91 protein-coding genes, 1 tRNA gene and 1 pseudogene (2 of these 93 cut by a window edge) are annotated in these 115,343 nt (G+C 36.5%); 36 read left to right on the top strand and 57 right to left on the bottom strand.

What is annotated here, in order from left to right:
• The 5 genes from L2586_RS16095 to L2586_RS16075 form a co-directional block, all read right to left on the bottom strand.
• On the bottom strand, positions 1–16,451 hold the 5' portion of the coding sequence (locus L2586_RS16095; RefSeq protein WP_235293955.1) for a T9SS type A sorting domain-containing protein. 2,983 nt of this gene lie to the left of the window's left edge; only the first 16,451 of its 19,434 coding nucleotides appear in the window; the start codon lies at positions 16,449–16,451; its stop codon lies off the left edge, out of view.
• A 912-nt stretch (positions 16,452–17,363) separates the two neighbouring features.
• Complete coding sequence (locus L2586_RS16090) at positions 17,364–20,006, bottom strand: SdrD B-like domain-containing protein (protein ID WP_235293954.1); 2,643 nt, start codon at positions 20,004–20,006, stop codon at positions 17,364–17,366.
• A 665-nt stretch (positions 20,007–20,671) separates the two neighbouring features.
• The gene (locus L2586_RS16085) at positions 20,672–20,908 is read right to left on the bottom strand and encodes a GIY-YIG nuclease family protein (protein WP_235293953.1); all 237 of its coding nucleotides are present in this window, start codon (positions 20,906–20,908) and stop codon (positions 20,672–20,674) included.
• 142 nt (positions 20,909–21,050) lie between these two features.
• A complete protein-coding gene (locus tag L2586_RS16080) occupies positions 21,051–21,287 on the bottom strand; it encodes a GIY-YIG nuclease family protein (protein ID WP_235293952.1) in 237 nt (78 codons plus the stop codon).
• Between the two features lie 48 nt (positions 21,288–21,335).
• Positions 21,336–21,410, bottom strand: a tRNA-Pro gene (locus L2586_RS16075).
• A gap of 645 nt (positions 21,411–22,055) precedes the next feature.
• Here L2586_RS16075 and L2586_RS16070 point away from each other — a divergent pair.
• Together L2586_RS16070 and L2586_RS16065 are read left to right on the top strand one after the other, a co-directional pair.
• Complete coding sequence (locus L2586_RS16070) at positions 22,056–22,655, top strand: carboxymuconolactone decarboxylase family protein (protein WP_235293951.1); 600 nt, start codon at positions 22,056–22,058, stop codon at positions 22,653–22,655.
• Positions 22,656–22,664: 9 nt separating this feature from the next.
• Positions 22,665–23,882, top strand: coding sequence for an enoyl-CoA hydratase-related protein (locus L2586_RS16065; RefSeq protein ID WP_235293950.1), 1,218 nt, complete (start codon positions 22,665–22,667; stop codon positions 23,880–23,882).
• Between the two features lie 5 nt (positions 23,883–23,887).
• On the opposite strand, the gene L2586_RS16060 is transcribed toward L2586_RS16065, so the two are convergent.
• Positions 23,888–24,364: an Lrp/AsnC family transcriptional regulator gene (locus L2586_RS16060; RefSeq protein WP_235293949.1), complete on the bottom strand. Its 477-nt coding sequence runs from the start codon at positions 24,362–24,364 to the stop codon at positions 23,888–23,890.
• A gap of 175 nt (positions 24,365–24,539) precedes the next feature.
• On the opposite strand from L2586_RS16060, the gene L2586_RS16055 reads away from it, so the two are divergent.
• The 13 genes from L2586_RS16055 (at position 24,540) to L2586_RS15995 (ending at position 38,651) form a co-directional block, all read left to right on the top strand.
• Positions 24,540–24,974 carry a MarR family winged helix-turn-helix transcriptional regulator gene (locus tag L2586_RS16055; RefSeq protein WP_235293948.1) on the top strand — a complete coding sequence of 145 codons (435 nt, stop codon included), beginning with the start codon at positions 24,540–24,542 and terminating at the stop codon, positions 24,972–24,974.
• Between the two features lie 178 nt (positions 24,975–25,152).
• On the top strand, positions 25,153–26,283 hold the full coding sequence (gene hppD, locus L2586_RS16050) for a 4-hydroxyphenylpyruvate dioxygenase (protein ID WP_235293947.1): 1,131 nt from the start codon (positions 25,153–25,155) through the stop codon (positions 26,281–26,283).
• A 357-nt stretch (positions 26,284–26,640) separates the two neighbouring features.
• Entirely contained in the window at positions 26,641–27,480 is an 840-nt protein-coding gene (locus tag L2586_RS16045; protein ID WP_235293946.1) for a serine O-acetyltransferase, read from the top strand.
• 2 nt (positions 27,481–27,482) lie between these two features.
• A complete protein-coding gene (cysM, locus tag L2586_RS16040; RefSeq protein WP_235293945.1) occupies positions 27,483–28,361 on the top strand; it encodes a cysteine synthase CysM in 879 nt (292 codons plus the stop codon).
• A 103-nt stretch (positions 28,362–28,464) separates the two neighbouring features.
• Entirely contained in the window at positions 28,465–29,688 is a 1,224-nt protein-coding gene (locus L2586_RS16035; RefSeq protein ID WP_235293944.1) for a PAS domain-containing sensor histidine kinase, read from the top strand.
• Positions 29,689–30,188: 500 nt separating this feature from the next.
• Positions 30,189–32,549, top strand: coding sequence for a heavy metal translocating P-type ATPase (locus tag L2586_RS16030; protein WP_235293943.1), 2,361 nt, complete (start codon positions 30,189–30,191; stop codon positions 32,547–32,549).
• A gap of 90 nt (positions 32,550–32,639) precedes the next feature.
• Positions 32,640–32,792 (top strand): cbb3-type cytochrome oxidase assembly protein CcoS, encoded by a 153-nt coding sequence (gene ccoS / locus L2586_RS16025; RefSeq protein WP_235293942.1) that lies wholly within the window; start codon positions 32,640–32,642, stop codon positions 32,790–32,792.
• 26 nt (positions 32,793–32,818) lie between these two features.
• On the top strand, positions 32,819–34,942 hold the full coding sequence (ccoN, locus tag L2586_RS16020) for a cytochrome-c oxidase, cbb3-type subunit I (RefSeq protein WP_235293941.1): 2,124 nt from the start codon (positions 32,819–32,821) through the stop codon (positions 34,940–34,942).
• A gap of 15 nt (positions 34,943–34,957) precedes the next feature.
• Positions 34,958–35,140 (top strand): hypothetical protein, encoded by a 183-nt coding sequence (locus L2586_RS16015; RefSeq protein WP_235293940.1) that lies wholly within the window; start codon positions 34,958–34,960, stop codon positions 35,138–35,140.
• Positions 35,141–35,157: 17 nt separating this feature from the next.
• Entirely contained in the window at positions 35,158–36,093 is a 936-nt protein-coding gene (locus L2586_RS16010) for a cbb3-type cytochrome c oxidase N-terminal domain-containing protein (protein WP_235293939.1), read from the top strand.
• A 3-nt stretch (positions 36,094–36,096) separates the two neighbouring features.
• Positions 36,097–37,506: a cytochrome c oxidase accessory protein CcoG gene (gene ccoG / locus L2586_RS16005; protein WP_235293938.1), complete on the top strand. Its 1,410-nt coding sequence runs from the start codon at positions 36,097–36,099 to the stop codon at positions 37,504–37,506.
• 6 nt (positions 37,507–37,512) lie between these two features.
• Positions 37,513–37,959 carry a FixH family protein gene (locus L2586_RS16000; protein ID WP_235293937.1) on the top strand — a complete coding sequence of 149 codons (447 nt, stop codon included), beginning with the start codon at positions 37,513–37,515 and terminating at the stop codon, positions 37,957–37,959.
• Positions 37,956–38,651: a sulfite exporter TauE/SafE family protein gene (locus tag L2586_RS15995; protein ID WP_235293936.1), complete on the top strand. Its 696-nt coding sequence runs from the start codon at positions 37,956–37,958 to the stop codon at positions 38,649–38,651. The genes L2586_RS16000 and L2586_RS15995 overlap by 4 nt, the downstream gene beginning before the upstream one ends.
• 391 nt (positions 38,652–39,042) lie before the next feature.
• Here L2586_RS15995 and L2586_RS15990 read toward each other — a convergent pair whose 3' ends face one another.
• The 6 genes from L2586_RS15990 to L2586_RS15965 all read right to left on the bottom strand — a co-directional run bounded on the left by L2586_RS15990 (position 39,043) and on the right by L2586_RS15965 (position 42,847).
• A complete protein-coding gene (locus L2586_RS15990; protein WP_235293935.1) occupies positions 39,043–39,456 on the bottom strand; it encodes a CBS domain-containing protein in 414 nt (137 codons plus the stop codon).
• 4 nt (positions 39,457–39,460) lie between these two features.
• A complete protein-coding gene (locus L2586_RS15985) occupies positions 39,461–39,907 on the bottom strand; it encodes a CBS domain-containing protein (RefSeq protein ID WP_235293934.1) in 447 nt (148 codons plus the stop codon).
• A 123-nt stretch (positions 39,908–40,030) separates the two neighbouring features.
• On the bottom strand, positions 40,031–41,176 hold the full coding sequence (locus L2586_RS15980; RefSeq protein ID WP_235293933.1) for a universal stress protein: 1,146 nt from the start codon (positions 41,174–41,176) through the stop codon (positions 40,031–40,033).
• A 2-nt stretch (positions 41,177–41,178) separates the two neighbouring features.
• Positions 41,179–41,622 (bottom strand): CBS domain-containing protein, encoded by a 444-nt coding sequence (locus L2586_RS15975; RefSeq protein WP_235293932.1) that lies wholly within the window; start codon positions 41,620–41,622, stop codon positions 41,179–41,181.
• A 115-nt stretch (positions 41,623–41,737) separates the two neighbouring features.
• Positions 41,738–42,382, bottom strand: a complete 645-nt coding sequence (locus L2586_RS15970; protein ID WP_235293931.1) for a hypothetical protein — start codon at positions 42,380–42,382, stop codon at positions 41,738–41,740.
• Between the two features lie 39 nt (positions 42,383–42,421).
• Positions 42,422–42,847 (bottom strand): CBS domain-containing protein, encoded by a 426-nt coding sequence (locus tag L2586_RS15965; RefSeq protein WP_235293930.1) that lies wholly within the window; start codon positions 42,845–42,847, stop codon positions 42,422–42,424.
• Between the two features lie 168 nt (positions 42,848–43,015).
• On the opposite strand from L2586_RS15965, the gene L2586_RS15960 reads away from it, so the two are divergent.
• The 3 genes from L2586_RS15960 (at position 43,016) to L2586_RS15950 (ending at position 45,579) form a co-directional block, all read left to right on the top strand.
• Complete coding sequence (locus L2586_RS15960; RefSeq protein ID WP_235293929.1) at positions 43,016–44,056, top strand: response regulator; 1,041 nt, start codon at positions 43,016–43,018, stop codon at positions 44,054–44,056.
• A 361-nt stretch (positions 44,057–44,417) separates the two neighbouring features.
• Positions 44,418–44,975 carry an archaeosortase/exosortase family protein gene (locus L2586_RS15955; RefSeq protein ID WP_235293928.1) on the top strand — a complete coding sequence of 186 codons (558 nt, stop codon included), beginning with the start codon at positions 44,418–44,420 and terminating at the stop codon, positions 44,973–44,975.
• Positions 44,962–45,579: a hypothetical protein gene (locus L2586_RS15950; RefSeq protein ID WP_235293927.1), complete on the top strand. Its 618-nt coding sequence runs from the start codon at positions 44,962–44,964 to the stop codon at positions 45,577–45,579. The genes L2586_RS15955 and L2586_RS15950 overlap by 14 nt, the downstream gene beginning before the upstream one ends.
• A gap of 115 nt (positions 45,580–45,694) precedes the next feature.
• Here the strand turns inward: L2586_RS15950 and L2586_RS15945 are convergent, their stop codons facing one another.
• On the bottom strand, positions 45,695–47,497 hold the full coding sequence (locus L2586_RS15945) for an acyl-CoA dehydrogenase family protein (protein ID WP_235293926.1): 1,803 nt from the start codon (positions 47,495–47,497) through the stop codon (positions 45,695–45,697).
• Positions 47,498–48,416: 919 nt separating this feature from the next.
• Here L2586_RS15945 and L2586_RS15940 point away from each other — a divergent pair.
• On the top strand, positions 48,417–49,499 hold the full coding sequence (locus tag L2586_RS15940) for a fatty acid desaturase family protein (protein ID WP_235293925.1): 1,083 nt from the start codon (positions 48,417–48,419) through the stop codon (positions 49,497–49,499).
• Between the two features lie 159 nt (positions 49,500–49,658).
• Here the strand turns inward: L2586_RS15940 and L2586_RS15935 are convergent, their stop codons facing one another.
• Positions 49,659–51,230, bottom strand: coding sequence for a DUF1501 domain-containing protein (locus tag L2586_RS15935; RefSeq protein ID WP_235293924.1), 1,572 nt, complete (start codon positions 51,228–51,230; stop codon positions 49,659–49,661).
• Positions 51,231–51,260: 30 nt separating this feature from the next.
• Positions 51,261–52,970, bottom strand: coding sequence for a DUF1800 domain-containing protein (locus tag L2586_RS15930; RefSeq protein ID WP_235293923.1), 1,710 nt, complete (start codon positions 52,968–52,970; stop codon positions 51,261–51,263).
• Between the two features lie 938 nt (positions 52,971–53,908).
• Here L2586_RS15930 and L2586_RS15925 point away from each other — a divergent pair.
• Positions 53,909–56,299: a 3-hydroxyacyl-CoA dehydrogenase/enoyl-CoA hydratase family protein gene (locus L2586_RS15925; protein ID WP_235293922.1), complete on the top strand. Its 2,391-nt coding sequence runs from the start codon at positions 53,909–53,911 to the stop codon at positions 56,297–56,299.
• Positions 56,300–56,325: 26 nt separating this feature from the next.
• A complete protein-coding gene (locus L2586_RS15920; protein ID WP_235293921.1) occupies positions 56,326–57,495 on the top strand; it encodes a thiolase family protein in 1,170 nt (389 codons plus the stop codon).
• A gap of 274 nt (positions 57,496–57,769) precedes the next feature.
• On the opposite strand, the gene L2586_RS15915 is transcribed toward L2586_RS15920, so the two are convergent.
• The 7 genes from L2586_RS15915 to L2586_RS15885 form a co-directional block, all read right to left on the bottom strand.
• Positions 57,770–58,342 carry a uracil-DNA glycosylase family protein gene (locus L2586_RS15915; RefSeq protein ID WP_235293920.1) on the bottom strand — a complete coding sequence of 191 codons (573 nt, stop codon included), beginning with the start codon at positions 58,340–58,342 and terminating at the stop codon, positions 57,770–57,772.
• A 34-nt stretch (positions 58,343–58,376) separates the two neighbouring features.
• Positions 58,377–59,324 carry an NAD(P)H-quinone oxidoreductase gene (locus L2586_RS15910; protein WP_235293919.1) on the bottom strand — a complete coding sequence of 316 codons (948 nt, stop codon included), beginning with the start codon at positions 59,322–59,324 and terminating at the stop codon, positions 58,377–58,379.
• Between the two features lie 2 nt (positions 59,325–59,326).
• A complete protein-coding gene (locus L2586_RS15905; RefSeq protein ID WP_235293918.1) occupies positions 59,327–59,998 on the bottom strand; it encodes a TetR/AcrR family transcriptional regulator in 672 nt (223 codons plus the stop codon).
• A gap of 284 nt (positions 59,999–60,282) precedes the next feature.
• Positions 60,283–61,686 (bottom strand): chromosomal replication initiator protein DnaA, encoded by a 1,404-nt coding sequence (gene dnaA, locus L2586_RS15900; RefSeq protein WP_235293917.1) that lies wholly within the window; start codon positions 61,684–61,686, stop codon positions 60,283–60,285.
• Positions 61,687–62,028: 342 nt separating this feature from the next.
• A complete protein-coding gene (locus L2586_RS15895; RefSeq protein WP_235293916.1) occupies positions 62,029–62,949 on the bottom strand; it encodes a bifunctional metallophosphatase/5'-nucleotidase in 921 nt (306 codons plus the stop codon).
• A gap of 1 nt (position 62,950) precedes the next feature.
• Positions 62,951–63,700, bottom strand: a complete 750-nt coding sequence (locus L2586_RS15890; protein WP_235293915.1) for a 5'-nucleotidase C-terminal domain-containing protein — start codon at positions 63,698–63,700, stop codon at positions 62,951–62,953.
• A 15-nt stretch (positions 63,701–63,715) separates the two neighbouring features.
• Positions 63,716–64,231, bottom strand: a complete 516-nt coding sequence (locus L2586_RS15885) for a DUF7935 family protein (protein ID WP_235293914.1) — start codon at positions 64,229–64,231, stop codon at positions 63,716–63,718.
• A gap of 103 nt (positions 64,232–64,334) precedes the next feature.
• Between L2586_RS15885 and L2586_RS15880 the strand changes: the two genes are divergently transcribed.
• A complete protein-coding gene (locus L2586_RS15880) occupies positions 64,335–64,688 on the top strand; it encodes a HesB/IscA family protein (protein WP_235293913.1) in 354 nt (117 codons plus the stop codon).
• A 27-nt stretch (positions 64,689–64,715) separates the two neighbouring features.
• On the opposite strand, the gene L2586_RS15875 is transcribed toward L2586_RS15880, so the two are convergent.
• The gene (locus L2586_RS15875) at positions 64,716–66,578 is read right to left on the bottom strand and encodes a hypothetical protein (protein ID WP_235293912.1); all 1,863 of its coding nucleotides are present in this window, start codon (positions 66,576–66,578) and stop codon (positions 64,716–64,718) included.
• A 184-nt stretch (positions 66,579–66,762) separates the two neighbouring features.
• Here L2586_RS15875 and moeB point away from each other — a divergent pair, with 184 nt between their 5' ends.
• Both moeB and L2586_RS15865 read left to right on the top strand, forming a co-directional pair.
• Entirely contained in the window at positions 66,763–67,881 is a 1,119-nt protein-coding gene (moeB, locus tag L2586_RS15870) for a molybdopterin-synthase adenylyltransferase MoeB (protein ID WP_235293911.1), read from the top strand.
• A gap of 12 nt (positions 67,882–67,893) precedes the next feature.
• Positions 67,894–68,529, top strand: coding sequence for a hypothetical protein (locus tag L2586_RS15865; RefSeq protein WP_235293910.1), 636 nt, complete (start codon positions 67,894–67,896; stop codon positions 68,527–68,529).
• A 2-nt stretch (positions 68,530–68,531) separates the two neighbouring features.
• Here the strand turns inward: L2586_RS15865 and L2586_RS15860 are convergent, their stop codons facing one another.
• The 3 genes from L2586_RS15860 to L2586_RS15850 are packed head-to-tail and all read right to left on the bottom strand — an operon-like array spanning position 68,532 to position 71,126.
• On the bottom strand, positions 68,532–69,212 hold the full coding sequence (locus tag L2586_RS15860) for a LytR/AlgR family response regulator transcription factor (protein WP_235293909.1): 681 nt from the start codon (positions 69,210–69,212) through the stop codon (positions 68,532–68,534).
• A complete protein-coding gene (locus L2586_RS15855; RefSeq protein ID WP_235293908.1) occupies positions 69,209–70,219 on the bottom strand; it encodes a sensor histidine kinase in 1,011 nt (336 codons plus the stop codon). The genes L2586_RS15860 and L2586_RS15855 overlap by 4 nt, the downstream gene beginning before the upstream one ends.
• 19 nt (positions 70,220–70,238) lie before the next feature.
• Positions 70,239–71,126, bottom strand: coding sequence for a dienelactone hydrolase family protein (locus tag L2586_RS15850; protein WP_235293907.1), 888 nt, complete (start codon positions 71,124–71,126; stop codon positions 70,239–70,241).
• A gap of 234 nt (positions 71,127–71,360) precedes the next feature.
• Here L2586_RS15850 and L2586_RS15845 point away from each other — a divergent pair, with 234 nt between their 5' ends.
• Positions 71,361–73,736, top strand: a complete 2,376-nt coding sequence (locus L2586_RS15845) for a TonB-dependent receptor domain-containing protein (RefSeq protein ID WP_235293906.1) — start codon at positions 71,361–71,363, stop codon at positions 73,734–73,736.
• A gap of 50 nt (positions 73,737–73,786) precedes the next feature.
• Positions 73,787–74,272 (top strand): hypothetical protein, encoded by a 486-nt coding sequence (locus L2586_RS15840; RefSeq protein WP_235293905.1) that lies wholly within the window; start codon positions 73,787–73,789, stop codon positions 74,270–74,272.
• A gap of 199 nt (positions 74,273–74,471) precedes the next feature.
• Here the strand turns inward: L2586_RS15840 and ruvB are convergent, their stop codons facing one another.
• Complete coding sequence (gene ruvB / locus L2586_RS15835; protein WP_235293904.1) at positions 74,472–75,497, bottom strand: Holliday junction branch migration DNA helicase RuvB; 1,026 nt, start codon at positions 75,495–75,497, stop codon at positions 74,472–74,474.
• A gap of 168 nt (positions 75,498–75,665) precedes the next feature.
• A complete protein-coding gene (locus L2586_RS15830; RefSeq protein WP_235293903.1) occupies positions 75,666–75,983 on the bottom strand; it encodes a DUF3467 domain-containing protein in 318 nt (105 codons plus the stop codon).
• Between the two features lie 67 nt (positions 75,984–76,050).
• Between L2586_RS15830 and L2586_RS15825 the strand changes: the two genes are divergently transcribed.
• The 5 genes and pseudogenes from L2586_RS15825 (at position 76,051) to L2586_RS15805 (ending at position 82,555) form a co-directional block, all read left to right on the top strand.
• Positions 76,051–76,722: a hypothetical protein gene (locus L2586_RS15825; RefSeq protein ID WP_235293902.1), complete on the top strand. Its 672-nt coding sequence runs from the start codon at positions 76,051–76,053 to the stop codon at positions 76,720–76,722.
• A gap of 23 nt (positions 76,723–76,745) precedes the next feature.
• A complete protein-coding gene (locus L2586_RS15820; RefSeq protein ID WP_235293901.1) occupies positions 76,746–77,612 on the top strand; it encodes an alpha/beta hydrolase in 867 nt (288 codons plus the stop codon).
• On the top strand, positions 77,612–78,739 hold the full coding sequence (locus L2586_RS15815; protein WP_235293900.1) for a helix-turn-helix domain-containing protein: 1,128 nt from the start codon (positions 77,612–77,614) through the stop codon (positions 78,737–78,739). Before L2586_RS15820 ends, L2586_RS15815 begins: the two co-directional genes overlap by 1 nt.
• Before the next feature lie 1,709 nt (positions 78,740–80,448).
• Positions 80,449–80,634 (top strand): annotated as a pseudogene (locus L2586_RS24855) (phage tail protein); the annotation flags it as partial.
• Positions 80,635–80,881: 247 nt separating this feature from the next.
• Complete coding sequence (locus tag L2586_RS15805; RefSeq protein WP_235293898.1) at positions 80,882–82,555, top strand: serine hydrolase domain-containing protein; 1,674 nt, start codon at positions 80,882–80,884, stop codon at positions 82,553–82,555.
• A 242-nt stretch (positions 82,556–82,797) separates the two neighbouring features.
• Here the strand turns inward: L2586_RS15805 and L2586_RS15800 are convergent, their stop codons facing one another.
• The gene (locus tag L2586_RS15800; RefSeq protein WP_235293897.1) at positions 82,798–84,396 is read right to left on the bottom strand and encodes a thiol-activated cytolysin family protein; all 1,599 of its coding nucleotides are present in this window, start codon (positions 84,394–84,396) and stop codon (positions 82,798–82,800) included.
• 12 nt (positions 84,397–84,408) lie between these two features.
• A complete protein-coding gene (locus L2586_RS15795; RefSeq protein WP_235293896.1) occupies positions 84,409–85,089 on the bottom strand; it encodes an outer membrane protein in 681 nt (226 codons plus the stop codon).
• A 409-nt stretch (positions 85,090–85,498) separates the two neighbouring features.
• On the opposite strand from L2586_RS15795, the gene L2586_RS15790 reads away from it, so the two are divergent.
• Positions 85,499–85,996: a PKD domain-containing protein gene (locus tag L2586_RS15790; RefSeq protein WP_235293895.1), complete on the top strand. Its 498-nt coding sequence runs from the start codon at positions 85,499–85,501 to the stop codon at positions 85,994–85,996.
• A gap of 56 nt (positions 85,997–86,052) precedes the next feature.
• Positions 86,053–86,271 carry a PspC domain-containing protein gene (locus tag L2586_RS15785; RefSeq protein WP_235293894.1) on the top strand — a complete coding sequence of 73 codons (219 nt, stop codon included), beginning with the start codon at positions 86,053–86,055 and terminating at the stop codon, positions 86,269–86,271.
• 98 nt (positions 86,272–86,369) lie between these two features.
• On the opposite strand, the gene L2586_RS15780 is transcribed toward L2586_RS15785, so the two are convergent.
• From L2586_RS15780 to L2586_RS15750, 7 genes are all read right to left on the bottom strand, one after another.
• A complete protein-coding gene (locus tag L2586_RS15780) occupies positions 86,370–86,615 on the bottom strand; it encodes a hypothetical protein (RefSeq protein ID WP_235293893.1) in 246 nt (81 codons plus the stop codon).
• A 251-nt stretch (positions 86,616–86,866) separates the two neighbouring features.
• Positions 86,867–87,547 (bottom strand): DsbA family oxidoreductase, encoded by a 681-nt coding sequence (locus tag L2586_RS15775; RefSeq protein WP_235293892.1) that lies wholly within the window; start codon positions 87,545–87,547, stop codon positions 86,867–86,869.
• Between the two features lie 30 nt (positions 87,548–87,577).
• On the bottom strand, positions 87,578–88,231 hold the full coding sequence (locus L2586_RS15770; RefSeq protein WP_235293891.1) for a DUF4159 domain-containing protein: 654 nt from the start codon (positions 88,229–88,231) through the stop codon (positions 87,578–87,580).
• Between the two features lie 96 nt (positions 88,232–88,327).
• Positions 88,328–89,410: a serine hydrolase gene (locus L2586_RS15765; RefSeq protein WP_235293890.1), complete on the bottom strand. Its 1,083-nt coding sequence runs from the start codon at positions 89,408–89,410 to the stop codon at positions 88,328–88,330.
• On the bottom strand, positions 89,407–89,988 hold the full coding sequence (locus L2586_RS15760) for an NAD(P)H-dependent oxidoreductase (protein ID WP_235293889.1): 582 nt from the start codon (positions 89,986–89,988) through the stop codon (positions 89,407–89,409). The genes L2586_RS15765 and L2586_RS15760 overlap by 4 nt, the downstream gene beginning before the upstream one ends.
• A 236-nt stretch (positions 89,989–90,224) precedes the next feature.
• Complete coding sequence (locus L2586_RS15755; protein ID WP_235293888.1) at positions 90,225–91,652, bottom strand: alkyl/aryl-sulfatase; 1,428 nt, start codon at positions 91,650–91,652, stop codon at positions 90,225–90,227.
• A gap of 44 nt (positions 91,653–91,696) precedes the next feature.
• Positions 91,697–92,551: an SDR family oxidoreductase gene (locus L2586_RS15750; RefSeq protein ID WP_235293887.1), complete on the bottom strand. Its 855-nt coding sequence runs from the start codon at positions 92,549–92,551 to the stop codon at positions 91,697–91,699.
• 921 nt (positions 92,552–93,472) lie between these two features.
• Between L2586_RS15750 and L2586_RS15745 the strand changes: the two genes are divergently transcribed.
• The gene (locus tag L2586_RS15745) at positions 93,473–94,048 is read left to right on the top strand and encodes a hypothetical protein (protein WP_235293886.1); all 576 of its coding nucleotides are present in this window, start codon (positions 93,473–93,475) and stop codon (positions 94,046–94,048) included.
• 30 nt (positions 94,049–94,078) lie between these two features.
• Here the strand turns inward: L2586_RS15745 and L2586_RS15740 are convergent, their stop codons facing one another.
• From L2586_RS15740 to L2586_RS15715, 6 genes are all read right to left on the bottom strand, one after another.
• Positions 94,079–94,702: a ferric reductase-like transmembrane domain-containing protein gene (locus L2586_RS15740; protein WP_235293885.1), complete on the bottom strand. Its 624-nt coding sequence runs from the start codon at positions 94,700–94,702 to the stop codon at positions 94,079–94,081.
• 5 nt (positions 94,703–94,707) lie between these two features.
• Positions 94,708–95,088, bottom strand: a complete 381-nt coding sequence (locus L2586_RS15735; RefSeq protein WP_235293884.1) for a nuclear transport factor 2 family protein — start codon at positions 95,086–95,088, stop codon at positions 94,708–94,710.
• Positions 95,089–95,151: 63 nt separating this feature from the next.
• Positions 95,152–96,012: a hypothetical protein gene (locus L2586_RS15730; RefSeq protein ID WP_235293883.1), complete on the bottom strand. Its 861-nt coding sequence runs from the start codon at positions 96,010–96,012 to the stop codon at positions 95,152–95,154.
• A complete protein-coding gene (locus L2586_RS15725) occupies positions 96,009–96,212 on the bottom strand; it encodes a hypothetical protein (protein ID WP_235293882.1) in 204 nt (67 codons plus the stop codon). Before L2586_RS15725 ends, L2586_RS15730 begins: the two co-directional genes overlap by 4 nt.
• A 118-nt stretch (positions 96,213–96,330) precedes the next feature.
• The gene (locus L2586_RS15720) at positions 96,331–96,957 is read right to left on the bottom strand and encodes an O-methyltransferase (RefSeq protein WP_235293881.1); all 627 of its coding nucleotides are present in this window, start codon (positions 96,955–96,957) and stop codon (positions 96,331–96,333) included.
• A 69-nt stretch (positions 96,958–97,026) separates the two neighbouring features.
• Positions 97,027–97,887 (bottom strand): nuclear transport factor 2 family protein, encoded by an 861-nt coding sequence (locus tag L2586_RS15715; protein ID WP_235293880.1) that lies wholly within the window; start codon positions 97,885–97,887, stop codon positions 97,027–97,029.
• Between the two features lie 535 nt (positions 97,888–98,422).
• Here L2586_RS15715 and L2586_RS15710 point away from each other — a divergent pair.
• Positions 98,423–100,933: a T9SS type B sorting domain-containing protein gene (locus L2586_RS15710; protein ID WP_235293879.1), complete on the top strand. Its 2,511-nt coding sequence runs from the start codon at positions 98,423–98,425 to the stop codon at positions 100,931–100,933.
• A 131-nt stretch (positions 100,934–101,064) separates the two neighbouring features.
• Here the strand turns inward: L2586_RS15710 and L2586_RS15705 are convergent, their stop codons facing one another.
• From L2586_RS15705 to L2586_RS15645, 13 genes are all read right to left on the bottom strand, one after another.
• A complete protein-coding gene (locus L2586_RS15705) occupies positions 101,065–101,943 on the bottom strand; it encodes an AraC family transcriptional regulator (protein ID WP_235293878.1) in 879 nt (292 codons plus the stop codon).
• A 31-nt stretch (positions 101,944–101,974) separates the two neighbouring features.
• A complete protein-coding gene (locus tag L2586_RS15700; protein ID WP_235293877.1) occupies positions 101,975–102,334 on the bottom strand; it encodes a DUF4180 domain-containing protein in 360 nt (119 codons plus the stop codon).
• Between the two features lie 99 nt (positions 102,335–102,433).
• The gene (locus tag L2586_RS15695) at positions 102,434–102,817 is read right to left on the bottom strand and encodes a VOC family protein (protein ID WP_235293876.1); all 384 of its coding nucleotides are present in this window, start codon (positions 102,815–102,817) and stop codon (positions 102,434–102,436) included.
• A gap of 6 nt (positions 102,818–102,823) precedes the next feature.
• Positions 102,824–103,717 carry a sugar phosphate isomerase/epimerase family protein gene (locus L2586_RS15690; protein ID WP_235293875.1) on the bottom strand — a complete coding sequence of 298 codons (894 nt, stop codon included), beginning with the start codon at positions 103,715–103,717 and terminating at the stop codon, positions 102,824–102,826.
• Between the two features lie 264 nt (positions 103,718–103,981).
• Positions 103,982–104,863, bottom strand: coding sequence for an archaetidylserine decarboxylase (gene asd / locus L2586_RS15685; RefSeq protein ID WP_235293874.1), 882 nt, complete (start codon positions 104,861–104,863; stop codon positions 103,982–103,984).
• A gap of 166 nt (positions 104,864–105,029) precedes the next feature.
• Positions 105,030–105,530 carry a YdeI/OmpD-associated family protein gene (locus L2586_RS15680; protein WP_235293873.1) on the bottom strand — a complete coding sequence of 167 codons (501 nt, stop codon included), beginning with the start codon at positions 105,528–105,530 and terminating at the stop codon, positions 105,030–105,032.
• A gap of 56 nt (positions 105,531–105,586) precedes the next feature.
• Positions 105,587–106,123, bottom strand: coding sequence for a DUF5946 family protein (locus L2586_RS15675; protein ID WP_235293872.1), 537 nt, complete (start codon positions 106,121–106,123; stop codon positions 105,587–105,589).
• A gap of 36 nt (positions 106,124–106,159) precedes the next feature.
• On the bottom strand, positions 106,160–107,005 hold the full coding sequence (locus tag L2586_RS15670; RefSeq protein WP_235293871.1) for a hypothetical protein: 846 nt from the start codon (positions 107,003–107,005) through the stop codon (positions 106,160–106,162).
• Positions 107,006–107,134: 129 nt separating this feature from the next.
• Positions 107,135–107,908, bottom strand: coding sequence for a polyphosphate kinase 2 (ppk2, locus tag L2586_RS15665; protein WP_235293870.1), 774 nt, complete (start codon positions 107,906–107,908; stop codon positions 107,135–107,137).
• Positions 107,909–107,919: 11 nt separating this feature from the next.
• On the bottom strand, positions 107,920–108,774 hold the full coding sequence (ppk2, locus tag L2586_RS15660) for a polyphosphate kinase 2 (RefSeq protein ID WP_235293869.1): 855 nt from the start codon (positions 108,772–108,774) through the stop codon (positions 107,920–107,922).
• 261 nt (positions 108,775–109,035) lie between these two features.
• Positions 109,036–110,337 carry a hypothetical protein gene (locus tag L2586_RS15655; protein WP_235293868.1) on the bottom strand — a complete coding sequence of 434 codons (1,302 nt, stop codon included), beginning with the start codon at positions 110,335–110,337 and terminating at the stop codon, positions 109,036–109,038.
• A gap of 262 nt (positions 110,338–110,599) precedes the next feature.
• Positions 110,600–112,240, bottom strand: coding sequence for a sulfatase family protein (locus tag L2586_RS15650; RefSeq protein ID WP_235293867.1), 1,641 nt, complete (start codon positions 112,238–112,240; stop codon positions 110,600–110,602).
• A gap of 219 nt (positions 112,241–112,459) precedes the next feature.
• On the bottom strand, positions 112,460–113,302 hold the full coding sequence (locus tag L2586_RS15645) for a hypothetical protein (protein ID WP_235293866.1): 843 nt from the start codon (positions 113,300–113,302) through the stop codon (positions 112,460–112,462).
• Positions 113,303–113,569: 267 nt separating this feature from the next.
• Between L2586_RS15645 and L2586_RS15640 the strand changes: the two genes are divergently transcribed.
• Positions 113,570–114,319 (top strand): T9SS type A sorting domain-containing protein, encoded by a 750-nt coding sequence (locus tag L2586_RS15640; protein WP_235293865.1) that lies wholly within the window; start codon positions 113,570–113,572, stop codon positions 114,317–114,319.
• Positions 114,320–114,398: 79 nt separating this feature from the next.
• Here the strand turns inward: L2586_RS15640 and L2586_RS15635 are convergent, their stop codons facing one another.
• On the bottom strand, positions 114,399–115,343 hold the 3' portion of the coding sequence (locus L2586_RS15635) for a pectate lyase family protein (protein ID WP_235293864.1). 435 nt of this gene lie beyond the right edge of the window; only the last 945 of its 1,380 coding nucleotides appear in the window; its start codon lies beyond the right edge, outside the window — the gene reads right to left on this strand; it ends in the stop codon at positions 114,399–114,401.

Genomic DNA, 115,343 nt, shown 5'->3' with positions numbered 1-115,343 from the left:
AATCCTGAAGTACTTACTGTAATATCTGAAGGCACATTACTCAATACTGGTCCAGTTGTATCTATAAATGTGATCAACTGAGTAAATGTAACTGAGTTATCGGTTCCACAGATCCAGTTATTCACTGTCCATGTTCTTTGTACACCTGATGAACAATCGTTACCAAAACTAAAGAACTCATCTTCGAAGTCTACAAATATGCCACACTCCGCAAAGTTATCAGGATACAATGCAATTCCGTTCAATGTTGGTACGCCTATCGTTTCTGGACTTGGCATAGTTCCTACTGAACAGCTTAATAAGGTATCTGTAACCGATGGTCCTACTACTTCAGTTATATCAAACTTCTCTACAGACAATGTCTGAGTACAAGTATCTGTTCTTACACCACTCGGATCAGATGCAACCCATGTTTCTGTAATGATCAATTGTAAATTAGGATCTTCACATGCAACATCTACGGTTGTTCTATCTATTAGCTTCAAGGTCACCTCTCCACAATTGTTAATCACTGTTGGCGGATCAAGAACTAACAACTCTCCACAGCTGATTGTATCACTCTTACATTCTATTACTGGAGGGAATTTGTTCTCTACTAGCACCTTACCCCAACATGAGTTTTCTCCACATAAAGGATTGATGATAGACACTTCGAACATTTTTCCTACATCTTCAGAACCGAAGATATTTCCTTCCTTAACAACTCCATTAGGTCCAACAATCTCGATGTCATAAACATGATCAGGGAATACTGGTCCATTAAGCAACATACTAGGTGTTAATTCAGCCATGCACATTTCATCAAGACTGATGTTAATGTCACCTGTACAAAGTATCGCATCACAGATTAAAACCCAAGCTTGATCATGATCATCTTCATCCATTCCAGTCGCACCATTTTGATCAATACCAAACTCATCCGTCACGTTATCATTATCAAAATCATATAGTTCATTACCTACATCATTTCCATTATCACTATCTCCATTACTATCGTAATCATTAAGAGATACATCTACACCACTTGTATCTAAAGCACTGCTTATCTCCGTCATGTTCACAACATTCATTGGAACAGCATTAGGAAGTACTTCTAAGAAAATCTGTATAGTTGTATCTTGACCACCATAAATAGTATCTGTAATCAAGTATTCATATTGACCTCCTACTAAAGCCCAATCCGCATTTTCAGGAACTGAAGCAAGACCTAAACCATCTGGCACATAATCAGTAACAACTATCTGAGTTGCTGGAACATTTCCTTGATTAAATACCGTAATATTAAATGGTACTATATCTCCTATGTTACTTGAACCTGCAACAGTATTAATCTTTCTAATTGCCAAGTCAAATACTGGTGGTGCAGCTGGATCAGCGTCATCTGAATCTTCCCCATTATGAACACTTCCGTCCGTAGCGTCATCATCGTCTGTTCCGTAAGTATCTTCTGCCTCACCATTATCATCGTTAGGTGTACTATCAATGTCTTGATCTGAAACATCATTACCTAAAGTATCAAGTACTTGAGCAATTTCTGCTACATTGATCATATCAGCAACAACACTTTCAGGTTGTACTTCTAATTCAATTTGTATCGTAATACAACTATCTCTAAGTAATCTTTCTGTGATTACATAAGCATATGTATTTTCACTAACCAATGTCCAACCATCCATTACACTTGGATCTTTCGCTAGACCCGATGGAATAGTATCGTATATGGTAACTCCTTCTACTGGTACATTACCTTGGTTACACACTTCGATATTGAAAGTAACCAAATCACCAGGTCTTACAGGAGCAGTACCTTCTGCAACTGTTTTAACTAGGGAAAGATCTAGTACTTCTGGTACTGCAGGATCTGCATCATCTTCATCCGTTGCTGCAACATCATCTCCAGGAATTCCTGTTCCATCACCATCCACTGCATCATCACTATCAGTATAAACCATGCCACCTGCATCATTGTCAGGAATTGTATCAGCCTGTGAATCGATGTCATGATCGGTCGCTTCGTCACCGAATTCAAAGAAGAATTCAGAAAGTTCTCCAACATTGACCATATTATCCGCATTCGCATTCGGTAGAACCGTTAGAATAATCTGAACAGTATCTGATTCTTCAAATCCAATAGGACCAGCTAAAGTCATTCTTGCATTTCCATCTACATCTTCTGTCCATGCTCCACCATTGGCAGCACTTAATTCGAATCCTGCAGGAATATAGTCTACTACTTCCACAGCAACCATAGGGAATGTACCTTGATTAATCACTTCGATATTAAAGGTTACATCTTGGCCTACTTGAACCGGTCCAGTAGTAACTAGTGTTTTCACTAATGCCATATCTACATATCCCAGTTGTACTGGATCATGGTCGTCTTCATCTGTCTCTGCTAATTCATCTCCGAACATTCCAGAACCATCACCATCTACAGCATCATCACTATCAGTATCTGGATTACCACCTGCATCATTATCTGCGATATCATCCGGCGTACTATCTATATCATATAAGACATCTGGATTGTCCGTTGTATTGTTACCCATCGTATCAGCTGCCTCACTTATTTCTGCATAATTCACATAATCTTCTATTGAAGAACCAATCTGGAATACCATGTTTAAGTAAATCGTGTCTGAAGAACCTGCTTGAAGAGTATCTTCATATAGATACGTTGCAGTTGCACCGCCAAACATCCACGTAGGATCGTTAGTTGCTCCTACTTCTGTCAATGCTCCAGGGACATATTCTGTTACTAAAATGTTCGTAGCTGGAATATTTCCTTGATTATCCAATGTAATAAAGAATTCCATTTCATCACCAAACGCATATATACTATCTGGGTAAACCAATTGCTTAGTCAATGCTAGATCGAAAATAGGCAGTAATGCAGGATCCGAATCATCTTCGTCACTATTAGCATCTGTATCTCCAGGTGCACCTCCACCATTATTTCCGTCTCCACTCAAGCTGTCATCACTATCCGTTCCAGCTGCTCCACCCGGATCGTTGTCTGGATCATCATCTGCATTCGAATCGATATCATCTCCGCTGATGTCCATCCCTTCTCCATCAAACATTTCACTTACCTCTGCAACATTTGTCCATGCTTCAGGGTCATTAGAAGGAATCATCCTTTCTGGAATCAATGTTATAATGATTTCTGTGCTATCCCATTGGTTCATAGGTCCAGGAATAACGGTTGTTGCAACTGAACTTATTGAATCATATGCCCAACCCGCAGCATCACTTGCTACATCATAAGTATAGCCAACAGGAATATAATCTGTTACCTCTACATTATGTAATGGCTCGTTTCCTTGGTTAATCACTTTTACTAAGAAATTAACTGGAGTGCCATAAGAATATGGAGCTTGTCCATCAACAATCGTTTTTTGTATTGCAACATCGATCACTTGTATTAATGCTGGATCTGAATCATCTTCATCTGTATCAGCATTGGTATCACCTGGTGATCCACCTCCATTTGTTCCGTCTCCGTCTATAGAATCATCCGAATCAGTTCCAGGATTTCCACCCGGATCATTTGTATTATCATCATCTGGCGTACTATCTGCATCCACTAATGAGCCATCATCAGTGCTATTCCCATTGTCATCCTCAGCTGCACTTATCTCAGCTTGATTCTGGAATGCATCTCCCATGTTACTCATCATGATGGTTACATAATAATTTACAGTTAACGAATCTCCTGGTTGGATCGTATCATTTGCTAACTGAATCGTCGCTGTCATTAATCCTGGATCAAAAGACCAGCCTGTCGTATCGTTAGAAGTTACATAATCAAAGCCATCAGGCATAAAATCTGTAATTTCTACATTCGTAGCTGGAATATTTCCTTGATTATATACTTTAATCATGAACTGGATTGTATCTCCGAAAGAGTTTCCAGTAGTCATCATTGTTTTCTTAGTCAATGCAAGATCAAAGATGTTAACAAGTTCTGGATCATTATCATCCTCATCACCTGCTGCATCTGTATCTCCTATCATTCCTGTACCGTCACCATCAAGGATATCATCACTTCCTGGGAAGTTTCCATCTTCACTATCTGGATCTGCTGCACCTCCTGCATCATTATCAAATGTATCATCTGGTGTACTATCAATATCCGTGATATCTGGTGTATCACTTATTGGATTATCACTTGTGATTTCTCCAATAGGTGTCCATGCATCAGGGCCTGAAGCTGGTTGAGATGTCAATATTAAATCGAACATTTCAGAATCACCTGGTGCCAATGTATCAGGGTACACATAGGTTACGGTTCCATCTCCATTGTCTTCCCAATCTGGATTAGTCATTCCATCGAATGCGAATCCGTCTGGCACCATCACCGTAATCTCTGGTGATTCACTTGCTACGTTACCTTGATTCGCAATCGTTACAGGGAAAGTTACAGTTTGGTTATACATGGTTAATGTATCCTCACTTGCTCCTAGTATCAGTGCTAAATCAAATACTTCTATAAACGCTGGATCCGAGTTATCTTCATCTGTCAATGCTGTTGTATCTCCAGGCATTCCTGTTCCATCTCCATCTATTGCATCATCACTATCTGTATTCGGTTCTCCTCCTCCATTATCTGTAGGATCGTTATTGATATCACTATCTACATCATCTAAGCCACCATTCGGTCCATTGCCATCCGTATCATTACCCAAGGTATCTTGTGCAAAACTTACTTCTGATGTATTCGTGTAATTATCTAATCCTCCTGTTGTCATTGTTAAGATCAACATCACTGTATCTTCTACACTTGTTCCTCCGATAATCGTATCAGGAATAGTATAGGTGATCGTTTGGTCGCCTGGACCATCTACTCCTGTCCATCCAGTATTGATGTCTCCTGCGTAAGTAAACCCTAACGGTACATAATCACTGATCTCAGTATTGACTAAGGCAATATTTCCTTGGTTATAGGTCGTGATCAAAAATGGTATCGTATCACCATAAACATATGGTCCAGCTCCAATTACCATTTTCGTCTGTGCTACATCCATAATTCTTACGAATTCTGGATCTGAAGCATCACTATCTGTTGCTGGATCTGTGTCGTCTGGATTTCCACTTCCGTCTCCTGTCAAACTATCATCACTTCCTACGATCGGTCCATCTCCTGTATCTGGTGTTGGATTTCCACCTGCATCATTGCTTGGATCTCCATCTATATCACTGTCGATATCGGTTAATCCTGGTGTTTCACTGATCGGATTATCTGCTGTTATGGCTACTACTGGCGTCCATGCTCCATCTCCTGTCGCTGGCTGTGCGAATAGTATAAGATCAAACATCTCTAAATCTCCAGGTGCTAAGGTATCTGGGTAAGCATATGTTACCGTTCCGTCTCCATTGTCTATCCAATCTGGATTGCCTCCGCTATAGAATACGAACCCATCTGGCACCATCACTGTAACCTCTGGTGAATCACTTGCTACATTTCCTTGATTTGTAAGTGTTATTGGGAAAGTAATACTATCACCATACATAGATATCACATCATCACTATTCTCCATGATCACTGCTAGATCCAGGATCTCAACAAACGCTGGATCCGAGTTATCTTCATCTGTCAATGCTGTTGTATCTCCAGGCATTCCTGTTCCATCTCCATCTATTGCATCATCACTACCAGTATTTGGCTCTCCTCCTCCATTATCTGTAGGATCATTATTTATATCACTATCTACATCATCTAAGCCTCCGTTTGGTCCATTGCCATCCGTATCATTACCCAAGGTATCTTGTGCAAAACTTACTTCTGATGTATTCGTATAATTATCTAATCCTCCTGTTGTCATTGTTAAGATCAACATCACTGTATCTTCTACACTTGTTCCTCCGATAATCGTATCAGGAATAGTATAGGTGATCGTTTGGTCGCCTGGACCATCTACTCCTGTCCATCCAGTGTTGATGTCTCCTGCGTAAGTAAATCCTAATGGTACATAATCACTGATCTCAGTATTGACTAAGGCTATATTTCCTTGGTTATAGGTCGTGATCAAGAATGGTATCGTATCACCATAAACATATGGTCCAGCTCCAATTACCATTTTCGTCTGTGCCACATCCATGATTCTTACGAATTCTGGATCTGAAGCATCACTATCTGTTGCTGGATCTGTATCGTCTGGATTTCCACTTCCGTCTCCTGTCAAACTATCATCACTTCCTACGATCGGTCCGTCACCTGTATCTGGTGTTGGATTTCCACCTGCATCATTGCTTGGATCTCCATCTATATCACTGTCGATATCGGTTAACCCTGGTGTTTCACTGATCGGATTATCTGCTGTTATGGCTACTACTGGCGTCCATGCTCCATCTCCTGTCGCTGGCTGTGCTATCAATACTAGATCAAACATCTCTAAATCTCCAGGTGCTAAGGTATCTGGGTAAGCATATGTTACCGTTCCATCTCCATTGTCTATCCAATCTGGATTAGCCATTCCATCGAATGCGAACCCGTCTGGCACCATCACCGTAACCTCTGGTGAATCACTTGCTACATTTCCTTGATTTGTCAGTGTTATTGGGAAAGTAATACTATCACCATACATAGATATCACATCATCACTATTCTCCATGATCACTGCTAGATCCAAGATCTCAACAAACGCTGGATCCGAGTTATCTTCATCTGTCAATGCTGTTGTATCTCCAGGCATTCCTGTTCCATCTCCATCTATTGCATCATCACTATCTGTATTCGGTTCTCCTCCTCCATTATCTGTAGGATCGTTATTGATATCACTATCTACATCATCTCCTGAAACATCCATTCCTAAAGTATCAGTCATCATACTTACTTCACTCACATTCGTGTAGGCATTATTAGAACCTGTTGTCATACCTAGAATAAGTAAAATTGGAGTTTCAATTTCTTCACCAGGTAGAAGAATATCCGTAATGATAAACTCTGCACCGTTCGCTGAAACTGCCCATCCGGCGCCTTCACTTGTTCCAGATAAAGTAAATCCATCTGGGATATAGTCAGAAATTACAATATTCGTTAAAGGAACATTTCCTTGGTTATAGGTAGTTATGGTAAATTCAATAGAATCACCATACATAAATGGACCGGCTGATGCTATCATTTTCGTTTGTGCTACATCAACAATTTCTATCATTTCTGGATCTGCATCATCTTCATCTGTCGCTCCATCAGCATCATCAGGAACACCCATTCCGTTGGTTCCAGTTCCATCAAGTGCATTGTCACTATCTGTCATTGGTGATCCACCAGCATCATTCGTATTATCATTATCTGCTTCACTATCAACATCATCGAAAGGAGTTAAACCATCTTCTTCAAATGCTTCTGAAATTTCCGCTTCATTAGTATAAGCATCTGCAGGAGTTGCAGAAGGGACAATCACTAAGTCTATAGAAACAACTATAGAGTCTCCAGTTATAACAGGACCTGTAATAATAGTCGTTGCATTTGTTCCATCATAAGACCAAGTTGGATTATTAGACAATGCATATTCAAATCCACTAGGAATATAATCTGTAACTTCTACATTAGAAGCAACTACATTTCCTTGATTTACAACAGAGATATCAAAAGTGATCGTATCTCCGTAGCTAAATGGACCTGTTTCAGCTGTTGTTTTGATCAGTGCTAAATCTGCAATTGATAATTTAGCTGGATCTGCATCATCTTCATCTGTACCTGCTACATCATCTCCAGGCATTCCTGTTCCGTCTCCATTAACTGAATCATCAGAATCAGAATCTGGGTTACCACCTGCATCATTCGTAGGATCATCATCAGGAGTACTGTCAGAATCTACGATCGTAGGATCGTCAGTACTACTGTTTCCATTAATGTCTTCGAAAGAAGTTATTTCAGCAACATTAGTATATGCTTCCACAGAACCATCTCCTACCTGAACTCTTAAGAATAAACTTGTTTCATATTCATCTCCTGGATAAATAGTATCCGTAATCGTTGTATTAATAGTAATACCCGTTGGATTTGTTCCAACAAAAGCCCAACCCATGTTTTCTCCAGCAGTAAATGCTAGACCTGATGGCACATAATCACTAAGAACTACATTCGCAACTGGTGTATTACCTTGGTTAATGGTAGTTACTTGATATTCTACGAGGTCTCCTATTGAATAAGGACCGCCTACAATTTCTTTCGTTAATGCTAAATCAAAGATTTGAACGAAAGCTGGATCATTATCATCTTCATCCGTTAAAGGGTCAGTATCTCCATTTGCTCCAGTTCCATTTCCATCGATAGCATTATCACTATCTGTATTAACAGCTCCACCCGCATCATCGAATGGATCAGTATTAGGGGTACTATCTACATCATCAAGTCTGATACTATTTCCATCTGTGTCATCTACATCCGATATTTCTGCAACGTTCGTATATTCAATTTGAGAATTTCCAAGGTTATTAACGATCATTTTAACAAAAACTGAAGTAGAATCGCCTGATACCAGTGGGCCATCGATCACAGTCATATGTGACGCATCAGAACCCGACCAATTAGGATTAACTAATGGGTTTGCAATATATTCTAGTCCAATAGGTGAATAATCCGTAATTTCAATATTCTCTCCCGTTACTGTTCCTTGATTATAAACAGTAATTTCGAAAGTTATGGTGTCACCATAAGCATATGGAGCTTCTGGACTTGCAATCGTCTTCTTTAATGCGAAATCGACAATATCAATCGCAGCTATATCTGCATCGTCTGAATCCGTAGCAGGATCAGTATCGCCTGGCGCACCAGTGCCATCACCTTGAATTGCTGGATCATCTGTATCAGAAGTCATTGCATCACTTCCTGTCCCTAACGCACCACCAGCGTCATTAGTCATATCTGTATCGAAAGCACCATCATTATCTGCAGTTACTGGTGTTGATACTGGAGGTCCAGGGAATAAAGGTCCATCAGGGTCTATTACCGTATTTGCTCCAGCTATTTCCGCTGTATTCACATAGGCCAGAGGATCACCTGACGAAGGTTGTACTATCAATTCTATATTCACACATACTTGCTCTAAAAATCCAATTTGGCCAGGAGTAGTATTTCCTGCAAAGTCACTTGGGTCAGCATCATATGTCGCTGTGCCATCTCCATTATCAGTCCATTTAGGATCATTAGATGGAGCAAATGCGTATCCAGATGGAATATAATCTACAATCTGAAGATCATCAGAAGGAACATTCCCTTGATTAGTAACACATATTTCAAAGGTAGCAACATCGTTATACTGATAAGGTCCGTTATCAGGATTCAATATCTTAGACAATGCCAGGTCAAAAATTTCTATGTTCGCAGGATCACTGTCATCTTGACTACCTGGCTGACCATTTCCTGTACTTGTGATATCATTATCTCCACTTTCATTAGGCGTCGTTGCTTCTTCCTCTGGTGTAAATGAACCTGGATCTGAATCTATATCAGAAACTGGCATTCCATCTCCATCTAAAGCAGATTCAATGTAACTATAGTTAAGATATGAGTCCATTCCAACACCACAAAGAGTATGTCCTAAACCTCCAGTAGGAAGTGCGAGTACCATTTTAATTGGAACCTGAACTGAAGTTCCAGCAGGAATAGAAGCTATTGTAGTTTGAGTTTGATATCCTGAACTAGCATCTAAATTTAAAGTTGCTGTTCCCCATCCTGCTCCAACATTAGTAGATAAATTTTCATCAAAGAATTCCATTCCACAAGGAATCAAATCAGTTATTACTACGTCTGTAGCATCTATAGATCCTTGATTAATTACAGTTACAAAAAAGTTTATAGTATCTCCTAAAGTAAACATTCCAGAAGGAGGAACACTTGCCGGATCTACCGTTTTCGTCAATGCTAAATCAAATACATCAAGAGTAGCTGGATCATGATCATCTTCATCCGTTAAAGGATCAGAGTCTCCAAGGCTTCCGCCACCATTTGTTCCATCTCCCCCTACTACATTATCAGAACCACTATTAGGATTTCCTCCCGCATCATTTAGTGGATCTCCATCTGGTGTGCTGTCTATATCGTCTAGACTTACATCTTCGCCACTTGTATTGGTCATGCCTGATATTTCGGCAATGTTGATTGTGTTTTCGAAGTTTGCTCCTTCATTTACAGTCAATGTTATAAACACATCTGCTGAATCCCCAGCTGCAACTGCAATTGGAGCATTATATGTAACTGGCCCGTTACTTAGACCTCCAGGATTCCAATTTCCATCATTATTTGTCAAGCCAACTGGTACGTAGTCTGTAATATCTACATCCATCATATCTACTCCGCCTTGATTATAAACACGAATTCGATATTGAACTGTTCCACCTGTAGTAGGTGTTGGTCCAGGTGAGATGCTAACCACTTCTTTTTTAAGTGCTAAGTCCACACAGAAATCAGAACTGATACTAGCATAACCTACAGCTGGGCATAAATTAGCAGCGCTAGTTGCTTTTATAACATAATCTCCTTCTACATCTGTATTATAGGTATTCGAAGATCCAGCGGATTTTAGTACTTCTGTTCCATTAGGTAACACAAAGAAAAATTGGTAATTATCAAAACCTGTCTCAGCTTCTATTGTTCCTCCGAAAAGTGGATGGTTACATACTTCTTCTTCCGTAATATTTAGAGCAAGAATTGGTAATACTTCTACCGTAAAATCAAATTCATATGAACATGTAGGACTAGAAGTTATTGTTACTGTATAAGTGTCTGTCATATTAGGCACAAGCCCACATATTTCAGGATTAGACATATTAAGATCAGCACCCATTGTTGCAGTTCCTGCCTGTGTAATTGTTATCGTAGAACCTTCAGCAATATTATCAGGAATCATTAAGTCTGGATCTATACATTCTCCTTCACAAACTTGGAATGCTAAATCAGCAGGCATATAGTCACCAGTGCTAAATAAATCTACACTTGCTTCAGATTTACAATCTCCTATATTCTCTGTAGCTATTAATACAACAGCTTCATCAATTCCAAATCCTGAGTTCAAGGTCACAGATAATGTACTACCATTTTCTGTAATGACCCCACCTTCTGCAGGTTCTAAAGTAAATGTATAATCTCCACATATTTCAGTGGTGAATGGATCACCAGCACATAAAACCACATTCTCTATGGTGTCTAAAAATGCAGGTGGTATATTATTAAATGGTGTGATGGCTTCATCACATGCACATGCTGTCGCGAAAGTTTGTCTCAATAATATAGGGCAAGCCTGAGCAGCTGGAACATCAAGACACATCGTGATCGTTGTCATCGCTCCTGCATCTACAGAAACATTTGAATGTACAAAACTTGCTAGTTCTTCGTCAACTATATTATCATAAACTCCATCAGCTAGAACGTCGTCGTGTATTCCTATTGTGATATCTCCTGTGTAATTCATTTCACCAGGATTCACTAGATCTATTTCATAACACATATTTTCTGGATCAGTCCCAGCATTACATTGTCTGTTAAGTCTTACATCTACTGTTTGTAATGGAGGACCCATTTCTAAGACCAATGATGGATTAATACTATTCTGAATATAAACACCACAACTCATTTCTGGTATTGATTCACATTGAACTGCTGGCTGGAATGATTTCACATCCATACCAAGCAAGATCACTCCACATTCAGCTGTTTGTGGCTGAGTTGCCATAAACTGAACACTGAATTTCTGTCCTGGGTTTAAGGGTGGCGAATCGAAACATACGATTACATCATTACCCGAAACTTCCTCTGTTATAGTGGTTGGTGTATAAGATGGATTCGTAAAAGATATTGAATTAGCCTCGTAAGTTAATGATGACATTGGTATCGTAATACATGTCTGAACTTCAGAAGCCGTTGGGTTTTCTCCTATATTAAGTGCAGTTAGACCGAATGTAGATGGTCCATCTATACAATATGAATTTTTAGGTTGTGCTGTTGTTAAAATTTGAGCACTCTGTCTCGGATCTGCCCCTGAAATGATCATCGGAGGAGAATCTACTACACCTGACTCTAACCTGTTAGGGCCACATGGATCCGAAGCCGTTGTTTCTGTTGTAAACTTAGACCCTGAAATGAATTCATCACATTCTGTAACAGCTACAAATCTAAAGGATACATTATTACTATCTAATTGTGCAAATACACCAGGCAGTCCTGTATTTACAATGTCCGCACTATAATCATCATCCACAAATGTATATGCTGTTCCACTAGCGTTCGGTTGCGGAGTAATTGGATTCCATGTTCCAAATGTACCCATTAATCCTACAGATCCACCAGGATAAGCTGCTTCCCAACTACCTGGGACGATTGTTATTCCAGGAGGAATGTTAACAACTGTCTCCAGGTTTAACAATGCTAATTGTTTCGTGTTTTTTACTCTGATGTAAAAAGTGTCTGTTTGGCACAAGTCCGTATTCTCTGGTGTGTTATACCACTCTGTTTGTAAGTCTGCTTCTCCAGCAATATACGCATAACAGTCTTCAGCAGAACCACAAGTTCCACTTCCTGCTAGGGCTGTTGTTACATCAGGGTCAGCACAACCAGATACTGCACTTACACATATTTGAGGAGGAGGAGCAGGTAATTCAGGACAGAACAATAAAGTAGTTCCTATAAATACTGTCTCACACTCTCCTGGAGCAAGCGATGTCGCATCTGTCGCGATCGAATATGTTTTGTAAGTTCCATCATCTGCCACTAAGGTTGTAGGTAATGGACTTGCATTAGAAGCATCTCTATAGGCCCCTACAAATTTCACACTATTAGGAACAGTAACGGATCCACTTACACTACTTTGAGTTAAAGCTGCATCTGCATTACATAGAAGTATTTCTTGGTATTCAACTGCTGTTCCCGGTCCACCTGAAGCAATCAACTCAGGTCCTTGGTTGGCTGATGACATTCCTGCATCATCTACTCTATTATCATTGACAATAAAATCAACACTAGATTCATCTAAGTGATATTGCAATGTATCTAAGTTCAAAGCACTATAGTAATTCCCTGAAATTCCTAATTGGTCACAATAACTATATACCCCATTAACTCCACCTGTATTACATCTATACCCTGCAGGATCTCGTGGAGCATCGCAAATATCTGACCAATCGTAAATCAGTTCATAGTCTATTTCAAAAGGATTCGGGCATAATGCACATAAATCATAGCTCATCACTAAACTATCATCATTCATTAATCCGACACCAAGAGGTCTGACCCCTTGAGATGAGAGATCAAAAATCACCTTTCCATCTCCTATTCCTGCATCTTCAGTTGCACAAATCTGTCCGGTTACAGAAGCAACAGTTGTACAATATGCATTAATCGTACTGTCTACTTCTAATGGGATGATATTTCCATCATAATCTTCTACCATTGCATTACTGCAGTAAGCAAATGGTCCGAACATCGGAGCATCCACATCGTCAATGTTTGCAATAGGTCTAAATTCACATTGGTACCAACCCGTTGGTGCAGGATTAGCGATAGAAAAAGTGTGCTTAGCTGATCCACCACAATTATCTAGGTCTAATTCTGTGATAGCAGTAACCCCACCATATTCGGCTACATTGACAATAGGATAACTATTACAAGAAGATGCTAATGTCGTATAACAATAATTCGCATTACCAAATTCATCATAATTATACATTGTCATGTTAAATCGTAACCGCATGCTATTATTAATCCCTGGATTTTCACCTGCAGCAATTGCAGCAGCACGGTACGGATTTCTTTTCATTGGATACTCATGATAAACCTTTATTGTATCTCCAACAGCAAAATTAAAGGAGTCAAAGAATTCCTGCAAACAATTACCTCCAGAGCTATTAGTTGTTGTACCACATTCATTTGATTGCTGTGCGTTTCTTACATATAGATATGCGTTTATCGTATTGTCGTATCCATCAAGAGAACTGTTTCCTGGATAAATAGTATTTACGTCATAATCTGTTGTTAAATCCTGAACACCTCTATCAGATAGAGCCGCAAATCCATACTCTATTTCATTTCCATCTCTCTCGTCATTGGTAGAATATGTATTTCCTGTTCTACTATCGCAAGATGCAAAATCTCCAAACGAAAATTCTACTGGTGATTGGCCAGCTTTAATTACTTCCCATTTAACAATACCACCTGCTCTTCGATCTGGAGTTAATGGCAACTCAGCAGTATTCAATAAACCAGAAGTACTTTCTACTCGTGCACTAAATAACCACATATTCATATTAGTTATCGCATCCAAATCCTTTATATCGTATTTTACAGCAACAGCCATGGTATCACCAGGACCGAAATTTGTTAAATCAGCAGGACAATTATCTAATAATACTTGTCTATCAACTCTTGTGGTCATTGTATGATCTGTAAAACCAAGATTTTTTCTTGTTACCTCTATTTCGTGACCTACTAGACATACACAATCAAAGTATTGAGGATCCGAAACAAACTGAGTATTCTTACAAGCTTTTACTATTTCACAATCGCAGTCAGAACAGTATTCAACCACTTGTTGTGAAACGGCTACAAATTGTCTAGGACTACAATATGCAGTATCTAATTGCAATTGCATTTTATAACATACGGTATTATTTACAGCTCCACCATCTATTGTTAACATACGAATTCCTGGAGTCGCTGGATCCGGAGTCATAAATGTAGCGTTTCCGTCTGGAATACTTATATCAGCTCCATTATCTACACTATAAGCCATAGAACCTGGTACTACTTCATAATCTTGAACAATTCTAGGCGTTCCTGAAAATGTTAATTTTAGACTATAATCAGCTCCTGTAGGACATGGATCTATATTCTCAGATCCAAAATCATAGCAGAAAACATAATCAATCGTTGCTGGTGGAAGTGGAGTCGAATTATTGGATGGCGTTCCATGTTGGCCAAAATCATATCCCTGAATAGGATTAGCTGTAGTACCTATATTGACTTCATTATCATTTAATACACCTGTAGGGCCATAATTAAGATTGAAAGGTTCAACTGATGGAAATCTGCTGAATGTATTTCCACAATTAGCCTTCGCCTCAACAAAGAATGTTGCAAACGGACAGTTAATTGTAGGACATTCTAATGATGTAGCATCAACTTCGTTAATACCACATGTTATGATCATATCAATTTCAAGATTAACTGTAGCGCCACCTTCTAGATCATCAAAATATCCATCACCATCTGCATCTGTTAACCCCGAACCTGGAATTTCTGCGAGACTATCAAAATTAATCTTAAGATCATCTCCTATCCAAGAATAATCACTATCAGAAAGCACTGTTGCACCAATTCTTACCTCCCCTATTCCTAGATTCGTACGCTCACATGTTTCATATCCTACTGAAAGATCCGTATATGTATTTTCTAAACCAGGATCTCCTGGGTTAGTTACCGATAAGGTAATAGTACCAGCATTTCCACATATTTGTAATGGCCCTGTAAAAGATGCACTAGCTATTGGATCTGCGGCACCTGTAGGCTGAACCCTAACAGTTCCAACTTGTGATGTACTATTACAAACATCCCCACCGCAACCGTATGACGCTTCATATACTGGATTAAAAATACTTTGCTCTGGACATAAATCAGATTGATAACATACACTAAATGTTATTTTTTCACCTGTATTAAATTTATCATCTGTTGGATTCGGTGATGTGTTACCTATAAAGTAAGAACCATCTACAACAGCAATTACAGAAGAATCTGAGTTAGCTGTAAATGGAAGATCTATTGCATTAGCTGATATACTTACTATAGAAACGTTAGGATCAATAGTAGGGAAGTTAGTTACTTCAAATGTCATTTCATTCAAACTAGCTTGCAATCCATCTTGAGAAACAACCATAGTCTGGCAATATGGCTGTCCTAAACTGGTGATATTCCTTGTTACAGGTGATACCGTATTCATATTAAGCTCTGGTCGCTTTAACGCAGAGTTAAGTTCTTGTTCGATCTGAAAGGTACCTTCACATTCTATTATATTACCAGAAGTATCCATAAAAGTGTACTCATATTCAACTCCTACATAATACAGGTCATTCAAATCCAAATTACAATCAGGTACTAAACCTATACTTGCTATAAATACATCATCAGGATCAGTTACACCTCCCAATGAAAATTCAGGACAAGTAGGAGAACCGCCACCATAACTTATAGTTGTGTTTCCACCATAATATGTTTCGCTAATCCCGGCATAATTTAAGCCATCCACAAGATCAAGTTTTAGGTTAAATCCTAAAATTTCTCCTGGAGAATCGGTAAAAACTAAAAGTGAAAGTGTATCTGCATCTCCGCATTGACTTGTATTATCAAATTGTGGGAATCCAATTACACCTCTTAAATCCTGAAATTGAATAACAGGACACTGAGCGTTCAAAGAGAATGAACTCAAAATCAAAATAGTAAATAATGTCAATTTCATGCAAAATTGCTTTAGCACAGAATTGGTACTATTTTTTGAAGAAGGGTTAAGGCCTGAATCTAATAAATTAGAATTCTGTCCTTGTGGTGTTAATGATGTACGTAAAATAAAGTTCGCCATTAGAATAAATTACTGATTGTATGATCTCCAATATGGATTTATAAATTCATTTAAGCAGTAAATCGAAATGATGCACTTTATAGATAGTAAGCGACAGAAGTTGCTTTGCTCTATTCCATAAATTTTGTGTAGATGTGAATTTTTTAAATCATCTTATTTAGATGAATAATATTCATATCTCATACCGATTTACACGATAGGTTCTCACACATAGCAATCACTGCTTGCGTGTTATATTCTACAGTTGGAAAATCGGTTTGAGATAATTTTCCTTTTAAGGAATTCGTCTTTGGGAAGACTAATTCACACCACAATAATAATGATTATAACACGACAAATAAAACATATTGTAATTTTTTAACATATATAATAAATTAAATATGTAATATTTAGATATATAAAAATATTTAAATATGTCAACAATAGGTTTCTACAATTAAAATATGTTGATCCTTAATTTCTTACATATTTTATTTTTAATAAATTGTAACTACCAGCGATTGTACAGTAGTAGAAGAGAAATGAGATTGCAATATAGCTTTTCGACTATGTCATAGAAATTTATTCTTTTAAGTATCATTAAATACGTTCAAAGAAGGACTCACACCTAACTACTGAAGTGTATCTTGGGTTAAATTGAGCTCGGATGATTATCGAATGCTTTGCAAGAATAGGTCAATGATCAATTATAAACTTTTGAGGTGTAAATCATTCCTTGCAAAAAGAAATGTTAATAAAATAGGAAGTCAAGTTATCAAGAGATCAATAACTTGACTTCCTTTAAAGTAATTTTTATAGTTTCAAGATTTTCTCCGTTAAAACAAGCTTTTCCTCATCGTATATTCTGATAAAGTAGATACCATTAGTCAAATCCTCAATGTTAATACTAGTGGAATCATTAGTAGAATTTACGACCTTCCCGGCTTGGTTTACAATAAATATCTTCATGCCTTTTTCAAATCCAGATATATTAATTTTGCTTACAACAGGATTAGGATAGACACTTATTCGAGCTTCTTTTGTGTTTTTTATATGCTTTATTCCCATTACTGATTCATTTCCATTAAAATCCACCTGAATTAGCTGGTAAAAATTTGAACCGTTAGATGGAGCCCTATCCAAATATTCATAATCTGAAACAAACTCTGTGGTACCTTGACCTATAATTTTTCCTATCATTCGATAGTCTTTACCATTAACTGAATGTAAAATGTTAAATTCTTGATTATCTATCTCTGAAGATGTGGACCATTTTAAAAGATTACCATTATCCTGCTTGAAAGCATTGAAAGAAATCAATTCAACTGGAAGTATAAAATCACTGGTTACAAAATCATTTGTACTATCAGTTTCTTGCGTGCCTACACCTACTGAAACAGGTATGCGACCATTAATTGTACTTCCATCATTTTCTTCTTCATCCTCGGCACCGTCTATCATATCATCATTTTCATAAGTCAGCGAATTTGGAGTACTACCAATTTCAACTAGATAATTGCCTGGTGGGACATTTAAAAACTCATAATATCCACTTGCGTTTGTAGTGGCAGTGATAGGAATCCCATCAGAATCCAAAACAGGGCTACCATCACTTTCCAATAAAGACATTGTTATGGCATCTACCCCAGAAGTCTTGTCCACTGTTCCATTATCAACTTCATCAAGGTATACCGTACCACTAATAAGTCCTGCTTTTTCGTCCACGAAGTTATTTCCAGTGTCTACTTCTCCTGCATCAATAGTTGCAGGAATTGAGTTATTATTAAAACCATCTACTTGATCTGTAGAAGTTCCACTATCTGTAATGTCATCGCCATCATAAACTGAAGCATAATTATTAGGATCCGTTTCTACGACGATATAGTTCCCTGGAGATATTCCAGAAAAGCTATAATTTCCATTTACGTCAGTAGTTGTCATTGCAAGTTCATTAGGGTTACCATCGCCATTAGCATCTATAAGCGCAGGACCAGCATTAAATTCAGCTACAGACAAAACACCGTCACCATTTGTATCAGCATAAAGTGTGACTGTTATGTTAGACAGTAACTCTTCAGGATCTCCCATATTTAATTCATCTCCATCATTATCTGAATCTGCAGATACGACTCCACTAATAGATCCCGATTCCTCATCTATAAAATTATTTCCCCCATCTTCCTCTCCAGCAAGCAATGTAATCGGAATTGCATTATCATTATCATTGCTATTTATAACATCATCTACCGTATCATCAACGGAAATATCTCCATCTTGAACAGAAAAATATCCACTAGGATCAGTTTCAATTATTATATAATTTCCTGCAGGGACTCCATTAAATGTATAGCTTCCATCGACATTACTGCTCTGTGTAATGGCTTGATCATCTGGCATGCCATCACCATCACTATCTATTAAAGCGGGTCCAGCTAATAATTCACTTACTGACAAGACTCCATTTCCATCGCTATCTAAATATAACGTAATAGTTACATCACCTAGTGGATTCTCGCCATCATCGTCATTGTTAATATCAGCAAGTACACTCCCTGATATGATACCTCTTGAAACACTTGCGTAATCATAATCCTCAAAAAGTATAGCTTGTGGTTGTTGATCGGCACCTAATAATAAATTATTACAGGTTAGGTCAGAATTATTCGATTCATAAACATGTAATGTGTTACGATCATTATTATTGTTGTACTGAATACTCACTTCACTCAAACATACGCCGTTAAAATCAACTTGAACATCCATACTATTAAAATAAACCCCTGTCAAACAACCTCCTATATTACAATATACTTCCGCAGCACCTCCATTAACGTAAGCTCGATTTCCATCAACTACTTGATCTGAAGCGCAGAAGTCCAAATCTGAATTCCCAATATTTGCTGTATAAGTACAATTTGGATTTAGTTCTACTACTCCTCTAGAAATAATCGAAATTGTGGGTACAACGGTATTTCCATCAGCATCTATACCCGTTATGATCACTTGATCATTATATACAGCTTGAGCAGCTGAAGGGTAGGTGCCAGTAATTCCAGGGGAAGTCAAGTCGACTAATTTAAATTCTACATCACATAAAGGTTCAGAAAACCTAGAGATGAAATAATTCCCATCAAGTGCCGCTTGAGTAGATAAATAATCATGGACAACAAATAATCCTTCTAGATTATCCGGTTGGCCATTACTCTTAATAGATGGAACACACCCAATAGTAAACTCTGCGCCATTTGTAGAAGGTCTATAATCTATAATGTCAACAGGAGATTGAGTCCCATCTGAACTTCCAGAATAAATGACCTCTGCTGTAATTCCATTCCCTCCATTTATTGTTTGGTTATAATTGTTGTTGGACAAAAGATTAAAGTCAATTGTTCCAGACTGAGAAAAAACTAATATTGGAATTAAGGTTTGAAAAAAAATAAGTATTAACTGCTTCATATCTCTTATTTGTATATGTTCATTTAGATAGAATTCTTACAGGAAAGCTCTATCCAATTTTAATAAAAACCACACGCAGACGCGCAGTATATTTACAAATCAATGAAGGGTGTTAAGGGTAAAGGGGATATTTTTAACCATCAAATTTTGAATCGACATTATTTGTTCGAAATGTTCGTATCAAAATTTAATTTTAAAGTTCAACCGGCTTAGAAAACTAAGAACTAGGTTGTTTAGGAAGGATGTTTATAAATAAAAAGTTTAGCGCAAATTGCACCGAATTAAAGAATTTAAATCAAAAGTAATATTTTTTTTCTAAATCAATTGAAGCCTACTAAAAATAAATTTTGACCCTTTTAATAAAATACTATGTAAGTCTTCTGGGAGCGAATTCATTAATTATTGATTGTATATATCAAACAATTTTATAATTCTAACTAAGTCTTGCTTTCACAGTGAATGATGTGAAGCCTGTATAATACTTCCCTACAGTTTCGCTATATAGAATATATACTTTGTACATAGGCAAAAAAAAAGACTGCTTCTTGTGAAACAGTCTTTCGTAATTTAGTAGAGCCTGTCATGCTTTAGCATGAGGCGATAGTATGCGGATGAGTTATAGCTGCAAACAATATTCGACCATATTACTTTCAGCGTATTGCTCGTCAATGTCTTTCTAAAAATCTTCCTGCGCCTTGCTTTTTGATTTTCTTCTCAAATAACAATGCCTCCTTTTTAGTTTTAAATTCTTGTACAAATACAACCATCCAATCCTTTGCTTGGTTTGTAAATCCGCCATTCTTATTGTTATGATAACTAAGTCTTGCTTTCACAGTGAGTGATGTGAAGCCTGTATAATACTTCCCTACAGTTTCGCTATATAGAATATATACTTTGTACATAGACAAAAAAAAAGACTGCTTCTTGTGAAACAGTCTTTCGTAATTTAGTAGAGCCTGTCATGCTTTAGCATGAGGCGATAGTATACGAATGAGTTATAGCTGCAAACAATATTCGACCTTATTAGTTTCAGCGTATTGCTCGTTAATGTCTTTCTAAAAATCTTCCTGCGCCTTGCTTTTTGATTTTCTTCTCAAATAACAACGCCTCCTTTTTAGTTTTAAATTCTTGTACAAATACAACCATCCAATCCTTTGTTTGGTTAGTAAATCCGCCATTCTTATTGTTATGATAACTAAGTCTTGCTTTCACAGTGAGTGATGTGAAGCCTGTATAATATTTCCCTACAGTTTCGCTATATAGAATATATACTTTGTACATAGACAAAAAAAAAGACTGCTTCTTGTGAAACAGTCTTTCGTAATTTAGTAGGGGCGATAGGATTCGAACCTACGACCCCTTGGTCCCAAACCAAGTGCGCTAACCGGACTGCGCTACGCCCCTAAATTATTTATTTTATTTCTTTCGCGAGAAACCTACGTCCCTCACGCCTCTAAAGCGTGATGCGCTAACCGGACTGCGCTACGCCCCTAAATTATTTATTTTATTTCTTTCGCGAGAAACCTACGTCCCTCACGCCTCTAAAGCGTGATGCGCTAACCGGACTGCGCTACGCCCTTAAACTTTACTTATAAAATCAAATAATACTTATACCATTGATTCTAAAGCGGCACAAATATATAAATTCATCGCCTTAATTCGATGTTTTTAGCAAAAAATATTCAACCAATTTTAAAAGTTCTTTATTGTACGCTGATTCACAACATTTTATAACTAAAACTTCTTTCTAGAAAGCAGAAGTGTTTTTTAATTTATTCAAGCCTAATTTGAAATAACTTATCCGAAACCTGATCATTCACCATTTTTCATACTTCCTATTTCAATATTAACCGACTACATGCTCATCTACAATCGATATTCCTTTTTACAGGGGATTCAAACAATTTCAAATGCAATTTACTACTCTATGCCAGCAATTTACAGAGCGAACAACTAAAATATAATCCATTTCTTAACGCATATATTACTCATCTAATCGGACAAGCCGTGTAAATTTCTATTTTTACATTTAAAAAAATCAATAGATTTATGAAAAAGCCACTAGTAGATCCCATACCTGAAACCGACCCTTCTATCCAGGAAATGGTTTTGTTCTATAATGAAACCCTAGGATTTTGTCCGAATAGCATAAAGACTATGCAGCGACGTCCCAGAATTGCAGCAGCATTTGTGGAGATGAATAAAGCGGTTATGGAAAATAAGGGTCGCGTAACCAGCGCATTAAAACGATTAATTGCATATGTTTCGAGCCACGCAACTGGATGCCAATATTGTCAGGCTCACGGAATTAGAGCTGCTGAAAGATATGGCGCAGCAAAAGAACAAATAGAGAATATCTGGGAATATAAAACACATCCTGCCTTTAATGATGCAGAAAGAGCTGCGCTTGACCTGTCGGTTGCCGCATCTGCAGTCCCTAATGCAGTAGATGAAGCCATAAGTGAAAATATGAGAACTCACTGGGAAGCTGGTGAAATTGTTGAAATCATGGGTGTTATTGCGCTATTCGGTTACCTAAATCGATGGAATGATTCTATGGCAACGACTATCGAATCAGGAGCAATCGAATCTGGTGAAGAATTATTAATGGCTAAAAGTAACTGGACAGGAGGCAAGCACAAAAGATAAACCCAACTCATGAAACTTACCCTTGATTATATAAAAACACACATCTCCCCATTAACTGATAAAGATAGTGCGCTATGGGGTATTCTGGACGCTCACCATATGGTGGAACACCTGATTTATCTATTCAAGATGTCCATTGGTGAAATACAGCAAGACATTATTACACCAAAGGAAAAAATAGACCGTTATCAGCAAAGTCTTTATGGAGAACGACGCATTCCTAAGCATTTTAAAAATCCATATTTAAAAAGTGATGAACAAGAAAAGCTTGAATTTGCTTCATTAGATGAGGCTAAGGAAGCTCTTTATGAATATTTCGAGATCTATGAAAAGTATTATTCTGAGCATCCATTAGCTGAAAATAATCACATCGTATATGGCCCGCTTAATAAAGAAAAGTGGGACTTGATTCATAAAAAGCATTTCGAACATCACATCAGACAGTTCGACCTCAAAAAACATAATCCAGCTGGTTATATCGATCAATATATCGAGAAAAATGGTGTGGCTTATATAGAGTTCTTTCATCCATCACATAATGCACTTCCAAGTTACTTATTGAGTGAACTTACTGAAGCTATTCGGAAATATGATACTCATACAGATGCCCAAGTCATCATTCTGAAAAGTGGTGGGAATAGGACTTTTTGTGCAGGTGCAAGTTTCGATGAATTAATAGCCATCTCGAATGCAGAAGAAGGTCATTCTTTCTTTTCCGGCTTCGCCAATGTGATTAATGCAATTCGTAAATGTTCGAAGCTGATTATTGGATGTGTGCAGGGAAAAGCAGTAGGTGGTGGTGTCGGGATAGCATCAGCGGTAGATTATTGCTTTGCTACTAATTATGCTAGTATTAAGCTCAGTGAACTAGGAATAGGTATCGGGCCATTCGTTATTGGTCCGGCGGTAGAAAGAAAAATCGGCACCTCTGCATTTTCGCAATTAACGTTAGAATTTAAGCGGTTTTTTGATGCAAACTGGGCATTAGATAAAGGACTATACCATCAGGTTCATGATACAGCACTTTCTATGGAAACTGCGGTTAGAATCTTTGCAGAAGAATTATGTCATACGAACCCAGAAGCACGAGCATCTATCAAGAAAATGCTTTGGTCTGGAACGGACCATTGGGATGTTCTTCTTAATGAACGTGCAATCACAAGTGGAAAACTTGTACTATCTGAATTTACGAAAAGCAAACTAAGTGCCTTAAAAAAGAAGGCTTAACTAGACTAAAGCATTAGCTTTTCATTTAATGGAATCCTGCTCGTGTGCTTAGGAATAGATAAAGACAATAAGGAATCAATTTTCGAAATGTTCTTTACCGTAAAGAGCTTTTCAGTAATAAATACATTGTATTCCTCCATATTCTTTACAAGCACTTTCAGAACGAAATCCGCACCACCTGTCACGTAATGACATTCCATTACTTCCTGAAAAGCGGTCACTTGGCCGACTATCGCATCTACGGCTTCCTTAGAGTGCTCTTTAATAGAAAGGTGAACAAAGGCAAATAGGCCTTTATTAACCTTCTTTGGATTAATCTGTGCAATATATTTTTCAATTACTCCATCCTGCTCTAGCTTCTTTATTCTATTGAAAATCGGAGTGGTAGAGAGATTTAACTGTTGTGCCATATCTCTAATTGTCATCCGACCATCCTGCTGCAACATATCAATGATCTGATAATCAATTTTGTCAAGTTTCATATTTAATAAGTTTAGTGTTTTGTTATTTCATTTGGTTTTCAGTTTTCCGTGTAACAATATTTGCCTTATGTGTGCTAAATAGTAAGTTATCCATTTATATTGACAAATAAAAGAAAAATTTTCTATCTAGGCTTACATTTACGATATTAATTCGAAAGAGCAGTATATTTACATTATGCAAGCTGAAAATAATAAAATTGGATATTATTTAGAAAGAACGACTCGCTTAGTTAAGTTGAACTTTCACCAAGCATTTAAAAATGCAGGTTTTAATATTACTCCTGAACAATGGGTCATTCTAGATATACTCAATTCCCAAAATGGTCTGAGTCAATCCGATTTAGCAGAACAATCATTTAAAGATGCACCCAGCATTTCCAGAATTATTGATACGCTTGCAAGAAAAAGTTTTGTAGAACGAAAACCGGTTAAGAATGACCGAAGAAAATTTGAAATTTTTCTAACGGAAGACGGAATTAAAACCGTCAAAGCTCTTACGCCTTTAGTCAACAAATTAAGGAATCAGTCATGGCAAGGTTTGTCCAAAGAAGATTACACCAAATTTCTAAAAATAATAAACAAGATATTTGATAATATGTCAAAGGAATAAAAACTCCCATACAGCATACTCTTTCCACCTATCAACGAACTCCTACCTCTACCCTTAAGAGCATTCCGAATTAAATCAATTCAATAGATCTTCATCAGTCACAAAAAATCTTGACTTGCAAAAATAATTAGTGTATATTTGCATATGCAACTATTGTTAATGCAATAATAAAAATATTATGAAAAGTACAGTTATCACAGAAGCAGATAAACTTAAATCAGAAGAATTCATGCCCTTACTCGGCACTGATTATGTAGAATTCTATGTTAGTAATTCTAAACAAGCAGCTCATTTCTACAAAACTGCAATGGGATTTAATTCCTTAGCATATAGTGGATTAGAAACAGGTAATAAAGTAACTGAATCCTATGTAGTATACCAGGATAAAATCAAATTTGTTTTTACCTCTCCTTTAAAAGGAAACTCGGAAATAGGCAAGCAAATAGACAAACATGGTGACGGTGTGAAAACCATCGCATTATGGGTAGAAGATGCCACTCAAGCATATGAGGAAGCCATCGGTCGTGGCGCGAAATCATTCTTCGAACCGATGATCGAAAAAGATGATCATGGCCAAGTGATCAGAGCTGGAATTCATACTTACGGTGATGTTGTCCATGTTTTCGTAGAACGCAAAAATTACAATGGCGTTTTCTTGCCTGGATTCAGAGCTTGGAATTCTGATTTCAAAGTTACATCGGTAGGGTTAAAATTTGTAGACCATATGGTAGGAAACGTAGAGGAAGGTCAGATGAATGAGTGGGTGAAATTTTATGAAGAAGTACTTGGTTTCAAACAGATCTTATCTTTCGATGACAATGATATTTCTACAGAATTCACTGCACTAATGAGTAAAGTGATGAGTAATGGAAATGGAAGAATCAAATTTCCTATCAATGAGCCTGCACCAGGTTTAAAGAAATCACAAGTAGATGAATACCTTGAATTCTACAACGGTGCTGGTGTTCAACATATAGCAGTTGCAACCGATGATATTATCAAAACGGTCACGAAACTAAAATCTCGTGGAATTGAATTTCTGAAAGTTCCTCAGACTTATTATGATGTATTAAGTGAAAGAGTAGGAAAAATAGATGAAGACATTAGTGCACTTGCAGAACTAGGTATCTTAGTCGATAGAGATGAAGAAGGATATTTATTACAAATATTCACTAAAACAGTACAAGCAAGACCTACTATGTTCTTCGAAATCATACAAAGAAAAGGAGCCAATTCATTCGGAAAAGGAAACTTCAAAGCCTTATTTGAGGCTTTAGAACGCGAACAAGAATTAAGAGGAACGCTATAATAACGATCCTGAGAAGGTGGCAAGCCACAGTCCACCTTCTCTTTTTTTATACCAGCAATTAGTCCTCATATTGCTAATAGCAACTAACTCTCTCTATCACATCAGGTAACTTCTTAGTTTTCAATATAATTAGGAATGTCCAAAACATTTATCCAAGAATAACATTAAATTGCTGTCAAATGAATCTCATTCCTGCAGGGGTATTAACATTGACCATCATAAAATTCTGCTACAACCTCTAGGTAAGATTTTAAAATTTATACCGTTAAAGTATTCTGAATAATCAGGTAATATGTTTTTTTCGTGAATTAGGCTTCATTTTTGAACCTTATAGAATTGCATACATTTAATAATACTATGAATAAGAAATTTCTAGATCAATTATTAGAAGCGCACAGATTATGCTCTGACTGCCCTACCCCGATGGAGATCGTCTCCTTTTTTAAGGAATTAAGTGGCGCGTTGTATATGGACTATGCTAAACAGAGCTTCTATTCTACAGACCAAATAGATGCATATCTGAACAATCTTGAGAAAAAATTTGCAGGACTTCTGATCCGAAATCCAGACAACGATTTCACAAAAGTTAATCAGATCGCAGCTGATTTTTTCAAAAAACTACCTGAAGTATATGATCTCCTTGAAAAAGATATTACTGCAATATTCGAAGGTGATCCAGCTGCTAAATCTAGACGTGAGGTGATTCGTTCTTATCCAGGTTTCTATGCCACATTTGTATACCGGATTTCTAATGCAATGCTTCTGTTAAATATAAATGACATTCCTCGGATCCTTACTGAATATGCCCACAGTAAAACAGGAATTGACATTCATCCTGGTGCGACTATAGGACCATACTTTTGTATAGATCACGGGACAGGTGTTGTGATAGGAGAAACAAGTAACATCGGCGAGCATGTGAAGATATATCAAGGTGTTACGCTGGGTGCATTAAGTGTGGATAAATCTGATGCTAATACTAAGCGTCACCCGACCATAGAAGATAACGTGGTGATCTATGCGAATGCAGCAATTCTTGGTGGAAAGACAGTTATTGGAAAGAATTCCATCATCGGTGGAAATGTATGGTTAACCAGATCTGTACCAGCAAATACAAAGTTATATTATAGAGCTAATCTGCAGAACAATAATGATGATTCTATAGATACATTTATCATAAAAGAAACCTTATCATAGCAATGAAGTTATTAGAATTGATCGGTAATACGCCTTTAGTTGAAATCCAGCATCTCAACAAAAATCCTAAGGTGAAAATTTATGGAAAATTAGAAGGTAATAATCCAGGAGGAAGTGTGAAAGATCGAGCTGCATATGGTATGATTACTGAGGCGCTTAAGAGAGGTGATATCAAAAAAGGTGACCGATTAGTGGAAGCCACCAGTGGAAATACTGGAATTGCTTTAGCAATGATAGCGGGACAACTCGGATTAGATATGACGCTACTCATGCCTGCAAAAGCTACCAAAGAAAGAGTCGACACCATGCGAGCTTATGGAGCGACTGTTATTCTTACAGACATCGATAAAACCATCGAATACTCCAGAGAGGTAGCGGACAAAATGGTTGCTGAAGAGGGGTATATTATGCTCAATCAATTCGGAAACCCAGATAACTATGGCGCTCATTATAGAACTACTGGACCTGAAATCCTTAGAGATACTGAAGGGAAAGTAACCCATTTCGTTTCTTCGATGGGAACAACTGGGACCATCATGGGCGTTTCTAAATATTTAAAAGAACAAAATCCAGCTATTCAGATTATCGGATGCCAGCCAACTGATGGTTCGTCTATTCCAGGTATAAGACGATGGAGTCCAGAATTCCTACCTAAAATTTTCAACCCATCCAGAGTGGACCGTGTTATGGACGTTTCTGAAGAAGAAGCAACACGAATGACTCGCAGACTCGCACAGGAAGAAGGCATTCTTGCTGGTATGAGCAGCGGAGGCGCTATGTCAGCAGCCATAAAACTTTCTGAAGAACTAGAAGAAGGTGTGATTGTTAGTATTGTATGCGATCGAGGCGACCGTTATTTGAGTTCAGACTTATTTGGATAGTTGATACAATTTTAATTGTAAATTCTTAAGCGTTTTCCTTTAATTACGCCACAAATATCAAGATAACGCCTTTTCTTTTCTACACTTTTAATACATTTAGTGTATGAAATCTAATGAAGAATTTGCACTTAGACTAAATTCCATCATCGAAGCAGCAATCGATGGCATCATCACCATTGATAGTCGCGGGAATATAGAAACCGTGAATCAAGCAGTTCACAATCTATTTCAATACACTAAAGAAGACATGATCGGCAACAATGTTTCTATGCTTATGCCTGAGCCCGATCATTCGAAACATGATTCCTATCTCCATAATTACATTACTACTCGTCAGGCCAAAATCATAGGCATCGGTCGAGAGGTTAAAGGAAGAAAAAAAGATGGTACCGTATTTCCTTTCAGACTTGCTGTTAGTGAGGTAGTGCTGAATGATCGCGTTATGTTTACTGGGATCATTCATGATATTTCTGATACAAAGAAAGCACAAGATGATCTATGGAAATTAAACCAAAAGCTAGAAGAAAAAATAGCAGAGAGAACGAATGAGCTTGAATCTGTAATCAATAGGTTAATCAAGACGAACCGAAAACTTGAAAAAAGTGAAGAGGCTCTTACAGACGCTTTACAATCTGAGAAAAAAACTAACGAGCTGAAGACCAGATTTATCACAACAGCAGCACACGAATTCAGAACACCACTTAGTACCATATTGTCTTCAGCAGCATTAATCGGAAAATATGAAGACGCTGCATCACAAGACAAAAGAATCAAACACATCCAAAAAATAAAGAGCTCCGTTAATCACTTAACTGGAATTCTAAATGATTTTCTCGATTTATCCAAATTAGAAGAAGGCAAGGTCACACTAAACTTAGTCACTATCAATGTTTCAGAAATCGTTCATGAAACATTTTCTGAGTTAGAAGGTCTTTTAAAGGAAGGACAGGTTCTTAAATTAATTATTGATGAAGAAGTCTCCATTCACTCCGATAAAAACACGATAAAAAATATTCTTTTCAACCTATTATCAAATGCGATCAAGTATTCTGGAGTTGGTGAAATAACAGTACATGTAAAAAGCGATGTGGACAACTTAATCATGAGTATTATAGACCATGGTATGGGAATTCCTACAGAGCAACAGATCTACTTATTCGAACGATTCTTCAGAGCTACTAATGCAGAAAATATCCAAGGAACTGGATTAGGACTTCCTATTGTACAACGTTACGTGCACTTGTTAAATGGAGAATTAACCTTTGAGAGTAAGGAGAATATTGGGAGCACATTTACTGTGCAAATCCCAAAATCTCCTAGCCTATAAACTAAACAATATAAAACTAATTTTTATGCCTTTTGTGATCGAACAATTCTTCACAATGGATTAATAAAAACTGAAATTCAGTCTCTTTAAAACCTATTCTTATTTATTATTTCCTTATCGATTAAATAGCAAATTTTCTTTTTTTGCATACGATAAAAAACGCTTAAATAACCTACTTTTCTGTTGTTCGAATTTGATACTTTTAGATAGCTTTCATGGCTTGAGTATCACTTTATTCAAATATAGAACCAAAAAGAGATGTAAAAAATGATCTAGATCATATTTTCTAGTGATCTATATCACTTTTTAATAGTGATCAAGATCAATTTTAGAATTGACACCCATCATTAATCTTCATGTAAATCAAGATTAGATTTGCTAAAAAAAATTACCAATGGGAAAAAAGACTAAATCTTTATTCGAACACGTCATGCCTTTTTTTAGTATCCTATTTCTTATTCTAATTTTTACAATTTCAATAGTTCTCTTACTCTATTATATTGCTTAAAGAAATTAACATTCAGACAAAATGCGACCATTGTGGCGAAACTTGTGATGAAACAGGTCCGTTAAACTTTTGCTGTAATGGGTGTAAGCAGATTTACTTACTGTTAAAGGATAGTGACCTTACACAGTATTATGATATCGAAAAGCATCCAGGTGTTTCCAGATACAATATTGTCCCTGAAGACCTAGAGTACCTGAAAGAAACAGACGCCGTTCTCAAAATTCTCTCTTTTAGGGATGAAAAATTATCCAAAGTTAATTTCAAATTACCAGCTATTCATTGCGCTTCTTGTCTCTATTTACTAGAAAATTTGCCCAAACTACATGCTGGTATTTCTAATTGCACGGTTAACTTCCTCGAAAAAAAGGCCTACATTACTTTCGAGCATGATCAAATAGAATTATTCGAACTTGTCTCCTTACTTTATAAAATTGGGTATGAACCGGAGCTTAATTTCTCGAAACTACACGAAGAAAAAAATACGACTGTAGATCGTTCACTGTTATTAAAAATCGGAGTTGCAGGTTTTTCATTCGGAAATATTATGTTGCTTAGTTTTCCTGAATACTTAGGATTTGCTGATGCAGCCTCGTCTTACTACTTAGGTTACATCAATATTTTGCTAGCATTACCTGTATTTTTCTATTCTGGATATGGCTATCTATCAGATGCGGTAAAAAACATTAAACAAGGCAACCTGGGAATTCATGTTCCACTTGCTATAGGAATGATCACGTTATTTCTTCGAAGTGTTTATGAGATCCTTTCAACTACAGGTGAAGGATACCTAGATAGTTTTGCTGGATTTGTACTTTTTCTTCTTATAGGTCAATGGTTTCAGGACTTTACTAAAAAGTCTATCGCTTTCGACAGAGACTACCGTAGCTACTTCCCTATAGCGATTCAAGTACTTTCTGAAAATTCTTGGATAAGCAAGTCTATAGATAAGATAGAGGTAGATGAAATTATTAAAGTGCGGAGCGGAGAAATCATTCCTTGCGATGGTGAACTAATCGCAGGAAATGCTCAAATAGATTACAGCTTTGTCACAGGCGAAACGACTCCAAAATCCATGAGCATAGGAGAGCCCATATTCGCGGGCGGAAAGCAGACATCTTCCTCTATAGAAATTAAAGTTAGTAAAACGGTAGACCAAGGTTACTTGACGCAACTATGGCAAGAAAGCCCTTTCAAAGAAGCAAAATCTAGCAAAGCAGAATTATTACTTAACAACATCAGTAAGTATTTCACTTGGACGATACTGGCAATTGCTACGCTTACTTTCTTATTTTGGATCTTTGTAGATGTTTCTACTGCCTTTAGATCTATCACAGCCGTTCTTATCGTTGCATGTCCTTGTGCTTTAGCCTTATCGGTCCCTTTTATTCTCGGAAACGCAACCAGAATCTTAGGGAAAAAAGAATTCTATGCCAGATCCACAGAAACCCTTGAAAAATTATTAGACATCGACACCATCGTATTCGATAAGACTGGAACTATTACGGAGAACAAATCTATGAATGCCGCTTTTATAGGAAACCCACTATCCGCTACAGATAGAGACATCATATTTTCGGTTACTTCACAATCTAGCCACCCACTCAGTACTGCCATTTCTCAAGAAATAAATGGAACATTACGATCAGTATCTAATTATGTGGAAGTCCCTGGAAAAGGAATTATCGCAGAATGTGAAGGAAAGCTTGTAAAAATTGGTTCAGCATCTTTCATATTAGGAGCAGAAAATAATGATGAAAGAAATGTAATTATTGAAATGAGCCATCAAATAATAGGGCACTATACCTTTGAAAAAAAATTAAGGAGGAATATTAGTAACATCATCACTAATTTATCTTCCTACAAGTTGGCTTTACTATCTGGTGATAATGAACGAGAAAGGTCTCGAATGAAAGAAATTTTTCCAGAAGGTGCTGTTCTAAATTTCGAGCAAAGCCCAAAAGATAAATTGAAATACATTAAGGAATTACAAGCTAACGGAGCTAGCGTAATGATGGTAGGAGATGGACTTAATGATGCTGGAGCGCTAAAGCAAAGTGATGTAGGGATGGTTGTTTCGGAAGATAATAACACTTTCACCCCAGCTTGTGATGCCATCATTTCATCAGATCGCTTGGCTGGATTTATCCAAATCCTCGATTACGTTAAGAAGTTAAAAGTTGCATTAATCGGAGCTTTCATTATAGCTTTTCTATATAATTTTATTGGACTTGGTTTTGCTGTTACCGGGAATTTATCACCGATCGTTGCTGCGATCTTGATGCCGACGAGCAGTATTACCATAATGGTTTATGGATTATTAGTGAGTAAATGGCTCTCTTTAAAACTATTGTAATAAAAAAGTGACACAAATCATTTTTCCCTTTGATACCTATCATAAAGGAAGAGTGCAGTCTCTACTAATTTGCAGCGTAAAATAAAAAACATGAAAATCATTCTTTTGCTTATAGGTGTGAGTTTAGTGTTGGCCCTGGGTTTTTTATTTGCCTTTTTCTGGGCAGTGAAAGATGGCCAATATGACGATGATCACACACCATCGATGAGGATGCTTTTCGAAGATGATAACAAAACGAAATAATAAAACTAATTTAAATCAGTCAGTTTATGAGTAATTTAGAAACCTTTAAATACGATGACAAAATTGTAAGAAATTTTGCCATCGCTACTGCAATTTGGGGAGTAGTGGGAATGTTAGTTGGTTTACTTGCTGCATTCCAGCTTGTATTTCCTGCTCTTAACTTTTCTGCAGAAACAGCTTTCGGTAGAATTCGACCACTTCATACGAATGCAGTGATTTTTGCATTTGTGGGAAATGGGATCTTTATGGGAGTGTACTATTCCCTACAGCGTCTATTAAAGGCAAGGATGTGGAGTGACTTTCTCTCTAAGTTTAATTTCTGGGGATGGCAATCGATCATTCTGCTTGCAGCAATTTCCTTACCATTAGGCTTTACCAGTTCTCATGAGTACGCAGAGCTTGAGTGGCCTATAGATATTTTAATTGCTGTGGTGTGGGTTGCATTCGGACTGAATATGTTCGGAACCATCATTAAACGAAGAGAAAATCACTTATACGTAGCAATCTGGTTCTATATTGCAACTTGGGTTACGGTAACCGTATTGCACATCTTTAACAACTTGGTTATTCCTGTATCATTAACACAAAGTATTCCAGTGTTCGCAGGAGTTCAAGATGCACTCATTCAATGGTGGTATGGACATAATGCGGTTGCGTTCTTTCTAACAACGCCTTACTTAGGATTGATGTATTATTTCTTACCGAAAGCGGCAAACAGACCTGTATATTCCTATAAATTATCGATCATTCACTTCTGGGGACTTATTTTCATATACATCTGGGCTGGGCCTCACCACTTACTTTACACCTCATTACCTGACTGGGCTCAATCTTTAGGAACCGCGTTTTCCATTATGCTTATCGCTCCTTCTTGGGGTGGTATGTTGAATGGACTATTAACGCTTAGAGGAGCATGGGATAGAGTACGACAAGATCCAATTTTGAAATTTATGGTGGTTGCGATCTCCGCATACGGTATGGCAACTCTGGAAGGACCTTTACTTTCTATAAAATCTATTAATGCAATCAGTCACTATACGGATTGGACGGTAGCACACGTTCACGTAGGTACTTTAGGCTGGAATGGAATGTTAACCTTCGGTATTTTATACTGGTTAATTCCTAAATTATATAATACCAAATTGTATTCTGGGAAAATGGCCAATTGGCATTTCTGGATTGCTACACTAGGAACTTTATTCTACACTATTCCACTTTATTGGGCAGGATGGACACAAAGTTTAATGTGGAAACAATTCGAACCAGACGGTTTATTAACTTATGGAAACTTCTTAGAAACCGTAACTGTAATTATACCGATGTATGCTTTGAGAGCATTAGGTGGAACAATATATGTATTGGGGGTTTTCTTAATGGTTTACAATTTATGGAAAACGGCTAAAACGGGTACAATTGAAAATACCGAAGTTAGTTTCCCTCCATTGAAAAAAGTAAAGAAACAAAAAGGCGAACATTGGCACAGATGGATAGAAAGAAGACCTATCCAGATGTTAATTGTTGCAACTATTGTTGTTCTTATCGGTGGGCTCGTGGAAATATTCCCTATGATACTCATTGACAAGAATGTTCCAAAAATCACCAATGTGCAACCTTATACTCCATTGGAATTAGAAGGAAGAGATATTTATATTTCTGAAGGTTGTGTAGGTTGCCACTCTCAGATGGTAAGACCATTCCGATCTGAAACAGAGCGATACGGAGACTTTTCTAAGTCAGGAGAATTTGTATATGATCGACCATTCTTATGGGGATCGAAACGAACTGGACCTGACTTGCATAGAGTAGGAGCAAAATATTCTCATAGTTGGCATTACAGTCACATGGAAGATCCGACATCCATGTCTCCTGGTTCTATTATGCCAGCATATCCATGGTTATTTACACGAGAGATTAATACAGAATATACTGCTGCTAAGATAAGAGTGTTACAAACGCTGAACACACCTTATCCTGAAAATTATGCTGACAAAGCAGTAGCTGACTTAGAAAAACAGGCTAAAGAAATCGTAGCAGCTCTGAAATCTCAAGGTATCGAGCAAGAAAATTTAGAGACCAAACAGATTACAGCATTAATTGCTTACCTGCAAAGATTAGGTACAGATGCTAAGCCTGAAAACATTACTAAATAAACTAAAACTAAGCAAATGTATAAATATATATTAGAAGCGGCAGGTAACATAAACTGGATGGCACTTTTCGCGCTCTTAACATTCATGATCGTTTTTATTGTAAGTGCGGTATTAATACTCACTAAAAATACGAATACAATAAAACACATTGCAGAATTACCATTGATCAATGATCGAATGGATGATAATAATTCTTAATAAACAAACTGATAAACATGAATCAACTAAATAAATATTTAAAAAGAACGTTGCTTTTAATGGGAGGAATATCTCTTCTCCCTTTGGCAGCCAATGCTAAAGGCGGCTCTCCTCTTATGGAACTGGCCTTTGAAAATATATTTTTGATCTTAGCTGGACTGGTTATTATTGCAGCTGCTGCAACTTTAATCAATATGGTCTTTAACTTTATAGAGCTTCAGAAACTAAGGCTTAATCAAGAACTAGGAATAGAAAAAGAAGAAGTTACTGAGGCAATACAAATTCCAAGTTGGAAAAAGATCTACGATAAAATGTGGAACCTAGTTCCAAAGGACAAAGAAGAAACCATTGACTTGGGACACGATTATGACGGAATTCGAGAATTAGATAACAAACTTCCACCATGGTGGGTAGGTATGTTCTACGGAACGATCATTTTCGCAGTGGTTTATTTATACATCTACCAATGGGGACCGAATGAATGGAGCTCACTACAGGAATATAACATTGCAATGGAAGATGCTGAAATTCAGAAAGAAAAATTTCTTGCTAATTCAGCTAGTGTAGTTGATGAGAATACTGTTGTATATGTGGATGATAAAGACAGACTATTATTAGGAGAGGAAATCTTTGTAAAGAGTTGTGCAGCATGTCATGGAGTGCAAGGACAAGGTATCGTGGGTCCAAATCTAACGGATGATTACTGGATACATGGTGGAAGCATTCAGAGTATTTTCAAGACGATTAAATACGGTGTTCCGGAGAAAGGAATGATTGCGTGGGCAAGTCAACTAAAGCCGACTACCATGCAGAACGTAGCTAGTTATATTCAATCTTTAAAAGGTACAAATCCTCCAAATCCGAAGGACAAAGAAGGAGAACTATATGTTCCTGAAGAGTCTACGCCTATAGGATCTAACGATGCAGTAGAAACGGAGGATGCAAAAAATTAAACAATGGAAGATTTCATAGAGGATGAAGAGGGATTTAGAGACGAACTAGCCACAGTAGACAAAAGTGGTAAGCGAATCTGGATTTATCCGAAAATGCCAAAAGGTATTTTCTACAAATACAGAAAGTGGCTCAGCTACCTTCTGCTCTTGACCCTTTTTGGATTACCGTGGATAAAATGGAATGGATCTCCGTTAGTTTTACTTAATATTCTAGAACGAAAGTTTATAATATTCGGGATCTATTTCCCACCACAAGACTTCTTCCTCTTTGTCATCGCCATGTTGATTTTCATGGTTTTCATTGCCCTATTCACCGTTATTTTCGGAAGGCTATTTTGTGGATGGATCTGTCCGCAAACTATTTTCATGGAAATGGTCTATCGTCGGATAGAATACTGGATAGAAGGCGATGCTAATGCTCAAAGAAGATTGAACAATGCTCCATGGACCAAGGATAAAATACTGAAGAAAACTATCAAGCAAATACTTTTCTTCGGTATTGCAGTGTTAATTGCGAACACTTTTCTAGCCTACATTATAGGCGTAGATGAAGTGATCAATATTATCAAAGAACCTATTTCCATGCACCTTAACGGTTTCATTGCAATGATCGTTTTTTCCTTCATATTCTATGGTGTGTTCGCATTTCTTAGAGAGCAAGTATGTACCACAATCTGCCCATACGGAAGATTACAAGGAGTATTATTAGACAAGCAATCACTTGCTGTCTATTATGACTTCGAACGTGGAGAGCCTAGAGGAAAAATGAAGAAAAAAGTGGAGCCAGAAACACCAGCTTTAGGAGATTGTATCGATTGTAATTTATGTGTCAAGGTCTGTCCTACTGGAATAGATATAAGAAATGGTATCCAATTAGAATGCGTTAACTGTACAGCATGTATGGATGCTTGTGATGAAGTAATGGAAAAGATCGAAAGACCTAAAGGGCTCATCCGATTAGATAGTTATGAAGGCATCGTTAACAAGAAACATAAATTGATCAATAAAAGATCGATAGCTTACAGTAGTGTATTACTGATTTTATTAGTATTAGAATCCTTCTTATTTATTAACAGATCGGAGGTGGATGTATTAATGCTAAGAACGCCAGGAACCATGTATTATGAATTAGAAGACGGAACCATTTCTAATTTATTCAATTACCAACTAACTAACAAAACTGGGAACGTTTATAAAATCGAATTTGTATGTACAAATATAGATGATGTAGAATTCGAGTTTGCTGGAGAACATCCTACTACAGTTAGTAATGGTAATTCAGAAGGAGCCGTTTTTATAAAAATTCCGAAATCTAAAATATTAGATAGAAAGACAAACTTGAAAATTTCGGTGATGGTTGGTGATCGAGAAATCGATCAAGTGAAAACAACATTTTTAGGACCTATAAAATAGGAAATCATGAAGATTAATTGGGGAACGGGATTGCTTATATTTTTTATTCTTTACATAGGAAATTTAGTTAGAGTTGTAGTGAAATCTACTACTATAGATCATTCTTTAGTAGAAGAAAATTATTATGAACATGATATTCACTTTCAAGAAAAACTAGATAAGATTAAGAATAGGAAACTACTTGCTCAAGATCTTAATATCACTTATAATCAAACTGAAAAAAAGCTAAAACTTGACTTTGGGGAGCAGAGTGATTTCAAAAATGCACAAGTTCATCTCTATAGAGCATCTGATAAATCATCTGATTTCAATTATTCAATAGATAATACTGCAGACGCGGCTGACATTGACCTAGAAACCCTTATTCCAGGAAAATGGCAAGTAAAAGTAGAATGGGCGGATAATGCGCGATCCTACTTTAAAGAACAAGATATCTATATTCAGAAGCTATGATTTATGTAGCCTTCACATTGGGTTTATTCGGAAGTCTCCACTGTCTAGGTATGTGCGGGCCTTTAGCCTTTGCATTACTACCTGGTATCGAAGAGCGTTCAGCTAGGAATTACACAAGAATAATCGGCTATAATTCTGGGCGGGTAGCGAGCTACGTTGTCCTAGGATTATTTATGGGTGTACTAAGTGGTGTAATCAATATTTCGGGGATCCAGAAGCCATTGACTTTAATTATGGGGGTTGGATTAATTCTACTTTTCTTTCTATCATTAGATATCGAAAAGGTCTTATTCAAATCAAGCAAATTTCGAAGCATTTTCACTAGTTATAGAACCTTTATCACGAAAGTCGTTCAGAAAATATCTTCCCAAAACTCATTCTTGATGGGTATGCTTAATGGATTCGTACCTTGCGGGCTTGTCTATCTAGCATTAGCTGGAGCAATGACATCTGATGGCTTTCTTAAAAGTGGTCAATTTATGCTCTTTTTCGGCCTAGGAACCTTCCCAGCTATGTTTTTACTCTTAGCAAGTATTTCTGTGCTGGATCTTAGAAAAAGGATCAATTTGAAAAGTATTTTTGCTGTTCTTCAGTTATTAGTTGGTTGCTTTCTGATCTATCGAGCATATGGTATTAACGTTCCTGAAAACTTGGAATTACTATGGAGTATGGGAAAAATCATGTGCCACTAATCTTTAGGCTTACTAAGGGCAATATAGCGATATCACTAAAAGATTAATTCTGTGTTTTTTAAAAACCCCTTCAGAATTTGACTTTAATTTTGTACGAGAAATTTAATCTATCTGAATGGTCACCATAACTTTCTATGTCAATGTTTATTTCTACCTTGAATAGAGCATCACCTATGGTATAACGAAAAGACGATGGCATGAACGGCAAAATCTGGATGAGTTCATTCTTAACCATTTTGACCAAGAACTGCTTTTTGATTTGTAAAAGGCGCTTAAACTAAAGCTCTTCTTACTTATCACGCTTCTAAAGATTGCCAAATAAAAAAACCCTATGACAGGGTAATCATAGGGAATTATAGGACGTTTTCAAATGCCAATTTGACAATCTAGTCTATTGAGATTTTGCTTTCAATATGTCATATGCAGTAACAATACCTGTAACTGCATCCTTATCATTAAGCACAATAAGGCTATGAAACTCGCCTTGCAACAGTAATTCTGAAGCATATTCTATGTCGTCATTTTCATGGATAGTAATAGGATCCGCCTTCATGATGTCTTCTACTTTGATATGTTCCATTAGCATTTTCGAGTAGAACTTCCCACTTGTTTGATTCAACATCTGTAGAAATCTATTAATCAGATCACTTTTAGAAACGATTCCGACTAACTTACCTTCACTGAGAACTGGAACATGGGAAAATCGATGTGCACTGATTAACTCCACAACTGACTTCAAGGGAGAGGACTTTTCTAGGCACTTAGGGTCCTTATTCATTATTTCGATCACCCGCTGGTTCTTCATCATTTTAGCTTTTAATTTCTGATAGGACTTCTATAAAATCATATGGTGTTACAATTCCAACACACTCGCCATCTCCTACTACAATGATACTATGATATTTGTTGTCATGAAACATTTTCAATGCCTCACCTATAGTCGTACTAGCTGGAGCCGAAATCAACTTTTTACTCATAATATCTTTAGCAATAAGAGACTTAAAAAACCTTTGATTATAGATTTCAGCGTCTTTTATATTCATCAATGTAAAATGATGCTGGAGTTTATGATAATCATTCTTACTTATCATGCCTACAGGTCGTCTCTGATCATCCAAAACTGGCAAATGATGAAAAGATTCTTTTTCAAAAATTTCCTGAATCTTCAACATCGAAGTTTTTGGATCTACAGAAATCAGATTTTCAGTCATAATCTCAGTCACCTTCATTTCTAAATCAATCGTAATTGAACTCATATCTCATTTTAATTAATTGTGGCAAAATAAATATTCTCTTTCTATAAATGGCTCTTGCAAATGTGTGTAGAAAATTACTTTTGAATTAGTCATAATTCCCCTCCTAAAACAATTTATTACTGATCAGTGATTACAACTGTCTTCCGGTTTTCTCTTGCACGCTCCTCCGCAAAGACAACCACGATCTGACTCATGCAACACCATTACTGGCGTTGTTGCTTTAAGAACGGTCGCTTTACTTTGGCTTACATCTATTATCTTTTGAAGTAAATTCTTTTTCTTCTTAGATAGAATAATGAGATCCGCGTCTATTTGTTCAGCATATTTCGTTATTCCTGAAGAAACGCTTTCATCTTTTATTTCTTTGTATATGAATTCAAGGCCTTCGTACATATGAGCAACATAAGATTCAATATCGAAGCTTGTAAAATCTGAACCATCGTCTACATGGACCAAGTGTACTTCTGAATTATACTTACTCGCTAACTCTACGACTTCTTTTATGGCCTTCTGATCATATGCTGTAGGAGAGTATGCGTATACGATTTTTTCGAAACCCTTGAACTTCTGATTTTCCTGTACAAAGATAACAGGGCAATGTGCCTTTTTTAATACTTTAAGAGAGACAGAACCAAGTAACTTTTTAGTTAGATTTTCACCGGTAGCGCCCATGATAATAAGATCTTTCTCCTTAGAAATTCTAATGATTTCATCACCTGCAAATCCTTCTAGGTAAGTCGTCTTGAACAACACAAGTTCGTGTTCATTTCGGCGCATATCCAGATCCATCTTATGATTATCTACGATTCTCTGAAGGTTATATTTCTGATTCTCCGATGAAATTTTATCTAAGATCACAGCACCTTCCACAACCATAGGTGATGGATGATTAACATGCAATAGTTCTATTTCACTACCTATTTTCTTAGACAAGTCCATACCATAATTCAACGCATTCAATGACATTTCAGAAAAATCCACAGGAATAAGAATAGATGTGAGTAATCCAGGAGCAAATTCGTGTACGATTTCTTTTTTAGCTTCCGATATGAATTGGTCTATTCCTTTCTCATCATTATAAACAATATCTACATGTGAATTAATTCTAAGTGTAGGAATAGACTGAACATTCTCTTCAATGATTTTATTAATATCCTTGATTTCTTCTATCATAATATTCAAATCATGTTTTTTAATAAACTCATCTAGGTTAAACTTGAAATACTCATAACGAGAAGTTTCTGCTCCATAAATTTTAACAGCTGTCATGATTATTTTTTATATGATTTATAAATTTCTTTATCTTCTGATAAATGCTTGATGATATCCATCGTCGTGACTATACCCACTAATCGTTCCTTCTCAACAATGGGAATGGCATGGAATAAATTTTCTTTAAAAATTTCGATGGCTACATTGATCTTTTCGTCTGGTGCCATGATTGCAATCTTCTTGGTCATGATCTCTTTAACATTATGTGATTTTAATCGAAAAAGATCCCATTTGTCTTCTATGTTAATTTCATTGAATCCTCGCTTAAAATATAAATAGTCAGACTTACTTACTATTCCTACAAACTTACCATCTAATTCAACTGGCAAATGGTGGATAGCATGTTGCTTAAATAAGTTTTCAACCTTTTTAATGCTATCTTCTGGAGAAATTGTAATTAAATTCTTAGCCATTATTGAAGAAACAGGCGCAAGTAAATTCATTGTTTTTATTTTAAATATGATACAATCAAATGATATAAATCATGATCCTTATCAGAACTCAACATGACCTTTATCAACTTTTCAAATTTCAGTATATTAATTCTGTGTTAGATCTCTAAAAAGTTATCCCTATTTGTAATCCAATTCTTGGCTTAACACCAGTGTAGGCAAGGTCAAACAAACCGATCCCACCTTGACTAAAACTATCCCCACTGCTTTCGAAATTGCTCTTTCTGATACCACCACCCAAATAAAAATCTAAAACAATTCTGCTCGTGATATCAAATTGAACACCCATTAAAGCACCTCCTTCTATGGCATTCACTTTATCATCAATCAGATTATAAACATTTTCTCCAGAACTCGGATCATATATCCCTTGCTCATAGGTTTCCTTATAAGTCAATCCTGTTACATATGGAGCGGCATAGAATCCTATATTATACATTCCCAATGTATTGTTGTTTTCTACGAATAAATGAGATAAATAGAATCGATATTGGACAAATAATTGGAAGCCATCCTTTGTTTCTTCGCCTTGGCTACTAAGAAATATTGATGGAGCGATAAATATACTTTGTGCTCTATTTTTAAAGTACCTTTCATAAGAAACTTGAAATTCTGAACGTCCAAGTTCAATTGGGCTTAGTTTAAGAACATTAACAAATGGATATGGATCACTTGATTTAGAGTTCATCTCCTGCCCTATTGCCAGATTATTCAGAATCGCTAAACATATAATTATTAAATAATTTTTCATCTTATTTTCTTTTATTAAAAATAATATAACACACAGCTTCTATTCTATTTCGTTATGCAACCACCTCAAGATATCTTGTGGTGTTACAATGCCTACTAGTTCTTCATCATCAACTACTAAAACAGAATGAATTTCATTTGCAAGGAAAAGCTTGGTCAGATTCAATAGCGGAGTATCCAGTTTACAGCAAACCACTTCTGCTTTCATGTACTCATCTACAGTGTGCATTTTAAACCGTTTGCTATTGAGAAATTTATCGAAACTATCTCGGCTAGTTCCTTCGATATGGAGAAAATCAGATTTGCTAATGATCCCTTGAACTTTTCCTCCTACTACAATTGGAATGTGTCTAAAACTGTAATCATCGAAAATTTGCTTTACACGTTCTAGTTTATCTTTAGGATGCAGTGTAATAAGTTTTGATCTCATCAGATCACCTGCAGTTATTTTAGTATTAGAGATCATAATTTTATATTTTTAATCATTGAATTAATTCAAATATAAATGTCAAGCAATGAAGTGTTTATGATCTGCGTCACCCCAGTTAATGATCTATTACATGAAAAATCTATATTCGATTCATTAACCATGAAAAAAATGGCATATTTGAAGCAGAATCGATCTTAAATAAAGATGAAAAAGATACTAATCATAGAAGATGACCAGGATATTCGAGAGAATCTATCCGAGATACTTGAACTTGCTAGCTATGAAACACACCAGGCCAAAAATGGAAAAGTGGGAGTAGAAATTGCTAAGTCAATTATTCCTGATCTGATCTTGTGTGATGTTATGATGCCTGAACTGGATGGATTCGGTGTCTTAAAAATCATTAACAAAGATCCAGAATTATTTAAAATCCCGTTCCTATTTCTTACCGCTAAAACAGAAAAAGAAAGTTTCCGTAAAGGCATGGGATTAGGTGCAGATGACTATATTACAAAGCCTTTCGATGATGTAGAGCTATTAGACTCTATAGAAATGAGACTTAAGAAAAGTGCACTTTTCAAGAAAATAGACAACTCAGATGCTGGATTGCGAACTTTCTTCAATGAAGCTCGAGCTGAAGCAGAATTGAAAGAATTATCTAAAGATCGAGATGTCAGAAAGTATAATAAAAAAGATCTCATCTACGAAGAAGGTCAAATTCCTAAATACCTCTTTTTCATTAACTCAGGACAGGTAAAAACATTCCAGACTTCTGAATCGGGAAAAGATCTTATTACTCACTTATTCAGCAAAGGAGATTTTTTCGGGTATATTAATTTGCTTAACAATGAAAAATATTCAGAAAATGCACTAGCCTTACAAAATAGTGAAATCACCTTGATTCCAGCAGAAGATTTTAGGCTGCTTCTGTTCAAAAGTCGAGATTTCTCTGCAAAATTTATTTCTTTATTAGCGAATCACGCTGGACATTCCGAAAGCCAGTTAATAGAAATCGCTTACAGTTCAGTACGTAAGAAATTAGCGAATGTGTTATTATCCATCGCCGCTAAGTCTCATCAAATGAATTTTAGAATATCAAGAGATGACTTAGCAAGTTTCACTGGTTCAGCAAAAGAAACCATTACACGAACATTAACAGACTTCAAACATGAAGGAATCATAGAGGTCCACGGTAGCGAAATCGTAATCGTTTCGGAGGAAGACTTAAGAAATATGCCACAGTAATTATTTCTTAACACGAACAACCATAAGATTCCTTTTTACTAGTAAATTTGCTTAATGGACTGCATTCTTCAAAAACACAATACGGAATCTTAAGAATTAGACCATAAATTAAACTTAATTTTATAATTTTGGCACCATGCAAAAAAATTCTACCATACGCTTTAAGATCTTCGGTGTGTCGTTCACATTAGACAAAAGTTCTTATTTCCCGTTACTCTTTAAAGTACTACTCGGATTAGCTCTTTTATTATTGGTTTCTGTATTATTCTTTAATTACAAAATGACCAGTTCTGATATCCCAGGAGGCATTATTAGTGGTTTTCTATTAACATACCTTATTCATATTATTCAAAATTAGAACGTGAGCGAAGTCCCCAAAAACGCTAAAATCAATAAAGACAATACTGGCCTAAAGAAAAAAATGATCTTATACATTGTTTTGGTCACAGCTTGTTCTATTTTGTTTTTTATCTTTTCGAATCAATTATGGTTCGAACCTATTTCGAAATCTATACTAAATATGTATGCTAAGATTTCCAATGTTTTCTTGAATCTGTTGCAGCAAAACACGACTGCCAATGATGGGCAAATTGTGTCTCCAGAATTCTCTATAAGCATTAAGAAAGGTTGCGATGCCATCGCACCCATGATATTATACATTTTTGCTATTGCCTTTTTCCCAGTACATTATATGTCTAAAATCAAAGGTATCTTGTATGGAATTCTTATACTAGCAGTGCTTAATACGATTAGAATTATAAGTTTATTCCTGATTGGAAAATATACCAATGATTACATTTTCGATATCATGCATGTAGATATATGGCAAATTGCATTTATCATTTTCACGGTATTTATTTGGGTAAAATGGCTCCAAAATTCAATGTCTCAAAACAAGATTGTTAATGAAAAAACTTAAACCCCTAAGTCGCTTTTTTATTATACTCTCTATTTCTTTTATCGTTCTAGCGCTCGTATTCAGCAATCAGACATTAAGAAAGCATCACACCGCCTATTATAGCTTTATAGCTACACCTATATTTAATGTTCTTAATCCGCATGTATATGCAGAGTTCGAAGAAGGTGCTATAGAAAATGATAACGACTGGGGAATCACTTTTAGAATATGGGATAAGAGAAAATATGACGAACGAATCCGAGTGAAGAACTTTAGAGCAAAAAATCCACCGAGTGCTATATTATACCAAAATCCACATGAACTATTTCTAATCCCAAGTCTTTTCTTGCTCTGTTTATTCCTTGCAACCCCTATTAAATGGACAAGAAAGATACTCAAGATGCTGCTTGGCTTATTTATCTTCTATATTTTCATGACTTGTTATCTGAGTTATCGATTTGAATTTACCTTAAATGGGCAAACCTTACCATTAGATTCCATATGGCATGTTATCATTAGCTTCCTGGGATTAGGTGGCACTACAGATCCTATTTTTATCGTGGCTTTTTTCATCTGGCTTATCTTAGAACGCAAAGTCTTGTTTAAAGAATTTCTAGGCATCTAAGCTGGTCGTATACTTTCCATATTAAGATATGGATCTAGTTGAAACTTTGACCCTATAAAAAAAGCCCTGAACTCATTAAAGAACAGGGCAATCTAAACTTAATTAACATTAAATCTTATCGAAATAAGTTATATCCATTAGCCTCTATCAATGATTTGGCTATTTCTTTTCTATTTTCAATGACATTCTGTAGCGGATACTTATTGAATCGGCTTACACCCATTACAAATATCTTTTGAATATCTCCAGATGCTAATTGTGGAATGGCATTCATACATAACTGATCCATTTTCAATTTCGTATCCTGAAAATAAGTTCTCATGATCGCTTTGTAAATGTTCATTTTATCGCTTCCCTTCCCTTCTAGTTTCTGAACTCTTAGAAGCAAAGATTCGGCATTATAAGTGCTGATAATCATATCAGAAACATATGTAAGTAATTGCTGCTCTACTTTCAAGTTCAACTCTCCATCCATTTGCTTCTTTGTCGCTGCTCCAGCAACTAACAGAATTAGCTTTTTAAATCCTTCTACTGCTTTGATTTCATGACCAAACTCACCTTCTATTTTATCAAAAGATGGCATTTGCTTAAGTTCTTTCTGAACTTCCCAAGCTGGACCTGTAAGATCAATCTGTCCTTTCAATGCTTTTTTCAAAAGCATATCTACGATCAATAATCGATTAATCTCATTCGTTCCTTCGTATATTCTCGTTATTCTGTTGTCTCTATATGCTCTTGCTGCCATTGCTTCCTCAGAAAATCCAATACCCCCGTGAATCTGAACATTCTCATCAACTGCGTAGTCTGAACTCTCAGAACCACCTACTTTGATAATAGAACACTCTATTGCATATTCTTCCGCTGCTTGTCTTTTTGCTTCTCCTGCTGGAACACCAGCATCTTTTAACTCAGCAATTTTACGATCTAATAAATCGGATACTCGATATACAGCACTTTCGACAGCAAAATTCCTAATGGTCATTTCTGCCAATTTGTATTGAATAGCTCCGAAAGATGAAATAGGAACTTTGAATTGAATTCTTTCATTCGCATATTTCGTAGCCATGTCTATGATTGCTTTCGCGCCTCCCATCGCCATAGATCCAAGTTTGAATCTACCCATATTCAATGCATTAAAAGCAATTAAGTGACCTTTGCCAATTTCTCCTAACAAGTTCTCAACGGGCACTTTCATATTTTCAAAGAATACCATTCTCGTAGATGATCCTTTGATTCCTAATTTAGCTTCCTCTTCTCCTAAAGTCAAACCTTCTGGCTTTCCTTCGACTACGAAACCTGTAAACTTATCTCCATCGATCTGCGCGAAAAGCACAAAGAAATTTGCGAATCCTGCATTAGAAATCCACATTTTCTGGCCATTAATAATGTAATCTTTGCCATCATCTGAAAGCTTTGCGGTTGTCTTTGCTGAAAGTGCGTCAGATCCTGAAGAAGGCTCTGTAAGACAATATGCAGCTTTAAGTTCACCTGAAATCAACCTTGGAAGGTATTTTTTCTTCTGTTCTTCTGTACCATAATATAGAACTGGTAACATTCCGATTCCTGTATGCGCAGCAAAAGTTGTATTAAAAGATCCCATAGGTCCGAATACATCTAGAATATGCGTATTCGTATTGGTATCTAGTTCCATCCCTTCATATTCAGCTGGGATATGAGAACCTAAGAATCCCATTTCACCTGCTTTATCCATTAATTTTTCACAAGCTTGATTCGCTTGTTTTTCAATTTCTTCTTTAACAGGCATCCACTCTTTCCCTACAAAATCTTTAGCCATGTCAATAAACATTCCTTGCTCTTCATTATGATCTTCAGGAATGTAAATATCTTGGGCATTTTGATCTTCGACTATAAAAGCACCACCTTTGATTGCTTTTGATTTTGCTATAGAACTTTCCATATTTTAACTTTGAGTAAGTTTATAAAAGACCACTATTTATTACTAGCCTTAATTATTCAAGATACAAATATGGCTATTTTTTGACTCTGAGTCAAATTTTTTACAAAGAAATATTATCATTTATATAAAAAATAGCTAAAAACTACTCTTTTTATTCGCCTGATATGTGAAATTTCAGAATTGTATAACTATTCCAAAGCGTATTCCAACATATATTTCGAGAAGAAGCTTCAAAATTGACCTAAATATGAATAGACCCAACCTTTAATAGAAAATAATTCTTTAACACATGCCATCTACTTTGTTTCTAGGGGAAGAAGAAATTGTTCTTGAGTATTTTGATTTATACAATTTGGATAGATTTGAAAAAGACACTTTTGCTTTTCCGCATGTATAACAAAATGCTTTTTATATACGCTTTCAATTTACGTGTATAGATAATTGGATAAACTTTACAGGAGTAATTATTACATAAGCTTATCCTCCAGTTCCTTAGCAGATTCATTCGAAGAACCGTACTGATTAACTTAACATCATGTCCACTTGACTGAAACTTGGTAAAAGTGGAATCTATTGCATCAATAATCCATTCCATCTTATTTCCAAATGCTCACCCACCAACCAATGTTAGATACAGTTTATTATTTTTTTAGCAATTGCTAAAATCACGTAAAACTATATGATGTATTCTTTATGAAAAACTTCGCAAATATAGAATTAAGACAATTATTAAAATATCAATTCATTTGAGTTTACTACCAAATACAATTCACCAATGAAAAAGAATTCTGAAAAAATAGGATGCTATTGTGTATTTTTAAAGGGAACAATACCTTGAATTGTTAAACACTCAAAATGTCTTAAATAAATTCTTCAAAAAGCATTGTTAACAATCGAGAATTTAGATTTATAAATAAGCATGGAAAGTAAATCAAGCGCAATCAAATTTAAGAGATCTAACTCCACCTTCTTTATGGAATTACATGAAGAAGTTACGAAAATACTGAACCCTAAAATAATCCAAAAAGCAAAAACACTCATCAAGGTAAAATTGCTCTTCTATGCTTTCATATACATATTATTTTTTATCTCTATCTTCTCTCCAGCAGTTTACACGAATCAATACACCTTAATCATAGCCTACTGCTTCTTTGGTCTTTCGGGGATTCTATTTGCTTTTAATGCTTCACATGATGCTACACATGAAGTCCTGTTTGATAAAAAAATATTCAATGTTATTTTACACTATATGGTATTTAATCTTCAAGGTGTTAACGCTACATTATGGAAAAAACGTCATATCCGTTCTCATCACCTTTTCCCTAATGTGGATGGTTGTGATGCAGATATAGATGACAATCCATTTATAAGACTTTCCAAGCAGCACAAACTGAAGAAAATGCATAAATTCCAGCACTTGTATGCCCCGTTTATTTATTGTCTTTATACACTTCACTGGATTTTAATTAAAGACTTTGTGTACTTGAAAAAAACGCGTGTTGCGAATATGACCGATTTAACATACACTACTTCTTTCAAGATTGAAGTTATACTCTTGAAATTGGGGTACTTTTTCTTATTGATAGGATTACCATATCTTTTTACTGAAGCATCATTAGGTCAAATATTAATAGCTTTTTTCTGCATGCATTTTTTCATTTCAATTTTCTTTGTGCTCACATTGATCATTTCTCACTTGACCATGGAGACCGTCTTTCCGATTGCCAATGAAAATGGGACTTTACCATTTGACTATCACCAACATCAACTAGCTGTATCAATGGATTACCATCCAAAAAGCAAAGTAGCCAATTGGATCTTTGGTGGGTTCAATGCTCATTCTGCTCATCACCTTTTCCCTAATATGCAACATACCTTGTATGCTGAAATTTCCCCTTCCATTAAAAAAATAGCCTTAAAGCATGGACTTGCATACAATGAATTACCTATCCACAAGGCAATATTATCCCATTTTAGATTTTTAAAAAAACTCGGAACCTAAATCATCCTATCCTTGTAAAGTTAAGAAGCTTTTTTTTTGTAACAGATACCTAAAACATTGACCTAAAAAATACTCCTTTCTGTTCCCTGTAACCATAAGTCTTGGTGAATTATCAAAAGATAACATCAATAGATTTGCCTCCCTTTAAAATTTCATTACTTAGATCTTCACTAACTTCTTACTTTGGTCGAAATTTGCACCTGTAATTCTAACGAAATAATTCCCCGCAGGAATCACTGATGAATCCCAAATGAACGAGTGCTTACCCGACGGATAACTGCCCCTTAACAACTCACCTACTTGACTACCTCTTACATCGTATAATCTAACAATCAATGGAGAGCCTGTAGAAACGAATTTAATCTTTGCAACACCCGAAACCGGATTCGGTGATACTTCGATAAGCGATTTTCCGGCTTTCTGATTGATCTCATGTGTCCCTGATGGTGAGCATATTGCAGTACTCGTTATCGGTAACGTATCGAAATCATTAAGCAATATTCCACTTCTATCACCTGATTCTAGACATAGCCACTGTTCAAATATGGATGCATATACTTGTCTGAAATCATACTGCATTTCAAGGTTATCATCATACATAGGGTTGTTAGGAATATCTGGATTCTCGCCTAATACACCACTTGCTACGTGATTACCAAATAAGAATTGAGGTGCTGCCGCCCCGTGATCCGTCCCACCTGATGCATTCGAAATAATTCTTCTTCCGAATTCAGAAAATGTCATTCCCATAACGCGGTCAGAAACGCCCAATCCATCACAATCTTTCATGAATGCGGAGACTCCTTCAGAAAGTTCTCTAAGCAATTCTGCATGCGGACCTTGGGTCTTATCACTGTTTTCTACTTGATAATCATGAGTATCAAAACCATCTAATGTTACCATGTACATTTTGGTCTTTAATCCACCGGCTATTAATCGAGCGACAACCTTAAGTTGCTGCGCTAAGTCTGATTCTGGATAACTACCTTGAGAAGTTACCTTCGCTGCAGCCTCTTTCACCACCTTTCCATAGACTTGTGATTGCTGAGCAATCAGCCTAATGTATTCTATTCTCTCTCCTGCATTTGTATCTGGTGCTGGTTCTACTTCTTCTTGGATCAAATTGTAAAAATCATCTGCACTATTAATCACCATTCCCATGGAGTTCGTCTGACCTTGAAAAATCATACTCCCACTCCATCCAAGTTCTATTGCTAATGGATCTGTCATTTCATCATTCGGATAATCCGCAGGGTAATTCGGATATTCATAATTCAAATATCGCCCTGGAACACCGTTAGAAATCACCACATCTGCATCAGATCCACTCATCCATATATCGGCCGACCTAAAGTGAGAAAAATCTTGATTAGGATAACCGACACTTTGAATAATTTGTAATCTATCTTCATCAAACAAATCCTTAAACCCAGCCATTGCTGGGTGCAAAGCAACATTAGTCCCATCTAATTTTAACAAACTACTATCTGGCATGATAACGTGTGGTCTAGCATTGTTTAGTTTACTTAGCTGATCTAGAGGAACAACGGTATTCAATCCGTCATTACCTCCTGCTAGATAAATCATAACAACCACCTTATCATTCATAGGAGTTGCAGCAAGCGCAGAAGTTAATGGCGTAAAACCTAGTGCCTTAGCTCCTATTCCACCTGCAAGAGACGGAATAACAACACCAGCACTCGTATATTTCAGAAAATTTCTTCTTTTCATTTTTTCAATTTTTAAGCTTCTTGTGCTGGTTTACATTAATTGGTATTCTGCATACTGCAACACCCGTTGCATCATCCATTTAAGTCGATCTTCTATAATTCTACGACTATCTTCTGTAGGATTATTTTGGTATTCAAACCAAGCGTTCGTCCAGTAATAATCCTCTGATTGTCCAGATAGTAATACGCTTTTCAAACGCCCTTTCGATGCCTCATTAATATCTAACCCGAAAAGTAAAAGTGTTATCTGATCGATTAGTTGATTAGGATCTTCTGGTGAATCTAAAGTTTCTGCAAACTTTATGAAATCTGCTGGTATAGGCTCTTTCGGATTCCAAAAACCCCAATAAACTAATGAATCCGTATGAAGTCCTCTTCCAGTTATCGTATTCGTTGTTATCCAACCCTTATCAAAATTCGGAGCTTGGTAATAAGCCTGCCATCCCGCCACATTCGGTGGATCACCTATTTGCATTCCTATATTATGCATGGACCAGATCATTGCTGTTTTCATTTCAGCTTTATCTAATGCACTAAAATTACTTGGAACCGGCGGATCTAAAGTCCTCCACAATCCTAACAAGTGATTGACCGGATCTTTTATCACTGAACCTTTCACATTCAGATCGTAGAAATGCTCACTCTTGAATAATTTATCTAAAACCGGTTTCACGACATAATTACTTTCTCTAAGCAAATTAGCAAGTGGAACGATAATCTTCTCTTCTACATCTGCATCTATTTCTGGATAGACAAAGAAGCTATATATTTTCCGACATAGAAACAATGCACATTCATTGTTATCGAAAATCATGTCTATTAAGTCATCCAACTCTTCTTTGCCCTCTTGGCCACCTCGCCCTGCGATAACCCTATTTCCATAAAACTCAGAAAACTGTTTATCAGTCTCATCATGTCGCCATTCTTCGTAAGCAAATGCTCTTCCTGGCCAGGTTACCGTCCATCCAGTTAATACTTTCGCCGCCATTCTAACATCGCCTTCTGTATAATTCGCATTCGGTCCTTTTCCGATGGTAAACAATTCCTGAAGTTCTCTTGCATAATTCTCATCCGGCGCATCCTTATAACTCGAAGCCCCATTCAGGTAATACAACATCGAAACATCTATTGTCATTTGCTTAACTAACTCCTTGATATCACCCATGTGAAACTTCCTCAACAATTCTAAATAATCGTAAGATGCCTTTCCATAAAAAACTCCCCACCATTGTGTCACTAAGTGATTGTGCCAGAATAAAAGCATCTTTTCAGTTATACTATGACCTTGATTTAATATATTATCCAACCAATATCTTTTTAATGACATCAGTCGCTCACCATCATAATCAGTAGGCCCAACTTTATTCACCCATGTTTTCCCAAATTCCACATCTGGATCATTGATTTCTCCACCATCATTGTAGTCATTGACTGGTGGATCATGCTGTGGTCCTTCCGTAAGTAGTGTATCCACTGCTTCTTCCATCGTCATTGCTGAAAAGTCCGTCAAGTCTTGCTTCGTTAAGCCGAATTTTAATCTTCTAATTAAATGTGTGATCTGTTCCTTTTCCCATGGACCTTGATAATTATCTAAGGACATTTTCTTAGGATCGAAAGTAGGCTTTTCTGGATTCCTAGTTGATGCTGTGGTAAAATTTAGAATCGGATCCTTTACGTTAAATTTTTTTCTCATCTTATCGAGAAATGCATCCCGCTTAGGATTAATGTTGTCTGGATTCATTAGAATAGATTAAAATTTTACTAAAAGTACATTGATTTATAACCAATGTAAAGGCTTACCATACTTTAATTATCTTCTACACGACGTAAGTATTGAAAATAAGTTTTCAAATATTAGACGATATGAGATTGATTTTTGTTGCAAAAGTGATATGTTTGCAGCAAATTAATTTAATTATGGCAGATACACAGTCGAAAAAACGTTCAAAAGGATTATACTGGTTAATCTTTTTAGTATCAACAGTTATATGTTTTGGATTTCTTTTCCTAAAGCCAGCTTGGTTTTGGGTGATGTTGCCATTTATATTGACTTCGTTAGTGTATGCACTAGACGTTATCTAGTCTGGTTTCCTAAGCAATTTTCTCTTTTTTTTAGGTCAATGTTTTAATGTCGATCTATATTCTCATTTCGATCTGACAGCGCTCATAGCGATGTAGGATCTTTTCCTACCCAACTGATGTCATCGCGGAAAGCGCTAACATCAGATAAACTCCTATTCAGTCTGCTGATCTAACAGCGCTCATAGCGATGTAGGATCTTTTCCTACCCAACTGATGTCATCGCGGAAAACGCTAACATCAGACAAATTCCTATTCAGTCTGCTGATCTGACAGCGCTCATAGCGATGTAAGATCTTTTCCTACCCAACTGATGTCATCGCGGAAAGCGCTAACATCAGACAAAATCCTATTCAGTCTGCTGATCTGACAGCGCTCATAGCGATGTAAGATCTTTTCCTTACCTAGGTTAACCGTCCTATTAGCCAGCAATCGAAAATCACAAATCCAAATTCGCAAATCCAAATCATTTTGCCCTTCAGAACAATTCCCAAACATTAAACTTAGTTCTTTAAACATTAAACCCATTTATTCCTTTTATATTAGGATTAAAGAAATCAAATTTATAAATTTGACTCAAAGTCAAAAAAATATACACATATGTACCAAATAAGAAAAGTTGCAGTCTTAGGATCCGGAGTAATGGGTTCTGGAATTGCCGCGCACCTTGCGAATATTGGATTAGAAGTATTGATGCTGGATATTGTTCCATTCAATCTTCCTGAAGAACAAAAAAATGTAAAGGCCGTTCGTAATAGTATTGTGAATGGTGCTCTTAAAGCAGCAACCAAATCAAAGCCTGCCCCATTTTATGAAAAGAAATTAGTTAGTAGAATTACCACAGGTAACTTTGATGACGATTTTGATAAAATAGCAGATTGTGATTGGATTATCGAGGTAGTTATAGAGCGCCTTGATATTAAGAAGCAAATATTTGAAAAAGTAGAAAAATATAGAAAACAAGGTTCGCTTGTTAGTTCGAATACATCTGGAATTCCTATTCACATGATGTCAGAAGGCAGATCTGAGGATTTCAAAAAGCATTTTCTTGGCACACACTTCTTTAATCCACCAAGATATTTAAGACTATTAGAAATCATCCCTACGCCTGACACAGATCAAGCGGTGATTGATTTCTTTATGGAATATGGAGATCGTCAGCTTGGAAAACAAACGGTACTTTGTAAAGATACACCTGCATTTATAGCGAATAGAGTTGGGGTATATCTGATGGCGAAAGGCATGGAGCTCACGAAAGAAATGGGACTCGACATCACAGAAGTAGATAAACTTACAGGACCTGCGATAGGAAGACCTAAGACAGGATCTTACAGACTAGGAGACTTGGTGGGTCTTGATGTCATGGACAAAGTGATCAAAGGACTTAAAGCCAACTGCCCTGATGATAAAGATGTACAGGAAGTTCAGCTACCTGGATTTTTTGATCACTTGATCGAGAATAAATTTCTAGGAAATAAAACTGGACATGGATTCTATAAGAAAACTGGAAAGAGAGACGATAGTGGCAGACCTATCATTCTAGGATTAAACTTGGAAACAAATGAGTACGAACCAACAAAAGCTCCGAAACTTCCTTCATTAGGCGTTGCTAAGCAAATCGACCAGCTCGATAAAAGAATCAAAGCAATTTATAAGTCTGATGATAAAGGTGGAGAATTCATAAGAAGGAGTTTCGCATCTATGTTTAGTTACGCTTCTTTAAGATATCCAGAAATCACTGATGCTATCTACAATATCGACTACGCGATGACAGCTGGATTCGCTTGGGAATTAGGACCATTTGAAAACTGGGACATCATCGGTTTAGAAAATGGTATCAAAGATGCAGAAGCTCAAGGCGAAGTAATCGCTGACTGGGTAAAAGAAATGCACGCAGCCGGATTCAAGACTTTCTACTCTTCTAAAGATGGAATTAGAACTTGTTACAATCCAGCAACGAAAGCATACGAAGCGTTACCAGGAGCTGAGGCATTTATATACTTAGATGATCACAGAGAGAAAGCACCTGTATATAAAAATGACGAGATGACCCTTCACGATATAGGTGACGGTGTCTTATGCTTAGAATTTACAAGTAAAATGAATTCTATCGGTGAAGGTATTCTGAGAGGAATGCAGGAATCTATCAGAATTGCGGAGGAAGATGGATGGAAAGGTCTTGTAATCGGGAATAACGATCAGAATTTTTCTGTCGGTGCCAATTTGATGTTGATCGGAATGTTTGCTTTCCAGCAGCAATTCGATGAGTTAAATCAGGCCGTTAAGCTTTTCCAAGATACCACGATGAGATGCCGATATTCTAGCATACCCGTGGTTGCGGCAACTCAAGGATATGTCTTCGGTGGCGGTTGTGAAACGCTAATGCATTGCGACGCAGGAGCGGTTGCTGCAGAATCATATATAGGTCTAGTGGAAGTAGGAGTTGGATTAATTCCTGGTGGTGGTGGAACGAAGGAGTTCGCGCTTAGAACTTCAGATTCATTCTTCGAAGGAGATGTACAGATGCCAACGTTAATTGAAAATTTCAAAACCATTGCGACAGCAGCGGTTGCAACATCAGCTCAAGAAGCCTATAACTTAGGATATTTAATCAAAGGCAGAGATGAAGTGGTGATGAATGTGAAGCGAAATATTGCTGAAGCAAAACAGAAAGTACTTTACTTAGCGGATGGTTATACTGCACCTATTCAACGAAAAGATATTAAGGTCTTAGGTCAAGGCGGAATGGCTACTTTATATGCAGCTGCTCATTCGTTAAAATTAGGGCATTATGCTTCTGATCACGATGTGAAAATTGCTCAGAAAGTTGCTTATGTTCTATGTGGAGGAGATTTATCAGAGCAATCATTGGTGTCGGAACAATATTTATTGGACATTGAAAGAGAGGCCTTTTTAAGTTTAGCTGGGGAACAAAAAACCCTAGAGCGAATTCAACATATGCTTGAGAAAAACAAGCCATTGAGAAATTAATAAATTGACAAAAAAAATTAAAAAAAATGGAAGCATATATAGTTAAAGCATATAGATCAGCCATAGGCAAAGCAGGGAGAGGCGCATTACGTTTTTATAGATCAGATGACTTAGCAGTTGATGTTATTAATCATCTAATGGCGCAAGTTCCAGATTTGGATCCAAGTCGTGTAGATGATGTCATCGTAGGCTGTGCTAATCCAGAAGGTGAGCAAGGACTACAGATCGGTAGACAAATTTCTGCTAGAGCATTAGGAAAGAGTGTTCCAGGTATCGTAATTAATAGATATTGTGGATCAGGATTAGAAGCAATTGCAATGGCCGTTGCAAAGGTTAGAGGAGGAATGGGAGAATGTTTTATAGCAGGAGGAACGGAAAGCATGAGTGCAATTCCGATGACTGGATACAAATTAGCACCAAGTTACAAAGTAGCAGTCGAGCAGCCGAATTACCTTATCGGCATGGGATTAACTGCAGAGGCGGTTGCGAATAAATATGGCGTAAGCAGGGAAGATCAGGATGAATTTTCTTATCAGTCACATGTGAAAGCTGCGAATGCAATTGATAAAGGATTTTTCGAAAGTGAAATCGTACCAATTGATATTCACCAAGTTTATGTGGAGGACGATCAACGCAAAACGCGTGATTACACTTTTAAAGTTGATGAAGGCGTGAGAAGGTCTACGACAGTGGAAGCACTTAGTAAATTAAGACCTGTATTCGCTAATGGCGGAAGTGTAACGGCAGGTAATTCATCTCAGACATCAGATGGAGCGTCATTTACATTAGTAATGAGCGAGGCGATGGTGAAAGAATTGAATTTAGAGCCGATCGCAAGATTAGCTTCTTGTTCAGTGGCGGGTGTAGATCCATTGTATATGGGTATCGGACCATGCGCAGCCATTCCAAAAGCGCTAAGCCAAGCTGGAATGAAACTGGATGATATCGAATTAATAGAATTAAATGAAGCCTTTGCTGCACAATCTTTAGCAGTTATTAGAGAAGCTGGATTAAATCCAGATATCGTAAATGTTAATGGTGGAGCGATAGCATTAGGACACCCACTTGGATGTACTGGTGCAAAATTATCAACTCAGCTGTTTAATGAAATGAAAAGAAGAGACCAGAAATACGGAATGGTTACTGCTTGTATAGGTGGTGGTCAAGGTATTGCTGGAATTTATGAAATGATGTAGGAAGATTGATACTTTTTTGTGTCAATCAGAATATAGAAACTGAAATTAGAAAAGATGCTCAACGGGAAGTTGGGCATCTTTTTTTTATTTAACCTGACACTTTTAGTAAAGTCATGTGTGCAAGCAAAGAAGTGTTAGGTTTTAAAATAATCTGATTCGACCTGATGTATAAAGCGTGGTTTCGACTTGTTGTTTTTTTTAGCCTGAATTCAATGTGTCGCTTTTAAGAACGGAAATGAGGGAGGCAAGAAAATGAAGCGTCTTCATGTGAGCATTAATAATTCAATATCCCACTCACTTCCATTTTCAACGCCGGCAATACCTGATGCTGAAACCACTCATTCTTCGCTTGCCAGATATTATTTCGCGGACTTGGATGCGGTAAAACAAAAAACCTAGGAAGGAAATCTTCGTAGTTTTTCACATTCTTTGTTAGTGTCCGATAGGAATTTTCTAAGTAGTAATCTTGGGCATATTTTCCGATTAATAATACCAACTTGACATCCTTCATCATATCAAACAGTGGTCCATGCCACTGCGGAGCACAAATCTTCATCGGTGGCAAATCACCAGTCTTCCCTCTCCCTGGATAACAAAAACCCATTGGAATAATTGCAAAATCTTCTTCCTTATAGAACGCTTCCTTGTCCACTCCCATCCACTTTCTTAAGTTTTCTCCGCTTTTATCATCCCATGGCACACCTGATTGATGCACCTTTAAGCCAGGTGCTTGTCCTATGATAACAATTTTGCTTTTATGATGTGCAGTGGCGACTGGTCTAGGACCTAACTGTAGCTGTTCAGCACAGAGCCTACATGAACTGATTTCTTTTAACAACTTCTTCATGGCTTAGTGCATTATTACAACAACCAAACGGCTGCTACTTTATCTTAAGTAATATTTTACCTTTATTCTTATTTTCTTGCATAAAAGTATGCGCTGATTCTACTTCTTCCCATTCAAATACCCGATCAACATTGGTCTGGAAAGGGAAATAATTATCCTTTATAAATTCATCGCTGAATCTGCCGATCAAATTTGTCTTATATTCCTTAGATCTAGCTCTTAAAGTAGAACCCTGGATATTCAATCGTTTACCGACAATGCTGGCAATATTCACCGTGTCCACATTGACCCCGCCCAAAAAACCTAACATCACCATTCGACCATCCATTCCTAAGACCGCTAGATTTTTCTTAAAGTAAGATCCACCGATCAAGTCCAGTACCATATCCATATTCGAAAGCACTTCTTCGAATGCCTCCTCCTTGTAATTAACACATTGATCAGCACCTAATTCATAGCAAAACTCATGCTTCCCTGCGGATGAAGTACAGATTACATGGGCACCTAAGTTCTTAGCCATCTGAATGGCAGCCGCCCCTACTCCACTAGCTCCCGCATGAATTAACACCTTCTCTCCTTCCTTAATATTCGCAATAAAAACAAGTGATTGATAAGCGGTAATAAAGGCTTCTGGCATTGCTGCCACCGTTTCTAATGACAAATTTTCAGGTACTTTGATTAAATGTGCAGCTTCTACAGCAACATATTCTGCATATGCTCCACTTGCGACTATTGTACAAACAGCATCACCTGCTTTCAAATGATTCACTTCGCTACCAACTTCCTTAATCACGCCAGAAAATTCTAAACCCAGGATATCCGATTCGCCGGGAGGCGGTGGATAAAGTCCTGCTTTCTGCAATAAATCCGCTCTATTAATACCCGCATAATGGATTTCAACCAAGCATTGTGATGGAGAATATTTGGGGATATCAAAAGAATCGAATTTTACTGACTTATTTTCTGTTACAATTCCTTTCATTATTAAGCATTTGCATCTCGAAGAAGCGTCCTGGTGCTGCTTATAATATAATTCCTCCAATCTGAAATCTCTACTTTAAGAATAGTCGTTTTCTTTCCAGATGTTGAATTCAATTTTACAAACCCGAGAACTCCCGCCCATGCATATAAATATATAAGCTCTGGTTTTTGCTTATTCAAAATGCTTCCGTCATTCCGTCCTCGCTCTATTTCCTTTAGAAAAATATTAATCGGGATATTTTGAATATCTTTTACACGTTCATAGTAACTAGACTCCTTCATCGCATCAGTAATCTTGCCATCTAAGGATCCTTCACTTGTGGATCTTACAAATGATATAAAATCCAACATCGCTTCCGAATAAAGAAAGTTTTCCTCACTAAAAGCAATAAATGATTTCATCAATCCAACTAATCCTTCGAGGCCACTTTCGTCTTTCGTTGCCGAAACACTCTCGTAAAAGGTATCGATCAATGCTTGAAAAGCACGATAGGTGATGGCCATGTACAGATTTTCCTTGCTCGAAAAGTAGAAGTATATTGTTCCTTTGGACATGCCTAGTGCTTTCGCGACATCTTCCATTTTAGTATTTGCAAATCCTTGTCTGGAAAAAACTTTCTCGGCTGCGTCTATTATTGAATTTTCCTTTATGTTTCGTTTTGAACTTGTTGCCATTTGTATATTTAGGTGTTCATCAACCTTAAATTTAATAATTATTTAATGAATACAGCTTTCATAAAGAAAGATCATCAAATGAAATGAAATTGATCACTGATTTAGGTTCCAAACCAACGGCTCTTAGAAATAGGAAACTATCTCTCCTATAGTGTTTTCAAACGCTCTGGGAATCTGTATATCTAGAACTAGCTATCCTGATTGAATTGGAAATTGACTTTCTAAGAAGTTAACTCCGTTAGGTGCAACACCTTAGATACCAGACTTGTAATATTGAATTGTTGTTAAGACAGACTTAGCTGTACTTTCTTTTCTAACTCTGCGACTGTGTCTTTGAAGATAATGTCTGTATCCATTAAATCTTGTACCGCTTTACAAGAATAAATAACCGTACTATGATCTCGTCCTCCGAAATTATTTCCGATATTCTTAAGACTTTTATTAGTCAAGTTTTTCGCAAGGTACATAGACAATTGTCGAGCAATTACAATCGAGCGCTTTCTTGTTTTCCCTCCTAATTTCTCAATCGGTACTTGGAAGTGTTCTGCTACTAATTGCTTAATATTCTCTACTGTGATTTCTTTGTTCAATTGATTAACGAAGCTTTGGATAACTTCTTTCGCCAACATCAGGTCAATCTTACGCTGATTCAGGGAAGCTTGAGCTATAAGTTGAATCAGTACACCTTCTAATTCCCGGATATTATTCTTGATATTGAAACTGATAAATTCAGTTACATCACCAGGAAGATCTATTCCTTCTTTATTCATTTTCGCTTCCAGAATCGCTAGTCTCGTTTCATAGTCTGGAATCTGAAGATCTGCAGTCAGTCCCCATTTGAATCTTGAAATTAAACGATCTTCCATGCTCTCCATATCTTTAGGAGCTCGATCGGATGTCAATATAATTTGCTTTCCACTTTGATGTAGATGATTAAAAATATTGAAGAAAATTTCCTGAGTCTTCGTCTTTCCAGCTAGAAACTGGATATCATCTACGATTAAAACATCTATCAACTGATAAAAATTGACGAAGTCAGAAACCGCATTACTTTTTATAGACTGAATTAACTGATTGGTAAATTTTTCTGTACTAACGTAAAGAATATTTTTCTTTTCAAATTTGCGTAGCACTTCATTCCCGATTGCTTGAGCAAGGTGCGTTTTTCCTAACCCAACATCTCCATAGATAACTAGTGGATTAAAAGCGGTTCCACCTGGATTATCAGCAATTGCTTTTCCAGCAGACCTCGCAAGTCGGTTACAGTCTCCTTCTATATAATTCTCGAAAGTATAATTCTTATTGAGCTGAGGATTAAACTTGACCCGCTTAATGCCTGGAATCACAAATGGGTTCTTGATTTCATCAGTTGAGAAACCTTTTTGGAAATTATCGTCATTCTTCTCTTTAGACATTTTACCAACTTCTCTATGATTCTCCATCATAAACTGGTATTCAAGTCTACCATTCTCACCAAGTGCGATCTTTAATCCGTTTTTTAACAGATCGATATAATTCTCTTCTAACCATTCGTAGAAAAATTTATTAGGCACTTGAATGGTTAATACATTTCCATCTAACTTTACTGCCTTAATAGGCTCAAACCAAGTCTTGAAACTCTGAGGGTTTATATTAGATTTAATATATTCCGTACACGCATTCCAAGCAGTAGTAAAGTCTTCTCTCATTCGACTAATAATTCTTTAGGTTCTAACAAAAATTTAATTTCACACAAAACAATACCCAGGGTAGAATAGGGTGTTACTACCTAGATATTAAACATTTTGGCGCGAGATAATCGGCTCCCTAATTATAAGGAGGATAAAACTATTTATTTTTTCTGGGGAAACAAATATCAGTTTTTTTTAACTAATACCTATAGCTTTTCACTAAAAAATTATGAATTAAATTCACTGATTATCAATTGAATATTAAAATTAATCATATACGAATTTAACTCATGTATTAACCCTTTCATATATACATTTTTTACACATAGTTTTTTATTAATATATGTTAAAAATGCTATATCAAGAAATTTTTCCTAACCAAGTGTTTTGGCAAGAAGTGCATTTCCCTTTCTTGTTTTTTTCAAAAACGAGGTCAATTCTTCCTAACATGATGCCGGCATAACCGACTTGATTAACCAAAACTTTGTTGCCTTTTGAATTCACAACAACATCTGGTTCTCTTAAAAAAGTATGAGTATGTCCTCCTATGAAAAGGTCCGTTTCTGAAGTATTACTTGCTAATACCAAGTCGGAAACTTTTTCACTTCCGTATTTATAACCTACATGTGATAAACAAATCACGTAATCACACTTTTCATCCACTTTTAATATTTGCTCATACTTACGAGCTTCTTTGATAGGATCCATATAAACGGTATCTCCATACAATTCATCCGGTACCAATCCTTTCAGTTTAATACCTATCGCATATACACCAATTCGAATACCGTCCTTTTCAAAAACCTTATATGTTTTGGTCTTACCTTTCAGTGGCGTATTACTGAAATCATAATTACTACTGAGCATCTGGAATGTCGCCTTATCGATTTGATTCGCAAGGTTCTGGATACCTCCATCGAAATCGTGATTTCCGATCGTACAAAGATCATATTTCATCTCTGACATGGCTTTGACCTCCACTTCTCCATTAAAGAAATTGAAATATGGTGTACCTTGAAAAACATCACCAGCATCTAGTAAAAGTACATGCTCTCTTTCTTTTCTAATTTCTTCAATTTTAGCCGCTCGCATCACGACACCTCCCATTCCCTGATTACGTCCACCATCCATCGGAAATGGATCTATTCTACTATGCATATCATTCGTATGAAGAATCGTAATATTACTAAACTCTTTATTGGTCTTGAATACATCCCAAGGAATCATAGCACTTGCTGTAGAAGCAATAATCGTATTTCTTAAAAACTCTCTTCGAAACATATTAGTCTAATTTAGTAATTCTACCTTCTTTTCTAGCCGTCTGTACTATGCCCTCCTCTGTATCTCTCTTAATGTGATTAATAATAGCATCTCTTACTAGTAAGTTATACTCATAGATCGGTGCATTAGCAAATACACTTGTATTATCTCCGCCCTCTGCAACATAATCATTTAACGCTATTCGATACGTCTTATCTAAGTCAACATCTTTACCATCTATTTTAACATTGATCGCTTTTCCTTCTTTAATATCAAACTTCACTCCTCTGCTTATCGGCCATCCACCATATTCAGCAATCATATCAAACAATTTCAAAACATCCTTCCCACTTAAATCAACAGCTACAAGCATATTTTCAAATGGCATTACTTCGTATACCGTCCTTACTGTAATAGGACCTTTCGCAATAGAATTACTTCTAACTCCTCCATAATTCTGAACGGCGAAATCTACCTTAGTTGTGCTTATTCGGTTCGCTTCATCTAACATAATATCTGTAAACCAATTCCCTATGCTTGATTCCACTCTTTCCTTAACCAGCTCAACATCCAACTCACCTATAACGATATTCATCTTAGCGTCTAACTGAGACTTATAAGGATCAATAAGCTTCGCCATTTCCTGGTTTTGCTGCTTATCTTTGCCAATTTCAATTCGCTCATACTTCGCATCAGCAGTATGCCAGATCATCTGTCCGCAACTACTAAGAACTAGAAGAAATGGAAAAAACAATAAATAAATACTTTTCATATCTAGGTCAATGTTTTAAAAAAGTAACTGAACTTCGCTTCGTAAAGCTTCCTTCGCTTTATCTAAAATAGGCACGGTGCTTCTTCCTGATAATAATGCATTACTATATGATAATGCTTCATCTTCAGGATTAAATCGTTCCGCTGTTGTTACGATCGTATTCAATACTTCGTTCTTAGCTAATTCTATAATCTTCCACAAATTGCTTGATGCGTATATCTGCTGAGATAAGTTATGCTCGTATTCTTGCTGAACAGCAATCATTAACACTGACTGCAAATCTCGAACCTTCATATTCGGCTCTCGTAATCTATAGACCAACTGTTCAATATTGATCCTTTCACAAAATAACATTAATCGCTCATAAGCTTGTACTCTAATAGGCAAAGTTTCGCTTTTTTTCCCAGCTTGCAATTTCATTGCTTCTAAGCTAATTCTATTCTTCAGATAGCTTTTCATCAGAAAGAAAACCGTCAAAAAAAGTATAAGTGACGGAAGAGTATATTTTAATAATTCCCAAAAGTGCTCCATTTATAGTATTTTTGCCCAAGATCGTATTTTTATTATTAAATTTGGGTGTAGAGATAAGAACTTTATTTACCTTATTTCTGTTCAACTCGTAAGAAAGAAAGATATGGAAGTTACAACGGCAACACAAACGCAACCGATAAATATAACAGAAAGTGCAGGCGCACAGCTAAATAGAATTAAATCTGAACAGAATATTCCTGCTGATCATGCTCTTAGAGTAGGTGTCAAAGGTGGTGGATGTTCAGGATTTTCATATATTTTAGGTTTCGATAAAGTAAAAGATAGAGATCAAACTTACGAAGTAGGTGGATTAGAAGTGATTATAGACAAAGCTCATGCTATTTATCTTTTAGGGATAGAAATAGACTGGATGGATGGTCTTAATAATCGTGGATTCGTTTTTAATAATCCGAATGCTAAGGATACATGTGGATGCGGAACTAGTTTTTCTGCATAAATATTCGCCATCTTATCTTCATAAGATTTAGTTTTTCCGATATTGCTTTAATTGAAAATCATCAATATACATTTCGTATTGGTTGGGGTTCCAGATTAGTGCGTCTATACTCCATGAATCGTTCGCTTCATTAGGAATTTTAATAAAAAAGCCTGCTTCGTCCCATTTTTCGATTCCATGAAATGATCCTATTTTATTTTCTTCATTGTCAATGTGACTGGCAATCTTTATGTTAGTCCACTTTACCTCCTTTCGATTTTCATCATATATTCTTAAGACTAAACTTTCTAAACCGTCTCTATCTTTCACATCCATCTTTCGTTCTCTATATGCTTGCACTGATAAATAGATATAATCCTCAGGCTTAATTCCTTCTTCACCTAGATTAAATACCCGAAGTGTGTCTGGAAATTCTTGATTGACTAACAATGATTGATTCCCGCTCTTCGCATATTTATTACTGGCATTCTTATATTGCTCTTGCTCGAAATCATTCAAGTACAAAGTTTTAATTAATCTCAAGTGTTCTAGATCTGGCTGAAATTCCTGTGAATCAAATGCTCTTAGGCTATTGCGATCCGGTGACAACTGACCGAAAACTTCCCAGTAAAAAGCCTTGCTACTCCTAGCGGTCCAAAGAATTCCTTGTCTAAATTGCCAAGACTGCAGAAGATTAAGACCTATAAACAGGACCAATAAACCACTAAAAAAGTACTTCGTAATCTTACTTCTGAATACAAATGCGAGAAATGCTGCAAACGAAAAAGCAAGTAAGGGATAAGATTCTATCATCGGTCGAGAACCCATACCCGGAAAGTAATTCCAAGTATAATAAGAATAGTGCACATAGGAATTAAGTCCAACGAATAGTAATAGGGGAAGTAAAGCCGCTCTTGCTTTGTTCTTAATAAAGAATAATCCAATTAAACTAAAAATCATAATTGGTGTATAGACCAGCCAACCGTTTTTGTAACTGAACCAACCTTTGATGATATGTGGATCTAGAAAATTAAAACCTTCGCCACCATAAGGATTGAAAAGCCATTCACCACTTACGAAATACCAATAATATAATTGTGGGAAAAACACTAGCGCAGTAACTAAAGCTGCTAATAAATAAAAATTGACATTCTTTCGGAAGAACGCAACCCTATTTAGCAAGGTATCTTTATTATAAACTCCCCAAAACAAAGGAATAAAAAAGGAGAGGATTTCAGGTACTCTTATCAATGCAATTAATCCTACCACCAAACCAATCAAAGCTGCCCTTCCGTAAGTGGGCGCTTTATAAAACCGAAAACTAAGGTAAATTAGCCAGCAAAAATTGAAGAATAAAAAAGTATGTGCGATCGTCAGATAAGTCGCTTGAATAAATAAATTCGTCCCTAGAGCGATGCATAATAAGGTTGCAATAACCACACTTTTCGAATAGTACTGTGCCAGAACAAAAGCCAATAGATAAAATCCAATAGCTATATAAACGACCTGAATTGCATTAATCGCGAAGATGTAAGGTGGACTAAAACCATCCGCTTTGTAATAACCGCTTATCATGGAATATAAGTGAGCTGCAAAAAAAGCTGGGGCTTCCATCACCGCAACACCAATAGAATACTTGATATATTTCTTTCCAGTACTCGTAGACTTCATCCAGAACGGGTCATCTAGGAGATAGGCCGATTTCGGGTAATGTTCTAGGTAAGATGCTATCGTTTTCGAATAATCTCCGACATCTTGGTGAAGCAAGCCAGAAACTGCATGAATGTAGTAACCACTAGAATCACCATTTCTCATCGTTCCTTTCCAGTTATCCATTACGAAAAGCCCGGCCAAGTAGAAAAGACCGATCACCATGGAAAGCAAAAATTTATAATCTTTGTAAAACTTCATTGATTATATTTCTTCCTGCAAGATGTAAAAAGTAATTAAATCCATACCATAAATCAAAATCCAATTCAGACAATTGCTGAAAGTAATGTCATATCTTATTTACTCTTACAAGTATAATGCTAGTTAATGGCATACATTTCACAGAAAGCCCTTAAATTCGTAACTACTTAATCTTTATATAAGCATGACGGCATCATTAACTAAGGATGAATTCCAGAGATATTCTAGACATATCATACTTCCTGACATCGGACTAGAAGGTCAAGTAAAGTTGAAAAATGCAAAAGTTCTGGTAGTTGGTGCTGGTGGACTTGGTGTTCCTGTCCTGATCTATCTTGCTGCAGCTGGTGTAGGAGAACTCTGTATCGTAGATTTTGATCATATCGATTTCAGCAATCTACAACGTCAAGTTATTTATAAGACTTCGGAAGTCGGTGAAAGCAAGGCTGAAACAGCTAAAAAATTCATCCACGAGCAAAATCCTGAAGTCAAAGTTATCATACATAATAAATGGATAGATTCTTCGAACGCCCTAGAAATAGCTGAACCATATGACATCATAGTAGATGGAACGGACAACTTCCCTACCCGATATCTTCTAAACGATACTGCAGTAATTCTAAACAAACCTTATGTCTACGGTTCCATCTTTAGATTCGAAGGGCAAGTAAGTGTTTTTAATTTCAGAGATGGACCGAATTATAGAGATCTCTTTCCCGAGCCTCCAGCTCCAGAATTGGTACCGAATTGCTCTGAAGGCGGTGTTCTAGGAGTTCTACCTGGGATAGTCGGATCCATCCAATCATTAGAAACCATCAAAATTATTGTTGGAATCGGAGAAATCTTAGCAGGCAAATTATTGACTATAGATACCTTAAATAATCAATATCGCACTTTCAAATTTGGAAAAAGGGCTAATCGCAAACCAATAGAAAAACTCATTGATTATCAGCAATTTTGTAATCCAATAAGCGCGCCCATTGACATAGAAGTAATTACCCCATTAGAGATGGAGCAACTTCGAAAAGACGGAGCAGCATTCCAATTGATAGATGTCAGAGAGCCCTATGAATATGATATTGTCCACATCGGTGGATCGCTTATGCCGAAGTCAGAAATTGACCTTCATATCAAAAACATTGACCGAAATAAAAAAGTTATTATTCACTGCCGATCTGGAAAACGCAGCTCAGATGTAATTCAACACCTAAAATCTGCGCATGGATTTACAAATTTGATTAATTTAGAGGGCGGATTACTTCGCTACGCAAAAGATGTCAATCCAGAATTAACGATCTATTAATTAAAATCTAAAATGAGAACATATATTTCACTTGCTATTGTGCTTACTTTGTTATTATCAAGTTGTAATACAACTAAAGTCATTACACCTCCTCAAGCCCAAGTTCAAGATGTAGATACTACACCATGCCAGTATAAAGCAACTTTGCTAGATTATACTTCCAATGCCAACTGTCAATTCCTCTTTCAATTAGAAGATGGAACCAAGCTACTTCCCTCTAGCATGCCTACAGTCGACATTCCTTTTTACGATAAGAAAGTAGTACTCATCGGCTATAGAGCTTATGATTCGGAAAATACTAAAACGAGCTCTAAGTGCGGAGTAGAAGATAAAATCGTGGAAATCACGTGCATTCAGGAATGGAAAGATCCTAGTGACACGACTCCTAAAAAACATGAAGACTGTGAGCCTGTTAAAAATGTATTCAAAAATAGTTGGATGCCTGACGTCGTGAATGCTGTCAAACCACAGAAAATACTTGAATACAAATACGACTTAGGATACCTCTATATCTTTCAGAAAGCAGATGCTCGCCACTTGTATGACTGCCTTGGAAACAAGATGTGTGATACGGATGACAACGGAGATTGTAGTTCCTTAATTTCGACCATCGGTAAAGGGAAAGTTATCCAAGTTTTAAGAAATTAGCATTACTTAAGGACCCGTTCTGAAAATGCTTCTTTAAATGCTCTACCGATAGGTATTTCATTGTGATCACTAATGAGCACAGTAGAAGATGTTACTTTTTTGATCTTATTGATATTAATAAGATAAGACTTGTGTACGCGCAAAAAATCATGACTTACTAGTTCCTTTTCCCAAAACTTTAAGGACTCCGAAGATAGTAAGCGGGTACCATTATAGGTTATTTCAGTATAGTCACTATCCGATTTTATGAACTCAATATCGCTAATAAGTACTTTAATGTACTCATGGCCAGACTTGATGAACAAGCTGTCATTATGCTCCGTATTTGATGTGTTCCTTGCATCACTAACTTTCGAAACCGCTTTCACGAACCTCGGGAATGAAAAGGGTTTTAATAAATAATCAACCACGTCAAAATCGTAACTTTCTAAAGCAAAATCAGGAAAGGCAGTGGTCATAATAATAGATGGAGGGTTCTGAATGGTTTTTAGAAAATCGATCCCTGACAGCTTAGGTAAGTGTATATCTAGGAAAATAAGATCAACGGTGTTACTCTTTAAAAACTCAATAGCCTGCAAGGCATCAGCAAACGTCCCTACTAATTCTATCATCCCATAATCCGCAATATACTTTTTCAAAATTCTTTGCGCTGGTGGCTGATCCTCCACTATGATACACTTCATTTATTAGTTTTTTCACTGAGCTCTATGGTTAAAGCTACCGTATATTTATGGTCAATATTCTTAATCGTTAGTTTATGGCTATCTGGGTATATCAACGCTAACCTTTTTTTCACATTATCCAGCCCAATTCCATTCGAAAGACTATCATTATTCGTTATTTCATGGTAATTATTGGAACATACGAAATTAAGTAATCCTTCATCCGTAACGCTTAGATTTATTTCTATGTCAATGTTTTCTGAAAGACTACTGAGACTGTGCTTAAATGCATTCTCAACAAATACCGTCATTATTAATGGAGCAATCATATACTGGTCTAAATTATCAGACTTTGTAAATTTCACTCGACCTCTATCTTCGATCTGAAGCTCATTAAGATTAATGAAATTTTCAAGCTGATCAACCTCTTTTCGAAGCGATACAAATTCATCTTGACATTCATAAAGCATATACCTCAGCAAGCCAGAAAGTTCTAGTATAATATCTGGTGTCTTCTCTGAACCTTCGAGCGCATATGCGTAGAGATTATTCAAGTTATTAAAGAGAAAATGTGGGTTGATTTGGGACTTTAAAAATTGAAGCTCACTCTGCCTTACATAATCTTTTAATTCCTCTACTTCCCTTTGTTTATGCAATGCATCATATCCAAATTTAAATCCAGAGAGAATCGTAACAATAGGAATAATGTCTAAGAACGCATAGAATCCCATAAATTTCAATCCTCTTTTAGGAAAGTAAATCTGCTCTAGCACCAACTCTTCAATAAGCACCGCAAAAATCAAACTAAAAACAATGATTCCGATAAACTGGTAAACATTCTTATTTCGATAAAATCTAGGCAACGCCACATAGTTAATAATTAATGCTGCTAGGGCATAGTTTAGAAAATAACCATACCGATAAGGTTCGACTCCAACACTCCCATTATCAAATGCGTAAAACACAAAAATGATCAAGTTGAGCACAACTTGAAACAACACCTCCTTCTTTGCTAAATTTATTTTCATCCCTCTATTTCTAATACTACTATACTAGATTTTCTTTGAAAAACTCAATCGTTCTTTCCCATGCTAACTTGGCATCTTCCTCATCATATCTGCCAGTTGTATCATTGTGAAAACCATGATTCGCACCTTCATATATGTAAGCAGTATATTTTTTATTGTTTTCTTTTAATGCTGCTTCATAGGAAGGCCACCCTTCATTCACACGAGTATCCAGCTCACCAAAATGTAATAGTAATGGAGCATTGATTTGACTAACCTCCTCTAATGGCGGCTTACCACCGTAAAAGGGTACTGCTGCCTTCAGCTCTGAAACCTTCACAGCCATCATATTAGAAATCCAGCCTCCGAAACAGAATCCAACAACTCCGATATTCCCATCACAGTTAGGATGATTCTTTAAATACTCGAATGCAGCTATAAAGTCTTCAAGCATTTCATTCTTATCTCGCTTTCTCTGCATCGTTCTTCCTTCGTCATCATTCCCAGGATATCCACCTAAAGGCCAGAGTGCATCAGGAGCGATAGATATAAAACCAGCTACCGCTGCACGTCTTCCTACATCTTCTATATATGGATTCAGGCCTCTATTTTCATGAACAACAATTACTCCAGGCAATTTCCCTTCTGTCGCTGCTGGCATAGATAATAAGCCTCTGATTTCTCCACCACCTTTTTCTGAATGGTAAATGATATAATCTGAATCTAATCGTGGATCATCCGCTGGTATTTGAATATTAGCTTCATAATTAGGCATAATGTGATTCAAAATAGATGGAATTGTTAACCCTCCTATAGCATACATGGATAATTTCTCCATAAAATCCCTTCTATCTATCTTGTTATGAGCATACTCATCATATAAATCATATACTTCCTGATTGATGTCTGTTTTGGTGATCTTTTTCATTGTTCCTTGCTTTTTTTCATTGAAAATAAAAGGCTTATCATGCGTATCTAAGACTAAGATAAAGGAATCGCTTCTAAAATTTACAACCCATCTTTAAACTGCAGAAATAATCATGTAAACGACTATATTTTTTAGATTTCATAAATTTTGGTTGTTTGAGGGAACAAAATTGTCGTTTAGAGAAAAGATTTGTTTAAAAAGTAAGGTTAATACATCTTTGGAAAAATTGTAGAAATGAAAGCCGTCTTTAAGGTATTTATTGTTCTAATGCTTTTCTCGAGTCAACTGACTGCTCAAACATCTACCTATACAATTTCAGGAAGAGTCGTGGACGGTATAAGTGAAGATCCCATCGATTATGCTACCGTAATGATCATGGATAATGACTCTAAAGAAATGATTACCGGTGTAACTACTGAAAACTTAGGAAAGTTCAGCGTAGATGTTAAATCCAAAAATGTATATATAGAAGTCAGCTTTCTAGGATATGAAACAACATCAATTACTGAGATCACATTTAACAACAACATTGCGAATGTTGGTATAATTAAATTAGGTCAGAATGCTCAAGCATTAGATGAAGTGGTTGTACGAGCTGAAAAATCTCAAACCGAATTCAAGTTAGACAAGCGAGTTTTTAATGTAGGGCAAGATCTTTCAAGTACTGGGGCAAGCGCTCTAGAGGTCTTGAATAATGTTCCATCTGTCAATGTTAATATAGAAGGATCTGTAACCTTAAGAGGAAGTAGCGGTGTTCAAATTTTAATCAACGGAAAACCGTCTATTCTTACGAACGAACAAGGAAATGCGCTAGGTACGATTACCGCGGACATGATTGAAAAAGTAGAGGTGATTACGAATCCATCTGCAAAATATGAAGCGGAAGGAACAGCTGGAATCATCAATATCGTACTGAAGAAAAACGAAAAGAAAGGTCTTAATGGTTCGGTGTCACTTAATACAGGATTCCCACAAAATCATAGTCTAGGATTAAGCTTGAATAAAAGAACAGAGAAAATGAATCTGTTCACTCAGATCGGAGCTGGGTATAAAATCCTGCCAAACGCTGTAGAAAATATAAACAAGAACTTCCAGACAAATACTACCTTATCTTCAATGGGTGACGAATTTAGAAATGAGAACTTCTATAACTTTATTCTAGGCGCAGACTACTATTTCAACCCAAGAAATGTCATGACGATCTCAGGAAGTTATGCTTATGAAATAGAAGATCAACCTTCGGAAACAAATTATTCATTGGTAGATGATGCTGGAACACTAATTCAGCAATGGAAGCGAGAGGAAGTTACTTCAGCGCTCAACCCTAAACTTCAATACGAATTACAATATAAAAGTGATTTCAAAGATGATAAAGACCACATGCTATTATTTAGTGCTATCGGTAGTTACTTTGGAAAAGCTCAGTCCTCAGAGTTCAAAAATACAGTGATCTTTGGTGATGATGATGATTTTAATGATCAGCTCACGTCCACCACATTTAACGAAGGAAAATACACCTTCAACTTAGATTACACTAAACCGTTCAATGAAAAATGGACGTTAGAAGCAGGGTCGCAGTATTTGATCAATAATGTAAGTAATGATTACAGTGTAAGTAATGAAGAAGACGGAAAATTTGTTCAAGATGCTGGATTAACGAATGTGTTTAACTATGATCAAAAAGTTCTGGGCGTATATGGAACTGGATCATATGAAGGTCAGAAGTGGGGTGTGAAATTAGGGCTAAGAGCAGAAAATACAGACTTGAAAACCTTACTTGTTAACACCAATGTTACCAATGATAGAAATTTCACTAATTTCTTTCCATCATTGCATACTTCCTATAAAATAACGGAAGGCATTTCTATGCAAGCTGGATATTCTAGAAGAATCTTCAGACCATCTTTATGGAGTCTGAATCCATTTTTCAATATCAGAAACAATTTCAATGTAAGAACTGGAAATCCAAATCTACTTCCTGAATTTTCTGATTCCTACGAAGTGGGTGGTATCATCATCTTGGAAAAAGCATCATTAAACTTAACGGCTTACAGAAGGAATACAACAGACGTTGTTGAATATTTTTCATCATTCGAAAATAATGTAAACACTTCTAAACCGTACAATATTGGAACTAGAAAGTCGACGGGACTAGAATTTAATTTCAAATATGATGTTTCGAAAATAATAACATTGAATGGTGATGCAAACTATTTCACCTTCACAAGAGAAGGGCGATTCGAAGAATCAGATTTTAATTATCAAGCAGATCAATGGTCTACTAAGTTGACCACAAAATATAAGGTTAATAAAAGTTTCGACGTAGAAGTTATTGGCCAATATCAATCAAAGGAGGAAACTGTTCAAGGCGTCGTATCTGATAATCTGTTCGCAGATATGGGATTACGATATAAATTAATGAAAGGAAAAGCTGTTATCAACTTAAGTGTCAGGGACGTATTCGCATCGCGAATTCGTGAAAATTTCACAGAGCAAGTAGGATTTTCCGTGTATAGTAGACAACAACGAGGGAGATTTATTTCATTAGGTTTTAGTTATGGATTCGGCAAAGGCGAAGCCATGCAATATTCAGGATCACGAAGAAGATAAGAAAAGATAGAATATTATAGCGATTTATGAGCAGAAAGGTATCGAACACAATGAGATCAATCCACAGATATCTGGGATTTTTTCTCGCGGGAATAATGGCAGTATATTCTTTAAGTGGAATGGTTTTAATTTTTAGAGATACAGATTTCTTAAAGAAGAATATCGAAACGAATACAACGATTGCGGCGAACTTAGATAACAGTACGCTAGGAAAAACTCTGAAAATTCGAAACTTCAAAGTGGAGAAAACAGACGGCGATCATGTAACTTTTAAAGGTGGAACATACGATAAGTCAAGTGGAAATGTCAAACTTATAAAGAAAGAATTACCATATGTGCTTGGAAAAATGACACACCTTCATAAAGCAAAGTCATCACAACCTTTGTTTTTTTTAAACATCTTTTTCGGGTTATCACTTTTCTTTTTTGTGGTTTCCTCTTTTTGGATGTTTATGCCTTCGACATCCGTGTTCAAAAAAGGGATGGTATTCACTTTAGTCGGAGTCATTCTAACATTAATACTGCTATTTATTTAGCAGATAAGATAAGATTTTCATATAAGATGAAGATCAAAAATTGCATGTTATTCGTGCAACTTGAAAGCATAAAAATTAGTGGTAAATATGGTACAACTACCCATTGCCACACCATGATATAGTTACTATATCATATTTATTTCACTAGTTTTTAATGCATAAATACCCCAGAGAAACAAATGTTAATCAACGTTGTGGCCTAAAATAAAGTATTGTTTTTATTAGGAGCGACAACACCTAAATGCTGGTAAGCTTTTAATGTAGCTTCTCGGCCTCTTGGAGTTCGCTGTATATAGCCCTCCATGATTAGAAAAGGTTCATGCACTTCTTCTATCGTTCCGGACTCCTCTCCTACTGCAGTTGCAATCGTACTAATACCGACTGGCCCACCTTTGAACTTATTAATGATGGTATCTATAATCCGATTATCCATTTCATCCAGCCCGCTATCATCCACATTTAAGGCATCGAGTCCCATCTTAGAAATTTCGATGTCTATCGTTCCATTTCCTTTAATCTGTGCGAAATCTCGAATTCTTCGTAGCAAAGCGTTCGCTATTCTCGGAGTTCCACGGCTACGTTTAGAAATTTCGAACGAACCTTCAGAAGTAATCGGAATATTTAGAATTCCAGCACTTCTTTCGATGATTCCCTGAAGTGTCTGAATATCGTAATAATCGAGTAAAAAATTGATCCCAAATCGCGCCCTCATAGGTGCTGTAAGCAATCCCATTCTGGTCGTTGCACCGATTAAGGTGAATGGTTCTAAGTTTAGTTGAACAGATCTTGCATTCGGCCCCGAATCAATCATAATATCGATCCGATAATCTTCCATTGCAGAATACAAATATTCCTCTACGATATTATTTAGTCTGTGAATTTCATCAATAAACAACACATCACCTTCTTCCAGATTCGTCAGTAACCCAGCAAGATCTCCTGGTTTTTCCAAAACAGGTCCTGAAGTCATCTTGAGAGCAGTTCCCATTTCCGTAGAGATAATATGTGACAAGGTTGTTTTCCCTAATCCAGGAGGCCCATGAAGCAAAACATGATCTAGTGCCTCATTCCTTTGCTTTGCAGCTTGAATGAAAATTTCTAGATTATTGACAATTTTCTTCTGACCTTTGAAATCAGACAAGACTGCTGGCCGAATGCTCTTTTCATAATTCTGCTCTTCAGAATTTAGACCTTCACCACTTGCATCTAGATTTTCGTTCAGCATAAATTGATTTTCACAAAAATAGTAACTTGATAGCTAATTTGATACTTCCTAATTAGAAATTTTAAATTAGCATTTATTCTTAATAGCACATGAGTAAGTCACCTAGAAAGAGTTCCTGTATCTAACTCATCATATCACCTTGCCTTATTAATTAAGGCTAGTGATTCACTATGCTTGTGCTGTAGGAGTAAAATTCATCGGCGGATACACCTCTTTAGAAGCCGTCTCCCCTATCGTACCAAATTGTTTTTCGTACTTATCGATATTATCCGAAAGCGCCTTCATTAATCTTTTCGCATGTTCTGGCGTAATGATTATTCTAGATTTCACTTTTGCCTTAGGAACATTCGGAACGAGTCTTACGAAATCTACTACAAATTCTGAATGCGAATGAGAGATAATTGCAAGATTCGCATACGTGCCTTCTGCAATATCTTCTGGTAAATCTATATTTACTTGATTGTTAGCTGGTTTATTTTCTGCCATTTTTATTCTATCTTTTGATCAAATATAACGTAACATTACAAACAAAGTTTCCGTTTTATAAAATAATATGACTAAAACCCTTCCATACTTTTTTCTGATGATCATGATTGCTTGTCTGACGGACTGTACACCAGCCAGATTTGTCAAACCCCTAGAAAAAAATGAATGGGCGATAGGTGCAAATGCTGGAGGTCCATTGATCGATCTCTTTGGCACAAAGTTGCCCGTTCCATTTAGCTCCTTATACGCCGGTTACGGAAAAACAGATCGATTAACCATTCATGGTGGTCTGCACACGACTAGCCTAGCCTATAAAACTTTACAGTTGGATGCAGGCGCAAGTTATCTCATTATCAATTCTGCTGGAAGTATTCCAGGCATCTCTGTGAATGGGACTTTGAACGGGATGTTTGATTTTCGAGAATACAACGCTAGAGTTTATCCTAATCTTGCTGGAAATTTATTCTGGGATGACAAATATGGGAGATTCTACTGTGGCATGGAAAACTGGATAGATCCATTCAAAAATGGCGTTCCTGATAACTCGACGTACAAACCGTGGACACCAGCGTTTTATCTAGGAGAAACCTTAAAGTTAAACAAATGGGAAGTTACCTTTGAATATAAAAACTTAGCTCCATATACCAGCAATCGGGGCCATGTCGTACAGTATGCAAGAAGTGGAAAGAAAGGGGCACATGGAATTTATTTATCTATTCAAAAAAGATTCGGCGGATGAGAATAGTGTATTATTTCTTTTTTATGTCAATGTTTTTAGCTTTTTCAGGATGCTTAGATCTAGGTCCTTTATTGTTTAATCCGGACACAAGCATTACCGAATACCTATGGGACGAGAATCCTGACAATTCCTACTTTGACCCAGAAAAGAACTACTATATTAAAGATGGTGAATTTCATTATTTCACACTTGAATCTGACCACGAAGGCCAAGTCGAAACCATCCATGCTGTCTATTTAGGTGATCTGGAAACCATCGATTCAGATACCGTTATTATATATAATCATGGAAATAGTTATCAAATGGATGTCTATTACCCTCGAGCACAACTCTTATATCATGCTGGAGGAAAAAGTAGATATGGCGTACTCATGATGGATTATCGAGGATTCGGATTGTCTACTGGAGAGCCATCTGAATCCAGCTTATTATCAGATGTTAATAGCTGCATTCAATGGTTAAAAGATCGAGGATTAACAGAAGATCGAATGATCATGTATGGCTACAGCTTAGGTTCGATTCCATCCGTTTACTTGACAGCAACACCTCAAGCAATGGCGCCACACAAGCTCATGCTTGAAGCTCCTATTGGAAGTATCAGCACCATGTCGTCTAATGGATCGGGCTTGTCTATGCCATCGAGTTTTTTCGCAGACCTCTTCGCTGATAACATTGAAGAAATAAAAAAAGTAAAACAAGACTTATATTGGATTCATGGTGAAATGGATAACTTTCTCAATTACACTACTCATGGGGAAGCCATTTATAATAATCATAATAGTGAATACAAGATTGCTGTTCCTGTTAGCAATGGAGATCATGGCGATACACCGTTTAAGATGGGAGAAGAAAAATATATGAACTCAGTTTACGAATTTATTAAACGCTGATGTTTGAAATCCAGGTCAATGTTTCCAACCTTACCATCTTAGCTTCCGTATTTATCGGATTAACCTTTGCGATGCTATTGATTTTTGCGAAGCGAATAAATCAGAAAGCAAATAGGTTACTCGGATTCTTGATGTTGATCATTGTGCTGTGGAATATCTGGGTATTAATTGTTGATTTCAAGTTATACAATCATTTCCCGATGCTATGTCTGATTCCCCTAAACCTTTCCTTGGCCATTGGTCCATTATTCTATCTTTACACACGAAAACTCATTCATCCCGCTTATCCATTTAGCAAAAAAACATTTCTCCATTTCGCACCACTTACTTTAGAAATCATTGTGCATTTTTTAATCGCGAATGAATCATTAAGATTAGGAATTAATCCAACGAATACCTCGAGTTTCCTAAATTTCATTCCCATCATCCAATTGTTTACCATCATTTCTATTATTACCTATTGTGTTTTAGCATTGAAAGCAATAAGAAAACACCATGCCCTAAGCAAGGACGTATTCAGCAATGAAAAGCAATACGATCTGAGATGGTTGTATCGACTCATTATCATTTTCGGAATCTTATGGTTTGCGCTCGTACCTTATACATTTATCGACTATATATTTTATGATTTCCAATTATCTATAGGAGATTATTATCCGATCTATATCCTACTAAGTGTCATCACCATCTGGATCAGTGCTGAAGCTTTCTTAAAACCCGAAGTTATCTTTGCAGAAACGAAAGACATTTCTCCAATAGCCTCAGAAGAAAATGAAGAGGATTTAAGTGAAGAAGCTGCTTGGCTTGAGCAGGAGATGGAAAGGAATCAATATTTTTTAGATCCCGATATGACTTTGCGGAAACTAGCAAGTGAGCTGGACCTCCATCCTAATCATCTCTCCATGTTAATTAACAGTGGTCTAGGGAAGAATTTTACAGATTTTGTGAACCAATATAGAGTTGATGCTGTGATAAGCAGACTTCACGATCCAAAATTTGAACACATCACCTTACTCGGCATTTCCTTTGGATGTGGATTTAGTTCTAAGACCACTTTCAACCGCGTTTTTAAGAATATGACGGGGAAAACGCCAATGCAATTCAAAAATGAAAGCTCCAGCGTGTAACAGATATAAAACGAAACCAAATGTAAATTAGAATTGGAATTGTTATCCAAATTTGATTCTGCGATTATTCACGTTATTTTATTAAAAAACTCACCCTATAGGGTTATAGGTAGCGCTAAATTTTATCGCTAAATTTAGTTTTTTTTACCTTAAAACACTTTCCAATGAAATTATCAAATTTATGTCTGGCTATTACCTTAATATTATTTGCTACTCTGCTTAATGCTCAAGACAAGGTCAAAATTGCGTTAGAGGGAAATGACAAAGTTGAATTGGTTACCAATAATATAGGGGATTTAAGATACAATATCCTATCATCAGGTAGTGGCAGTGACAATTTATTTTTTGGTCAAAACACCGGAATAAACATTAATCATTCATCGGGGAGTGAGGGCTACTATAATACGGCTGTGGGTAATTTTTCTTTTGCATTTAATACAGTGGGATTTGGAAATTCTGCTTTTGGAAGAAGTGCATTAAATAGTAATTCGTCTGGATATTATAATCTTGCACTAGGTGCGCAAGCGTTATCTTCTAATCAGATTGGATTCCGAAACGCAGGATTGGGTTATGGGGCTCTGCAACAAAATGTCAGTGGAAATGATAACATTGCAATAGGGGTAAATTCTATGTTTTATAATGTTGGCAAATCAAAAAATATAGCCATTGGAAATTATGCAATGGAAAATGCTGATAATACTTCTACTTTATCAGAAGGAAGGAATATCGCTATAGGCTATGAAGCATTGAAAGGAAGCAGTACTCCAACAAACAATACTGGCACAGAAAATATTTCGATAGGTGTTCAGTCAATGTTAAATAATACCAGCGGACTCGGCAATGTGGCTATAGGGCCAGGAACACTGCATGGAAATTCTATGGGTTCTTATAATACTTCACTTGGTCATTCTTCTCTGCAGCAAAACACAGAAGGCAGTCGTAACGTTGCAATTGGTCATTTGGCATTGTTTAGCGGCCAAACGGGTATCGAGAATGTGGCTATTGGAGCTCAAGCTGGACTGAATAGTAGGGGGAGTAATAATGTATTTATCGGGTATAAGGCTGGATTATTAGAAACAGGTACAGGAAGCAACAAACTTTACATAGATAATTCTGGTGCCTCGAGTAGTGAGGCATTGATCTACGGAGAATTCGATAACGAGTACCTAAGGATGAATGCTAATCTGGAAGTTTATAGTGTTGATTCAAATAATCCTGCAGTTAAGGGCATTATAAAATATCCGATTGGAACATCTACTTTTGAACCAGGTGTTTATGGGGAGAATATTGTGGATAATAGATATGGAACAGGAGTAAGCGGGAAGGGAAATTTTCAAGGTATTAGAGGTGAGGCTTTTGGGCCAAATTGGACTGCATATGGAGTAGGAGGGAATGCCATTTCGAACAATACAAGCTCTAATTATGGTGTATATGGTGCTGCTCAAAATGGTGCAAGTAATTATTCCATTTATGGTGATTATCCTGGATCTGGAGCGAATGACTGGGCGGGGTACTTTAATGGAAAGGTGAATGTTCAAGATTCAGTCATGACCTCTGCTATTAAGTTTCATAACAACGTGTCCGGAGGTCCAGTGGGAAACAAAATTGAACACGCAGTGCCAGTTAAATACATAATAGCGGTGGGAGGCACATTTCCAAGTGCTTCAGGAGGGGCACAGTATAATGTGACATTGGTAGGAGAAATAAAAATGTTTGCAGGAAACTATGCACCAGATGGGTGGGAATTTTGCAATGGACAAACTTTAGCCATTTCTTCACACAATGCCTTGTTTTCAATACTGGGTACGAGGTATGGCGGTAATGGAACCTCCACTTTTGGGCTGCCTAATATGAATAATGCAGTGCCTATACACTATGAGGGAACTGCAAACTATTAAGCGGTGTTCGCCGCTCTTCATTAAAAGCTATTTTGGTGCTTAAACTTCATAACCAAAATATAAAAATATGTTTTAGAAATTGGAAATGGCTTGTCATCAGGTGATCGGACATTGTATTAGATAGAAATTTACCGATTATATATCACTTCGTTTGAATTGTGATTTCATAGGTTTGCAAATAAAATCTAATAACTTCGTAAAAATAGGTGTCATTATGTAAAATGGAACGTATAAACGTCAATAAATGCAGACATTTGAAGAAAAAAAGATGGGCCTTAGAATTTTATTTGTCATTTCTGTATTCGCATATTTATATTCGTGCGCTTCTAAAAAACTAGTTTTAAGTGAAGGTGAGATTTTAAATGAAATGCACAAAAATCACATAGGTGAAATCACTTTTATGACGACACCTATTCCTTTCGAAAATTATTCGGACGAGGATATTAAATCTAGAATACCATTTGGAGAAAGTCATGAGCTTAATGCAAGAATGTTTCTTTCAAAAACATTAACGGCCTATCTAAATGAGCTTGAGCCAGGACAATCTGTAGAAAAATTAGCTAAGAGTGGTAATTTTCAGATTGCTTTTTATGTAAACAATAATTTGATTTATACGGAAAATCTCAATGTTAATGCTGGATCTCCTTGGTATAAAAACTCAGGCACGGTCTATAGAATTCCATTTAAGATCAAAGAAAGCATGGATCATTGGGCTCCATATATGTGGCAGAGGTTTGCATTCCAAAATGGTGGTCAAGACTTGCTAAACAGCGGTGAACACAAGTTAAAATTGGAAGTGAGACCCTACATTGAAATTGATAAAATTAAAGTTGGTGATGTCATAGCTCAAGGAGAAGTCACCTTGTATTCAGATGAGATGGAAATAGATGTTGATGAAAACTTGATACAAATTCAAGCAATCGAAGATGGCAGCGGATGGCCACTATCAACTGACAAATACAATGAGGAAAAAATCGAAGCTCTAAATAAAAGAATAGCAAGTAAAATTTTCAAGGACATCACTAGCATTGTTGTGATTAAAGATGGAAAATTATTGCTTGAAGAATATTTTAACGATACTTATAGAAATACAAAGCACAACACTCGATCTGTCGGAAAGTCTTTTATGTCAGCCATTATGGGTATTGCCATAGATGAAGGTCATATCAAAAATGAAGATCAAAAACTTGGTGATTTTTACGATTTAAAGAAATTCAAGAACTATTCTAGCGATAAAGATGATGTCACCATCAAAGATCTACTAACCATGTCTTCAGGCTTCGAGGGAGATGATGGCAACTTAGATTCACCAGGCAATGAAGAATATATGTATCCAACGAAAAATTGGGTAAAATTTGCTTTAGATCAGCCGATGGTAGAACAAAGAACATGGAAGTATTTTACGGCGGGATCAGTCGTCCTTGGAGATATTATTCACCAATCTGTTCCTGGTGGTCTTGAAAAATATGCAGAAGTAAATTTCTTCGAACCTTTAGGCATTCAAGATTACCAGTGGCAATATACACCACAAAAAGTAGCCAACACGGCAGGTGGCATTCAAATGAACGCCTTGGATTTTGCGAAATTAGGGCAACTCTATAAACAAGAAGGTAATTGGAATGGACAACAGATTATAAGCAAGGCTTGGGTCGAAAAAAGTATATCTAAACAAGTGAAGATTCCGAGGAATGAAGACGATTATTATGGATACCAGTTCTGGAATAAAACTTTCTTCATTGATGGCAAATCTTATGAAGCATCCTATTGCACTGGAACTGGAGGCAACAAGATCTATATTTTCAAGGATATTCCCTTTGTGATTGTCATCACTTCCAAGGCATATAGATTACCACAAGCGCATTCGCAAGTAAGAAAGATGATGGAAGATTATATTTTACCAGCAGTTATTCACGACTAATGTTTTATGTTGGAAAGTAAAGCCCGTTATCTTGGGAAATAACTTCATAGAATTAACTTAGACCATCGAGCCTACTAATCAATAGCAACATAAACATCAGCTTCGATAAAAAAGCATTATTTAAACTTTCAAAATTGCCATAAAGGGATCGCTGAACCGAACTTGCAACCCATGATATTCATAGCCTGACTGCATGTCAGACCATGAAATCATTTCAGAAATTCAGGAAAAACTTCATCGAATCATCTGGTGGACCATTCTAAGTGCAGTTTCGCCGTAAACGCACCTTCATTAATTTCTATGAATTCTGGATATGCATTTTCGTTTTCTGGATTACTAATAGATTTCAAGTAAGCTGAAAAATTGAAATAAATTTCACCCATTTCATGTAGTCCACCGATATCAGCATCGTAAAACTGAACAACGTGTTGGTTTCGGAAATGCTCTTCTCTTACAGGAATATTGACATCGAGGGATTTAGGTAGATCTGATGTCTGAACATCTTGCCATTTCTGATCATCGAATTTTCCGATCCAGTCCCATTCGTCATCTGCATAGCGCTGGTAATACTGAATAATATCTGGATTCACAGCCGAGCCAATGGCGATATCATCCCATTCTGTATTGTTATCCTCTAAGGCAGGAAATGAAGTCACTTCCGTCTCAGTAATGATCAGGTGATTAGGAATCTTACTACAATCCGGAACATCATATTCTACCGCACCCGCAATCGCTAATAATGGATAAGACGGATCACTCAATTGTCTAATTTTGTATTGGATCGGAACGCCTAACGATGGGTCATTTCCTCCATCTTTCATCCATTGAAAAGTAGCTTGAATAGATTCCATTCCCAGCCCCGAACCTGATACCTTACTCGCTTCTTGCGCATCGCCGCCAAGAATGGCAACCGTGAAGGTCGAATTAGAAAAGAAGTTCTTGATTTCTGTAGAAATTTCTCCATCCACTTTCGAAAAGCCAGACCGAAACTTTCCTTCTATCTCTGCGCTCGTATTGTATTCTGCGCCTTCGTAAGTAAAAATCCCTATCAACATTCTACCGTAAGCAACTTCCGTAATTAATCCAAGCGGTCCTTGAGTGGCTGTGATTTCACTTAACTTATCTGGATCTACATCTGCATGAAATAAATCAGCTGGAGTAGCAGGATTCCCAATGCTTGCCGTGTGATATATTTGATAAAACTTAACTACAAAAGAATGTTTCTCGACCGTTGACTCGAAATCGAACCTACTTTTCACACTATTTCCTAGATACTTGTAGTCAAGACCCACATGGACCATGCTTTGTTCTAGTGAATAAGCTTCCACTGCTTCGGACTTGATGTTTGCTGAAAAACTTCCTGCAGCATCTTCCATTTCCTTAATGGCTTTGTCAACATTTCCTCGTTGCGATGGATCCGCAACTTCTCTGATATCTCCTAAGTCACTGGAAACCTGAATCGATGCTCTCTTAATTCCACCAATTCCACTTAAGTCATTTTGCTCCATGTAATCTTTAATTTTAATGATCGAGCCAGGATACAATGATGCCGTATTCGTAGCAGCAGCATCATCGAACGCATTCAATGTTAAGTTTTCTATCACAACGGTCTCTTTCACTTTTTTGCCATTGCATAGGAACTTATGACCATTTCCGGCTTTGTCTTCGGAGAATCCATTGTCTGACTCTTCGTAAAATGCTTCTGGTCTGGGAATGATATCGCCACTATCAAATAGCGATTCAATGGCTTCTTTATTGAGTTCTTTTATCGTTTCTAATCCTTGCTTGGAACAGCTAGCATTCATCAAAATCAAGGCTATTATTAATATTGTATTTCTCATTTTCAGTTTTATTTAAAAGGCTAATGTTCGTTTTTGTTTCTTATTTAAGCTGGGGCATCTCACTTTGTTCCGCTGAAAGGTTGGACTTAATCTTATTCCAGCACGCATCGTGAAAATATGCTGAGAGTTGTAAATGCTTAGACCCTGATTTTCCGGATCAGGAATGGTAAACCTGGATGGCAGGTAATCGTACTGGAGACCGATGATTACATTCCGGCTTCCAAATTTTATTCCACCAGTAAGTTTGTAATTCATGGAAGTTTGGCTCGCAGAACTAAGCAGATCATTCGGATTTTCTAGGTCAATGCTATACTGTTTAAATTCAGAAATTTTATGAACTAAACCAGCGCCTATATATGGATCAACACCGTATGGAATAAGGTACGAAAGATTATTCAGGCTAATTCTTAGTCCTAATTCTTGGTAAGATTCTTTGAGTTCATTATTTCTGTAGGCAAATGTTAAAGGTGACTGATAAAAATATTCTAGGAATACAGGAATCGCTGAATGCCCGATAATTGCTCCTCCACCAAGGCCAATACCTTTCTTCTGAAAAGCAATCTGATTGTAATGAATATAGTATTGATATGAAAGGTCAAACTCCACGTAGATGCGCTTCTTTTTGATTGGGTCTGTTGCTTGAATAGGTTGCAAGAACAACGCTAAAAAGCAAATGATTAAATATAGTTTCATTTTATTGATTTAGTGATTTCGCAATCATATATCAATAAGAAGGAGAAGGTTACCTTGAAGATTAAAATCAGTCATTTTCAACCCATTATTGGTACATAAAGCACCATCAAATACAAATTTATATTTAACATATATTTACAAGTAATCATAAGTAAGTTCAAGCGATAGCGGATAAATAAAAATTTATTACAGGTCAATGAAATGGCGACAGTGTCGGCTATCATTGAAGATCAGAAAAATAAAAATTGCGAGAAAAGGATAGAAACTAAGGACGGAGAAAGGATAACATATTTTAATATTTATATATATTTTTTTCCTTTTAATTAAGAATACTATCTATTACCTTTATAATTGATTCGATACCGATTTTAGTCGAATTAACCGATTTTTTTTAACGTATCCCATTAGCATGAATCGACAAAATACGGTTGACCCCGTAACTGAATTGTTCGAGCGGGTCAATATTAATATTAAGAAAAAAGAATTCTTTCTTCTCTTAATTGTAGGTATTATAGGCTGCGCAGGCACTATGGCTATTTTTAATAGAGCCGCTCCTCCGAGTACTCCTGCAACAAATCAATTATCTACAATTAACATTCCAAAAGTAGCAAAGTCGAAATCTTTTTTTGGCAAGCTAGATCCTTTCTTAAGTATACAAGGAGATTTCAGAGCTGAAAAATCCATTGAATTTGCGATATCTAATTATAATCCTAAAGCCCATTATGAGGTGAATTTCGGGGATGGAGATGTGATTAGAAGCAATGCACAAGTCATTAACCATGTCTACAAAAAAGATGGCGAATACAATGTAGAATTAATCATTCATTATAAAAATGAATCAAATTCAATCTTCAATACTAAAGTGAATATTTCTCCTCCAAGTGATACATTTCTATCTAGTTTGTAGAGCCCAAACGTGCATTTATAATTTTTTTTATATAAATTAGTTATAACTTTGTACTTATGATGGATTTTTTTAAAACTACAGTTGAACGCTCCGTATTTGGAGTTTGCAGTTATCTCGCTGATAAAATGGGAGTTAGAACGGCACGTGTACGGCTGTATTTCATCTACTTAAGCTTCGCAACATTAGGTTCTCCAATCTTAATTTATCTTGTTACTGCTTTCTGGTTAAACATTAAGAAATACATTAGAAGCGGAAGGAATTTATTGCTGGATTAAAATTTGGTTAATTCATTCGATCTTTATTTCTCGGACTGAAGTCCAAAGCCTGTCCCACATTTTCTGCGGGGCTCCTATTAAGTTCCTAGCTAACTACTTTACTCCTCTTCATCACTATCTAGATCTTCTATTAAATTAGAGACCCAAAGCAATACTTTAGGACTCAAGTACTTAGACATCCCTGATTTCCTGCTGGCACTTTTCAGTATATTAATATTCTTATAACCGATTTCACGAGCTTCCGCTAATTCGATATAATCGTCCCACTCATTTCCAGAAATAATGTCAAACTGAGCTCTGAGGATGTCTAAGTCTGTTGGATCATTGATGTCGTATTCAGCCATAATACTAAGTTAACAATTATAATGCTAACACATCTGTAAAATAGCCGAGCAATTTGCGCTATCGTCTTTAGTATAATCCTCCTTGCATCCCATCCGAAAGGTTTGCTTTCGGTTCTCTCACTATTTTCACGCTGTGAAAATTGCTGCGCAACGTTCTTTCATCACTCATTTCCAGAAATAATGTCAAACTGAGCTCTGAGGATGTCTAAGTCTGTTGGATCATTGATATTGTATTTAGCCATACAACTAAGTTAACAATTAGGATCGTCCACTGCACAAGAATTTGCTTCTTCTTGAATTTTTTCTCCTGCACCTTTTATCCATTGGACCAAAGCTTCTGGTGGCTGTGCGCCGCTTATACCGTATTGGTTATTCAATATAAAAAATGGAACACCACTTACTCCGCGTTGCTGAACTTCTTGGATCGAACGCTTTACTTCTGAAGTAATCGACTCATCATTCATGATTTGCTTACTCTTTGTTGCATCCCATCCAAATTTCGCCGTAATCTTAAGAATCTCGTTTTCATCCGTCATATCGATCACCTTTTCAAAATAGGCCTCGAAAAACGCTTCTTTTAAGTCATTCGCAAAACCTTCCTTCGTTGCTTCATGTAATAAATTATGAAGACGCAGCGTATTCGGAATTTTCTTCATCCAGTCGAAATTAATTCCAACCTCTCTACCTTTTTCCTCTAGCCGATCTAACATCCCATTAGAACGCCCATCTGTACCAAATTTTGCTTTGAAATAAGCATCTCTATCTAATCCCGTTTCAGGAATCGATGGATCCAGCTGAAAAGGTCTCCAATTCACTTCTATATCGTAACCGTCTAAGTTCTCTAACGCTGTCTCTATATTCTTCTTGCCTACATAACACCAAGGACAAGCAACATCAGAAACAATATCTAATTTTAATGTTTTATTTTCCATACTATAGAAACATTGACCTAAAAAGAAAGTTTAAAAAGAAAAGGCATACTGTATAATATTCGCACCCATCTGAAGTGCCTTAAGTCTTAATTCCACTGGATCTTTGTGTACTTCTTCATCTTCCCAGCCATCTCCGATATCACTCTGAAATGTATAGAAGCAGACAACTCGTCCTTCCCATAGCAAACCAAATCCTTGTGCAGGATCATCGTCATGTTTATGAATCTTAGGAGGACCAGACTTAAATGTATATTGCTGATTGTAAATCTCATGGCTAAATGGCAACTCGACAAACTCCAGTTCTGGAAACACCTTCTTCATCGAAGGTCTCAAAAACTTATCCATTCCGTAGTTATCATCGATGTGCAAAAAACCACCAGAAATCAAATAATTTCTTAGATTCTCGGCCTCACTATCTGAAAACACAACATTCCCATGGCCCGTCATGTGTAAGAAAGGAAAATTGTAAATATCTATACTCCCAACATCCACCGTCGCATAATCTGGATCAAAATTAGTTCCTAAGGTCTGGTTACAGAAATTAGCCAAATTCGTCAAGGCCGTTGGATTCGCATACCAGTCCCCTCCCCCATTATATTTCACTAGGGCCAATTTCAAACTTGGTTCTACTGGTTTGAAACTAAAAATGGTGAATAATAGAAGAAATCCGATCGCTTTTTTCATATGTGATTATAAAGTTTATAAACAGTAATATATTGTTTTATATCATTTATTTTTCTTAGAAGGTCAATTTTTGAGCACTTTCTTGTTGATTTATACTTATTCTGAAAGCGCTGCAACCACCTCCTGAAAAAATTCCTCGTTGGTTAGTATCTCAAGTTCGAAGTTGTTCATCGCTCTCTGCAAAGATGAATTATCCTGTATACCTAGGTTATTAAAGAAATAAGCCAATTCTGTAGAATTTCCATTTTTATCGGTTGCATAAATAGCTTTCGTTAGTACAAAAGCTGTCGAACCACCTTTCATACCAGAGTGTTCTAACCATTTCTGATTAGCCGGATTATCCATTAATGATTCTAGGACTTCACTCAAGTAACCATGAACTTCTGGAGAAAAGTAAGTCCTCGAATTTAATTTTTCCAATAGATCTACATAAGCAGAAGTGGTAGATGCAGGCAATCGATCCGACCACACTTTCTGAATATTCATTCCGAGGTCACCGACATCATTTTTGTATGCTACATCCGTCTTCAATTTTTCATGTACGATATTCGCGAATTCGATGTATTCTTCATCGCTTAATGCCTTTAAGGCTTCTTCTCGCTTTGTGCCACGAATATCCGAAAAGCCTTCTTTCCCAATAAATAAGGAAGAAACGAAGTAGTAGATTTCAGAATGGTCTTTCATTCCTAATGTTTCTAGCCTTTTATTGACATTCGAAACACCTAATTTATCAAGCAAGTACTCTGCATTAGCATTCGAGCTGAATGTAATCATACCCTTAGCTACTTCTTTCAATGGAACCCCGTCTTCTGTAAGCAGATTTTTCAGTGATTTAAACCAAGCCATATGCGCACCTCCATCTGTATATTTTACATAGTAATTGTCTAATTGATCAATGGTAACAATTTCGTCAGGATCGATTAATCCTTGAGCAGCTTGTTCAGCATATTCCACCGCGATAATCATCTTTACTGTACTGGCTAATGGCATCATGCTATTCGAGTTTCTATCTACAACAACTTCACCATTCCGTTTCAGTTTTATAGATGATAACTCTGGATTATTTTTTAGAAAATCCAGAACCACATTTTCCTTACTCTTCCTAAAGTGCTTTTTTGTAAATGATAACAATGTTGCAAATCCAACAACAGCTGCAATTCCTAATATTATATACTTCATTTCAAAGATTTACCTAAATTTTCTATTTTTTGAATCCATCCAGCCCTAAATTTATCACTCGATAACCTTAATGGACCGATACTCGTTATATTAACCTTTTTGATACCAATAAAATTCAAAGTCATTTTTCTCACCGCAAAATGAGTGGGTCCTCCATTTATATATTTGTAGAATAGCGGTGGCTGATCTAAGGTGCAGATGATTCTGCTTGATTTTCCTGGAAGTAATTTGTCCCACCAAAGCGAACCTTCTCTTTTCTTAAATGCAAACCCAGGCAATAACACTCGATCAAAAAATCCTTTCATGATCGCTGGAACAGAACCCCACCAGACTGGATATATCCACACGATGTGATCCGCCCACTTCAGCTTCTCTTGTGCCTCTAATAAATCAGGTTCTAGTTCAGTTCTTTTACGGTATCCGAATGCCAGATTTGGATTGAATTCAAGGTCCCTAATAACGATTTCCTTAACAACAGCATCGGTCGAGGAAGCACCATTTTTATAAGCTTCTGCTAAGGCGAAGTTGTAACTTTCCTTATCAGGGTGCCCATTGACAATTAATATATTTTTACTCATGTAAATTAATATTCAGTTGCTATAACATCTAATTCAATGTTAAGTCAAAGATGCGCAAATTTAAATTAGCTACCCATATTAATGGATTATAAAGCGAAATACCTAGACGAAGGAAAATCTTAGGACAAGAAAATGATTTTAGAAGTAATAGGTAGCATTCTATCTATATTGCGAGGCAAATAAATAGAAATGCTTTAACCTACAACTTTAAACACCCTTTAGAAACTTCTGTGAGTTTACCCTTTACTCGAGTTTTCTAATTCATAGGCGTATGATAAATAATAATTTCTAGCTGGAGCGTTTATCTGCTGTGATGCTAATGCTCTGAGCAATGTTATTTTTGAATTGATTACACTTTGTTTCTGATAATCAGTTTGCATGAGGTAGTCTGCTAATTGTAATCCCCATTGATAATCCCCTGTTGCTATGGCATCATTCAACTGCTTATACATGGCTTGTTCACCACCCGCTAATTCTATAATCCGTCTAGCCTCTTCAGAACCAGAAAGTGGATTCAGATTACTAGGATTCCCATCGAACCATCCTACATAATGTAGATAGATCGAACGTACACCCCATGGAACCGATCCATAAAACTCTTGCAAGTTGGGTTGATGAATAAGATCATCAGATAACCTAACGCTATCTACCGTTTGCTGAAGGCTATACCCTTTGTTCATGGCATCGATCGTTTGATCGAATACACTTAAGATCGCATCCGAATAATTAGTCAGATTTTCATGGACCTCATCCTTCCCTGAAAGTGGTCTCGTATGTCCTGGAACGAGATACGCTACAGGAAAGCTCGCCATTTTCTGTATAGACTCGCCCCATGATTTCACATCTCTGTATTGTGAGCCACGAATGGCGTATAAATTAGGGAAGGATTTATAATAATTATCACCCGTAAATAAAGTTTCGAAACCTGGAATCCACACAAATAATTCATCGTTCGTTTCTCCATCTGCTGCATAAAGTTCGAAGTCGATTCCAGCAAGGTTGATTTTCAATTCTCCTTGGAACGTAGTGTTCGGTTTAATATATCCTTCCCCTACTCGATCTGACGACGTTATACCCGGACCTACACCTCTGTTAATAACATCTTCGGCCTTGAGTCCTCGACCAAATTGTCTTCCATTTCGAATTTTCAATATTGCTTCTACTGGTGAATTTTCCTGCAATTCTTCTTTAAAACCTTCACGCGCAATCACTTTGACATCTTTGCTTTCTCCGATGAAAGCAGTAGCGCCTCCTGTATGATCAGCATGACCATGCGTATATACTACGGCTTTCACAGGTTTGTCCGAAATTTCTCGGAATTTACCAGCTACATTCTCAGCAGCGCCAAGTGCACGCAAAGCATCCACTATGACTACACCTTCATCACCTATAACCATGGACGCATTAGAACCATCGTATCCGACAGCCACATATACATTTTCATTTAGCTTTATAATATCAGGTGTAAATTCAGCGCTTTGCTGTTTTAACTTCGTAATGTTCGGATGTTCTCCTTGTTCTATATTTACTTTATTATTATTTACTTCTTTGGCTTGCTCACACGACTGAATAAATACAGCTCCTAACATAAGCACACAGATTTTGATATAGTTTTTCCTTTGAAAAAATCTGCCTTTTATGTTCCAATTTTTTAATCGATTCATGATTGAAAAGTTTTTTCTAGTTATAAATTAAAAGTGATGGCTTCCTAAGCTTTCTCTGTTTTAAAGTTTTGAATCATTTCTAGCGGATCCTGATGAGCTCTACCTGCAACCCTTGTAAAATCTGACTTTACATTATTCGCTCCTTTCTGGATTCCTTCATAGATTCCTGCGATTACTGTACCTATAAAATCACCCAAAGCTGCAACTCGCTCTTTCTTATAATCTTCCACAGAAACCGAGGTGTAAGTCAAATTTGTTTGGTAAGCTTGATTGATGAAGTCAGCTAATTCCGATTGTGTAATTGCTTCGCCTGCAAGGTTATATACTTCTCCACTCAGCTTTTCATTGACCAAGATCTGAGCATATGCGTATCCTAACTCTGGTCTGCTCGTATATCCACACTTCCCATCTCCAGCACAATTGCTTATGCCACCTTCTTTTATATAAGTGTCAATGTATTCAAGATCTGGCTCGATGTAAATGCCATTTCTACCTATCGCCCATACCAGACCGGAGGCTTGAATATCTTTTTCAGTTTGTCTATTACTTTGAACGATAGGACTGAATGCAGTTCCCGTTTCATCTCCGATGATGCTGGTATAAACGATCTTCTTTACGTTGTTTTGCTTAGCTGCTTCGATCACATTTCGATGTTGCTGGATTCTTTTCTGAGGCTCATCCATTCCCGAAACTAAGAGCACCGCATCGACACCTTGGAGCGCGTTATTAAAATGTTCTCTATTGTTATAATCGCCTTCACGTATTTCAACACCAAGATGTGCGGCCTTAGATGGTGTTCGCGCTATTCCGATTACATTTTCTTTGCCAATTTCTTTGATGAGTTGCTTAATGATTGCTTCCCCTAATTTTCCACTTGCTGATGTTACTGCGATTTTCATAATTATCTTTTTTTATCTACTTGCTAATCATTTTTTCTCTTACTACAAAGTTGGGCAATTAGTTTCGTTGTGTCTATGTCAATGTTAAACCAATAATGGTGAAAAGTGAACCAATTGATATTGAATAAGATTTAGATCGAATTAATTTTCACTAGACTTTTTTGGCACATAGATCGTTGAGCCGAGAAGAGATAGGAGCGCGTGCAAGGATCGCCGAGCTATTTCTATTTCACGGTGGAAGGTGGGCTGTATGACCAATAGAAAATTTGAGGCAAGCTTTCGGATTTATGGCGAGGTATAAAGAGAGAGATCGAAGATCGAATGAATTTCCTTTTCTGATTCCAACATCAGCTCGGCAATCCTAGCAAACCCACATACCCAAGCTCGGCTTACCGATCTAATTTTTAAAATGGAGCTTGGACTTCAGTCCGAGGAATAAAGAGAGAGATCGCAGATCGAATGATTTTCCTTTTCTTATTCCAACTTTCCAACTTCAGCTCAATGATCCTTGCCATCCCATTTTCCTAAGCGCGGCTCAGTGATCTAATTTTTAAAATGGAGCTTGGACTTCAGTCCGAAGAATAAAGAGAGAGATCGCAGATCAAATGAATTTTCTTTTCTGATTCCAACTTCAACTCGGCAATCCTAGCAAACCCACATACCCAAGCTCGACTTACCGATCTAATTTTTAAAATGGAGCTTGGACTTCAGTCCGAGGAATAAAGAGAGAGATCACAGATCGAATGGATTTCCTTTTCTGATTCCAACTTCAGCTCAATGATCCTTGCCATCCCATTTTCCTAAGCGCGGCTCAGTGATCTAATGCTATCCGAGGATACTTCACTTTTAAGTCGTGATGAAATACATGAAATTTAATTATCTTCAATCTAAAATCATCAAAAAACATTATCATAAATTACCATGAAAATATCAGGAGTAAAAATTCTTGTTCTACTATTTCTATTTCTCCCACTTCAGAGTTTCTCACAATGGGTAATCAATTTAGGAGCAGGTATTTCAAATTTTGATACTCATCGATCAGCTAATGAAAATTTACCGGAAGAGTGGAAAAAACAAGAATCTGTAACAGCTTTTAGATTTGGAATAGAGCGGAAGTTCAAAGTCAATAAATTCAGTCTTGGTACAGGTCTAGTTACAAATTTATATGGTGCAGATCACGTAACTTTCTCTAATTGGAGATTATATTATTGCGGAATAACCCTTGGTGTCCAATATCCAATCAAAAACCTAATTCTGGGGATTCGAACTACTCCAAGTATCCTATTAGCCAATACTTTGATGCTTGGATTCGATCCAGAAAAGACTTATAATTTCGATCTAGAACCCAATCTTACTTTGGATTTAGCTAAAGGCTGGCAGGTGACAGGTGGACTTTCATATGGTCTGAATCCAGCAATTAAGTATTATAATGGTGCTAACTATTCTAATTTTGCTTACATCGCAGGGGTAAATTATATTTTCAATAGCAAGTCATAATCCTATAAAAATTGAATATTCAGTTCTATTCTAATCCGTTTTTCGCTTTCTACGAAAACCAAGAATTTTATGCTTCACTACTGGAATTCTGACGATGAAGCCAAGACCGACAATAACGGCATAGATAATCCACGTTTTCTCTAGAATAGCAACATGAATTAAACTTAACAAAATGGCAGCATAGGAGAACTGCTGTATCTTTTTCCAATTGGATTTTAAAAGCTTCATGGACTTTCGATTAGATGTCAGCAACAATGGAATCAGAATTAAAATAGCTATGAATCCAGCGATATAATTCACCTGTGTAAATGTTTCTAGTAAACCTTCCGCTGCAATGAATATGATAAAATGAAGTAAACTCCACACTGCCGTTGCAATGCCCATGGCTTGTCTGACAAATAAATTGGTCACTCCAAAAATGATAAAAACAGGTGTCATGGTTAAAACAGCAGTCATCCATCTTATGGCGAACTCTCCAGAAACATGGTATAACATTTCTAAAGTTGTTTTCCCTTCACCTCCTGCAACTTCTATTAGTGATACCGAAAAACCATCAGAAAAATTGATGTCGATCATATTGAATATAACCATCAATGGCAATGCTGCTAAAACAGCAACAATCATCCATCCGTAATTTTTTTTTATAAAATTCATAGCCGTTACTTATACATTGTATTATTATTCATTGATTCTTTAGGTACTTGTTGAATGCTGTCCCAGTGTTCTACAATTTTACCACTCTCATCAAAACGGAAGAAATCCATGGTGATATATTGATCATTTCCTGGCCACACTTGGTGGGTATGAAGCGCTACCAAATTTCCTTCAGCTACAGCTCGCACAAACTCTATAGATTTTTCAGGATATTCATTCTGCATCTTCGTAAAATAATCGATAAATGGCTGAGGACCGTCCGCTACAAGAGGATTGTGCTGAATATATTCATCACCGACATACAACTCAACGGCTTTGGTCGGCTTTCCTTCGTACGCCATTCTGTAAAATGCAATAGCATTCTTTTTATTCTGATCTAGATTCATGTCCCTTAGTTTTCGCTACTTTAGTAGCGGTTTTAAAAACGCGGCTTAAGCCACGAATACATATTAATTTTCAGCTTCATTATAATAGGAGAACTTATCCAAAGGTGCAATAATATCCCAGTGTTCCACAATCTTTTCTTCTTCCAATCGAAACAAATCATAAAAAGCAAATTTCTCACCTCCCGCATAACCTTCTGTTGCACTCAGCACAAAATTACCTTCTGCTATGATGTGATAATTATGCTTAAATTTTATGGTTTCTCCATTCATTTTCATCTTAAGCATTCCCCATAACAATCCGCTCAGCCCATCACCCACATCTCGATTGTGTTGAATATACAATCCAAAATTGAAAAACTTAGCCGCACCGCCATCTTCCCGGATCATGCATTGATCTATAAATCGATCAATTCGAGCTCTGTTTATATCCGTTTTTTCTAATTCACTCGGGATCGTAGGGCCATCAATTTCAGAATGCTTATCAGGATTTAATCCTATAGAATCATGCACATTACTCCAATGCTCTTCTATTTTCTGATTTTCTATTCTTAATATATCCCATCTAAATTTCAGGGTATCACCTAACATTCTACTATGAACCGCTACTAAAGAACTGTCTTGCAAAATCCGTATAGGTTTAATCTGAGGAGCATTAGAATTTCTTTTCTTAATAAATGTCTCCTTCTCGCCCGCCCAAGTTTGATCACGACTGATGAAGTTGTCACTTAAGAGCTGCTCATCACTTTTCTCTGTGGTTAAAAATTGATATGCCATTTGCTTTTCCTGAGAAAGCATAGCCGCATCAGCTTCTAAAATAGAAGGAGGTGCACTGTAAATGATTCTTTTAGAACAAGATGCTAAGCTCATGATGGATACCACCCCGATAACAAATACAAATTGACGATATGTCATTAAAGCTTTCATACTTCTTTTTTGCTTTTTAATTCTGCTAACTCTATTGCTAAGGCTTCCGCTTTGGCTTTGAACTTTTCCATGGCTTTCTTCAGCTGACCGACCTTCTTAAATACTTCTTCCTCCTGAATAGCGCTGAATGCAACTTCGCCATTCGAGGTTTTCACTTTTGCTTTTGCGCCGCATGTTAGGCATAATGAAACTTGACTCATTTTTATTAATTTATACAAACTTGCTAATTATTTTTCGTGCTCGATAGGTCAATGTCAAACCAATAATGGTCAATATTGCACCAAAAGCCAATCACTAATTAATTTACGCTTCTGAAACTTACTTAACCTTAATTAAAACCACCTTTCCATTAAATAAAGGTTCTAATTGATATCGCTCGTTTTGACCTACCACTTTCAAGAAGGCACGTGATTCTGCCATGTCCGCATTGTCTACATAGATGAAGGTATCCTTGTGAAATAGAGGTTCTAACATTTGAAATAATGGTTGATACAAATCTTTCCAACCATCTAACAGCAGTAAATCAATGCGCTCATCATGATCTTTCAATGTTTCCATAGCATCTCCAATTCTGACTTCTATCAAGTCAGCCACTCCTGCTTTCTCAAAATTCTCTATTGCTCGTTTTCCTTTTGATTCGATCAATTCTGTTGTAACAACTCGACCTTTCGTTTCTAATGCACCTTGAGCTAAGAAGAGAGTTGATATTCCAAATGATGTCCCAAATTCAACGATATGCTGTAAGTCATTCTCCTTAATTAGCTTCACTAATTCTACACCTTGATCTTCTGAAATGGAGAGGTAAGCTTCTTTAAAATCTTCTGGTTTCATCGGACCAAAAATGCTTTTCGCTGCTCCCTTCATCATTTTCAAGTAATCGTATTTAGCATCGTTATAAAGCTCAGCTAATGTTGCGCTTATTTGATTTTTTTGTGCTGTTATCATGATATCTTCTTTATAAAATAGGAATATCAGAGACTCTGATATTCCATCTTATTAAAATTTTAAATGCTTCTAAAATTTACCGTTGTCATTTTTCCAATCTGCTTTTGCTTCGATCGGTGAGATAACATCCCAGTGTTCTACAATCTGACCATTCTCGATTCTAAATAAGTCATAGTATGCAGAATGAACTCCTGTACCAAATTTTCCTTCACTAACCGTTAGTACAAAGTTTCCTTCACCAAGAACCATGTGTATTTTGTCGTACTCCATGACCAACCCATTTTCAGCAAAATATTTCATTGCCGCTCCGAATCCGTCCAGACCATCTGCTACTCCAGGATTGTGCTGAATGTATTTTGTCGGATTGATATAAGTAGCCAACTTATCCATTTCGTGATTGATGACTACCTTTTCGATAAATTCTTTTGCGACTTTTTTATTAGCTTCCGTTTTATCCAAATCTGTAATCGCCGTAGCTCCATCAAATTGCGTTCTTCCACTTGGATTCGGTTTCTGAATCGCAAGAAGATTATCCCAGTGTTCTACTATTTTTCCCTTTTCGAATCTGAAAATATCGAATCCCGCTTTAGGGCCGAAGAAATCATATTGAGTATGAGTAAACACATAATCACCATCTTCGAAAGCACGAATAACTTTTGCTTTAAATCCACCTTCTGGCGCATGATGCATAACTTCACCGAATCCCGCTAATCCATCACCAACTGCTAAATTATGCTGAATGTACTTTTCTGGATTGATGTAAGAAATGGGAGTTTGATCACCTGTGTTAAAACTATTGATTAAAGCAACTACCTTTTCTTTATTCGATAGATGATCACTTTGAGCTTGTACTCCATTGTTACTAGGAAAGATTGAAAATAAAATTCCTATAGCTACAGAGAACAATAAATTTAATTTTGAGTATTTCATTTTTAAATGTTTTTATTTATTAATAATTGTGTACTGCAAAGGTGAATCGATTTCACAGTATTATCATTATCAAAATGGAACACTAAATGGTGAATGTATAACCAAATCAAACTCAATGAATATTTTGATTAGAAAAAACTAAAAGAAAAACCCCATTTCATGGGAGTATCAATAGAAACCAGCACATTTCCTTTTCCTTGGATTAATAACCAAGAATTAAGCACCTTCTAGGAGAATAGCAAGAGGAAATAGCTCAATGATCCCTGACTACCGTTGCCGATTTGGCAGGCAGGCTTTCCAACTCTCCTTTCCGCGCTTAGCTCAGTGATCTGGAATTTCTAGCTCACCAATCCAATCAGACGCACATATCCAAACGCAGCATACCGATCTAGATAAATCATATTAGCTGGCAAATAATTATCGTAATCATCAATTTATTTAGGTAATTTTGAAAACCTCCTAGTGTGAAAGCTAAATGATGTTGTACAAATTCCGTCTGGGAATAAGATGTTGATATTGGTTTTAATATGAGCCTATGAAAATTTTAAACTCCAAAACAAAATTTCTACAGAAAGTAATCTTCGTATTAACAATCTACATTGTTACTGATGCATTCATAATTAATAGACTTTCAGCTCAGTGTGATCCAACGAACATTGATCCATGTGAAATTAAAAAGAATAGTATAATCCAAGCTTCTTATCATGCCCAGATCATTAAAACTTCTAATGGATATTCTATAACTGGAGAAGACCTTGCTCCTAATGGCACTAATTACCAAGTTGTTCTAACGAATATTCCCAGTTCTACTTATCCCATGCCTTTTGGGGTCTTTCCAGTCTGGGGAGCAATTGGTGGAAGAAGCCAGGCTGTTTTTCTTGGAAGTGATGGTAAAATATATTGTGTAGGTCAACAAGACTTGCTTATAGACAATTCAATTACCCAAGGAAGTTCATGGCGAGTTAGCAGCTTGACCTTACCTTCTGGTATTACAGTATGTGATGTTAACAAATGGGAAGGCACGGCAGGAAGTGGTAATAATCAAGGAAATTCTAATGGTCAAGAGGATGGGTTTCTTGTATTTTCTACAAGTTCTGGTGAATTATATATTACTGGGGATGGCGCATCTAACATACAGGCTCAAGCATCGAACACTTCTTGGACAAAACTAATCATGCCCATTGGAATTAATGTAGTAGATTTTGCTGTTGGATATCGTACTTTATTGGTGCAAGGAAGTGATGGCAATATATACGCTTCAGGTTCTAATACATACTTAGGAGATGGAATTATTGCAAATCTTTCAAGTCTAACTCAACTTAATACACAGCCACCAATTAGTGGCAGTGGTATTGTTCAGATTGAAGCCGGATCCAACTCATTTTTGCTTCTTGATGGTGACGGAACCATTCATGTTTTAGGAGAAAACTCAGAAGGAAGTTTAGGAGTAGGTCATAATAATGATGTAACAAGATGGTCTAAAGTGGGACAAGAATGTACAAGTGGGATTTTACGAAATGTGGCGTATATTAGTACGCTTTCCACCCATAATTACCGTTCAGCCTCTTCCGCAATTTTAGTAGACGAAACCATAAGATCTTGGGGAACTAACGATAACCAATCCATCACTTCCGGAACTGATCGAATTATTTTCTGCCCGGAAATACCAACAGGAAATAATATGAGTGCTGTCGCTATATCTAATGGTGGCCATATTACACCTTATGTTAATACAGCAGTTCAGATATGCAACATTGGACATAACAGGCAAGGCGCATTTGGTGATGGGAACGATGAAGAGAAAGATTATGGCACTTACACATGTCTAGATATTCCTGGTTTACCTGAAATATGTGGAACGAATAGAGCAGATCTTGAACTTGTAAAAACTGCCAGTGATTCTTTTTCAATGATCGGAAGTGAGATAACATTTACCATTACAATTACCAACAACGGCCCTGATGCATCTTCGGGTTCTACCGTTAGAGATCAACTACTCTCTGGATTTTCTTACCTAAGTGATAATACGAACGGCGCTTATAATAGTGTAACGGGGTTATGGGTGGTGGGACCACTGGATATCGGTGAATCCATTTCACTTATGATAACTGCTAAAGTCCTATCATCGGGAGATTATTCCAATTATGCACAAGTCTTTTCAGACAGTGAAGTAGATCCAGATTCCGCGCCAGGAGATTTTAGCAATAATCAAGATGATGATGATTCTGTGATCATTGTTGTTCCTCCTTGTCCTTATAGCGCTAGTTGTAAGACCATAACAAGTATAGAAATAGATGATTGTAAAAGTTTAATTCCATTCATATATGATGCAGGAAATTTAGAAGGTAGCATAGAAGATTTTTTCACAGATATAACTACTTGCGGCGTTGAAGGTATTTTTCATAGAGATAATGTATTGATGGAAAATGACTGCTCTTCCATCACCAGAACCTATACTTTGACCGACGATGGTAATGAAATAATAAGTTGCTCACGGATTTTTACTTTTGATGAAGACATCGAGGGCCCCGTCATCACTTGTCCTTCAGATATTACATTGACATGCGGTGAATCAAAGCCGACTCCAAAAATCCAATTAGAAGGAAGCGATAATTGTAGCCCTGCATCATTCTTTGCCATTGTTGATATTCAAGATGTAAGCTTAGATCCTGATTTGTGCACTAAGTCCAATGGCACCGTTCAGAGAATTTATGAGGCCATCGATGATTGTGAAAATACAAGTACATGTGTGCAATTATTATATTTCGAGAGGGAGTATATCTATGTACCAAATGTCTTTTCACCAAATTCGTCTCTAAATAAAGAATGGGTCATATTCCCATCTTCGAATGTTATCGTAAAAGAGACAAGAATTTTTGATCGTTGGGGTAATTTAATATTTAGCAATAAATCAGACCAGCCTTTGTGGGATGGGGAATTAAACGGTATGCCTTGTGCTCAAGGTGTATATATCTATGGCATAAAATATGAAGATTCTAAAGGCTTGGATCAAATGGTTAGCGGGAGTCTAACATTGATAAGATAGAATGATCTTTAGGTATCGATAATTTTAAGATGATGTTTCGGGTATGCTTAATCCGCAATTTTTTTCATCAATTCTGAATTTGTTAGGTAAATTATTTCTATATCATTTGCAATATGTGACTCCTTCATGGGTTACTTTTGCTGCCTAAATTTCAGAGGTGTCGTCTTCATATTCTTCTTAAAGAACTTGACCATATTGGCGGAATCTTCGAATCCCGTTTGGTAGCTGATTTCTTTCACAGATAAGGAGGTGGAAACAAGTAAACGTTTGATTTCAATACAAACGAAATCATCTATGAAAGCTTTAGCCGTCTTACCTGTTAACTCCTTGACAATATCGTTCAGAAACTTATAAGAGATGAACAACTTCGAAGCATAATCCTTTGAATTTCTGGTATTTACATACTCAACCTCAAGCATGTCTTTGAAATTATTAAATAATTCTAGCCAGTGTAATTTGACACCACTTATGGACTGAAAGTCTTTAGCCCGTTCGGCCTTCAGAAGCAATACTTGTAGCAGGGCACTTAATACCTCTGGCTTCGCAAATGCATTCGCGAACTGGTATTCATTATAGAGTAAAGTGGCGGTATCAACTAAGTTGTCATCGCCCATTTCTTCTTGGAGGATCAACGGTGTTTCGATATGGTAATTAAATAACCGGTTTACTTTCAAGTTATCAGAAAGGAAATGATATTTATCGGTAAATAAGCTCGTAAAAATAACACAATATCCTTCTGCTTCTTCGAGACCTCTTGTAAAATGATGAACTTGATTTTTCGCTATAAAAAGAGCACTTCCTTCCGTTAGTTCATAAGATTTGAAATCAACGAAATGAGTGTAAGTATTTTTGGTAACGACTAATATTAGATAAAACTCAATTTTATGTACTGCAAATGGATTGTGATTACTTGACTGATTCAGGGAGTCAAATAACTGGGAAAAATTCATTACTTCTATTCGAAGCTTTCTTAAATCATTGTAATATACTTTAGGAATTTCCTTATCCATTCAATTTCTACTTTAACATTAAGCTATTTTATTATTTGCCTAACAAATCTAACGCTTCTTCTAACTTCGCTACGAAAACTACATGTCCCATTTTGTTACTTTCGAAGATAAAATCTCTAATACTCTGGCTCGTAAATCCTGAAAAATCTCCGATGATTGCTAGTCTGATTCTATAGTTCGAAAACTTCTGAAGGATATCTCCAGCTATACCATTCTTCAAATCAAAAAAATCTGGTGTAATGTGCTTTTTGTATACAATCACACCATCAAAATTTTGGTAGTAAACATTTCCCAAAAGATCTTTCCCATCTTCCACTGAATTAATCTCAACTTGATCTGATATGATTTCAGCGACATTCTTCTCGCCTACTACATGTTTCTTAAATTCCATAAAACAATCAAATATGAATTTTAAATATATGTATTTTACTTAATTACAATATTATAAATATAATATAAATAAATATCTATTATAACCTATAAGTTTCACTTATTCTCCTTTCAACTTAAAATATGGATTAAATATTAACCCGATACAATTCCCAAAGGGATCAAAAACGGTTGCCGTCATCAATTCTCCACCTACATTATAAGGCTTCTCATGTGAGATAGCGCCTTGTTGGATAAAATGGTCATAAACTTTATGGATATCATCCACTCCCCAGTAAGAAACAACATGGTCTGCCTTTTCTTGGCTAGGTTTCTCTTCTGGTTGCAGACCTAATTCGAAACCACCGATGTTAAATCCAACATAAAAAGGCTCATCAAAATAAGGCGCAACTTGAAAAGCACTTGCATACCATTCTTTTGCTCGATTTAGATTTCCAACTTTATAGATCGTTGTTCTTAATCCTAAGAGGTCTCCTTTTTTCATTTGTTCCTAGATCAACTTCTTTAAGTTCCTTTTGAAATACTTCGCACTATCCTTGGCACTCTGCATTGAATTATTCGCAAAATTTCCTCCTTGTTCTATGTAGAAGTACTCTAATCCAGAACGTTCTGGATCTGGCAGAATATCTAGATAATTGATAGATCCATTTCCAAGTTCCGTATAATCTCTAGTAACCTTATCCATATCTTTAATATGCCACATCACATATCTTCCTGGCTGCTTATCTATCAATTCTTTAGGCGTGAACTTAGAAGAATGCATCACCCAGTACATATCCATTTCTAGCTTCACCAAGTCTGCATCAGTGTCTGCTATAATGATATCAAATCCATTCTCGCCGCCATGATCTTCGAATTCGAATCCATGATTATGATAAGCAAACCCTAGACCTGCTTTGGTTACCTGCTCGCCGATCACATTCAACCTTCTAGACATTATCTTGAAATTGTCAATCGTTCTCAATTCCGGAGCTAAAAATGGCCAAGTAATATACTTGCTGTCTATCGCCATCGCACCTTCTATACATCGATCCACAAATTGTTCTAATTCATCATCTGATTTCAATAAATAAGGCGAAAAATTATAATGCCCACTGGTTACGGTAAGATTCAAGTCATCCAAGACTTGCTTGAAACTTTTTGACTTAAATCCATAAAATTCACCCTTTATATCGTCGAAGCCATATGCTTCGAAGTCTTTATAGCCCATTTTCTTCAAAGCCTCTAACACGCCTATAGGATCATTAGCCATCAGGTCTCGTATAGAATAAAGTTGGTACCCAAGTTTGTATTTAGACTTTGTTATAGGCGTAAATCCAGACCATGGCAGAAGCAAAGAACTTGCTGCTATACCTGATTGTGCTATAAATTTTCTTCGATTCATTTGTCAATTTTATAAGCTATCAATTTTGGGAGACCCCTTATTATAAAATGTTCCTACCCTTCTTTTAAGAAAGTTCTGTAAAATAGAAATAAAAAATGGAATGACTCTGTGTGCTAGCTGGTAGTTGATTAAATTCTACCTTGTAATTGACACCTTAAAAATACGAAGAATACTTGGTTCTTGTTTACGAGGAAAACATTGACCTAAAAGAAAATTAATACACTCTAAATCTGAAAATATTAGATTTCAGCTAGTTTCGCAATCTTACACGCCTAACCGTTCGCCCATTTTTACCGCTGTCTCCATCCTATTCTTAGTATTTTCAAGTAGATCAGCATCTATTACGATACTATCTTTGGGGACCAAAATGACAACCGTAGAACCACCGAATGAAAAATATCCCATCTCATCTCCCTTCTTTAATGCTTTCCCTGCTTCATAAGTGTGGTGAATAGATCCTACCATCGTTGCGCCGACTGGGCTGAGTAATATTCTTCCCTTATCTGTAGTTTTAAGTATCGTATATGTTCTTTTATTTTCACAAAAAACCCGTGCAAAATTTTCAGCTAGCGCATAAGGTGAAACGGAAAAATAACTGCCTTTAATTGCATGAACTTTTTCTGGAATTCCAGCATATGGAAAATGAAATCGGTGATAATCATTCGGTGCCAATCTCAGGATAAAAAATGCAGCGTCTTTAAATTCGTCGGCCAGGTTCTGGTTTTGTAAAAAGCAATCTAGTGTAAATTCATGTCCTTTTACGAAAAAGGACTGCAGGTTCCCAATCGACTCAAAGGCCAACAACTTACCATCTCCAGGAGAAACAATTCCCTCACCAATGGGCCGAGCTTCAGGTTTCAGTTTGCGATAGAAAAAATCGTTAAAAGAGGTAAATTCCTCCAATGACTTTATAGCCTCTTTCAGATCTATCTTATAGGTCTGCACAAAATCGGTGATCTTATTTTTCGAGGATTTCCGACTCATCATTCTTCCATAGATAGAAGAAATCAACTTCCGCTTGACTATGAGATCCAATGAAAGCTTGCCCAAAGTACTTTGGTAGAAGAACTTCAACAACTTTTCACCTGGTGGATTTTCAGACACCAAGTCTCCGGATGCTCTATCTACGAATTGGATCTCTTTCATTTGTGGTACGGTATCCCGTGGTTTTAAAACTATAATTTTCCTTAATAAAGAATAAATGTAATGGATTTTTAGTCCTAAGCAATGCACTGCATTAACATTTTATATTCAAGAGAATCAATTATAACAGTTTGCAAGTAAAAAGTGCTTCCTAATACTATTATTCAAACTATGATTTTGCACTCTTTTCAGGTAGTGATCTTCCTAGAAATTTGCCTTCTCCTCGAAGATATTTGATGGCTTTGTCTATATTTCTTTCGATACTTTCTTCCGTTTTCAAATAAGAGAGGTATTTCGAAATTTCATTTTGTAAAGAGGGAGATAATTTTCCGAATCCGACATTTGCTTCCTTATTTTGTGCCAATGCTTTTCTGAGCTTAGGATGAAAAGGCACAACTCTTTCATTAGGATCAAAAGCAATCTTTAATGCAATCACATCTCCAACTTCCTTTCGGGCAAGTTTCCTCATGGATGCATTGAGATATAACCGCCAGTAACCACTGTATTTAATGAGCGTTTGCTCGAAATCTTGTCCCCCTATTAATAGTCGTACAGGTATTTTGCCTTTATTTTTCCCTGCAGTTTTGAAGAGACTTTCTAGAATATCCTGAGGTAAAAACACAAACGGATTTATACCAATGATTTCTATTTCCGCTTTAAAATCGTGCATTAATTATTCATGTTATTTTTCAAATATAATGAACAAGTCGTAACAGGTCGGCTTTTTTAGTATTCAATTTTCAGGAACTTTATAGCGATCTTGTCTACCACCGGATGATACTTTTCCCAAGTATGATATACTTCTCGTGCCCATTCGTTAATCATATGTATACACGCCTGTTCATCTGTAGACTTCTCTCTTACATCTGTTGATCTAATTTTACCTCTTTCTAAGACTGGCGGAGGGATCAGCCTTTCATTTTGATGGTCAATTTTATACTTATTCAAGTAATTGCTTAGTTTTGGTGAATGCTCATATGTCCACTTTACATGGTACTTAAAAATCAAATGCAGCCTACTCAGGTGGAAGTGATTATTCCATCTACCATGAATTTCGGGATGCTGTAAAGTATGCGCATCTACAATTAAAAACCGATAAATGTGATTGCTCCTTTTCGAGAAATCTATTTCCTGAAAACCAAGATTAAATATTTCCAAGCATTCGTGAATTCCTCTTTTCGTTTTCGCACCGCAAAATTGACAATTACCAAAATCCACCAGCTTTACACCATTCTTTTCCGCTAAATCAATATAGTCTTGCATATTCTCGTTTGCTCATTTATTATTGAACATAAAGTTTCATTCCTTTTCCTGTCTCAGTTTAATAACAGATTTATAATTTTCTAACTTCACTTTCATTTTTTCTTCTAGTTCCAATGCATCCGCACCACTCGCTAAAGATTCTATGATGAACATAAAAGTATTCAGATGCTTTGCTAATTTATTATAGTATTCTTGATTATCGAAAGACTTATCCAGTCGTGGTTTCGGATCATCTAGGAATTTTATGTCAGATTCTAATAGTAAGACTAATTCATCGCCTTTGATTTTTATGCGCACATCATTGTTCTTCTGAATCAAATGTTTGATAAATGGGAAAAGTGATCCGATATGCTTTTCTATTGTGGCTAGATCATCTGATTCGTAGTAAAAATTATGTTCTTCATTCTTCTCTAATCCTCCTAATATCTTCCGCATAAATTCTGGGTTGCTTTGGATCTTAGACTCAGGATAGTTTTTGCCTGGAATCCTAATACGGAACAACATCCCCTTGAAAACGGTGCGTTCCGTTTTGCCAGACTTTTTCTTTAGGTGAATTTCTGAAAGATAAAATTGGGCTCCATCCATATTACCTTGAATGACATCTTCCTCTTTAAATATATTTACAGAAATCAATTTTGAAGACCTTATGATTTCTTTCACGTTTTTCTTTCCTTCGAAATATTGATATTCGATCGTCGGATGATAAGTCTTCATAAATGTATCCAGTAATACCTCTCTTAACTTTGTCTTCAGTCTTATAAATGGAAGCGAAATAATTCCGAAGTAAGTAATGCAACAGCCGAGAAATGCTAAAATAGTGATCACTCCAACCACGCCTGGGTCTTTGGTCAACATGGCAGATATAAACAGGATTAAGGGCACGAGTAAAAAATTAGGCAGCACCCATTTTTTCTTGCTTTTGAGTTTTAACCGTTCGCGATCTAATGCAAGTATTTGTTGATGTATTTTTTGTCTTTCATGCTCCATATAATGGGCCGTAGGTGGATTTAATTATTTATACGGAATCGAATCAAAAATATGATCTATCGCCTTGAGTCTAGCAATGGGTTTCACATTAGCATCGATAATAATCCAAGGAGCAGTTTCTGTATTCGTTTGCTCAAACATTGCCTTTTTATATTTGGTGTAATCATCCCAAAGTTCTTGAGCTTTCTCATCCACAGGTGACATTTTCCAGCGCTTCAGTGGACTATTTTTGATGTCCTTGAATCTCTTTGCTTGCTCTTCTTTAGTAATCGAGAAATAAAGTTTGACCAGGTGGACATCAGATTCCACGAGCATCTTCTCGAACTCGTTCACATGATTCATGAATCTCTTATACTCTTTATCTGTACAAAAACCATTCACCGGCTCTACGACGGCACGATTGTACCAACTTCGATCGAATAAGACGAGTTCTCCTGGCTTAGGTAGTTGTTTAATATACCGCTGGAAGAACCATTGTTTCTCTTCATCTTTAGATGGCTTATTCAGAGCAACAATTCTAAAATGCCTTGGATTAATACATTGCGTAATCCTTCTGATCGCTCCACCTTTTCCAGCTGCATCTCGCCCTTCGAAAAGGATGACCACTTTCTTATCTTTCTTAATAATCCAATTTTGAAACTTTATAAGTTCTTCTTGTTTTATTTTCAACTCATGCAAGTAAGTTGCAACTTCAAGAGCCTTGGGAACATTTGTTTTCTTATTTCTGAGCAAAGCAAGTAAACCCTCTTTCGAATTCAGAAGCTCAATATCTTGGTCAGTTAATTTAATATCACTCATAACACTGGGGTTTACATATCTATTTGAACAATACTTCTATGGTATCGATTAATGATGTTAGGATCTGGAAGAAGCGTAATTCCCGAATCTCCTTTTCCTTCATAATCAAATTGGGATAAAACATACCGCATACTCTCTAATCGCGCCTGCTTCTTGTCATTCGTTTTCACGATAATCCAAGGACTAAAAGTCGTGTGAGTTTTGCTAAACATTTCTTCTTTGTAATACGTGTATTTATCCCATAATTCTTGACCTTTTTTATCTACGGGACTAAATTTCCAACGTTTAAGTGGATTGCTCAAGCGTGAATCAAAACGCTTATTTTGTTCCTCTTTTGAGATAGAAAACCAAAACTTGATGATCTTAAGATTGTCTTCATACAACAAGTGTTCGAATTCAGGTACCTGACCTATAAATTTATTGTATTCTGCTTTTGTACAGAATCCCATCACAGGCTCTACAACTGCTCGATTATACCAACTTCGATCGAAAAACGCCATTTCTCCTGGATTAGGAAGCACTTTAATATAACGTCTGAAGTACCATTGGCCTCTTTCCTCTTCAGTAGGTTTCGAAAGTGCAACCACTTTATAAGTTCGTGGGTTAAGATGTTCTTTGAATCTTTTAATAGATCCACCTTTTCCAGCAGCGTCTCTGCCTTCAAAAACAATCGCAACTCTAAGTTTTTTCTTAACGATCCATTTTTGGAGATTTACAAATTCTGATTGCAGCTTTTCTAGTTCTGCTTCATATCTTAATTTCTTAAGCGCTTTACTTATAGGTATGTTATTCTTCTCTGCAATCTTTATTAGTTCTTCTCGAGTTTTGGCTTCTTGTAAATGTTCATGTTTAAATCCTATGGGCATATTCCAAGTTTACTAATTCTACAATGACGATGTATTTTCATAGTAAAAAAGGCTATGAACACTCGTTAGATGCTAAGATAAATTTTTCCTAATCAATTTAAATTGTGATTAATAGAATGATTGTAAAAAGTCTAACATTATCTGCTCGACAGGCTGAATATGGTCATTAAAAGCATTTTACTCCCCTTAAAACTAGATATTTCATCTATTGCTAATAGCACAATACTAATAAAACCCCAAGCACATCCTTTCATCAAAATATTATTTTAATATGGCTAACCCATTTTCTAAATCATATGTAAACTCGAATTGTAATAAGTTCGACCTTTCCATCCCTTCCACTCGCAATATAAATCTACCTTCCGGAACAACAATAGGCTTATTGGTATCTTCATATCCTTTGTATAAAATTTGATCAATCGGAATCCCACTATCGAACTCCTGCTTGTAGAAGACTTGAATTAAAGCACCTTCAGGTATGTTTTGATAAATTTCTTTGGGTAGATTTATTAAGTATTTCTTATTGCCTAACACATAATCCGTTTCCCAACTAGCACGACCTGAAGTATAACTTGTTCTAGGGTGAAAAACGTAAAAATCGAAACCCTCATTGGTATCATCTTGGAAGTAGTCATCTTTATTTTTTAAGATAAAAGGTAGCTTACTTTTATTTAATTCAACTGCTTTTTGATAAAATGGTGATTCAAAAATCTGATCATGTTCCTCACTATACTTGATTTGATCAATATTTAGAACAGCTTTTCCAGTAAGCAATTCTAACCAGTAGGCAAGCGTTTTTTCTGAAGCGTTTATAATATCCTTATTATAAAAAACGATCATCTTAGCCATGTCAATATTCTGCTGATCGAAAATTTCGAGCGCGAAAATTGAATCTCTATTTCTGTAATTTGTTATCGAAATGTATGGGTATAAGACTATTTCATATCCTAAACTTAATGATGTTCGAACGAGATTAGCATAATTGGGTGCTAATGCTTTTAGACTCAAATTTTCAGTAGGTATTTTACTAAGATTGATCATACCCTTGGTTGAATCGATCTCATCAAATACTATTTTAGTGTATCCCTGATTCATTAAATCTTCTAAAAGCATCGTAACAAAAACACTTTTCTCTGGCCGATGTCCCACATCATTTATGAAAATCACATCATACTGTCCAGCTAATTCAATTATTTCCTGAACAGCATCTACTGCAATAAATCCATTTAAATCAATAGGTTGATTATCAGTCAATGCAGCCACTTCAAAAGTCTTCGAATATAATTCCAACGATTTCTGGTATTCTCCTACCCACGAATAGAGATTTGAAATAATAGTCAATGCAGTCTCTTCGAAATTTGTTCCTCTAGTATTGCTTAGAATTGTATCAGAAATAAGTAGAGGTTCAAGGTAATTCGGGGAAGACATTTCATCATCTAATGCTCTGAATAGCTTAATGATTTCTATCATTCCTTTCATATCATTGTCTTCTTGAGCAACAGAACTGAAGGCGTTCACTAGTAGAAAAAAACCAATCATTACCAATAAACAAATTACTTTCATATTACATATTTACAAATACATATACTATTGGTATACAATACTATAATCCAAATACACACCAATAACAAAAGCAGTAACTTAGATATTCTTTTGACAAACAACAACATCCTTTTGGCATATCAAAATACTCCAGTTTACTCCTTACTGTTTTATAGAATATATCGAATTAATTCCATCATAGGCCGCTGGAGAAAGTACTGACTGATGATTAGCCCCATCATATTCCTCTTTTTTAGGTCAATTTATGAACACTGAAATTCAATTAATCTCCTTCGAATAAAACGATATCACTCGCTTTATATCCGATTCGATGCGCTTGAATTTCTAATTTTTCGCCTTCTTCCAAGGTCAATGATTCCTCATAAATCTGCCATGGAGTTGGCTCGTTTCCATCCGTCATTTTCACTCGATATCCGATACTTGCGCCAGGAGTTACACATTCAATCAAAAGTTTCCCTTTTTCCACTTTAACTGTTGGTTCCTCTGTTACGGGTTGTTCATCCTTCCCATTCCACAATTTAGTAATGAGTTCTATTTCTGGGATATTAGGTTGATCACCAATTGCACTTAACCAACGATCCATTTCATTACTTAGTTCTTTCAATTTATCCGCGTATGCCGGATCTAATGCGAGGTTGTTAATTTCATGTGGATCGTTAATACAGTCGAATAATTCCTCTCTAGGTTTGTTTTCTCGAAACCACAGGACTTGAATTTCATCAAGCGTTCCTTCATCTCTTAACCTCAATAATTCTTGCATCGTCGGAATACGCTCTCGATAAGCAACTGGCAAGTAATACCCTTGTTCTGGTCTATAATTTCTGATATACTTGAAACGATCGTCTCTTACTGCTCGAATTGCATCCGTAAATCCATCAAAGCGATCACCAGCAGCATGAATGTATTTTCTTTCACTTTGTTCTGGGTCAATGAATGATTGTCCTTGTAAATATTCTGGTATTTCTTGTCCCGTTAATTCAAGCATGGTCGGTGCAAAATCCACAAAACTTATGAGCTGATCGTCCGAAGATCCAGCTTTCACACCATTCGGATATCTAATGATCATAGGCACTTTCAGCCCAGCATCGTAGACGAGTCTTTTCTGACGCGGCAATGGACCACCGTGATCTCCGTAGAAAAAAATAATGGTATTTTCAAGCAATCCATCTTCTTCTAATTCATCGAGAATCTTCCCGACCTGCACATCCATCAAGGCAATATTGTTGTACATTTTCCACATGTCTCTTTTAACAATATCATTGTTCGGCAGATAAGGTGGAATCGGAAACTCCGTATCTTTCGAAACCAACTCTTCTCTGTCATACGGCTCGAAAAGCCCTGACTCGTGGGTTACACCAAAATTAAAAATGGAGAAAAATGGCTTCTCCTTATCGCGATTTCTCCAATGTGCTTCTTTTCCGTTCTCATCCCAAGCCGTTACCGGGGCCTGAAATTGGTAGTCATTCTTTGAATTATTTGTACAATAATAACCACCCAATCGTAGCAACTCGCTAAACATTTTCACTTCGGGAGATGGTACAGCCTCATATGCTGGCAAACCAGTAACATCCGTATAAGAAGTCGTACGCATATTGCTCGCCCCGATACTAGAAGGATACATTCCTGTTGCAATCGACGCTCGGCTGGGAGCACAGACACCAGATGGGGAATAAACATTGGTAAATAATACTCCTTCAGCAGCTAGTCTACTCAGATTAGGAGTCTGAATTGTTGAATCTCCGAATGAAGGTAAGTAGGGTCCCATATCTTCCGTGACCAACCATAAGATATTTGGTTTTTCTGGAAGGGCCAATTTGTCCTTTTTTATTGAATCGTTTGGTGATTGGCAGGAAAATAAAAGACCTAAAATGAGTAGTGTAAAAAGTTTTTCGAATCTTAGCATGCGCGCATTTTTATTGACCAATTTTGGCCCTAAGCATAAAACAATACTCTGGTGCTAGCTATCAAATTCCAAAATCAGAGTACCTCGTTGAAATAAATATACGTTTAATTCTACGGAATTCTAATTCCTTACATCAGAGATCAGGTTTCATCTAGACCTGCGTATTATCAGGATAATCATTCTAATTATTAAGCTCACTCATTCTTTATAGAAGTAAACTTATCGACTAGTAATACCTTGCAAAATTTTATAGTTATCTAGTTGCCATTTATCGCTTTTTTCAATATCTGCGCCACTGTTCTTAATCCTTTTTTTGATAAGATCGTAAGCTTTAACTGCTTCTTCTTCATTGTAAAAATAACTGTACCAATCTTCGCTTATTTCATTTTTTGCAGATATCCCAATGGAACTTTTATAAACTCTAAACACACCTTTTGAATTTCGGTTAGAAAAGTTTCGAGGATTGTCTTCATCAAGTGCTGCTTTAAAAAGGTAGAGATAGTGTTGTAAGTAATTTTCCACCTTTGATTCCATTTCAGATTCACTAAGCATGTCTAATTTCCGTATTCTCCATCGATTATTATCTGCATAAAATGGATCCTCTTTGAAATCAGTGGTTAAAGGTGAGAAATGCGTAAAATTCATTTTTGTCAAACCACTATCAGTAGATAGAACTAAACTAGACGAACCTTTTTTGTTCAAAAAATTAATCTTCGTTTGGCCGAATGGCAATTTTGCCACAATGGACTTTATGGTATCCTGTGTACCATTGCTCTCATCAACTTGCCAAGCAAATGTATCTATTTCCGTATTGTAAATAATCGTTCCTCTTCCATCTGGGAATATGTTGATAAAAAAGTCTTTATGATCTCGTCCCTGTCTACGCTTTGCTGCATCTTCATCCTTCTGATTTTCGTAATTTCTTTCAATGTTTTTTCGCTTCCAAATAGCAAAAATGCTTTCTTCTACTTTCTCTTTCTCAACTGGAACAATGACTTCTTTTTCTGCACATGAAATCAGAATCGAGAAGCATGTTATGATTATAAGTAATCTATAGTTCATATTGCGTGTTTTAAGATGAGAGGAGCCAAAAATACATTGCTTCCTAATTGATCAGTGTTTGAAATACCAAGCTTGAAAGCGCCCAATTTAGTATTTATTTATCCTGATCATACTTTTATCGCGACTAAATAATCATTAATTATGAATAATCTTATCCAGCAAGACGCAATCATCCATAATCATTATAGCAACGTTTCTATGAAATAATTCATTTCTCAACCAACGTTTTCAATTTTTCATTCGTCTATATAAAGGAATCCATAAAAAATGAAAACGACACTCATAACACTATTCTGCTATTTCTTATTCTTAACACGTGGCATTACTTGCTCTTGTCTACCTGTGCCATCTTTTTGTGTGGTTTCTCAAAGTTCCCTTGCCGTTTTAGAAGTCGAAGTCATCAATAAATACAATGACCAAGAGCAGCCATTCCATCAATATGTGGATTTTTTAGTTAGAAATACATTGAGCTCCACAGATAATACCGAATATAGGAATTTGACGCTAATAGAATCAAACAGTAGTTGCGATCTTTTTTTATTTGAGAGTCTTGAAAAAGGAGATCGACTTGTCATTAACTATGAAAGAATTATAGAGCATGCAGATGCAAACTATCCTGGCATTTTCTTTAGTAGTTGTTCTAATAACGTATTAAAATTAGAAAACAACAAGGTTGTCGGAAATATAACCAACAATCTAAGTGATGAAGATCAGACGATGTCCTATTCAAAGTTTAAGGAAAAGGTTAATGATTTATGCGACCTTCCAGGCTTGGATGAAAATTCTGTAGAAATCAGTACCAATCTTATTGGCAGTTACATTGACCTAAAAAACAAACACCAGACTATTTTATCTTTTCAAATATTCAGTTCAGCAGGACAATTAGCGAATTATGGTAAAATAGCACCTGATGAAAATCTTCAAGTGCTATTCGAAGGTTATCCCGCAGACGTCTATTTTATTAGATTTAGAAATCCATACAGTCAGATCACGCGAAAGATTATCAAAGTGCAATAGCAGCTACTATTAGCTAGCAATTATCGAAGTCGTAAAGATTCTTAGTTAATCTATCATCATAATTTCATAGCGTTATTGCTCAATTTATCCCATTAAGATAATGCTCTAACATCGTATATCCATCCGAAGCAATTTCATTTCTGTCTTCTGGATTATTCTTATCTAATTCATGCTTTTCTTCCCATTTATCTGGCATCCCATCATGGTCTGTATCTTTTAAGGCAGGCAAGCTTTTCAATTCTGGCCAACCTCCTACATCATTTTGAGTATCAATGATTCCAGTCACCAATGTGGAATCAGCAACTTGATGCTTATTCTTATAGCTTTCTCCCTCGTAAGTCGCATATCCTTCCATTGTTTCTTTAACAATACGAGTGTCGATTTCATCTCTTTTAGGTAAAGTTGCACCACTATTTTCAAGTACAATTTGATACGCCTCCTCCGCTGATTGTTGATTAATAATCATCGAAGCCCAAGGTTTCTCTTGTTTAATTTTTTCTAAATCAATATCTGTTTGAACGCCTCCATTCCAATTATCAGCCGTAACTTCTTCATTACCGACCATCACATTTTCAGAAATATACCACAGCCCAAAATCTGTTTCACTTCTCGAGGAAGGATTCGCAATCCGATAAGAGACTTTGTTCGGATTCGTTGCAGGACCTGGCTTGTAATAATTAGCTACAATGTTAAAGTGAGAAAAATTAAATTTATCGTTTCCTTTTTGCTTCTTTTCACCTCCATATAAGCTTTGGTAACCCCAGTTATAAACCACATTATTTCGATAATCCGTATAACCAGAACCAGAAGCCATTCTTGGATTTCTGCTTGAGTGATGCGCCAATAAATTATGGTGGTAAGTACTGTTATTGCTTCCCCAGATACCACCGAATCCATGAGACCCTTTTACATGATTAGATTGGCTCATGCTTTCTGAAATTAAGCACCACTGCACAGTTATACTATCGCAGTGATAGATGGACATACATTCATCCACACTCCAGCTCGAAGAGACATGATCTAT

It is taken from the genome of Portibacter lacus (assembly GCF_021533215.1).
GTDB classification, from domain to species: domain Bacteria; phylum Bacteroidota; class Bacteroidia; order Chitinophagales; family Saprospiraceae; genus Portibacter; species Portibacter lacus.
The sequence above is the reverse complement of the archived record's forward strand: the minus strand, read 5'-3'. Positions and strand labels throughout refer to the sequence as shown.

Bases quoted from the DNA above. Each gene is read 5' to 3' on its own strand.
- L2586_RS15965 (WP_235293930.1), bottom strand. From the start codon at position 42,847: ATGATCTCTAATACTAAAATAACTGCAGGTGATCTGATGAGATCAAAA.
- L2586_RS16015 (WP_235293940.1), top strand. From the start codon at position 34,958: ATGTATAAATATATATTAGAAGCGGCAGGTAACATAAACTGGATGGCA.
- L2586_RS15915 (WP_235293920.1), bottom strand. From the start codon at position 58,342: ATGAAGAAGTTGTTAAAAGAAATCAGTTCATGTAGGCTCTGTGCTGAA.
- L2586_RS15690 (WP_235293875.1), bottom strand. From the start codon at position 103,717: ATGAATCGAAGAAAATTTATAGCACAATCAGGTATAGCAGCAAGTTCT.
- L2586_RS16010 (WP_235293939.1), top strand. From the start codon at position 35,158: ATGAATCAACTAAATAAATATTTAAAAAGAACGTTGCTTTTAATGGGA.
- L2586_RS16055 (WP_235293948.1), top strand. From the start codon at position 24,540: ATGCAAGCTGAAAATAATAAAATTGGATATTATTTAGAAAGAACGACT.
- L2586_RS15795 (WP_235293896.1), bottom strand. From the start codon at position 85,089: ATGAAACTATATTTAATCATTTGCTTTTTAGCGTTGTTCTTGCAACCT.
- cysM (WP_235293945.1), top strand. From the start codon at position 27,483: ATGAAGTTATTAGAATTGATCGGTAATACGCCTTTAGTTGAAATCCAG.
- L2586_RS15980 (WP_235293933.1), bottom strand. From the start codon at position 41,176: ATGACAGCTGTTAAAATTTATGGAGCAGAAACTTCTCGTTATGAGTAT.
- L2586_RS15865 (WP_235293910.1), top strand. From the start codon at position 67,894: ATGAGAACATATATTTCACTTGCTATTGTGCTTACTTTGTTATTATCA.
- ccoG (WP_235293938.1), top strand. From the start codon at position 36,097: ATGGAAGATTTCATAGAGGATGAAGAGGGATTTAGAGACGAACTAGCC.
- L2586_RS16035 (WP_235293944.1), top strand. From the start codon at position 28,465: ATGAAATCTAATGAAGAATTTGCACTTAGACTAAATTCCATCATCGAA.
- L2586_RS15655 (WP_235293868.1), bottom strand. From the start codon at position 110,337: ATGAAAGTAATTTGTTTATTGGTAATGATTGGTTTTTTTCTACTAGTG.
- L2586_RS15780 (WP_235293893.1), bottom strand. From the start codon at position 86,615: ATGGCTGAATACGACATCAATGATCCAACAGACTTAGACATCCTCAGA.
- L2586_RS15925 (WP_235293922.1), top strand. From the start codon at position 53,909: ATGTACCAAATAAGAAAAGTTGCAGTCTTAGGATCCGGAGTAATGGGT.
- L2586_RS16045 (WP_235293946.1), top strand. From the start codon at position 26,641: ATGAATAAGAAATTTCTAGATCAATTATTAGAAGCGCACAGATTATGC.
- L2586_RS15745 (WP_235293886.1), top strand. From the start codon at position 93,473: ATGAAAATATCAGGAGTAAAAATTCTTGTTCTACTATTTCTATTTCTC.
- L2586_RS15715 (WP_235293880.1), bottom strand. From the start codon at position 97,887: ATGAAATACTCAAAATTAAATTTATTGTTCTCTGTAGCTATAGGAATT.
- L2586_RS15735 (WP_235293884.1), bottom strand. From the start codon at position 95,088: ATGAATCTAGATCAGAATAAAAAGAATGCTATTGCATTTTACAGAATG.
- L2586_RS15750 (WP_235293887.1), bottom strand. From the start codon at position 92,551: ATGAAAATCGCAGTAACATCAGCAAGTGGAAAATTAGGGGAAGCAATC.
- ccoS (WP_235293942.1), top strand. From the start codon at position 32,640: ATGAAAATCATTCTTTTGCTTATAGGTGTGAGTTTAGTGTTGGCCCTG.
- L2586_RS15800 (WP_235293897.1), bottom strand. From the start codon at position 84,396: ATGAGAAATACAATATTAATAATAGCCTTGATTTTGATGAATGCTAGC.
- L2586_RS15985 (WP_235293934.1), bottom strand. From the start codon at position 39,907: ATGAGTTCAATTACGATTGATTTAGAAATGAAGGTGACTGAGATTATG.
- ruvB (WP_235293904.1), bottom strand. From the start codon at position 75,497: ATGCTGAACGAAAATCTAGATGCAAGTGGTGAAGGTCTAAATTCTGAA.
- L2586_RS15755 (WP_235293888.1), bottom strand. From the start codon at position 91,652: ATGAATCGATTAAAAAATTGGAACATAAAAGGCAGATTTTTTCAAAGG.
- L2586_RS15790 (WP_235293895.1), top strand. From the start codon at position 85,499: ATGAATCGACAAAATACGGTTGACCCCGTAACTGAATTGTTCGAGCGG.
- L2586_RS15895 (WP_235293916.1), bottom strand. From the start codon at position 62,949: ATGTTTCGAAGAGAGTTTTTAAGAAATACGATTATTGCTTCTACAGCA.
- L2586_RS15645 (WP_235293866.1), bottom strand. From the start codon at position 113,302: ATGAACTATAGATTACTTATAATCATAACATGCTTCTCGATTCTGATT.
- L2586_RS15855 (WP_235293908.1), bottom strand. From the start codon at position 70,219: ATGAAAATAAATTTAGCAAAGAAGGAGGTGTTGTTTCAAGTTGTGCTC.
- L2586_RS15995 (WP_235293936.1), top strand. From the start codon at position 37,956: ATGATTTATGTAGCCTTCACATTGGGTTTATTCGGAAGTCTCCACTGT.
- L2586_RS15775 (WP_235293892.1), bottom strand. From the start codon at position 87,547: ATGGAAAATAAAACATTAAAATTAGATATTGTTTCTGATGTTGCTTGT.
- L2586_RS15950 (WP_235293927.1), top strand. From the start codon at position 44,962: ATGAAAAAACTTAAACCCCTAAGTCGCTTTTTTATTATACTCTCTATT.
- L2586_RS15825 (WP_235293902.1), top strand. From the start codon at position 76,051: ATGACTAAAACCCTTCCATACTTTTTTCTGATGATCATGATTGCTTGT.
- L2586_RS15975 (WP_235293932.1), bottom strand. From the start codon at position 41,622: ATGAATTTACTTGCGCCTGTTTCTTCAATAATGGCTAAGAATTTAATT.
- L2586_RS15815 (WP_235293900.1), top strand. From the start codon at position 77,612: ATGTTTGAAATCCAGGTCAATGTTTCCAACCTTACCATCTTAGCTTCC.
- L2586_RS15880 (WP_235293913.1), top strand. From the start codon at position 64,335: ATGGAAGTTACAACGGCAACACAAACGCAACCGATAAATATAACAGAA.
- L2586_RS15905 (WP_235293918.1), bottom strand. From the start codon at position 59,998: ATGGCAACAAGTTCAAAACGAAACATAAAGGAAAATTCAATAATAGAC.
- L2586_RS15910 (WP_235293919.1), bottom strand. From the start codon at position 59,324: ATGAAAGGAATTGTAACAGAAAATAAGTCAGTAAAATTCGATTCTTTT.
- L2586_RS15650 (WP_235293867.1), bottom strand. From the start codon at position 112,240: ATGCTAAGATTCGAAAAACTTTTTACACTACTCATTTTAGGTCTTTTA.
- moeB (WP_235293911.1), top strand. From the start codon at position 66,763: ATGACGGCATCATTAACTAAGGATGAATTCCAGAGATATTCTAGACAT.
- asd (WP_235293874.1), bottom strand. From the start codon at position 104,863: ATGAAAGAGATCCAATTCGTAGATAGAGCATCCGGAGACTTGGTGTCT.
- L2586_RS16070 (WP_235293951.1), top strand. From the start codon at position 22,056: ATGAAAAAGCCACTAGTAGATCCCATACCTGAAACCGACCCTTCTATC.
- dnaA (WP_235293917.1), bottom strand. From the start codon at position 61,686: ATGAGAGAAGACTTTACTACTGCTTGGAATGCGTGTACGGAATATATT.
- L2586_RS16060 (WP_235293949.1), bottom strand. From the start codon at position 24,364: ATGAAACTTGACAAAATTGATTATCAGATCATTGATATGTTGCAGCAG.
- L2586_RS15680 (WP_235293873.1), bottom strand. From the start codon at position 105,530: ATGCACGATTTTAAAGCGGAAATAGAAATCATTGGTATAAATCCGTTT.
- L2586_RS16085 (WP_235293953.1), bottom strand. From the start codon at position 20,908: ATGTACAAAGTATATATTCTATATAGCGAAACTGTAGGGAAGTATTAT.
- L2586_RS15960 (WP_235293929.1), top strand. From the start codon at position 43,016: ATGAAAAAGATACTAATCATAGAAGATGACCAGGATATTCGAGAGAAT.
- L2586_RS15990 (WP_235293935.1), bottom strand. From the start codon at position 39,456: ATGAAGAACCAGCGGGTGATCGAAATAATGAATAAGGACCCTAAGTGC.
- L2586_RS16065 (WP_235293950.1), top strand. From the start codon at position 22,665: ATGAAACTTACCCTTGATTATATAAAAACACACATCTCCCCATTAACT.
- L2586_RS15890 (WP_235293915.1), bottom strand. From the start codon at position 63,700: ATGAAAAGTATTTATTTATTGTTTTTTCCATTTCTTCTAGTTCTTAGT.
- L2586_RS15740 (WP_235293885.1), bottom strand. From the start codon at position 94,702: ATGAATTTTATAAAAAAAAATTACGGATGGATGATTGTTGCTGTTTTA.
- ccoN (WP_235293941.1), top strand. From the start codon at position 32,819: ATGAGTAATTTAGAAACCTTTAAATACGATGACAAAATTGTAAGAAAT.
- L2586_RS15940 (WP_235293925.1), top strand. From the start codon at position 48,417: ATGGAAAGTAAATCAAGCGCAATCAAATTTAAGAGATCTAACTCCACC.
- L2586_RS15805 (WP_235293898.1), top strand. From the start codon at position 80,882: ATGCAGACATTTGAAGAAAAAAAGATGGGCCTTAGAATTTTATTTGTC.
- L2586_RS15885 (WP_235293914.1), bottom strand. From the start codon at position 64,231: ATGGAGCACTTTTGGGAATTATTAAAATATACTCTTCCGTCACTTATA.
- L2586_RS15695 (WP_235293876.1), bottom strand. From the start codon at position 102,817: ATGAAAAAAGGAGACCTCTTAGGATTAAGAACAACGATCTATAAAGTT.
- L2586_RS15760 (WP_235293889.1), bottom strand. From the start codon at position 89,988: ATGAGTAAAAATATATTAATTGTCAATGGGCACCCTGATAAGGAAAGT.
- L2586_RS15930 (WP_235293923.1), bottom strand. From the start codon at position 52,970: ATGAATCCAGACAACATTAATCCTAAGCGGGATGCATTTCTCGATAAG.
- L2586_RS15945 (WP_235293926.1), bottom strand. From the start codon at position 47,497: ATGGAAAGTTCTATAGCAAAATCAAAAGCAATCAAAGGTGGTGCTTTT.
- L2586_RS15705 (WP_235293878.1), bottom strand. From the start codon at position 101,943: ATGGATAAGGAAATTCCTAAAGTATATTACAATGATTTAAGAAAGCTT.
- L2586_RS15845 (WP_235293906.1), top strand. From the start codon at position 71,361: ATGAAAGCCGTCTTTAAGGTATTTATTGTTCTAATGCTTTTCTCGAGT.
- L2586_RS15640 (WP_235293865.1), top strand. From the start codon at position 113,570: ATGAAAACGACACTCATAACACTATTCTGCTATTTCTTATTCTTAACA.
- L2586_RS15725 (WP_235293882.1), bottom strand. From the start codon at position 96,212: ATGAGTCAAGTTTCATTATGCCTAACATGCGGCGCAAAAGCAAAAGTG.
- L2586_RS15720 (WP_235293881.1), bottom strand. From the start codon at position 96,957: ATGATAACAGCACAAAAAAATCAAATAAGCGCAACATTAGCTGAGCTT.
- L2586_RS15675 (WP_235293872.1), bottom strand. From the start codon at position 106,123: ATGCAAGACTATATTGATTTAGCGGAAAAGAATGGTGTAAAGCTGGTG.
- L2586_RS15920 (WP_235293921.1), top strand. From the start codon at position 56,326: ATGGAAGCATATATAGTTAAAGCATATAGATCAGCCATAGGCAAAGCA.
- L2586_RS15710 (WP_235293879.1), top strand. From the start codon at position 98,423: ATGAAAATTTTAAACTCCAAAACAAAATTTCTACAGAAAGTAATCTTC.
- ppk2 (WP_235293869.1), bottom strand. From the start codon at position 108,774: ATGCCCATAGGATTTAAACATGAACATTTACAAGAAGCCAAAACTCGA.
- L2586_RS15875 (WP_235293912.1), bottom strand. From the start codon at position 66,578: ATGAAGTTTTACAAAGATTATAAATTTTTGCTTTCCATGGTGATCGGT.
- L2586_RS15860 (WP_235293909.1), bottom strand. From the start codon at position 69,212: ATGAAGTGTATCATAGTGGAGGATCAGCCACCAGCGCAAAGAATTTTG.
- L2586_RS15935 (WP_235293924.1), bottom strand. From the start codon at position 51,230: ATGAAAAGAAGAAATTTTCTGAAATATACGAGTGCTGGTGTTGTTATT.
- L2586_RS15730 (WP_235293883.1), bottom strand. From the start codon at position 96,012: ATGAAAGCTTTAATGACATATCGTCAATTTGTATTTGTTATCGGGGTG.
- ppk2 (WP_235293870.1), bottom strand. From the start codon at position 107,908: ATGAGTGATATTAAATTAACTGACCAAGATATTGAGCTTCTGAATTCG.
- L2586_RS16090 (WP_235293954.1), bottom strand. From the start codon at position 20,006: ATGAAGCAGTTAATACTTATTTTTTTTCAAACCTTAATTCCAATATTA.
- hppD (WP_235293947.1), top strand. From the start codon at position 25,153: ATGAAAAGTACAGTTATCACAGAAGCAGATAAACTTAAATCAGAAGAA.
- L2586_RS16080 (WP_235293952.1), bottom strand. From the start codon at position 21,287: ATGTACAAAGTATATATTCTATATAGCGAAACTGTAGGGAAATATTAT.
- L2586_RS15830 (WP_235293903.1), bottom strand. From the start codon at position 75,983: ATGGCAGAAAATAAACCAGCTAACAATCAAGTAAATATAGATTTACCA.
- L2586_RS15700 (WP_235293877.1), bottom strand. From the start codon at position 102,334: ATGGAATTTAAGAAACATGTAGTAGGCGAGAAGAATGTCGCTGAAATC.
- L2586_RS15765 (WP_235293890.1), bottom strand. From the start codon at position 89,410: ATGAAGTATATAATATTAGGAATTGCAGCTGTTGTTGGATTTGCAACA.
- L2586_RS15820 (WP_235293901.1), top strand. From the start codon at position 76,746: ATGTCAATGTTTTTAGCTTTTTCAGGATGCTTAGATCTAGGTCCTTTA.
- L2586_RS16000 (WP_235293937.1), top strand. From the start codon at position 37,513: ATGAAGATTAATTGGGGAACGGGATTGCTTATATTTTTTATTCTTTAC.
- L2586_RS15850 (WP_235293907.1), bottom strand. From the start codon at position 71,126: ATGAAAAAGATCACCAAAACAGACATCAATCAGGAAGTATATGATTTA.
- L2586_RS15770 (WP_235293891.1), bottom strand. From the start codon at position 88,231: ATGAAAAAAGCGATCGGATTTCTTCTATTATTCACCATTTTTAGTTTC.
- L2586_RS15840 (WP_235293905.1), top strand. From the start codon at position 73,787: ATGAGATCAATCCACAGATATCTGGGATTTTTTCTCGCGGGAATAATG.
- L2586_RS15970 (WP_235293931.1), bottom strand. From the start codon at position 42,382: ATGAAAAATTATTTAATAATTATATGTTTAGCGATTCTGAATAATCTG.
- L2586_RS15785 (WP_235293894.1), top strand. From the start codon at position 86,053: ATGATGGATTTTTTTAAAACTACAGTTGAACGCTCCGTATTTGGAGTT.